Annotated in this window: 100 protein-coding genes, 2 pseudogenes and 1 riboswitch (1 of these 103 only partly in view); of the genes and pseudogenes, 34 read left to right on the top strand and 68 right to left on the bottom strand. The window is 70.8% G+C overall.

Translation table 11 applies throughout. The annotated features are described in order from the left end of the window. Positions 1-151: 151 nt before the first annotated feature. The 4 genes from ACIQ7Q_RS05045 to ACIQ7Q_RS05030 all read right to left on the bottom strand — a co-directional run bounded on the left by ACIQ7Q_RS05045 (position 152) and on the right by ACIQ7Q_RS05030 (position 2,770). Positions 152-1,195, bottom strand: coding sequence for a 3-isopropylmalate dehydrogenase (locus tag ACIQ7Q_RS05045; RefSeq protein WP_403856330.1), 1,044 nt, complete (start codon positions 1,193-1,195; stop codon positions 152-154). Between the two features lie 73 nt (positions 1,196-1,268). After that, positions 1,269-1,397: a hypothetical protein gene (locus tag ACIQ7Q_RS05040; RefSeq protein ID WP_268247338.1), complete on the bottom strand. Its 129-nt coding sequence runs from the start codon at positions 1,395-1,397 to the stop codon at positions 1,269-1,271. A gap of 356 nt (positions 1,398-1,753) precedes the next feature. Then, positions 1,754-2,311: a GNAT family N-acetyltransferase gene (locus ACIQ7Q_RS05035; protein ID WP_403856328.1), complete on the bottom strand. Its 558-nt coding sequence runs from the start codon at positions 2,309-2,311 to the stop codon at positions 1,754-1,756. A 105-nt stretch (positions 2,312-2,416) separates the two neighbouring features. Then, entirely contained in the window at positions 2,417-2,770 is a 354-nt protein-coding gene (locus ACIQ7Q_RS05030; RefSeq protein ID WP_403856326.1) for a hypothetical protein, read from the bottom strand. A 128-nt stretch (positions 2,771-2,898) separates the two neighbouring features. Between ACIQ7Q_RS05030 and ACIQ7Q_RS05025 the strand changes: the two genes are divergently transcribed. After that, a complete protein-coding gene (locus tag ACIQ7Q_RS05025; RefSeq protein ID WP_403856324.1) occupies positions 2,899-3,738 on the top strand; it encodes a DUF1206 domain-containing protein in 840 nt (279 codons plus the stop codon). 184 nt (positions 3,739-3,922) lie between these two features. Here the strand turns inward: ACIQ7Q_RS05025 and pruA are convergent, their stop codons facing one another. Together pruA and ACIQ7Q_RS05015 are read right to left on the bottom strand one after the other, a co-directional pair. Continuing rightward, complete coding sequence (gene pruA / locus ACIQ7Q_RS05020) at positions 3,923-5,554, bottom strand: L-glutamate gamma-semialdehyde dehydrogenase (protein ID WP_403856322.1); 1,632 nt, start codon at positions 5,552-5,554, stop codon at positions 3,923-3,925. A 49-nt stretch (positions 5,555-5,603) separates the two neighbouring features. Continuing rightward, positions 5,604-6,530: a proline dehydrogenase family protein gene (locus tag ACIQ7Q_RS05015; RefSeq protein WP_403856320.1), complete on the bottom strand. Its 927-nt coding sequence runs from the start codon at positions 6,528-6,530 to the stop codon at positions 5,604-5,606. Positions 6,531-6,702: 172 nt separating this feature from the next. On the opposite strand from ACIQ7Q_RS05015, the gene ACIQ7Q_RS05010 reads away from it, so the two are divergent. Further along, a complete protein-coding gene (locus tag ACIQ7Q_RS05010; RefSeq protein ID WP_403856318.1) occupies positions 6,703-7,983 on the top strand; it encodes a PucR family transcriptional regulator in 1,281 nt (426 codons plus the stop codon). Between the two features lie 86 nt (positions 7,984-8,069). Here ACIQ7Q_RS05010 and ACIQ7Q_RS05005 read toward each other — a convergent pair whose 3' ends face one another. Together ACIQ7Q_RS05005 and ACIQ7Q_RS05000 are read right to left on the bottom strand one after the other, a co-directional pair. Beyond that, positions 8,070-9,191 (bottom strand): PP2C family protein-serine/threonine phosphatase, encoded by a 1,122-nt coding sequence (locus ACIQ7Q_RS05005; RefSeq protein WP_403856316.1) that lies wholly within the window; start codon positions 9,189-9,191, stop codon positions 8,070-8,072. A 289-nt stretch (positions 9,192-9,480) separates the two neighbouring features. After that, the gene (locus ACIQ7Q_RS05000) at positions 9,481-10,239 is read right to left on the bottom strand and encodes an IclR family transcriptional regulator (protein WP_403856314.1); all 759 of its coding nucleotides are present in this window, start codon (positions 10,237-10,239) and stop codon (positions 9,481-9,483) included. A 516-nt stretch (positions 10,240-10,755) separates the two neighbouring features. Here ACIQ7Q_RS05000 and ACIQ7Q_RS04995 point away from each other — a divergent pair. Beyond that, the gene (locus ACIQ7Q_RS04995; protein ID WP_403856312.1) at positions 10,756-11,538 is read left to right on the top strand and encodes a CAP domain-containing protein; all 783 of its coding nucleotides are present in this window, start codon (positions 10,756-10,758) and stop codon (positions 11,536-11,538) included. Between the two features lie 195 nt (positions 11,539-11,733). Here ACIQ7Q_RS04995 and serA read toward each other — a convergent pair whose 3' ends face one another. From serA to ACIQ7Q_RS04965, 6 genes are all read right to left on the bottom strand, one after another. Beyond that, the gene (gene serA / locus ACIQ7Q_RS04990; protein WP_403856310.1) at positions 11,734-13,326 is read right to left on the bottom strand and encodes a phosphoglycerate dehydrogenase; all 1,593 of its coding nucleotides are present in this window, start codon (positions 13,324-13,326) and stop codon (positions 11,734-11,736) included. A gap of 246 nt (positions 13,327-13,572) precedes the next feature. Then, the gene (gene ilvC, locus ACIQ7Q_RS04985; RefSeq protein ID WP_403856308.1) at positions 13,573-14,574 is read right to left on the bottom strand and encodes a ketol-acid reductoisomerase; all 1,002 of its coding nucleotides are present in this window, start codon (positions 14,572-14,574) and stop codon (positions 13,573-13,575) included. A 107-nt stretch (positions 14,575-14,681) separates the two neighbouring features. After that, positions 14,682-15,206 carry an acetolactate synthase small subunit gene (ilvN, locus tag ACIQ7Q_RS04980; protein ID WP_356633937.1) on the bottom strand — a complete coding sequence of 175 codons (525 nt, stop codon included), beginning with the start codon at positions 15,204-15,206 and terminating at the stop codon, positions 14,682-14,684. 35 nt (positions 15,207-15,241) lie between these two features. Continuing rightward, a complete protein-coding gene (locus tag ACIQ7Q_RS04975; protein ID WP_403856306.1) occupies positions 15,242-17,095 on the bottom strand; it encodes an acetolactate synthase large subunit in 1,854 nt (617 codons plus the stop codon). 220 nt (positions 17,096-17,315) lie between these two features. Then, positions 17,316-20,126, bottom strand: a complete 2,811-nt coding sequence (locus tag ACIQ7Q_RS04970; protein ID WP_403856304.1) for a putative bifunctional diguanylate cyclase/phosphodiesterase — start codon at positions 20,124-20,126, stop codon at positions 17,316-17,318. Positions 20,127-20,453: 327 nt separating this feature from the next. Next, on the bottom strand, positions 20,454-21,404 hold the full coding sequence (locus tag ACIQ7Q_RS04965) for a 2-hydroxyacid dehydrogenase (protein WP_403856302.1): 951 nt from the start codon (positions 21,402-21,404) through the stop codon (positions 20,454-20,456). A 75-nt stretch (positions 21,405-21,479) separates the two neighbouring features. On the opposite strand from ACIQ7Q_RS04965, the gene ACIQ7Q_RS04960 reads away from it, so the two are divergent. The 3 genes and pseudogenes from ACIQ7Q_RS04960 to ACIQ7Q_RS04950 form a co-directional block, all read left to right on the top strand. Beyond that, the gene (locus ACIQ7Q_RS04960) at positions 21,480-22,478 is read left to right on the top strand and encodes an aldo/keto reductase (protein WP_403856300.1); all 999 of its coding nucleotides are present in this window, start codon (positions 21,480-21,482) and stop codon (positions 22,476-22,478) included. 110 nt (positions 22,479-22,588) lie between these two features. Then, complete coding sequence (locus ACIQ7Q_RS04955; protein WP_403856298.1) at positions 22,589-23,803, top strand: PQQ-dependent sugar dehydrogenase; 1,215 nt, start codon at positions 22,589-22,591, stop codon at positions 23,801-23,803. 49 nt (positions 23,804-23,852) lie between these two features. Continuing rightward, positions 23,853-24,002, top strand: a pseudogene (locus tag ACIQ7Q_RS04950) (DUF6191 domain-containing protein); the annotation flags it as partial. Between the two features lie 18 nt (positions 24,003-24,020). Here ACIQ7Q_RS04950 and ACIQ7Q_RS04945 read toward each other — a convergent pair. From ACIQ7Q_RS04945 to ACIQ7Q_RS04935, 3 genes are all read right to left on the bottom strand, one after another. Next, positions 24,021-27,152 carry an AAA family ATPase gene (locus ACIQ7Q_RS04945; protein ID WP_403856448.1) on the bottom strand — a complete coding sequence of 1,044 codons (3,132 nt, stop codon included), beginning with the start codon at positions 27,150-27,152 and terminating at the stop codon, positions 24,021-24,023. 60 nt (positions 27,153-27,212) lie between these two features. Next, positions 27,213-27,389 carry a hypothetical protein gene (locus ACIQ7Q_RS04940; RefSeq protein WP_403856296.1) on the bottom strand — a complete coding sequence of 59 codons (177 nt, stop codon included), beginning with the start codon at positions 27,387-27,389 and terminating at the stop codon, positions 27,213-27,215. 135 nt (positions 27,390-27,524) lie between these two features. After that, on the bottom strand, positions 27,525-28,802 hold the full coding sequence (locus tag ACIQ7Q_RS04935) for an MFS transporter (RefSeq protein WP_403856294.1): 1,278 nt from the start codon (positions 28,800-28,802) through the stop codon (positions 27,525-27,527). Between the two features lie 59 nt (positions 28,803-28,861). On the opposite strand from ACIQ7Q_RS04935, the gene ACIQ7Q_RS04930 reads away from it, so the two are divergent. Beyond that, on the top strand, positions 28,862-29,863 hold the full coding sequence (locus ACIQ7Q_RS04930; protein ID WP_403856292.1) for an ArsR/SmtB family transcription factor: 1,002 nt from the start codon (positions 28,862-28,864) through the stop codon (positions 29,861-29,863). A 68-nt stretch (positions 29,864-29,931) separates the two neighbouring features. Here the strand turns inward: ACIQ7Q_RS04930 and ACIQ7Q_RS04925 are convergent, their stop codons facing one another. The 3 genes from ACIQ7Q_RS04925 to ACIQ7Q_RS04915 form a co-directional block, all read right to left on the bottom strand. Beyond that, positions 29,932-30,699 carry a GNAT family N-acetyltransferase gene (locus ACIQ7Q_RS04925; protein WP_403856290.1) on the bottom strand — a complete coding sequence of 256 codons (768 nt, stop codon included), beginning with the start codon at positions 30,697-30,699 and terminating at the stop codon, positions 29,932-29,934. 92 nt (positions 30,700-30,791) lie between these two features. Further along, positions 30,792-31,358, bottom strand: coding sequence for a GNAT family N-acetyltransferase (locus ACIQ7Q_RS04920; RefSeq protein ID WP_403856288.1), 567 nt, complete (start codon positions 31,356-31,358; stop codon positions 30,792-30,794). Between the two features lie 69 nt (positions 31,359-31,427). Next, complete coding sequence (locus ACIQ7Q_RS04915; RefSeq protein ID WP_403856286.1) at positions 31,428-31,553, bottom strand: hypothetical protein; 126 nt, start codon at positions 31,551-31,553, stop codon at positions 31,428-31,430. A gap of 247 nt (positions 31,554-31,800) precedes the next feature. Here ACIQ7Q_RS04915 and ACIQ7Q_RS04910 point away from each other — a divergent pair, with 247 nt between their 5' ends. Continuing rightward, positions 31,801-32,709, top strand: a complete 909-nt coding sequence (locus ACIQ7Q_RS04910; RefSeq protein WP_403856284.1) for a hypothetical protein — start codon at positions 31,801-31,803, stop codon at positions 32,707-32,709. A 155-nt stretch (positions 32,710-32,864) separates the two neighbouring features. On the opposite strand, the gene ACIQ7Q_RS04905 is transcribed toward ACIQ7Q_RS04910, so the two are convergent. The 10 genes from ACIQ7Q_RS04905 to ACIQ7Q_RS04860 form a co-directional block, all read right to left on the bottom strand. Continuing rightward, the gene (locus ACIQ7Q_RS04905) at positions 32,865-33,158 is read right to left on the bottom strand and encodes a hypothetical protein (RefSeq protein ID WP_403856282.1); all 294 of its coding nucleotides are present in this window, start codon (positions 33,156-33,158) and stop codon (positions 32,865-32,867) included. A 113-nt stretch (positions 33,159-33,271) separates the two neighbouring features. After that, positions 33,272-34,783 (bottom strand): Asp-tRNA(Asn)/Glu-tRNA(Gln) amidotransferase subunit GatB, encoded by a 1,512-nt coding sequence (gene gatB / locus ACIQ7Q_RS04900; protein WP_403856280.1) that lies wholly within the window; start codon positions 34,781-34,783, stop codon positions 33,272-33,274. A gap of 16 nt (positions 34,784-34,799) precedes the next feature. Further along, positions 34,800-35,042 (bottom strand): hypothetical protein, encoded by a 243-nt coding sequence (locus tag ACIQ7Q_RS04895; protein ID WP_403856278.1) that lies wholly within the window; start codon positions 35,040-35,042, stop codon positions 34,800-34,802. Further along, positions 35,039-36,535, bottom strand: coding sequence for an Asp-tRNA(Asn)/Glu-tRNA(Gln) amidotransferase subunit GatA (gene gatA, locus ACIQ7Q_RS04890; protein ID WP_403856276.1), 1,497 nt, complete (start codon positions 36,533-36,535; stop codon positions 35,039-35,041). Before gatA ends, ACIQ7Q_RS04895 begins: the two co-directional genes overlap by 4 nt. A 4-nt stretch (positions 36,536-36,539) precedes the next feature. After that, complete coding sequence (gatC, locus tag ACIQ7Q_RS04885) at positions 36,540-36,836, bottom strand: Asp-tRNA(Asn)/Glu-tRNA(Gln) amidotransferase subunit GatC (protein ID WP_356633907.1); 297 nt, start codon at positions 36,834-36,836, stop codon at positions 36,540-36,542. Positions 36,837-37,007: 171 nt separating this feature from the next. Continuing rightward, complete coding sequence (locus ACIQ7Q_RS04880) at positions 37,008-39,125, bottom strand: putative bifunctional diguanylate cyclase/phosphodiesterase (RefSeq protein WP_403856274.1); 2,118 nt, start codon at positions 39,123-39,125, stop codon at positions 37,008-37,010. A 320-nt stretch (positions 39,126-39,445) separates the two neighbouring features. Continuing rightward, the gene (ligA, locus tag ACIQ7Q_RS04875; RefSeq protein WP_403856272.1) at positions 39,446-41,629 is read right to left on the bottom strand and encodes an NAD-dependent DNA ligase LigA; all 2,184 of its coding nucleotides are present in this window, start codon (positions 41,627-41,629) and stop codon (positions 39,446-39,448) included. A gap of 30 nt (positions 41,630-41,659) precedes the next feature. Continuing rightward, positions 41,660-42,673, bottom strand: a complete 1,014-nt coding sequence (locus ACIQ7Q_RS04870; protein ID WP_403856270.1) for a methionine synthase — start codon at positions 42,671-42,673, stop codon at positions 41,660-41,662. A gap of 25 nt (positions 42,674-42,698) precedes the next feature. Beyond that, positions 42,699-43,397 (bottom strand): SDR family oxidoreductase, encoded by a 699-nt coding sequence (locus tag ACIQ7Q_RS04865; protein WP_403856268.1) that lies wholly within the window; start codon positions 43,395-43,397, stop codon positions 42,699-42,701. 7 nt (positions 43,398-43,404) lie between these two features. Next, a complete protein-coding gene (locus tag ACIQ7Q_RS04860; RefSeq protein WP_403856266.1) occupies positions 43,405-43,944 on the bottom strand; it encodes a TIGR00730 family Rossman fold protein in 540 nt (179 codons plus the stop codon). 114 nt (positions 43,945-44,058) lie between these two features. Between ACIQ7Q_RS04860 and ACIQ7Q_RS04855 the strand changes: the two genes are divergently transcribed. The 3 genes from ACIQ7Q_RS04855 (at position 44,059) to ACIQ7Q_RS04845 (ending at position 46,113) form a co-directional block, all read left to right on the top strand. Continuing rightward, positions 44,059-44,856, top strand: a complete 798-nt coding sequence (locus ACIQ7Q_RS04855) for an alpha/beta fold hydrolase (protein ID WP_403856264.1) — start codon at positions 44,059-44,061, stop codon at positions 44,854-44,856. 114 nt (positions 44,857-44,970) lie between these two features. After that, the gene (locus ACIQ7Q_RS04850) at positions 44,971-45,792 is read left to right on the top strand and encodes an alpha/beta fold hydrolase (RefSeq protein WP_403856262.1); all 822 of its coding nucleotides are present in this window, start codon (positions 44,971-44,973) and stop codon (positions 45,790-45,792) included. A 135-nt stretch (positions 45,793-45,927) separates the two neighbouring features. Beyond that, positions 45,928-46,113, top strand: coding sequence for a hypothetical protein (locus tag ACIQ7Q_RS04845; protein WP_403856446.1), 186 nt, complete (start codon positions 45,928-45,930; stop codon positions 46,111-46,113). A 7-nt stretch (positions 46,114-46,120) separates the two neighbouring features. Here the strand turns inward: ACIQ7Q_RS04845 and ACIQ7Q_RS04840 are convergent, their stop codons facing one another. Beyond that, positions 46,121-47,248, bottom strand: coding sequence for a DNA alkylation repair protein (locus ACIQ7Q_RS04840; protein WP_403856260.1), 1,128 nt, complete (start codon positions 47,246-47,248; stop codon positions 46,121-46,123). Between the two features lie 165 nt (positions 47,249-47,413). Between ACIQ7Q_RS04840 and nadE the strand changes: the two genes are divergently transcribed. Together nadE and ACIQ7Q_RS04830 are read left to right on the top strand one after the other, a co-directional pair. Beyond that, on the top strand, positions 47,414-48,244 hold the full coding sequence (gene nadE / locus ACIQ7Q_RS04835; protein WP_403856258.1) for an ammonia-dependent NAD(+) synthetase: 831 nt from the start codon (positions 47,414-47,416) through the stop codon (positions 48,242-48,244). 122 nt (positions 48,245-48,366) lie between these two features. Continuing rightward, a complete protein-coding gene (locus tag ACIQ7Q_RS04830) occupies positions 48,367-48,558 on the top strand; it encodes a hypothetical protein (RefSeq protein ID WP_403856256.1) in 192 nt (63 codons plus the stop codon). A 4-nt stretch (positions 48,559-48,562) separates the two neighbouring features. Here ACIQ7Q_RS04830 and ACIQ7Q_RS04825 read toward each other — a convergent pair whose 3' ends face one another. From ACIQ7Q_RS04825 to mnmA, 4 genes are all read right to left on the bottom strand, one after another. Beyond that, positions 48,563-49,003: a pyridoxamine 5'-phosphate oxidase family protein gene (locus tag ACIQ7Q_RS04825; protein ID WP_403856254.1), complete on the bottom strand. Its 441-nt coding sequence runs from the start codon at positions 49,001-49,003 to the stop codon at positions 48,563-48,565. Between the two features lie 47 nt (positions 49,004-49,050). Further along, positions 49,051-50,535: an MFS transporter gene (locus tag ACIQ7Q_RS04820; protein WP_403856252.1), complete on the bottom strand. Its 1,485-nt coding sequence runs from the start codon at positions 50,533-50,535 to the stop codon at positions 49,051-49,053. 98 nt (positions 50,536-50,633) lie between these two features. Next, positions 50,634-51,119 carry a MarR family winged helix-turn-helix transcriptional regulator gene (locus ACIQ7Q_RS04815; protein ID WP_403856250.1) on the bottom strand — a complete coding sequence of 162 codons (486 nt, stop codon included), beginning with the start codon at positions 51,117-51,119 and terminating at the stop codon, positions 50,634-50,636. A 290-nt stretch (positions 51,120-51,409) separates the two neighbouring features. Next, positions 51,410-52,537 (bottom strand): tRNA 2-thiouridine(34) synthase MnmA, encoded by a 1,128-nt coding sequence (gene mnmA / locus ACIQ7Q_RS04810; protein WP_403856248.1) that lies wholly within the window; start codon positions 52,535-52,537, stop codon positions 51,410-51,412. Between the two features lie 61 nt (positions 52,538-52,598). On the opposite strand from mnmA, the gene ACIQ7Q_RS04805 reads away from it, so the two are divergent. After that, positions 52,599-53,312 (top strand): N-acetylmuramoyl-L-alanine amidase, encoded by a 714-nt coding sequence (locus tag ACIQ7Q_RS04805; RefSeq protein ID WP_403856246.1) that lies wholly within the window; start codon positions 52,599-52,601, stop codon positions 53,310-53,312. A 75-nt stretch (positions 53,313-53,387) separates the two neighbouring features. Further along, positions 53,388-53,531, top strand: coding sequence for a hypothetical protein (locus ACIQ7Q_RS04800; protein WP_403856244.1), 144 nt, complete (start codon positions 53,388-53,390; stop codon positions 53,529-53,531). A 90-nt stretch (positions 53,532-53,621) separates the two neighbouring features. Here the strand turns inward: ACIQ7Q_RS04800 and ACIQ7Q_RS04795 are convergent, their stop codons facing one another. The 3 genes from ACIQ7Q_RS04795 to ACIQ7Q_RS04785 all read right to left on the bottom strand — a co-directional run bounded on the left by ACIQ7Q_RS04795 (position 53,622) and on the right by ACIQ7Q_RS04785 (position 55,463). Then, positions 53,622-54,785 (bottom strand): cysteine desulfurase family protein, encoded by a 1,164-nt coding sequence (locus ACIQ7Q_RS04795; RefSeq protein ID WP_403856242.1) that lies wholly within the window; start codon positions 54,783-54,785, stop codon positions 53,622-53,624. Positions 54,786-54,895: 110 nt separating this feature from the next. Further along, a complete protein-coding gene (locus ACIQ7Q_RS04790) occupies positions 54,896-55,261 on the bottom strand; it encodes a hypothetical protein (protein ID WP_403856240.1) in 366 nt (121 codons plus the stop codon). 46 nt (positions 55,262-55,307) lie between these two features. Next, the gene (locus ACIQ7Q_RS04785; protein ID WP_403856238.1) at positions 55,308-55,463 is read right to left on the bottom strand and encodes a hypothetical protein; all 156 of its coding nucleotides are present in this window, start codon (positions 55,461-55,463) and stop codon (positions 55,308-55,310) included. 106 nt (positions 55,464-55,569) lie between these two features. Here ACIQ7Q_RS04785 and ACIQ7Q_RS04780 point away from each other — a divergent pair, with 106 nt between their 5' ends. Next, a complete protein-coding gene (locus ACIQ7Q_RS04780; RefSeq protein ID WP_403856236.1) occupies positions 55,570-56,184 on the top strand; it encodes a TetR family transcriptional regulator in 615 nt (204 codons plus the stop codon). Here the strand turns inward: ACIQ7Q_RS04780 and ACIQ7Q_RS04775 are convergent. Further along, positions 56,153-57,184: a helix-turn-helix transcriptional regulator gene (locus ACIQ7Q_RS04775; RefSeq protein ID WP_403856234.1), complete on the bottom strand. Its 1,032-nt coding sequence runs from the start codon at positions 57,182-57,184 to the stop codon at positions 56,153-56,155. The genes ACIQ7Q_RS04780 and ACIQ7Q_RS04775 overlap by 32 nt on opposite strands. A gap of 88 nt (positions 57,185-57,272) precedes the next feature. Here ACIQ7Q_RS04775 and ACIQ7Q_RS04770 point away from each other — a divergent pair, with 88 nt between their 5' ends. Further along, on the top strand, positions 57,273-57,845 hold the full coding sequence (locus ACIQ7Q_RS04770; RefSeq protein WP_403856232.1) for a TIGR03086 family metal-binding protein: 573 nt from the start codon (positions 57,273-57,275) through the stop codon (positions 57,843-57,845). Between the two features lie 29 nt (positions 57,846-57,874). On the opposite strand, the gene ACIQ7Q_RS04765 is transcribed toward ACIQ7Q_RS04770, so the two are convergent. From ACIQ7Q_RS04765 to ACIQ7Q_RS04720, 10 genes are all read right to left on the bottom strand, one after another. After that, entirely contained in the window at positions 57,875-58,723 is an 849-nt protein-coding gene (locus tag ACIQ7Q_RS04765) for a thioesterase family protein (protein ID WP_403856230.1), read from the bottom strand. Between the two features lie 68 nt (positions 58,724-58,791). Continuing rightward, complete coding sequence (locus ACIQ7Q_RS04760; protein WP_403856228.1) at positions 58,792-59,451, bottom strand: trimeric intracellular cation channel family protein; 660 nt, start codon at positions 59,449-59,451, stop codon at positions 58,792-58,794. A gap of 46 nt (positions 59,452-59,497) precedes the next feature. Next, entirely contained in the window at positions 59,498-60,820 is a 1,323-nt protein-coding gene (locus ACIQ7Q_RS04755) for an oligopeptide/dipeptide ABC transporter ATP-binding protein (protein ID WP_403856226.1), read from the bottom strand. Beyond that, the gene (locus ACIQ7Q_RS04750) at positions 60,817-61,815 is read right to left on the bottom strand and encodes an ABC transporter ATP-binding protein (protein ID WP_403856224.1); all 999 of its coding nucleotides are present in this window, start codon (positions 61,813-61,815) and stop codon (positions 60,817-60,819) included. The genes ACIQ7Q_RS04755 and ACIQ7Q_RS04750 overlap by 4 nt, the downstream gene beginning before the upstream one ends. 6 nt (positions 61,816-61,821) lie before the next feature. Continuing rightward, complete coding sequence (locus ACIQ7Q_RS04745) at positions 61,822-62,784, bottom strand: ABC transporter permease (RefSeq protein WP_403856222.1); 963 nt, start codon at positions 62,782-62,784, stop codon at positions 61,822-61,824. Position 62,785: 1 nt separating this feature from the next. Further along, the gene (locus ACIQ7Q_RS04740) at positions 62,786-63,790 is read right to left on the bottom strand and encodes an ABC transporter permease (RefSeq protein ID WP_403856220.1); all 1,005 of its coding nucleotides are present in this window, start codon (positions 63,788-63,790) and stop codon (positions 62,786-62,788) included. Positions 63,791-63,875: 85 nt separating this feature from the next. Then, positions 63,876-65,546 (bottom strand): ABC transporter substrate-binding protein, encoded by a 1,671-nt coding sequence (locus ACIQ7Q_RS04735; protein ID WP_403856218.1) that lies wholly within the window; start codon positions 65,544-65,546, stop codon positions 63,876-63,878. Positions 65,547-65,749: 203 nt separating this feature from the next. Next, positions 65,750-66,541, bottom strand: a complete 792-nt coding sequence (locus ACIQ7Q_RS04730; RefSeq protein ID WP_403856216.1) for an enhanced serine sensitivity protein SseB C-terminal domain-containing protein — start codon at positions 66,539-66,541, stop codon at positions 65,750-65,752. Positions 66,542-66,649: 108 nt separating this feature from the next. Continuing rightward, positions 66,650-67,399 (bottom strand): enhanced serine sensitivity protein SseB, encoded by a 750-nt coding sequence (locus tag ACIQ7Q_RS04725; protein ID WP_403856214.1) that lies wholly within the window; start codon positions 67,397-67,399, stop codon positions 66,650-66,652. Positions 67,400-67,564: 165 nt separating this feature from the next. After that, positions 67,565-68,248 (bottom strand): AAA family ATPase, encoded by a 684-nt coding sequence (locus ACIQ7Q_RS04720; protein ID WP_403856212.1) that lies wholly within the window; start codon positions 68,246-68,248, stop codon positions 67,565-67,567. 145 nt (positions 68,249-68,393) lie between these two features. Continuing rightward, positions 68,394-68,490, top strand: a riboswitch (glycine riboswitch). Between the two features lie 148 nt (positions 68,491-68,638). Between ACIQ7Q_RS04720 and gcvT the strand changes: the two genes are divergently transcribed. From gcvT to ACIQ7Q_RS04700, 4 genes are all read left to right on the top strand, one after another. Then, positions 68,639-69,754, top strand: a complete 1,116-nt coding sequence (gcvT, locus tag ACIQ7Q_RS04715; RefSeq protein ID WP_403856210.1) for a glycine cleavage system aminomethyltransferase GcvT — start codon at positions 68,639-68,641, stop codon at positions 69,752-69,754. A 78-nt stretch (positions 69,755-69,832) separates the two neighbouring features. Further along, positions 69,833-70,207, top strand: a complete 375-nt coding sequence (gene gcvH, locus ACIQ7Q_RS04710) for a glycine cleavage system protein GcvH (RefSeq protein ID WP_403856208.1) — start codon at positions 69,833-69,835, stop codon at positions 70,205-70,207. Positions 70,208-70,230: 23 nt separating this feature from the next. Next, the gene (glyA, locus tag ACIQ7Q_RS04705; RefSeq protein ID WP_403856206.1) at positions 70,231-71,490 is read left to right on the top strand and encodes a serine hydroxymethyltransferase; all 1,260 of its coding nucleotides are present in this window, start codon (positions 70,231-70,233) and stop codon (positions 71,488-71,490) included. Between the two features lie 147 nt (positions 71,491-71,637). Then, entirely contained in the window at positions 71,638-73,005 is a 1,368-nt protein-coding gene (locus ACIQ7Q_RS04700; protein ID WP_403856204.1) for an L-serine ammonia-lyase, read from the top strand. 65 nt (positions 73,006-73,070) lie between these two features. Here ACIQ7Q_RS04700 and ACIQ7Q_RS04695 read toward each other — a convergent pair whose 3' ends face one another. Continuing rightward, positions 73,071-73,286 (bottom strand): EF-hand domain-containing protein, encoded by a 216-nt coding sequence (locus ACIQ7Q_RS04695; RefSeq protein ID WP_403856202.1) that lies wholly within the window; start codon positions 73,284-73,286, stop codon positions 73,071-73,073. 102 nt (positions 73,287-73,388) lie between these two features. On the opposite strand from ACIQ7Q_RS04695, the gene ACIQ7Q_RS04690 reads away from it, so the two are divergent. Then, positions 73,389-74,027, top strand: coding sequence for a GNAT family N-acetyltransferase (locus ACIQ7Q_RS04690; RefSeq protein ID WP_403856200.1), 639 nt, complete (start codon positions 73,389-73,391; stop codon positions 74,025-74,027). Positions 74,028-74,287: 260 nt separating this feature from the next. Here the strand turns inward: ACIQ7Q_RS04690 and ACIQ7Q_RS04685 are convergent, their stop codons facing one another. Further along, positions 74,288-75,472 carry a YncE family protein gene (locus tag ACIQ7Q_RS04685; RefSeq protein ID WP_403856198.1) on the bottom strand — a complete coding sequence of 395 codons (1,185 nt, stop codon included), beginning with the start codon at positions 75,470-75,472 and terminating at the stop codon, positions 74,288-74,290. A gap of 383 nt (positions 75,473-75,855) precedes the next feature. Further along, positions 75,856-76,359 carry an ATP-binding protein gene (locus tag ACIQ7Q_RS04680; protein WP_403856196.1) on the bottom strand — a complete coding sequence of 168 codons (504 nt, stop codon included), beginning with the start codon at positions 76,357-76,359 and terminating at the stop codon, positions 75,856-75,858. Positions 76,360-76,804: 445 nt separating this feature from the next. Here ACIQ7Q_RS04680 and ACIQ7Q_RS04675 point away from each other — a divergent pair, with 445 nt between their 5' ends. After that, positions 76,805-77,392 carry a DNA-binding response regulator gene (locus ACIQ7Q_RS04675; protein WP_403856194.1) on the top strand — a complete coding sequence of 196 codons (588 nt, stop codon included), beginning with the start codon at positions 76,805-76,807 and terminating at the stop codon, positions 77,390-77,392. 69 nt (positions 77,393-77,461) lie between these two features. Here the strand turns inward: ACIQ7Q_RS04675 and ACIQ7Q_RS04670 are convergent, their stop codons facing one another. The 7 genes from ACIQ7Q_RS04670 to ACIQ7Q_RS04640 form a co-directional block, all read right to left on the bottom strand. Then, positions 77,462-79,237: an ATP-binding cassette domain-containing protein gene (locus ACIQ7Q_RS04670; RefSeq protein WP_403856192.1), complete on the bottom strand. Its 1,776-nt coding sequence runs from the start codon at positions 79,235-79,237 to the stop codon at positions 77,462-77,464. After that, complete coding sequence (locus ACIQ7Q_RS04665; protein WP_403856190.1) at positions 79,234-81,240, bottom strand: ABC transporter transmembrane domain-containing protein; 2,007 nt, start codon at positions 81,238-81,240, stop codon at positions 79,234-79,236. Before ACIQ7Q_RS04665 ends, ACIQ7Q_RS04670 begins: the two co-directional genes overlap by 4 nt. Before the next feature lie 215 nt (positions 81,241-81,455). Then, complete coding sequence (locus tag ACIQ7Q_RS04660) at positions 81,456-81,584, bottom strand: SapB/AmfS family lanthipeptide (RefSeq protein WP_053556909.1); 129 nt, start codon at positions 81,582-81,584, stop codon at positions 81,456-81,458. A gap of 28 nt (positions 81,585-81,612) precedes the next feature. Next, positions 81,613-84,234, bottom strand: coding sequence for a class III lanthionine synthetase LanKC (gene lanKC / locus ACIQ7Q_RS04655; protein WP_403856187.1), 2,622 nt, complete (start codon positions 84,232-84,234; stop codon positions 81,613-81,615). 169 nt (positions 84,235-84,403) lie between these two features. Continuing rightward, positions 84,404-85,171, bottom strand: coding sequence for an enoyl-CoA hydratase/isomerase family protein (locus ACIQ7Q_RS04650; protein WP_403856185.1), 768 nt, complete (start codon positions 85,169-85,171; stop codon positions 84,404-84,406). 74 nt (positions 85,172-85,245) lie between these two features. Further along, positions 85,246-86,493, bottom strand: a complete 1,248-nt coding sequence (locus ACIQ7Q_RS04645; RefSeq protein ID WP_403856183.1) for an Ig-like domain-containing protein — start codon at positions 86,491-86,493, stop codon at positions 85,246-85,248. 216 nt (positions 86,494-86,709) lie between these two features. After that, complete coding sequence (locus ACIQ7Q_RS04640; RefSeq protein ID WP_403856181.1) at positions 86,710-87,942, bottom strand: Ig-like domain-containing protein; 1,233 nt, start codon at positions 87,940-87,942, stop codon at positions 86,710-86,712. Between the two features lie 214 nt (positions 87,943-88,156). Between ACIQ7Q_RS04640 and glgX the strand changes: the two genes are divergently transcribed. Further along, positions 88,157-90,427 carry a glycogen debranching protein GlgX gene (gene glgX / locus ACIQ7Q_RS04635; RefSeq protein WP_403856179.1) on the top strand — a complete coding sequence of 757 codons (2,271 nt, stop codon included), beginning with the start codon at positions 88,157-88,159 and terminating at the stop codon, positions 90,425-90,427. Positions 90,428-90,433: 6 nt separating this feature from the next. On the opposite strand, the gene ACIQ7Q_RS04630 is transcribed toward glgX, so the two are convergent. Genes ACIQ7Q_RS04630 through ACIQ7Q_RS04615 form a run of 4 tightly spaced genes read right to left on the bottom strand, consistent with a single transcriptional unit; the run spans position 90,434 to position 94,046 of the window. Next, positions 90,434-91,075, bottom strand: coding sequence for a response regulator (locus ACIQ7Q_RS04630; RefSeq protein ID WP_403856177.1), 642 nt, complete (start codon positions 91,073-91,075; stop codon positions 90,434-90,436). After that, positions 91,068-92,342, bottom strand: coding sequence for a sensor histidine kinase (locus ACIQ7Q_RS04625; protein ID WP_403856175.1), 1,275 nt, complete (start codon positions 92,340-92,342; stop codon positions 91,068-91,070). Before ACIQ7Q_RS04625 ends, ACIQ7Q_RS04630 begins: the two co-directional genes overlap by 8 nt. Before the next feature lie 34 nt (positions 92,343-92,376). Beyond that, positions 92,377-93,144 (bottom strand): ABC transporter permease, encoded by a 768-nt coding sequence (locus ACIQ7Q_RS04620; protein ID WP_403856173.1) that lies wholly within the window; start codon positions 93,142-93,144, stop codon positions 92,377-92,379. Then, a complete protein-coding gene (locus ACIQ7Q_RS04615) occupies positions 93,141-94,046 on the bottom strand; it encodes an ABC transporter ATP-binding protein (RefSeq protein ID WP_403856171.1) in 906 nt (301 codons plus the stop codon). The genes ACIQ7Q_RS04620 and ACIQ7Q_RS04615 overlap by 4 nt, the downstream gene beginning before the upstream one ends. Positions 94,047-94,240: 194 nt before the next feature. Between ACIQ7Q_RS04615 and ACIQ7Q_RS04610 the strand changes: the two genes are divergently transcribed. Together ACIQ7Q_RS04610 and ACIQ7Q_RS04605 are read left to right on the top strand one after the other, a co-directional pair. After that, positions 94,241-96,154, top strand: a complete 1,914-nt coding sequence (locus ACIQ7Q_RS04610; RefSeq protein ID WP_403856169.1) for an ABC transporter ATP-binding protein — start codon at positions 94,241-94,243, stop codon at positions 96,152-96,154. A gap of 185 nt (positions 96,155-96,339) precedes the next feature. Further along, a complete protein-coding gene (locus tag ACIQ7Q_RS04605; RefSeq protein WP_403856444.1) occupies positions 96,340-98,235 on the top strand; it encodes an ABC transporter ATP-binding protein in 1,896 nt (631 codons plus the stop codon). A 201-nt stretch (positions 98,236-98,436) separates the two neighbouring features. On the opposite strand, the gene ACIQ7Q_RS04600 is transcribed toward ACIQ7Q_RS04605, so the two are convergent. After that, positions 98,437-98,997, bottom strand: coding sequence for a TetR family transcriptional regulator (locus tag ACIQ7Q_RS04600; protein WP_403856442.1), 561 nt, complete (start codon positions 98,995-98,997; stop codon positions 98,437-98,439). Positions 98,998-99,132: 135 nt separating this feature from the next. Here ACIQ7Q_RS04600 and ACIQ7Q_RS04595 point away from each other — a divergent pair, with 135 nt between their 5' ends. The 7 genes and pseudogenes from ACIQ7Q_RS04595 (at position 99,133) to ACIQ7Q_RS04565 (ending at position 107,645) form a co-directional block, all read left to right on the top strand. Continuing rightward, the gene (locus ACIQ7Q_RS04595; RefSeq protein ID WP_403856167.1) at positions 99,133-100,542 is read left to right on the top strand and encodes an FAD-dependent monooxygenase; all 1,410 of its coding nucleotides are present in this window, start codon (positions 99,133-99,135) and stop codon (positions 100,540-100,542) included. 457 nt (positions 100,543-100,999) lie between these two features. Beyond that, a complete protein-coding gene (locus tag ACIQ7Q_RS04590) occupies positions 101,000-101,857 on the top strand; it encodes an alpha/beta fold hydrolase (protein ID WP_403856165.1) in 858 nt (285 codons plus the stop codon). A 473-nt stretch (positions 101,858-102,330) separates the two neighbouring features. Continuing rightward, entirely contained in the window at positions 102,331-104,352 is a 2,022-nt protein-coding gene (locus ACIQ7Q_RS04585) for a M4 family metallopeptidase (RefSeq protein WP_403856163.1), read from the top strand. A gap of 201 nt (positions 104,353-104,553) precedes the next feature. After that, positions 104,554-105,239 (top strand): annotated as a pseudogene (locus ACIQ7Q_RS04580) (response regulator). Between the two features lie 52 nt (positions 105,240-105,291). Then, positions 105,292-106,038 carry a Clp protease N-terminal domain-containing protein gene (locus tag ACIQ7Q_RS04575; RefSeq protein WP_403856161.1) on the top strand — a complete coding sequence of 249 codons (747 nt, stop codon included), beginning with the start codon at positions 105,292-105,294 and terminating at the stop codon, positions 106,036-106,038. 60 nt (positions 106,039-106,098) lie between these two features. Then, entirely contained in the window at positions 106,099-107,193 is a 1,095-nt protein-coding gene (locus ACIQ7Q_RS04570; protein WP_403856159.1) for a sensor histidine kinase, read from the top strand. A 29-nt stretch (positions 107,194-107,222) separates the two neighbouring features. Continuing rightward, positions 107,223-107,645 carry a hypothetical protein gene (locus ACIQ7Q_RS04565; RefSeq protein ID WP_403856158.1) on the top strand — a complete coding sequence of 141 codons (423 nt, stop codon included), beginning with the start codon at positions 107,223-107,225 and terminating at the stop codon, positions 107,643-107,645. Positions 107,646-107,670: 25 nt separating this feature from the next. Here ACIQ7Q_RS04565 and ACIQ7Q_RS04560 read toward each other — a convergent pair whose 3' ends face one another. Then, positions 107,671-109,116: an NCS2 family permease gene (locus ACIQ7Q_RS04560; protein ID WP_403856156.1), complete on the bottom strand. Its 1,446-nt coding sequence runs from the start codon at positions 109,114-109,116 to the stop codon at positions 107,671-107,673. Between the two features lie 275 nt (positions 109,117-109,391). Here ACIQ7Q_RS04560 and ACIQ7Q_RS04555 point away from each other — a divergent pair, with 275 nt between their 5' ends. Further along, on the top strand, positions 109,392-110,069 hold the full coding sequence (locus tag ACIQ7Q_RS04555) for a helix-turn-helix domain-containing protein (RefSeq protein WP_403856154.1): 678 nt from the start codon (positions 109,392-109,394) through the stop codon (positions 110,067-110,069). Positions 110,070-110,136: 67 nt separating this feature from the next. Here ACIQ7Q_RS04555 and ACIQ7Q_RS04550 read toward each other — a convergent pair whose 3' ends face one another. The 3 genes from ACIQ7Q_RS04550 to glgP form a co-directional block, all read right to left on the bottom strand. Continuing rightward, positions 110,137-110,643 (bottom strand): DinB family protein, encoded by a 507-nt coding sequence (locus tag ACIQ7Q_RS04550; protein ID WP_403856152.1) that lies wholly within the window; start codon positions 110,641-110,643, stop codon positions 110,137-110,139. A gap of 350 nt (positions 110,644-110,993) precedes the next feature. Further along, entirely contained in the window at positions 110,994-112,247 is a 1,254-nt protein-coding gene (locus tag ACIQ7Q_RS04545; protein WP_403856150.1) for an alginate lyase family protein, read from the bottom strand. Positions 112,248-112,463: 216 nt separating this feature from the next. Further along, positions 112,464-113,688: the 3' portion of an alpha-glucan family phosphorylase gene (gene glgP / locus ACIQ7Q_RS04540; protein WP_403856148.1), read on the bottom strand. 1,448 nt of this gene lie beyond the right edge of the window; 1,225 of the gene's 2,673 nt are visible here — the last part of the coding sequence; the start codon falls outside the window, past its right edge; the stop codon is at positions 112,464-112,466.

Raw genomic sequence — 113,688 nt, 5'->3', positions numbered from 1 at the left:
GGAGGATCGTGCGGGGAACGGCGTGGGTGCGGCCCAGGATGATGGTCGCACCCGGGGGCCGCACAGGAAAAGCCGCCGGGCGCGGTGGAGATGCGACCCGGCGGCTTCTGGGAGTGTCCGGGGGACGCCCCCGGAAGTGGTGTCCGGCGGGTCAGCTCGCTACTCGTACCGCGAGCGCGTCGCCGATCTCGTCCGTGGTGCGCGTCGTGCCCGGCTCGCGTTCCGCGAGGTCGGCGGCGACCGCCTCCTCGATGCGGACGGCCTCGGCCTCGTGGCCGAGGTGGCGCAGCAGGAGGGCGACCGACAGGATCGTGGCGGTCGGGTCGGCCTTGCCCTGGCCGGCGATGTCGGGAGCCGAGCCGTGGACGGGCTCGAACATCGACGGGAAATCACCCGTCGGGTTGATGTTGCCGGAGGCGGCCAGGCCGATGCCGCCGGTCACGGCGGCGGCGAGGTCGGTGAGGATGTCGCCGAAGAGGTTGTCGGTGACGATGACGTCGAAGCGCTCCGGCTGGGTGACGAAGAAGATCGTCGCGGCGTCGACGTGCAGATAGTCGGTGGTGACCTCGGGGTACTCCTTGCCGACCCTGTCGAAGATGTTCTTCCACATGTGGCCGGCGTAGACGAGGACGTTGTTCTTGTGGACGAGCGTCAGCTTCTTGCGGGGGCGGGAGTTGGCCCGCTCGTAGGCGTCGCGCACGACGCGCTCCACGCCGTAGGCGGTGTTCAGGCTGACCTCGGTGGCCACTTCGGCGGGCGTGCCGGTGCGCAGGGAGCCGCCGTTTCCGGTGTACGGGCCTTCGGTGCCCTCACGGACGACGACGAAGTCGATGTCCGGTCGGCCGACCAGCGGAGTGGCCGTATTGGGGAACAGCTTCGACGGACGCAGGTTGACGTAGTGGTCGAAGGCGAACCGCAGCTTCAGCAGCAGACCGCGCTCCAGCACGCCGGACGGCACCGACGGGTCGCCGATGGCGCCGAGGAGGATCGCGTCGTGGTTCTTGAGGGAGTCGAGCTCCGCGTCGGGGAGAGTCTCTCCGGTGCGGTGCCAGCGCTGGGCGCCGAGGTCGTACTCCTTGGTCTCCAGCTTCACATCCTGGGGCAGGACCGCGGCAAGGACCTTCAGGCCCTGCGCCACGACCTCCTGGCCGATGCCGTCACCGGGGACTACTGCGAGATTGATGCTGCGAGACATGTCGGCACCCTACTCCCCGTCCCATTCAATGACACACAAGGTCCACCATATGGACGGGGGGAAGCAATGCGGATCAGTGACCGGTGGAGCCGCCGTTGTCCCGGCGGTCGAGGGCGCGCTGGAGGGCGGCGGCGGCGTTCTTGCGGTCGGACTCGCTGGTGCGGGAGGCGTGACGGACTCGGCGGGCGGTCGCAGCGGACATGATGATCGACTCCTTGAGATCGGAAGAGATTTCGAGGCGCCGGAAGGGGCGGGGAGCGATGCCGCAGGGGTTGCCTGCACGGGGCACGGGCTCACGACCGCCATTCGCTGGATCGAGCGAGACGTTCGGCTCCTACAAAGCTAGGTCAGCTCGGCCGCTCTGTCTCCACAATTACTCGGACTTCCTACTATCTGAGACGCGATCTTCGCGTGAAGGATCGCCAGACCATCTGGATTGCTTTCCCACCTAGGTGGTAGTGACATGGCGAGCGCGGGGCCGGCCGCCGCCCTCGACGCGCCGCCCGCGTACGGTCACCAAGTCCTGCGGGGACACCGCTCAGGGCCGCCGGGAGGGGTTCAGAGAACGTCCCCGTCGCGCCAGTCGAAGGCCAGCGGGCCGGCGGCGGGTTCGGGGAGCGGCGCGCCGGCGGCGGGGCGGAGCCAGGTGGAGTCCTCCTCCTCCGGAAGGCGGACGGTGCCCTGCGGGGCCATGGCCTCGATACGGCCCCGCCACAACTGCCACCCTCTGACGCGGTACAGCCCGGCGCCGTCGTCCGACGCGGACAGCGCGCCGAGGTCGTACGCCCCGTCGATCACCGTCTCCAGCGCCTGCATCACCCGCCCGCCCAGACCCTGGCGGCGGCGGTCGGCCCGGACCGCAACCGCCTCGACGTATCCGACGCGGTATGACCGGCCCGTGTGCAGCACCCGCCGCATGATGACGCTGCCGTGGGCTGCCACACCCCGGCCGTCGCGGACGAAGGCATGCACGCCGCCGAGGGCGTGGGCCCAGTCCTCGTCGCCGAAATCGCCGCAGAACGCCTCGTGCAGCATGGTCCGGATCCCTGCGAGACCGGACTCGGAGAGCTGGTGGGTGTGGGCCGTGCGCAGCGCGTCGGTCACCTGATCGGTCATGCGGTCACTGTGTCAGGCCGCGCCGGCACCGGGTACCGGGTTGCTCCTAGGGCCGGTACCCGGTGACGGAAAACCGTTCCGGCGCAGGTGGTTCGGCGAGCGTGGTCAGATCCTGCCGCCCGTGAGACGGGACAGCGGGCCGCGCTGCCGCAGGCCGGAGCGGCGGCCGAGCGCGTACGAGCCGGCCACCGCGGTGACGACACCCGTCCCCGCTCCGGCGACAACGGCCTTACGGGCCTTGACGATGCTCCAGACGACGCCCGCCGCTCCTGCCGTGGCGCCTGCGGCGGCGACGGCCGTGCGCTGGACCGTCCGTGCCGCGGACGCTGCCTTCTCGGTGGCCGCGCCGCCGAAACCCTGTGCCGCTTCGGCGGTTTCGCTCGCCGTTTCCTTGGCGGAGCGCTGCGCTCGCGCCGTGCTTGTACGTGCCTGCGTCGTCTTCTTCTTGGTCTCGGTCATGGTCTTCGGGTATCCGCCCCGGGAGCGCGCAAACTGACCGGCTGTCACGATGCCTTGGGCGGCGGCCGCTGTTTCAACGAACTGTTTCGCCCAACTGCCCACGGGCACCTGCGTACCGGAGGTGGCCCATGAACGCACGCACGGTGACGGTACGCGGCCGGGCGAACGCCCGGCGGGCGGCGAACGGTTCGGTCGTGGACACGGCCGCACGCTGGGGATTCGTCGCACGCGGGGTGATCTATCTGCTCGTCGGCGTCCTCGCACTGCACATCGCGTTCGGCGGCGGAGGCCGCCAGGCGGACCGGGGCGGAGCGCTCGCCGAGCTGGCCGGGCAGCCCTTCGGCGCGGTGCTGTTGTGGGCGCTGGGTGCCGGCCTGGTCGGCATGGCACTGTGGCGGCTGTCGGAGGCGCTGTTCGGTGCCTCAGGCCCCGACGGACACAAGACGGGCAAGCGGCTGCTGTCCGGGGGGCGTTGCCTCTTCTACGGCTTCGTCGCCTACTCCGTTCTCGCGTTCGCCGCCGGTGACCGCGGCAGCGGCGGCGGATCCAGCGACCAGCAGTCCCGGGACGTCACGGCGAGGGCACTGGAGGCGCCGGGCGGCCAGTGGATCGTGGGCCTGGCGGGCGTCGGCATAGCCGTCGCCGGTACATGGGTGGCCGTGCGGGCCGCACTGCGCAAGTACCGCAAGCATCTGAAGCGGAGCGGCATGTCGCACCGGGCCCGGCGGTTCGTCGACGTGACCGGCGTCGGTGGCGGTGTGGCGCGCGGCGCGCTGTTCGCGGCGATCGGCGTGTTCGTGGTGCGCGCGGCGATCGAGTACGAACCGGATCAGGCGAAGGGCTTTGACGACACGCTGCGCTCGTTCGCCGACACGCCGGCGGGGCCGTGGCTGCTGGTGCTCGTGGCCGCGGGACTGGTGCTGTTCGGGGTCTTCTCGTTCGCGATGGCGCGCTGGCGCCGGGTCTGAACAGCGGGCTCCGGCCGGAGCCGGGTCTGAACAGTGGGCTCCGGCCGGAGCCGGGTCCGAGCGGCGTGCTGCCCGGCCGGCGCCGGGTCGGTCCCGAGCGGCGGGGGCATGGAAACCGCCCCCGTTCCGGCGTGGGGGCCGGGACGGGGGCGGAGACGTGGGGGCTGCCCGAGGGGCCGGGGGGTCAGCCCATGTGCGGGTACGTGTAGTCCGTCGGCGGGACCAGCGTCTCCTTGATCGCACGGGTCAGCGTCCAGCGCATCAGGTTCTGCGGGGCGCCGGCCTTGTCGTTGGTGCCGGAGGCACGGCCGCCGCCGAAGGGCTGCTGGCCGACGACGGCGCCGGTCGACTTGTCGTTGATGTAGAAGTTGCCCGCGGCGTAGCGGAGCTTCTCCATCGCGTGGGCCGCGGCGGCCCGGTCACCGGCGATGATCGAACCGGTCAGCGCGTACGCCGACACCGACTCCATCTGCTCCAGCATCTCCTCGTACTTGTCGTCCTCGTAGACGTGAACGGCGAGGATGGGGCCGAAGTACTCGGTCGTGAAGACCTCGTTCTCGGCGTCGGAGCACTCGATGACCGTCGGGCGGACGAAGTAGCCGACGGAGTCGTCGTAGGTGCCGCCCGCGATGACCGTGCAGGTCGGGTCCTGCTCGGCCCGGTCGATCGCGGCCTTGTTCTTGGCGAAGGAACGCTCGTCGATCACGGCGCCGATGAAGTTCGTCAGGTCGGTGACGTCACCCATCTTGATGCCGTCGACCTCGGCCGCGAACTCCTCCTTGAAACCGGAGTTCCAGATGGAGGCGGGGACGTACGCGCGCGAGGACGCGGAGCACTTCTGGCCCTGGAACTCGAACGAGCCGCGGGTCAGCGCGGTCTTGAGCACGGCGCGGTCGGCGCTGGGGTGCGCGACGACGAAGTCCTTGCCGCCGGTCTCACCGACGATGCGGGGGTAGGAGCGGTACTTCTCGATGTTGTTGCCGACCGTCTTCCACAGGTGCTGGAAGGTCTTGGTCGAGCCGGTGAAGTGGATGCCGGCGAGCATCGGGTGCTCGAGGGCCACCTCGGAGACGGCGATGCCGTCGCCCGTCACCAGGTTGATGACGCCCTTGGGCAGACCGGCCTCCTCCAGGAGCTGCATCAGCAGCACGGCGGCGTGGGTCTGCGTCGGGGACGGCTTCCAGACCACGACGTTGCCCATCAGCGCGGGCGCGGTCGGCAGGTTGCCGGCGATGGCGGTGAAGTTGAACGGGGTGATCGCGTAGACGAAGCCCTCGAGCGGGCGGTGGTCGAGGCGGTTCCACACGCCCGGCGAGTTGGCCGGGGGCTGCTCGGCGAGCAGGTCACGGGCGTACTTGACGTTGAAGCGCCAGAAGTCGACGAGCTCGCACGGGGTGTCGATCTCGGCCTGCTGGGCGGTCTTCGACTGGCCGAGCATGGTCGAGGCGGCCAGCGTCTCGCGCCAGGGGCCGGCCAGCAGCTCGGCGGCACGCAGGATGATCGCCGCGCGGTCGTCGAAGGACATCGCGCGCCAGGCAGGGGCGGCCTCGAGCGCGGCGTCGATGGCGTCCTGCGCGTCCTGCTGGGTGGCAGCCGCGAAGGTGCCGATGACGGCCTTGTGGTTGTGCGGCTGCACGACGTCGACGCGCTCGCCGCCGCCCATGCGCCGTACCCCGCCGATGGTCATCGGAAGGTCGATCGGGTTCTCGGACAGTTCCTTGAGCTTGGCCTCGAGACGGGCGCGCTCGGGTGAACCGGCGGCGTAGCCGTGCACCGGCTCGTTGACCGGGGCGGGGACCTGGGTGACAGCGTCCATGAGTTCCGTGACTCCTTTGCGAGGGGTTGGGGAGGGCTCTGCCCTGGTGTCAGTTCTTGGTGATCATCGAGCGCACGAAGAAGAGCAGGTTGGCCGGCTTCTCCGCGAGGCGGCGCATGAAGTAGCCGTACCAGTCGGTGCCGAACGCGGTGTAGACCCGCATCCGGTGGCCTTCGGCGGCGAGCCGGACCTGCTCGTCGCTGCGGATGCCGTACAGCATCTGGAACTCGTAGTCGTCGAGCTTGCGGCCCGCGCGGTGGGCCAGGTCCTGCGCGATGGCGATCAGGCGCGGGTCGTGGGACCCGATCATCGGGTAGCCGTCGCCCTCCATCAGGATCTTCAGGATGCGGACGTACGCCTTGTCGATCTCGGCCTTGTCCTGGTACGCCACGGAGGCGGGCTCCTTGTACGCGCCCTTGACGATACGGACGCGGCTGCCTGCGTCGGAGAGGCGGCGGGCGTCGTCCTCGGTGCGGAACAGGTAGGCCTGGATGACACAGCCGGTCTGCGGGAAACCCTTGCGGAGCTCCTCGTGGATGGCAAACATCGAGTCGAGGGTGGTGTGGTCCTCGGCATCCAGCGTAACCGTCGTGCCGATGGCCGCGGCGGCCTCGACGACCGGGCGGACGTTGGCGAGTGCCAGCTCGTGCCCGCCTTCCAGCGCCTGGCCGAACATCGACAGCTTGACCGACATCTCGGCCTTGGCGCCGAGACCGAGGTCCGCCAGATGCGCGATCAGCTCGAGGTAGGCGTCGCGGGCGGCGGTGGCCTGCTCGGGCGTGGTGATGTCCTCGCCGACGACGTCGAGGGTGACCTCGAGACCCTTGGCGGTGGCGTCCTTGACGATCGGGACGACCTGCTCGACCGTCTCGCCGGCGATGAACCGGGAGACGACCTGCTTGGTCCCCGGGGCGGCCGACACGAAGCGGCGCATTTTGTCGCTGCGCGAAGCGGCGAGGATCACGGGACCCAGCACGGGTACCTCCACGGAACAGGCGTTGAAAGTGGCCGAAACCGAAAGACCCGGAAACGGCACGAAGAACCACCCTGAACCTAAGGATCGCTCTGACCGCCTGCCATCGACAGCTGTCACGCATCCGTGTCCCGGATCTCAGACATATGTCTGAAGGGGATGCGAGAATGGCGAGGTGAAGGGCGACTACCAGGATCTCGTGGACGAGCTCTCCGCGTTGCTGGCCATGCCCGCGACGCTGGAGAACCGCGACTTCGGCCTGATCGCCTTCGGTGCGCACGACAGCGACGACGACACGGCGATGGACCCCGTCCGCACCCGCTCGATCCTGACCCGCCGCTCGACGCCGGCGGTGCGCGCCTGGTTCGAGGGCTTCGGCATCACCCGGGCGACAGGCCCGGTGCGGATCCCGGCCGCTCCGGACGCGGGGGTCTTCCGCGACCGCATCTGCCTGCCCGTACGGCATCGGGGCATCGCGCTCGGCTATGTCTGGCTGCTCGACGCCGACCCCGGGCCCACGGACGCACAGTTGTCCGCGGCGATGGAGGTGGCGGGGCGGATCGGCGCCCTGCTCGCGGACGAGGAACGCGCCGGGGCGGATCTGTCGCGCGAACTGCGGGCGGTGCTGACGGCGGAGCGCGGCTGGCAGTACGACATGGCCGTGGACGCGCTCCGCACGGAGCTGGGCAGCCAAGCGGAAGGGCTGCACACGCTGGTGTGCGTGACGCCGTGGCCGACCGGTGACGCGCCGTCGGCACGGTCGCTGCCGGGGGCAGCGGCGCTGTGCACGGTGCCGTTGGCGTCACTGGCCACGGGCCCGGCGGCCCACGCCGTGGGCGCGCTGGTCCGGCTTCGTTCGGCGGACAACCTGGCGCCCGCGCTGGCGGTGGCCTCACGGCTCGCCGAGGCGGCGGGCAGCGGGGCGGGTGGGCCCGGGACGCGGCACGGGACGGCAGGCAGCTCCGGGACGGGGCGCGCGGCGGCCCCTGCGGGCGAGCGTACGCCGGGCGCCGCCGACGGGCCGGAGGCCGCCGCTCGTGGCGGTCGCAGCGCCGCGGGCATCGCGGACCCGCTGCCCGGGCTGGGCGGCCTGGGCCGCGCCTGGCGCGAAGCACGTGCGGCCGCCCGGGCGGCCCTGGCCGAGCCCCGCCTCGCGCCCGTCGCCCGATGGGCCGACCTCGGCCCGTACCGTCTGCTGACCGGGCTCACTCCCGGAGCGGCCGACGACCCCGCCGTGCGCGCGCTGCTGGCGCCCGCGCACCACGAACTGGCCCGCACGGCGGAGGTGTTCCTCGACTGCGCGGGGCAGGCCGGCCGCACGGCGGCCTCGCTCGGCATCCACCGGCAGACGCTCTACTACCGGCTGTCGCGCGTCGAACAGCTCACCGGCCTCGACCTCGACGACGGGGAGCACCGGCTGCTCCTGCACATGGCGCTCAAGAGCGCACGGCTGTAGCGCGTGCGGGAGGCAGCGCCCTGTCGGCAGCGGGGCGCGGGGCCGCCTTTCCGCGACCCTGGCCTCGAACTCCGGCATCCCCGGCCTCAGGCTGGGGCGTCGGCGCGCACGGACGTCAATGCCTCAGCGGTGCGCTGCGGCCCGGTGGGGACGGGGCTCGTGACCGGAGCGTGCGGCTCGGCCGCGGGCCGCGAGTCGGCCGTGACCGGCTTACGCAGCAGCAGCAGGGCCGCGTCGTCGTGCAGCCGACCGCCCACATGCGCCTGCAGCTCGTCGTGCAGAGCGGCGACGGTGCGGGACGGCTCGTCCGACACATGCCGCGCCATCCCCTCGGTGAGCGGGTAGAACTCACGGCTGTGGTTGCGCGCCTCTGTGACGCCGTCGGTGTAGAGAAGCAGCTGGTCACCGTCTTCGAAGGGCAGCACCTGGAGGCCCGGGGTCTCACCGGTGAGGCCACTCAGGCCCAGAGGCGGCACAGGGTCGACCGGTTCGACCGGCGCGACCATGCCGTCGTGGACCAGCAGCGGCGGCGCGTGCCCGCAGTTGACGACCTCCATGTGCCCGTCCCGGGGGTATCCGACGACCACGGCGGTGACGAAGTCGTCGGAACCGAGGTTGCGAGACAGGCTCCGCTCGATCCTGCCGACGACCTCCAGGAGGTCCGGTTCGTCATAGGCGGCCTCACGGAAGACACCGAGGACCAGGGCCGCGGTCCCCACCGCGGGCAGCCCCTTGCCGCGGACGTCTCCGACGATCGCCCTGACCCCGTGCGGGGTGGACAGAAGAGCGTAGAGATCCCCGCCTATCCGGGCCTCGGCCTCGGCGGCGCTGTAGCGGACGGCCGCCTGGAACTCGCCGACGACGGCGGGCACGGGCTTGAGGAGGGCGTGCTGTGCGGCCTCCGCCACCGAGCGGACGGCCGCCAGCACCTGCTCGCGCCGCACGCGCAGCGCACTGGCCAGGCTGCTCGCCAGGGTGACGGCCACCAGCGCGGACAGCACGATCGCCTCCTCGCCGCCCGAGGCCCGACCGCGGGCGGCGAGCACGGCCGCCAGTACCACGGCGAGCAGGCCGATGCGCAGGACGGTGCGCGGCCTGCTGGTGACGGCGGCCAGCGCGGGCCCGACGGCCAGCAGCGGCAGCCAGGTCATGCCCGATCCGCCAAGAAGGTCGAGGACCGCCACGGCGACGACGATCAGGGCCGGCACTCCGACGACGGCATGGGCCGCGATGCCCGGCAGGTCCGGCGCGCCAACGGCAGGGGACGGGGCCGCCGCTGTGCCGTTCGCCTGGGTCCGCCCTCCAGAGCCGGCCGCTCGCTCGGCGAGGCTTCGGAGTCCCGAGAGGCACCGGGACCAGGACGTCCGGAGGGCACGCTGATGCTCTGGCGTCGGGCCCATGCTTTTCAACCGCAACTTTCTATCCCGTTCCCTTACAGCCGTGTGTCTGCTTTATAAGGAGATAGGTAGATATGCGGGTGCCACAAGGGCACGTTTTTCAAATAGTGAGCGACAGGCCCCTCGTCACACGGTTCGCTGCCGGCATCAGCCGTGCTCGGACCTGGTCGACACGGGAGAGCTGGTCCGCCGGCAGGGAGACACCGAGCGAGCCGAGCCTGTGCCCGCTGTAGACGGGCACTGCGACACAGACCGTTCCGAGGGTGTACTCCTCCAGGTCCAGGACGGCCGGCTCGGAGGGTGCCGCCTCGAGCCGCCGGAGCAGTTCGGAACGGCGAGTGATGGTGCGGGGCGTGAGATCGGCGAGGGCGTGCCTGGAGAGATAGTCGTTGCGCGCCTCGTCGTCCAGCTCACGGAGAACGCATTTGCCCAGCGCCGTGGCGTGTCCGGCGTCCTCGAACCCCACCCAGAGGTCGACCCGGGGAGCACGGGGGCCGTCGACGATCTCGGCGACCCGGATCTCCCCGTCCTCGTAGAAGGTCAGATAGGCGGCGGCCGCCAGTTCGTCCCGCAGCGCGCCGAGCGCGGGACGGATACGGCTGAGCAGCGCCTGCCCCCGACTTCCGGCGTGCAGCACTTGGAGCTTGTCCCCGAGGACAAAACCGCCGTCCTCCAGCTTCCGCACATATCCGTCATGGACCATCGTCCGCAGCAGGTGGTAGGCGGTGGCCAGGGGCAGCCCCGCCTCCCGCGCCAGCTGCTTCGCCGTCGCGCCACCCTCATGAGCCCCCACGGCTTCCAGCAGTCGGAAGGCTCGCTGCACGGAAGCGATGAGGGTGGGGCCGCTCTCAGCACCCATGCCTCCAGCTTGCGCCGGGCGGATCCGGCGGGCAAGGCAACGGGGCGTCGCGGGCCGTCGCGACAGGCAGACGGGCGCCGATATTTACGACCGGAAACGGAACGGAGCGAATGGTTCCGTGACAACCGCCACAGCCCTTTCCGGGCGCCAGGAAGGCCGATAGTAGATACCGCTCCGGCGACATAAGGAGATTTGTCCATCTCGATACGGACATGCCTCCCACGGCGTTCGACGACTTCGCCGCTTTCGATGCCTACGCCCGTCTGTAGGCCGTGGAGCGCCTTTTGATGGGGCATCACGGACGTCGGCACCTCCCGCCCACGGGGCAGCACGACCGTACGCCCATGGCAAGGAGAGGTGGGCACTACGAAGCGAGGTAGTAGTGGACCCTCGTTGCCCTCCGCTCGCAGCCGTCCTAACAATGGCTGCCCGCAAAGGCGTCCCCGCAGGTCACACACAGAACGTGCCAGGCCAACCCCTCTCGGTGGCGCTCCGCGATGACGAATGAGGTCACACATGAGCAAGCACCGCCGACCGACGCACTACCGGAAAATAACCATCGCTGCCGTCGCCATGGCCGCCGTGGGTGTGCCCTCTGTAGCCATGGCTTGTATGGGCCCGGAGGGGGATCAGGACAGCCGGGCCCGCGGCGAGTGGCAGAGCGTGCGCTCCGACCAGCGGTGGCACGACGACGAGTCCGGCCGGCAGTGGGGAGGCGACAGGTGGGACCGGAAGCCGACCCGGCCCGAATCACAGACCCCCACCACGCCGCCGGCCACCCCGAAGCCCACCGCGCCGAAGGCAACCGCGCCGAAGCCGGCGGCCCCCAAGCCGGCCGCTCCGAAGCCGACGGCCCCCAAGACCCAGGCGCCCAAGCCGGCCGCTCCGAAGCCCACCGCACCGTCCACCGCCGCACCGGCGTCCGGCGATGTCGCCCGCGTCGTGGAACTCGTCAACAGCGAGCGCAGCAAGGCCGGATGCTCGCCGGTGACCGTGAACGCGAAGCTGACCAAGGCCGCGCAGGCACACAGCGAGGACATGGCCTCCCACCGGAACATGTCCCACACGGGCTCCGACGGGTCGGACGCGGGTGACCGCATCACGCGTGCCGGTTACCACTGGAGCACCTACGGCGAGAACGTCGCCTACGGTTACTCGACTCCCGAAGAGGTCATGGCGGGCTGGATGTCCAGCCCCGGCCACAAGGAGAACATCCTCAACTGCGAGTTCAAGGAGATCGGCGTCGGTCTCGCACAGCCCGACGACTACTGGACGCAGAACTTCGGCACAGCCGGGTAGGCGTCCCTGCGGAAACGCGACCGGTCGGCGCGACGCAGTTGGTCGAATCCGCCCCGCTGGATCTTCCGGCGGGGCGGAGTGCTGCCCCGCCCCGGCGAGGGGCCCGGTAGGCCGCCCAGGCGCGCCCGCGCAGCGGAAAGGGCCCGGTGTGGCACCGGGCCCCTTCTCGTACGCGTGGACGCGTGGCGCGGAGGGTCAGTCCGCGAGGTTCACCGAACGGGCCGAGGTCGCGCCGATCTCCTCCGCGATCTCCGTGAGAACCGCCGGCGGCACCGTGTCGTCGACGGTCAGGACGACAAGCGCCTCGCCGCCCTCCTCCGCACGGGAGACCTGCATGCCGGCGATGTTGAGACCGGCCTCGCCGAGGATGCGGCCGACGGTGCCGACGACACCCGGGCGGTCCTCGTAGCGCAGCACCGCCATGTGGTCGGCGAGTGCGAGGTCCACGTCGTGCTCACCGATCGCGACGATCTTCTGGAGGTGCTTGGGCCCGGCCAGCGTGCCGGAGACCGCGACCTCCTCGCCACCCGCGAGCGTGCCGCGCACGGTGACGACGTTGCGGTGGTCCGGGGACTCGGAGCTCGTGGTCAGGCGGACCTCGACGCCGCGCTCCTGCGCGAACAGCGGGGCATTGACGTACGAAACAGTCTCGTCGACGACGTCTTCGAAGACACCCTTGAGCGCGGAGAGTTCGAGCACCTTGACGTCGTGCTGGGTGATCTCGCCGTACACCTCGACGTCGAGGCGGACCGCGACCTCGCTCGCGAGCGCGGTGAAGATACGGCCGAGCTTCTCGGCGAGCGGCAGACCCGGGCGCACGTCCTCGGCGATGACACCGCCCTGGACGTTGACGGCGTCCGGGACCAGCTCGCCGGCGAGCGCGAGACGCACCGAGCGGGCGACGGCGATACCGGCCTTCTCCTGGGCCTCGTCCGTGGACGCCCCGAGGTGCGGGGTGCAGACGACCTGGTCGAGCTCGAAGAGCGGCGAGTCGGTGCAGGGCTCCTTCGCGTACACGTCGAGGCCCGCGCCGGCGACCCGGCCCTCCTTCAGCGCCGTGTACAACGCCGCCTCGTCGACGATGCCACCGCGCGCCGCGTTGACGATGCGAACGGCCGGCTTGACCTTGTGCAGCGCCTCGTCGCCGATCAGGCCGAGCGTCTCGGGAGTCTTGGGGAGGTGGACGGTGATGAAGTCGGAGACCTCGAGCAGCTCGTCGAGCGAGAGCAGCTTCACGCCCATCTGGGCGGCGCGCGCCGGCTGGACGTAGGGGTCGTACGCGACGATCTTCATGCCGAAGGCGGACATGCGCTGGGCGACCAGCACGCCGATGCGGCCGAGGCCGACGACGCCGAGGGTCTTCTCGCTCAGCTCCACGCCGGTGTACTTCGAGCGCTTCCACTCGCCGTTCTTGAGCGCGGCGTTGGCCTGGGGGATGTTGCGCGCGGTGGCGACGATCAGACCGCAGGCGAGCTCGGCGGCGGTGACGATGTTGGACGTCGGGGCGTTGACGACCATCACGCCGGCCTTGGTGGCGGCGGAGACGTCCACGTTGTCCAGGCCGACACCGGCACGGGCGACGACGCGCAGCTTCTTCGCGGCGGCGATCGCCTCTGCGTCGACCTTGGTGGCCGAGCGGACGAGGATCGCGTCGACGTCGGCGATGGCGGGGATGAGCTCCGCGCGGTCGGCGCCGTTGCAGTGCCGGATCTCGAAGTCCGGGCCCAGCGCGTCGACGGTGGCGGGCGAAAGCTCTTCAGCAATGAGTACGACAGGTTTCGAGCTCACGTGGGTCCTCACAAGTCCAGTGCGGACGGCCGTCCCGACGGCCGCAGGCGGTGGAGGGGCAAGCCGCGTGGAAGACGCACGACACTGTGGGCCTGACGCGTAGGTGTTGTTGAGCAGTGTAGTGGTGCCGCACGGTGCGTTTTGCGCCTCGTTGGCAGGATCACTCGTCCGTGGCTGGACGAAGTGGAGAAGCGGTCGGGCACTTCGGGCGAGGGGGCCGGAGAACCGGCCCCCTCGCCCCCAGGATCACGCCTCGTCGTTGTCGACCCAGCTCATGAGCTTGCGCAGCTCCTTGCCGGTGGTCTCCAGCAGGTGCTCGGAGTCCTGGGTCTTGTACTCGTTGTACTTCTTCAGACCGCCGTGGTACTCGTCCATCCAGTTCTTGGCGAACGTGCCGTCCTGGATCTCGGCGAGGACCTTCTTCATCTCGGCCTTGGTCTGGTCCGTGATGATGCGCGGTCCGGTGACGTAGTCGCCCCACTCGGCGGTCTCGGAGACCGACCAGCGCATCTTCTCCAGGCCGCCCTCGTACATGAGATCCACGATCAGCTTCAGCTCGTGGAGGCACTCGAAGTAGGCGATCTCCGGCTGGTAGCCGGCCTCGGTCAGGGTCTCGAAGCCCGCCTTGACCAGCGCCGCGGTGCCACCGCAGAGGACGGCCTGCTCACCGAACAGGTCGGTCTCGGTCTCCTCCTTGAACGTCGTCTTGATGACGCCCGCACGCGTGCCGCCGATGCCCTTGGCGTACGACAGCGCCAGGTCGAAGGCCTTGCCGGTGGCGTCCTGCTCGACGGCGGCGATGCAGGGAACGCCGCGGCCCTCCTCGTACTGGCGGCGGACCAGGTGGCCCGGGCCCTTGGGGGCGACCATGGCGACGTCGACACCGGCCGGCGGCTTGATGAAGCCGAAGCGGATGTTGAGGCCGTGGCCGAAGAACAGGGCGTCGCCGTCCTTCAGGTTGTCCTTGATGGACTCCTCGTAGACCTGCGCCTGGATCGGGTCCGGGACCAGGATCATGATGACGTCGGCCTCGGCGGCGGCCTCGGCCGGGGTCACCACGCGCAGGCCCTGCTCCTCGGCCTTGGCCTTGGACTTGGAGCCCTCGTGCAGACCGACGCGGACGTCGACACCCGAGTCACGCAGCGACAGCGCGTGGGCGTGACCCTGGCTGCCGTAGCCGATGACCGCGACCTTGCGGTTCTGGATGATGGACAGGTCGGCATCGTCGTCGTAGAACAGCTCGGCCACTGGGATATCTCCTTGAGGTGCACGTCGTTGGAATGACGCTGTTTGCGTCCCACCGTACGGCGGGATGGGATCGGAAGGTCTCGGGGTCTCGCCAGGCGAGAAGGGTGTTACGCGCTGCGGTCCAGGGCGCGCAGCGACCGGTCCGTGATGGAGCGGGCGCCACGCCCTATGGCGATCGTGCCGGACTGGACGAGTTCCTTGATGCCGAACTGCTCCAGCATCTTCAGCATCGCCTCGAGCTTGTCACTCGAACCGGTGGCCTCGATGGTGACGGCCTCGGGCGACACGTCGACGGTCTTGGCACGGAACAGCTGGACGATCTCGACGATCTGGGAGCGGGTCTCGTTGTCCGCGCGGACCTTCACCAGCACGAGTTCGCGCTGGATCGCGCCGCCGGGCTCCAGTTCGACGATCTTCAGAACGTTGATGAGCTTGTTGAGCTGCTTGGTCACCTGCTCGAGCGGCAGGTCTTCGACATTGACCACGATGGTGATGCGGGAGATGTCGGGGTGCTCGGTGACACCGACGGCGAGCGAGTCGATGTTGAAGCCGCGGCGGGAGAACAGGGCGGCGATCCTGGCCAGGATGCCGGGGGTGTTCTCCACCAGGACGGAGAGCGTGTGCTTGGACATGTTCGTCGTTCCTCTTCCTACAGCTCTTCCGGCTCTCAGTCGTCTTCGTTGTCGCCGAAGTCGGGGCGGACACCGCGCGCCGCCATGACCTCGTCGTTGGAGGTGCCGGCGGCGACCATCGGCCACACCTGGGCGTCCTCGTGGACGATGAAGTCGATGACGACCGGGCGGTCGTTGATGGCGTTGGCCTCGGCGATGACCTTGTCGAGGTCGTCAGGGGACTCGCAGCGGATCGCGTGGCAGCCCATGGCCTCGGACAGCTTGACGAAGTCGGGGACGCGGGTGCCGGCGCTCTTCTCCAGGCCGGTGGCCTCCGGGCCGGAGTGCAGCACGGTGTTGGAGTAGCGCTGGTTGTAGAAGAGGGTCTGCCACTGGCGGACCATCCCGAGCGCGCCGTTGTTGATGATCGCGACCTTGATCGGGATGTTGTTGAGGGCGCAGGTGACCAGTTCCTGATTGGTCATCTGGAAGCAGCCGTCGCCGTCGATCGCCCAGACCGCACGGTCCGGGGCTCCGGCCTTGGCACCCATCGCGGCCGGGACCGCGTAGCCCATCGTCCCGGCGCCGCCCGAGTTCAGCCAGGTGGCGGGCTGCTCGTAGTCGATGAAGTGGGCGGCCCACATCTGGTGCTGGCCGACGCCGGCCGCGAAGATCGTGCCCTCCGGGGCCAGTTCGCCGATGCGCTGGATGACCTGCTGCGGGGCGAGGCTGCCGTCGCCCGGCTGCTCGTAGCCGAGCGGGTAGGTCTCGCGCCAGCGGTTGAGGTCCTTCCACCAGGCGCTGTAGTCCCCGGTGTGGCCGTCGTTGTGCTCTGCCTGGACGGCCTGGACCAGGTCGGCGATGACCTCGCGGGCGTCACCGACGATCGGCACGTCGGCCGTGCGGTTCTTCCCGATCTCCGCCGGGTCGATGTCGGCGTGGACGACCTTGGCGTACGGGGCGAAGCTGTCCAGCTTGCCGGTGACGCGGTCGTCGAAACGGGCTCCGAGGGCGACGATCAGGTCGGCCTTCTGCAGCGCGGTGACGGCGGTGACCGCACCGTGCATGCCCGGCATTCCCACGTGCAGGGGGTGGCTGTCGGGGAACGCGCCCAGCGCCATCAGGGTGGTGGTGACGGGGGCTCCGGTGAGCTCGGCGAGAACCTTCAGCTCGGCGGTGGCGCCGGCCTTGAGGACTCCGCCTCCGACGTAGAGGACCGGGCGCTTGGCGCCGGTGATCAGCTTGGCGGCCTCGCGGATCTGCTTGGCGTGCGGCTTCGTCACCGGGCGGTAGCCGGGCAGGTCGGTCTGCGGCGGCCAGCTGAAGGTGGTCCTCGCCTGGAGGGCGTCCTTGGCGATGTCGACGAGGACGGGGCCCGGGCGGCCGGTGGAGGCGATGTGGAAGGCCTCCGCGATGGTGCGCGGGATGTCCTCGGCCTTGGTGACGAGGAAGTTGTGCTTGGTGATCGGCATCGTGATGCCGCAGATGTCCGCCTCCTGGAAGGCGTCCGTACCGATCGCCTTGGAGGAGACCTGACCGGTGATCGCGACCATGGGCACCGAGTCCATGTGCGCGTCGGCGATCGGCGTGACCAGGTTGGTGGCTCCGGGACCGGAGGTGGCCATGCACACCCCGACCTTGCCGGTGGCCTGGGCGTACCCGGTGGCCGCGTGACCCGCGCCCTGCTCGTGACGGACGAGAACGTGGCGGACCTTCGAGGAGTCCATCATCGGGTCGTACGCCGGGAGGATCGCGCCGCCCGGAATGCCGAACACCGTGTCGGCCCCTACTTCCTCGAGAGAGCGAATGAGGGACTGCGCACCCGTGACGTGTTCGACGGTGGCGGACGGCTGTCCGCCGGTACGGGCCCGCGGCTGCGGATGGTGGGCCCCGGAGGCCTGCTCGGTCATCGCGTTCTCTTCTCGAAGCTGAGGGTTTTGAGAGGGTTTGGTACGGGTTCGATTCGTGCCGGTGCAACAAAAAACCCCTCGTGCCGCGAGGCAAGCGAGGGGAGCGCGTCGGGAGGTGTCTGCAGAGCCGTCGGTGCGGCTCTGCTCAGCCGACGCGCTTTCCAAGTACGAGAATTCGGGTGCGCATGGCACTGACCCTCCCCCCGGCGCGCCATCACTGTCAAGTGGGTGGGACGCGCGTCTCACTATTTGAGCCATTCCGGGCAGGGGGAACGCCACCCGTCAGAACCGGCATGGCCATGCTGTCGGGCATCGGGAACTCGCCCCTGACCAGGGCGCGCCGCAGCCGGTACTCGTCCAGCGGTCCGGAGAAGGCCATGCCCTGGCCGTGTGTGCAGCCCATGGCACGCAGCGCCTGCACCTGCTCCGGGACGTCCACGCCGTCGGCCACCGACTGCATGCCGAGATCGCCCGCGATCCGCAGCAACCCGCTGGTGATCTTGTGGAGTCTCGCCGACTCGACGACGCCCTCCACCAGTCCTCTGTCCAGTTTCAGTACGTCCACAGGGAGCCGGCGCAACGCGTTGATCGCCGCGTATCCGCTGCCGAAGCCGTCCAGGGCGATCCGTACGCCCATCCTGCGCAGGGCGGTCAGTCGCTGCTCCAGCTCGTCGAAGGAGATCCGGGGGTCGCTGTCCGCGAGCTCGATGACCAGCGCGCCCGAGGGCAGACCATGCCGCGTGAGCAGGGCCTCGATGGAGCCGAGCGGCAGCGATCTGTCCAGCAGGAGGCGGGCCGACAAACGCACGGAGACCGGCGTTCTGTGCCCGATCCCGCCCCGCTCCGCCGCCTGCCCGACGGCTTCCTCGAGCAGCCGGCGGCCGAGCTCGGCGGTCCGGTCGCCCTCGTCGGAGACCCGCAGGAACTCGGCGGGCGTGAACAGGATGCCCTGGGTGGAGCGCCAGCGGGCCTGCGCGGAGACCGCCGCGATCCGGCCGCTGGTGAGGCTCACCACCGGCTGGTGCAGCAGCGCGAACTCGCCCTCGTGAAGCGCGCTGCGCAGCCGTGCGGCCAGTTCCGTGCGGCGGACCACCTCGGCCTGCATCTGGGGCGCGTACAGCTCGACGCGGTCCTTGCCGCCGGCCTTGGCCCGGTACATGGCGAGGTCGGCGTTGCGCATGAGGTCGGTGGGGCTTATCCCGGGCTCGGCGAAGGCGACACCGATGGAGGCGGCGACCCGCACCTCGGTGCCGTCGATGCGGTACGGCTGGGAGAGCATCAGCCGCAACCGGTCGGCGATCTCGTGGACCTGGGACTGGCGGGCCGCCCGGTCGCGGGAGCCGTCGCCGACGATGAGCGCCGCGAACTCGTCGCCGCCGAGCCGGGCCGCCGTGTCCCCCGCCCGTACGGATTCGGCCAGTCGCCGCGCCGCCTGGATCAGCAGCTCGTCACCCGCCTGGTGGCCCAGCCGGTCGTTGACGCCCTTGAAGCCGTCCAGGTCGATGAAGAGCACAGCGGTGCCCTCGTCGCCCGATCTGCGGCCGGTGAGGGCGCCTCTGACCCGCTTCGTGAACAGGGCCCTGTTCGGCAGGTCGGTGAGCGGGTCGTGCTCCGCGTTGTGCTGGAGTTGGGCCTGGAGCCGTACCCGCTCGGTGACGTCCCGGCTGTTGAAGATCAGGCCGCCCTGGTGGCGGCTGACCGTGGACTCCACATTGAGCCATTCTCCCGAGCCCGACCGGAACCGGCATTCCATGCGGGTCGTGGGCTCCTCCGAGGGGGCGGCCGCGAGAAAGCGGCGCAGCTCGTGCACGACGCGGCCGAGATCCTCGGGGTGGATGAGCGAGGCCAGCTCGGAGCCGACCAGTTCCTCCGCGTCGCGACCGTAGACCCCGGCGGCGGCGGGTGAGACGTAACGCAGCACCCCGGAAGGCGCGGCGATCATGATGACGTCGCTCGATCCCTGGACCAGCGAACGGAAGTGGTTCTCCTTCTGCGCCAGTTCATGGGTGAGGGCGATGTTGTCCAGGAGCATGATGCCCTGACGTACGACCAGGGCGAGGACGACGGTGCACCCGGTGAGGACGACGACCCGGTCGACGCGGCGGCCCTCGATGACGTTGTAGAGGATGCCCAGCGTGCAGACGGCCGCGGCGAGGTACGGGGTGAGCGCGGAGAGCGAGCTCGTGATGGGGCGGCCCGGGTGCCTCGGGCCCCCGGGCGGCCGGGTGGATTCTGACATCCTGCGCGCTCCCCAGGGGGCGTATGCGAGCAGCAGCGAGCCCGCGAACCAGCCGGCGTCGAGCAGCTGACCGGAGCGGTAGCTCTCGCGCAGCAGCGGTGAGGTGAACAGGGCGTCGCACAGCACGGTCAGCGCGAGGCCCGCGATCGCCGTGTTGACCGCGGACCGGTTGGCGGACGAGCGCCGGAAGTGCAGCGCGAGGACCATGCTCACGAGCACGATGTCCAGCAGCGGGTACGCGAGGGCGAGCGCGGCCGGTGCGACGCTCTCGCCCTGGGCCCGGGCGGTGTGGGCGAGTGCCAGGCTCCAGGAGAGCGTGAGCAGCGAGCCGCCGATCAGCCAGGCGTCGAGCCCGAGGCAGACCCAGCCTGCCTTGGACACCGGTCGCTTGGCGAGGACCAGGAGTCCGACGATGGCGGGCGGGGCGAAGCAGAGGAAGAACACGTCGGCCACGGAGGGGCTCGGCACCTCGCGGCCGAGCACCGCCTCGTACCAGCCCCAGACCGCGTTCCCCGCCGCCGCCATGCCGGAGGAGAGCGCGAACAGCAGCCAGGCGGGCCGGAAACGGCACTTCGCCGTGCGGGCGTAGAGGAGGCACGAGACGGCGGCGATCACGGCGGCGACACTGAGGCCGAAATCGCCCATGATCACGGCCAGTTCGGGTGAGCCCCAGCCGAAGGCGGCCCCCACCCCGTATCCGGCGCACACGCCCGCCAGGACGAGCTGGCGGACGAGCGCCGAGCCGCCGCGCGGCAGGGCGTCCCGGAGCACCAGCGCTTTCGGCGATCTCATCGCGCGGTCCAGGGATGCGCCGCCCGCCCCGGAGGCGGAAGCTGCCTGTGAAGTGGAGCGCACACACGTCGCGGACGGCTGCTCCGTCGCGTCGGATCGTGAGTCCATCGGCCTTGCATCGCCCGTCGCCCCCCTCACGTCTGATCGGCAATCAGTTCGCGCCACAGCACCACCCCTCGCAGGTGCAGCCCCCAGGTCGGGACGATACACCAATATCGTCACTCAGGGACATAGTCCCTCTACTCTGCGTGACGGTCTGCCACGATCAAGGCACGCCATGCATTCGAGTGACTCCGGAGCGTGTTCGCCATCGGGGCCGGAAGAGCGTTATCCGGTCGTCATGACGACGTTGCGCACAGCCTCTCCGGCCGCGAGCCGGCTGACCTGAGCGGCCAGCAGCCGCTTCGCACGCGGCATGAACGCCGAGGTGGAGCCGCCGACATGGGGACTGATCAGGACTCCGGGTGCGTGCCAGAGCGGATGACCGGCGGGCAGCGGCTCGGGGTCCGTGACGTCGAGCGCGGCGGTGATCCGTCCGCTCTCCACCTCCGCGAGCAGGGCCTTTGTGTCGACGACCGGTCCGCGGGCGACGTTGACCAGAAGCGCGCCGTCCTTCATCCGACCCAGGAAGCCCGCTCCCACCAGGCCTTTCGACTGCTCGGTGAGCGGCGTCGACACGATCACGACGTCAGCGTCGGGGAGCAGGGCCGGGAGGTCGGTGAGTGCGCGCACTTCGCCGCGCTCCGTTGCCCGGGCGGAGCGCGCGACGCGCGCCACCCGCGCGCACTCGAAGGGTGCGAGCCGGTCCTCGATGGCGGCGCCGATGGAGCCGTAGCCGACGATGAGCACCGACTTGTCGGCGAGGGCCGGATAGAACCCGGCACGCCATTCCTCGGCGTCCTGGCCGCGTACGAAACCGGGGATGCCGCGCAGGGAGGCCAGGATCAGGGCCAGCGTGAGTTCGGCGGTGGAGGCCTCGTGGACACCCTTGGCATTGCACAGTTTCACGCCGGCGGGCAAGGACGAGAGCCCTGGTTCCACATGGTCGATGCCCGCGGAGAGGGTCTGAACGACCCGTACGGACTTCATCGCGGCGAGCGGCCGTACGGCCACCTCCATGCCCTTCATGTAGGGGACCGCGTAGAAGACGCAGTCGGCGGGGTCGGCCGGGAACTCGGGTCCACCGTCCCAGAAGCGGTAGTTCAGGCCCGCCGCGGACGGCGCGGGAAGCCCTTCGATCTCGTCGGCGGGAACGGGAAGCCACACGTCAGCAGTCATGGTCAGGAGGCTATGCGACGGCCTGCGCCGCGCATTGGTTAGTTTTGGGGGCGGCCGAGGGAGAGGTACGGGGAGTTGGAGCGCAGGTCAATCGGTGCGGCGGGCCTCGAAGTGGGCGCGGTGGGCCTCGGCTGCATGCCGATGAGCTGGGCGTACACCGGCTCCCAGCAGCGCGGGGAGCGGTCGCTGCGTACCGTCCACAGCGCCCTCGACTCCGGCGTCAGCCTGCTGGACACGGCCGACATGTACGGGCCCTTCACCAATGAGCTGCTGCTGGGGCGGGTGCTCAAGGAGCGACGGGCCGACGCCTTCGTGTCGACGAAGGTGGGTCTGCTGGTCGGCGACCAGCACATCGTCGCCAATGGCCGCCCGGGATACGTGAAGCGGGCCTGCGACGCCTCGCTGCGCCGGCTGCAGACCGACGTGATCGACCTGTACCAGCTGCACCGCGCCGACCCCGAGGTCCCTGTCGAGGAGACCTGGGGCGCGATGGCGGAACTGGTGGGCGCCGGCAAGGTGAGGGCGCTCGGGATGTGCGCGGTCGGTGCGCGGGCGCCGCGCCGCTCGGCGGGCCACCTGCACGAAGGAACGATCCGCCAACTGGAGCGGATACAGCAGGTGTTCCCGGTGAGCGCCGTACAGGCGGAGTTGTCGGTGTGGTCGCCGGAGGCGCTGGAGCGGCTGCTCCCGTGGTGCGAGGCGCGCGGGGTGGGGTTCCTGGCCGCCATGCCGTTGGGGAACGGGTTCCTGAGCGGGACCCTCACTCCGGGGCAGGGGTTCGAGCCGGACGACGTGCGGGCGCGACACCCGCGGTTCACGGCGGAGATGATGGCGGCCAACCAGCCGGTGGTGGCGGGGCTGCGCAGGATCGCACGGCGGCACGGCCCCGGGACGACTCCGGCCAGGGTGGCCCTTGCCTGGGTGCTGGGCTCGGGCCGGCACGTGGTGCCCGTGCCGGGGACGAAGCGCCCCGAGTGGGCGGTGGAGAACGCGGGCGCCACGGGACTGCGGCTGACGCCGCACGACCTGGCGGAGATCGCGGCGCTGCCGGCTGCGCGGGGGTCGTGGGACTAGGGGGTCGTGGGAATCAGTGTGCTGTCCGGACAGCACACCTGGTGCCATGGGCCGCAGACTCGGCTGGGACTTCTCGGCAAGATCGGGAACCTCGACAGCCGCTGCGGTGTATGAAGAGCAGGAAGGCAGCTCCAGTCGCCGTCGAAGGGATCAGAACCGTGCACCGTCCTGCAGCGGCCGTCGCGGCCGCCGTCGCGCTCCTGTTCGCGGCCGGGTGCTCGTCGGGCGACGAGACGCATCCGGCCAGTGAGACCTCGGACTCCTCCAAGGGTTCGGCCACACCTTCGGCCCCGGCGTCGAGTGCCGTGCCGAGCGCCTCGGCTCCGCCCGCGACGGGGTCCGTGAAGGTCGTCTCCACCCTGACCGAAGACCTGAAGTCGCCCTGGGGCGCGGCGGCGCTGCCGGGCGGTGACCTGCTCGTCGCCTCGCGGGACGAGGGGACGATCACCCGGGTCGACGCGGAGAGCGGCAAGAAGACCGAGATCGGTTTTGTTCCGGGGGTCGAGCCGGGCGGCGAAGGGGGCCTGATGGGCCTGGCCGTCTCCCCCACGTTCGCCTCCGACCACATGGTCTACGCCTACTTCACCACTGCCTCCGACAACCGCATCGCCCGTCTGCTGTACGACGAGCAGAAGCCGGCCGGGCAGCAGCTGGGCGCTCCGGACACCGTGCTCCGGGGCATCCCCAAGGGAGTCATCCACAACGGCGGGCGGATCGCGTTCGGCCCCGACAAGATGCTGTACGCGGGCACGGGCGAGACCGGTGAGACGGGCCTCGCCCAGGACAAGGAGTCCCTGGGCGGCAAGATCCTCCGTATGACGCCGGACGGCCGACCCGTCCACGGCAATCCGGACGCCGACTCCGTCGTCTACTCCTACGGCCACCGCAATGTGCAGGGGCTCGCCTGGGACTCCGAGAAGCGCCTGTGGGCCGCCGAGTTCGGGCAGGACACCTGGGACGAGCTCAATCTCGTCGAGCCCGGGAAGAACTACGGCTGGCCGGAGGTCGAGGGCAAGGCCGGCAGGTCGGGGTTTGTCGACCCGGTCGCCCAGTGGAAGACGGCGGACGCCTCACCGAGCGGCATCGCCTACGCGCAGGGGTCGATCTGGATGGCGGGGCTGCGTGGCGAGCGCCTGTGGCGCATCCCGCTGGCCGGAGCGGAACCTTCCGCGGATCCCCGGCCGTTCCTCGAGGAGAAGCACGGCCGCCTGCGTACGGTCGTTTCGGCGGGCGGGGACCAGCTCTGGCTCGTCACCAGCGAGACGGACACCCGGGGCACCCCCGAGCCGGGCGACGACAAGATCCTCCGGCTGGAGGTGCGATAGGGCCTCTCAGCCGGCCTGATCCGACGAGACCCTGAGGGGTGGTCGATTCGTGTTCAACGCCTTCGAGGAAGTCTTCGCGCCCGGCCGCAAGCACACCGACGACGAACGCAACCGCCTCGCGCTCACCCGGGTCGACGTCGCCGACGGCGACCCGGGCCGCGGCCCCATAGACCTCGCCTCGGGCAAGGTGACGGTCAGAGCGCCGGCCGCGGAGCCGTCAGACGACTCCGTCGTCGGCCAGGTCGGCGAAGAGACGGAGCCGGTGGGCGACGGCGGCGGCTTCGCCACGGCCGGAGACCCCGAGCTTGGCGAGGATGTTGGAGACGTGGACGCTCGCCGTCTTGGGTGAGATGTACAGCTCCTCCGCTATCCGGCGGTTGGTGTGGCCGGCCGCGACCAGGCGCAGCACATCCTGTTCACGGCGAGTGAGGCCGAGCGCCGGAGCGCCGCTCGCCGCCCTGGTCCCGGCGCCGGCTGCATCGGCCGGGCCGCCGGTTGCCTCGTCGGCGTCCGTGCCTGCGTCCTCGGTGAGGGAGACGCGTGCGCGCCGGGCCAGCAGCGCGACGTCCTCGCCCAAGGGGCGCGCACCGAGTTGTTCGGCGACGGTGCGGACCTGGCGCAGCAGCCTGCCCGCGTGGGCGCGGTCCGGGTCGCCCGCGCCGGACCCGGCCAGGCGCAGCAGCGACTCCGCCCACCGCAGCCGCACTCTCGCCAGGTCATAGGGGCGATCCAGCGTGTCGAAGGCCGCTCCCGCTTCCGCCCAGTCGGTGACCGCGTCCGCGCCGTCCGCGCGTCGCAGCTCCGCACGCACCCACAGTTCATGAGCACGCCACAGGGGCACTGAGGTCACCAGGTATTTCGCCGCCCTGCGGATGCGTTCGACCGCCTCCGCGCGGCCCGGCTCCGCCGCGGGCAGCCCCCGGGTGTCGGCCTCGAGGCGAGCGGCGGCGAGCAGCAGCGGCCAGGCGAGGTGGTGGGTGCCGGGCGGGAATCCGGAGCGCATGGCACGCTCCGCCTCCGCCCGCGCGTCGAAGAGCCGCCCTTGGGCGGCGGCGATCCGCAGCGCGACCGTCGCCGCGGGCAGCGCGGTCTGGGGTACGGGGGTGAGAGGGCCGAAGTGCTCCTTCGCGGCCTCCAGCAGGGTGGCTGCCGTCGACGTGTCTCCGCGGTGCAGGGCGAGTGCCGCAAGCCAGATACCCGCGTATCCCCGGGGTTTGGGGCCGAGCGCGATGTTCAGGGCGCGCGTGGCGGACTCCCGCACCTCCTCCCATCGGCCGAGGGACAGATACGACTCGGCGAGGTTCACCCTGACCCACGCCTCGCTGTCGAGCAGGCCGTACTTCTGCGAGATCTCGATCCCTTGGACGAGGACGGGCACCGCCTCCTTCGAGCGGCCGAGACTCTCCAGTACGCACGACAGATTCGCATGCGCGCTGCTGATGTGCGCGGGCAGGCCGAGTGCGACGACACGGTCCCTGACGGCGTGCATCTCCGCGAGCCCCCCGTCGACGTCGCCGGCGTCGACCATGAGGCCGCCGAGGGTGAGGCGGGCACGCAGCTCGATGTCCTCCTCCCCGACCATCCGCGCGTACTGCACGGCCTGTTCCGCCGTGGCGAGGCTGCCGGGACCCGGGTCATAGAGCATTCCCCACACGGCCGCCTCCACGAGCACCTCGGCGTGGACCGCCGACGGCGGCAGACCGCGCACGAATTCCTGGGCGGCGCTGAGCTCCGCCCAGCCGTCGCCGCGGCCGAGGGCCGAGATCAGCCGGGAGCGCTGGACCGAGAACCAGGCGGCACGCAGCAGATCGTTCTCCGCCTCGGCCATCCGCTGACCGCGCTTGGCCGTCTTCAGGGCGCGCTCCCTGTCGCCGCAGAACCGGCCGGCGACGACGGCCTCCGCCATCAGGTCGAGGAAACGCAGCGGTGTGGTGGCCGGGTCGCAGCCGCACGCGGGGTAGACCTCGGCGTAGTCGAGGGGTCGCAGCTCGGCGCGCACCTCGGCGGGAGCGCTGTCCCAGAGCTCCATCGCCCTTTCCAGCAATCGCAGTTGCTCGGCATAGGCATGACGCCGCCGTGCTCCCACCGAGGCCCTCAGCACCGCGGGGAGCGCCTTGGCTGCGTCGCTGGCGCGGTACCAGTAAGTGGCGAGGCGGGTCGCCCGCTCCTCCTCCCGTACCAGGTCGGGTTCGGCCTCCAGAGCCTCGGCGTAACGTCGGTTGAGCCGCGAGCGTTCGCCGGGCAGCAGGTCGTCGCTCACGGCCTCGCGGGCCAGCGAGTGACGAAACCGGTAGCCGTCACCGTCCGGTGCGGCCAGCAGGATGTTCGCGCCGACAGCGGTGCGCAGCGCCGAGATGAGGTCGTCCTCCGACAACCCGGCGACGGCGTGCAGCAGCCCGTGCTCCACGGTCGAGCCGCCCTCGGCGACGACCCGTGCCACGCGCTGCGCGTCCTCGGACAGAGCCTCGATGCGTACGAGCAGGATGTCGCGCAGGGAGTCGGGCAGGCCCGGGCAGTTGCCGTCGCTGAGGCCGGCGGCCAGCTCCTCGACGAAGAAGGCGTTGCCGTCGGACCGTTCGAAGACCTCGTTCACCAGCGCCGGGCTGGGCTCCGCGGCCAGGATCCCGGCCATCTGGCGTTGCACCTCGGCGCGGTTGAAGCGCGGCAGCTCGATCCGCTGGACGGTGCGCAGCCGGTCGAGTTCGGCGAGGAAGGGGCGCAGCGGGTGGCGCCGGTGGACGTCGTCGGAGCGGTAGGTGGCGATCAGGACGAGCCGGCCGCGGCGCAGCGTGCGGAACAGGTAGGCGAGCAGATGCCGGGTGGAGGCTCCGGCCCAGTGCAGGTCCTCCAGCACGAGGACGACGGTACGGTCGGCGGTGACACGTTCCAGCAGCCGCGCGGTGAGTTCGAAGAGGCGGGCCATGCCGTCCTCGTCGTGCCTGCCGTGCTCGCCGCCCGCCGCACCCAGCTCGGGCAGCAGCCGCGCCAGTTCCTGCTCCTGGCCTTCGGCGGCTGCGGCGAGCTCCCCGGGGAGCCGGCGGTGCAGCGTGCGCAGAGCGGTCGAGAAGGCGGCGAACGGCAGCTCGTCCGCGCCGATCTCGACACACCCGCCGACCGCGACGACCGCGCCGCGGCGGCACGCCTCGCCCAGCAGCTCCTCGACGAGCCGGGTCTTGCCGACACCCGCCTCGCCGGAGACGAGCATGGCCTGCGGCTCGCCCGGGCCTCCTTCGGCGCCGGGCGAGGCGCCACCGGCGGCGCGGGTGAGCGCGTCGGTGAGACGGGTCAGCTCACCGGCGCGGCCGACGAACACCGGGCTGACGGACCTGGTTTCCACACCGGCGAGCATCGCACAGCCGTCCGGGACCGCGGGAGCTGTGATCATCATTCGCTCAGGCATGGTGCGAGGTCACGCGGCCCTGGCGAACCGGCTGCTTTCCGGCGAACTCACCCGGCCGTCCCCTTCGTTCCTACCGGACGAACGCGCGGTGCGACGAGCACGCGGCGTCCACGGCACACGGCGCTCCGCCTCTGCCTCGCGGAGCAGGTCGGCGCGGCGCAGCTGCTGGATCTCGTAGTCGAACATCTCGTTCCTCCTTGTTGTCGGGGCTCTGCGGCCCCGTTGATGTCTCCACACTCGCGCCTCAGGACGGGCGGGCACATCGGGCGACTGCCGGATCTTCGGGGGCCTGGGGGCCTTAGACCGCTGGGCCGGGGGTGCTTAGTCCTTGGCGGGGCCCGGCTGCTCAGTCCTTGGCCGGGCCAGCGGGCCTCGTACTACGGGGCTCTGGGCGACCGGTCCTTGGCCCGTTCGCGCCGGTTCGTCTGCGGGCTTCGGTGTCGGGCGCCTGAGGCCGGGCGTCAGCACGAGGGTGACCGCGGCCGAGGCGGCGGCCATCACGGTCATGGCGGTGGCGGGCGAGGTGAGCTGCGCGACACCACCGGCGACCGCCGCCGCGACGCCCTGCATCGTGAGCATTCCCGAGGAGTGCAGCCCGAAGGCATGCCCGCTCAGTTCGACGGGCGTCAGGGACATCAGGCGTTCCTGCAGCAGCAGGCTCGCGGAAAAGCCGATCGATCCCACGGCCACGGCCGTGAGCGCCACCGGCAGCGCGGGGTGCAGTACGAAGATCAGGTACGGGGTGGCGAGCAACAGCAGCAGCGGTGGCGCACCGAACCGCTCGCGCCAACGCCTCGGCATGAACCGGCCGGTCAGGGTGTCCCCCGCCAGCATGCCCACCGCCGCGAAGGCGAACAGCAGACCCGCGTGGCGTGGGGCATAGGAGACGAAGAGGGACTCGCAGCCGACGACGAGCCCGTTGGGCACCCACAGGGCGAGGTAGACGCGGCGGCGCGGTTTCACCGCCCAGAGGCGGGCGTTGGTCCGCCAGGTCTCGCCCACCGACGGCCGGCCCTTGGCACGCGGCGGCCGTCTCGCGAGGCCGGCGCGGGCGACGGCCGCGGCGACGACGTGCAGGGCGCCGCCGGTGAGCAGGGCGCCGCGCGGGGTCAGTACGTCGACCAGTACGCCGCCGATCGCGTAGCCGCAGATCTGCAGGCTGCCCGCGCACATGTTGAGCACCGACCGGCCGAGCAGGTAGCCGTCCGGGGGGAGGATCTCGGTGAGGAGGCCGTAGCGCACTCCGCCACCGACCGAGCCGATCATTCCCTGTACCGCCAGGACCACGAAGATCGCCCACACCGGCAGCCCGGGCAGAGCCGGCACGGCGGTGCCGACGGAGAAGGAGAGCGCCAGCCCGACGGTCGCGGCACGCGGCGGCAGCCGGTCGGCCGCCGACAGCAGGACACTCGCGCCGATCATCTGCGCCAGCATCGGGCCGAACATGCTGAGGGCGGCCAGGAGCGGCGACCCGGTGGCACCGTAGACCAGTGTGCCGAGAGCCAGTCCGCTCACGGTCAGCGCCGCCACGTGCGCGGCGGAGGCCGCGAGCAGCGGAACGAACTCCGGTGTTCGGAAGAGCGGTTGGTAGGTGTGCATGGACGGAGTGTCCGCAGCCGACCGGACGCGGAGTTAATGTTTCGCGCGGAGGCGAAACGATGGGCTGGTGGGAAGTCAACGCGGACACGCTCGCGAGCAGCCGGTTCGTCGTGTCCCCGCTGTTCGAGACGATCGCAACCCTGATGGTTCTGGAGAAGGGCTCGGCGACGCACCCGGCCGAGCGCCGCCGACTGGACAGGCACCGGCAGGCCTACCGGCAGCGGCTGGCCTCCGATCCGGTCACCGCACTTCTGGTGTCCGTAGCGCTGGGCAGACACCAGTGGACAGCCGACTTCCTGACGCCGGTACCGTCCCACGAGGCAGAGGCACCAGGGGGCGCGGAGTTCGCCGGCGCGCTGGCACGTATCCGCGAGACGCCGGCCGACACCGCCCGTGCCGACCTGGAGATCGCTCATCGTGGACCTCTGCCCCGCTCCCTGCTCCGCCCCGATCTGCCGCAGCGCATCGCGGACCTGCTGGAGTGGGTGTGGCAGGAGGCGGTGGCGCCGGACTGGTCGCGGCGGCGCCGTGTCGTCGAAGCCGACATGGTCGCGCGCACAGGTCAGTTGAGCCGGGCGGGCTGGGCGTCGGCACTGGACGACATGCATCCCGAGATGCGGTGGCTGGGCGGCAACCGGCTGCAGATCAACGCCCGTTCCTATCCGCCCCGACAACTGCTGGGCTCACAGCTGCTGTTCGTACCTGTCACACCGCGCATGGGCTGGATCTCCACGGAGAGGCCGGACGCCGACGGCGCGGTGCATCGCTACGCCGTGGTGTACCCGTGCTCGGGCGCCTTGGCGGAACCCGAGCGGGCCACGACTCCCAAGGCGCTGGCCAGGCTGCTCGGCCCCGGCCGGGCCCGGGCCCTGGTGCTGCTCGACAGCCCGATGAGCACCACGCACCTGGTGGCACTGACGGGCCAGGGGCTGGGTTCCGTGGGCCGTCACCTCAAGGTGCTCCTGGACGCCGGCCTGGTCGGCCGCCGCCGCGCGGGACGATCCGTGCTCTACTACCGCACCTCCGCCGGGGAGGCGGTGATCCGGGCGCAGGGGGCGTGACGTACGGCGTGGAGGCCGCCCCGCTGCGGCTCAGGGCTCGTGCACGGCGGGGGCCCGCCCGCTGCGGCTCAGGGCTCGTACACGTACGGCGTCGTGGTGCACAGCGGGACGAAGCCGAGTCGTTCGAGGATGGGCCTGCTGTCGTCGGAGGCGTCGACCTGCAGATAGCGGACGCCCTTGTCCGCGGCGATACGGGCCCGATGCGCCACCAGAGCCCGGTAGATGCCCCGGCCGCGCCAGGCGGCGAGGGTGCCGCCGCCCCAGAGACCGGCGAACTCCGTGCCGGGGTACAGCTCCATGCGCGCCGAGGAGACGGGCAGATCGCCCGCCATGGCCAGAGTGATGTCGAGTGTGTCGGGCGCGCCCGCCAGTTGGGCCGTCAACTGCTCGCGCAGCCGGGCGCTGCTCGTGCCGAACGCCTGCTCGTGGACCTGTGCGACCAGGTCGACGCCCGCCGCGTCGGTCACCCTCTCCAGCCGCACGCCGTCGGGCAGTTCGACGCCGGTGGAGAGAGCGGTCACCTCGCCGACCATCACCGTTTCGTCCGGCTCGGGCGTGAACCCGGCGGCGAGCAGCCGCCGGCCGAGGTCGTGCGGGGTGTCGTAGCTGTACAGCTTCCATTCGAAGGGGCGGCCGAGGTCGGAGAAGTACCGCACCTGCTCGGCGATCACCGTGTCGGCGGTGTCCGGGCCGAGTGCCGACCAGACGACGCCGCTCCAGTCTCCGTCGGCGCCGGTCTGCCGCACCACGTCACCCGCCCGTTCTCCGGGTGAGGCGTCGCGGCGGAGCCGTCGGTCGAAGAGCGCGAGGGCGGCGTCCTGATCACTGTGGTCCATCCGGGCATTTCAGCAGCGACGAGGCCGGACGGCCATCGGTTTTCCACCGGACCGGCCCGCACCTGCGCCCTGCGGCCTGCGGGCCCACGGGGCTATGAGCCGGACGACGCCCGGTGCTTGTGCCACTCCGAGGCCAGCACCGACCAGACCTCGGTGCTCTGCCACACCCCCTGGTGCAAGAAGTCCTCGCGGTGGGTGCCCTCATGGGTCATGCCCAGTCGCCTGGCGACGTTGATGCTCGGCTCGTTCGCGGAGGAGACCCGCCACTCAACGCGGTGCAGTCCGCGCGCCCCCAGCGCCCAGTCGATGATCACGGTCACCGCGCGGGTCACCAGGCCCCTGCCGACGGCCGAGGGCTCGAGCCAGCAGCCGGCTTCGCAGGTGCCGCCGGCCGGGTCCATGGTGCGGAACAGGACGCCGCCCACGAGGGTGCCGTCCATCCAGATGCCGTAGATGCGGCCGGCGTCGGCGGCCGCCTTGTCCGCGTACGACTGGAGGAACTCCCTGGCCGAGGCGGCGTCCTTGGCGCGGTCCGGCAGCCCGACGTGCCGGCCGATGAAGTCGCGGCCACGCTCGATGTGGGCGAAGAACTCGTCGGCCTGCCAGGGTTCCAGCGGACGCAGTTCCGCTCCGTCGTCGCCGAGACTTGTCGCGAACACAGGGCTCCTCCTCAGTCGTCGCGCGAGCGCGGATCACGGCACGCGCACGGTCGGGGCGCCGCCGCAGGGTCACGGCACGAGTTCGCCGTCCCCCACGGGGCGCTGCTCCGGGATCTTCGCATGCACGGCGTCGCGGCTTTCCGGCTTCTCGATGCTGATCCGCGGCAGTACCCGGTCCAGCCACCCGGGAAGCACCGGGCGATTGCTGCCAACGGACCGGCTCCCCTGCGGTTCGTTGATCTTTGTTCGGGAACGGCCCGAAAAGAACTCATGACCTGTACAAAGGGATACTCTGAGAGTCATTTCGATCTTTTGCGCCATCCGTGTCGTGCGTCACACGGGCGGAACACATGACGGCGCCGTGGCTGCGGCGCCCGGCCACGGCGACGGGAATCGGCCTTGGTCCACAAGTCCCGAAGATTATTCGGTGCCGGCTGGCACCATGGCCGACATGGAAAACAGGGGGATCCACCAGACGGCCCTGACGCCCGCGGACGCCGCGGAGTTCGCCCGCATGCTCCATGACGCCCCCGGTCCGCACCTCGGCCGCTCCCCCGTCCCGGTGCTCGTCCACGACCCCGGAGCGTCGTCCGCCGAGCGGCGCGCCGCCCTCCAGGTGGTGTACGACGCGATCGTCGCCCGGATCGGTGAACCGACGCTCTACGGCGGATCCTCCGAGGGGCCCAGCGTCCGCTGGCGCGACGGCCGCCGGGTCGTACTGCTCGCCGGGGACCGACAGCACGTGGGGCTGTCGGTCCATGACACCGCGACATTGGAGAGCGAGGAGCACCGCGCCTTCGAGTGGGGCGGCGCCTGGTCCGGCGGCGAACCTCATGACATCGCCGCCCTGCCGTACATATGGCAGTTGGACCGCAGCGGACCCGGTGAGCGTCCGATCTCACGTCCCAGCGAGCGGCTCGCCGCCGGTCTCGCGCAGTTTCAGTACGGGCTGGAGCTGCTGCTCGCGGCGTGGGCGGAGCAGCTGCCGGTGCAGGTCGGCTTCGACTGGGCGAGCTTCTGCCTGACCAGTGCCGCCGACCGCGGCCGCCAACTGCTCGTCTCCTACAGCCTCGAGGACGGTCTGCACGCCTCGATCGACGACCGCGACGGCGAGGACAGCGAGACCCGGGCCCAGGTGATGCTCGCCCGCGGCTGGCAGAGCAGGGACCGCGGCTGGTGGCAGACGGATTTCACCCACCCCGAGCGCGCTTGCGCCACGGCCCTGGCCGCCCTGGTCGTCACCGAGCTGCACGCCCGCGGCACCCGGGCGCCGGAGGAGCTGCGCGCACGGGACGTGAGCTGCAAGGACCGCGGCGAGTTGTGGCTGCCGGGCCTGGGCATCCGGCACTGACCCGTAACCGGTCTGCGCTGCGGAACGCGCCGGCACTGACCCGTAACCGGGCCTGCGCTGAGCCGGCCCGGTGGCGGCACTGACCCGTAACCGGGTCCGCGCTGAGTCGGCCCGGTGGCGGCACCGTCCGGTACGGCGGCTCGGCGCGTTGCGCGTTACTCGAAGGCGCCGACGAGGCCCATCACCGGCTGCGCCTGGCTGGTCAGCGGGTCCAGCTCACCCGGCACCTCCGCCAGCCGGTTGAGACCGGCGAGTTGCTGGGACGCGGTCGGCACCTCGCCACGGTGCTCCGGCGCGACGGAGCCGGACGTGAGGGAGTCCACCGTGTCCGTGACGGACAGCGTCCCGACCGGGAGCGGAGAAGGGGCCGCGGTCGCGGCGGGGGCGGCGAGAGCGGAGGCACCGGTGGCGAGTGCGAGGGCGGCAAGTACACGTTGTGCTTTGGTCATGCCGTGACAACGGCCCGGCCCGCGATCGGTCACGGTGAAGCAGGCGCACGAAGAGGCGGCGCACACCGAGTGGTGTGCGCCGCCCCTCACGAACGAAGCCCTCGTCGCGGCCGTCAGCCCTCGGCGACGCCCAGCTTCTCCAGGATCAGCTCCTTGACGCGCGCCGCGTCAGCCTGGCCTCGCGTGGTCTTCATGACCGCGCCGACCAGCGCGCCGACCGCCGCGATCTTGCCGCCGCGGATCTTGTCCGCGATCGCCGCGTTGCCCGCGATGGCCTCGTCGACGGCCGCGCCGAGCGCACCCTCGTCCGAGACGACCTTCAGACCGCGCTTCTCGACCACGGTGTCCGGGTCGCCCTCGCCGGCGAGCACGCCCTCGATGACCTGGCGGGCCAGCTTGTCGTTGAGCGAGCCCTCCTTGACCAGCGCGGTCACCCGCGCGACCTGCGCCGGGGTGATCGGCAGCGCGTCCAGCGCACGGCCGGACTCGTTGGCGCTGCGTGCCAGTTCGCCCATCCACCACTTACGTGCCTGGTCGGCCGGTGCGCCCGCCTCGATCGTGGCGACGATCAGATCGACCGCGCCCGCGTTGAGGATCGACTGCATGTCGTGCTCGGAGACGCCCCACTCCTCGCGGAGCCGGTTGCGCCGCACCCGGGGCAGCTCCGGCAGTGTGGCGCGCAGCTTCTCGACCCACTCGCGGGTCGGCGCGACCGGGACCAGGTCGGGCTCGGGGAAGTAACGGTAGTCCTCCGCCTCCTCCTTGATCCGGCCGGACGTCGTGGAGCCGTCCTCCTCGTGGAAGTGACGGGTCTCCTGGACGATCGTGCCGCCGCCGCCGAGGACCGCGGCGTGCCGCTGGATCTCGTACCGGGCCGCACGCTCCACGCTGCGCAGCGAGTTGACGTTCTTCGTCTCGCTGCGGGTGCCGAACTTCTCGGTGCCGTTGGGGCGCAGCGACAGGTTCACGTCGCAGCGCATCTGGCCCATCTCCATGCGGGCATCGGAGACGCCGAGCGCCTTGATCAGCTCGCGCAGCTCGGCGACGTACGCCTTGGCGACCTCGGGGGCGCGCGCGCCGGCGCCGACGATCGGCTTGGTGACGATCTCGATCAGCGGGATGCCGGCGCGGTTGTAGTCGAGCAGGGAGTGCGACGCGCCGTGGATACGGCCGGTGGCGCCGCCGACGTGCGTCGACTTGCCGGTGTCCTCCTCCATGTGGGCGCGCTCGATCTCCACACGGAAGACCTCGCCGTCCTCGAGCTGGACGTCCAGATAGCCGTTGAAGGCGATCGGCTCGTCGTACTGCGAGGTCTGGAAGTTCTTCGGCATGTCCGGATAGAAGTAGTTCTTCCGGGCGAAGCGGCACCACTCGGCGATCTCGCAGTGCAGCGCCAGACCGATCTTGACGGCCGACTCGACGGCGACCGCGTTGACGACCGGGAGCGAGCCGGGCATGCCGAGGCAGGTGGGGCAGGTCTGCGCGTTGGGCTCCGCGCCCAGCTCGGTCGAGCACCCGCAGAACATCTTGGTCTTGGTGCCGAGCTCGACATGGACCTCGAGGCCCATGACGGGGTCGTAGGACGCGAGAGCGTCCTCGTACGACACCAGTTCAGTGACGGTCACGATGAAACTTTCCCTCTCAGCCCAGCAGAACGTCGTCGTCGCCGAGCCGCTTCAGCTCGCGGTAGAGGATGGCCAGGCCGGTGACGATCGCGGCGGCGGACACGACGGCGTCCGCCAGCCGGAGCATGTCACCGTCCGAGCGGGCGAGCTTGGCCTGCTTGGCAACGCTGATCGCGCCGAACGCGGTGCTGCCGAGCGACACGTACAGCCCGGTCTTGGACTTCTTGAAGTTCTTGGCCTTCTTTGCCATGGCACTCATAGCGACGGAGCCTCCTCGAGAAGCGGGTGCCCCCACTTTTCCACGAAGGCCGCCTCGACGGCGGCTCCGACCTTGTACAGACGGTCGTCCTTCATGGCGGGGGCGATGATCTGCAGACCGACGGGCAGGCCGTCCTCGGGCGCGAGACCACAGGGCAGCGACATGGCGGCGTTGCCTGCCAGGTTGGTCGGGATGGTGCACAGGTCGGCGAGGTACATCGCCATGGGGTCGTCGGCGCGCTCGCCGATCGGGAAGGCGGTGGTCGGCGTCGTCGGGGAGACGATCACGTCGACCTTCTCGAAGGCCTTCTCGAAGTCCCGCGTGATGAGCGTGCGGACCTTCTGGGCGGAGCCGTAGTACGCGTCGTAGTAACCGGAGCTGAGCGCATACGTGCCGAGCATGATGCGGCGCTTGACCTCGTCACCGAAGCCGGCCTCACGGGTGAGGGCGGTGACCTCCTCCGCGGACTTCGTGCCGTCGTCGCCGACCCGCAGGCCGTACCGCATCGCGTCGAAGCGGGCCAGGTTCGAGGAGCACTCGGACGGCGCGATCAGGTAGTAGGCGGAGAGCGCCAGGTCGAAGGACGGGCAGTCCAGCTCGACGATCTCGGCGCCGAGCTCCTTCAGCAGTTCGACCGACTCGTCGAAGCGCTGGACGACACCGGCCTGGTAGCCCTCGCCGCGGAACTGCTTGACGACGCCGACGCGCATGCCCTCGACGCTGCCGCCCAGGGCGGCCTCGACGACCGGCGGGACCGGGGCGTCGATGGACGTCGAGTCGAGCGGGTCGTGTCCGGCGATGACCTCGTGCAGGAGCGCCGCGTCCAGGACCGTGCGGGCGCAGGGGCCGCCCTGGTCGAGGGAGGACGAGAAGGCCACCATGCCGTAGCGGGAGACCGCGCCGTAGGTGGGCTTGACGCCGACCGTGGCGGTGACGGCGGCGGGCTGGCGGATCGAGCCGCCGGTGTCCGTGCCGATGGCGAGCGGCGCCTGGTAGGAGGCGAGCGCCGCGCTGGAGCCGCCGCCGGAGCCGCCCGGGATGCGGGTCAGGTCCCACGGGTTGCCCGTCGGGCCGTAGGCGCTGTTCTCGGTCGAGGACCCCATGGCGAACTCGTCCATGTTGGTCTTGCCGAGGATCACGACGTCGGCGTCCTTGAGGCGCTTGGTGAGCGTCGCGTCGTACGGCGGGATCCAGCCCTCGAGAATCTTCGATCCGACGGTGGTCGGGATGCCCTCGGTGGTGAAGATGTCCTTGAGCGCGAGCGGAACACCGGCGAGGGGGCCGAGCTTCTCGCCGTTCGCACGCTTCTCGTCGACGGCGCGGGCCTGCGCGAGGGCGCCTTCGCGGTCGACGTACAGGAAGGCGTGGACCTTCTCGTCGACGGCCTCGATACGGGCCAGGTGGGCCTCGGCGACCTCGACGGCCGTGAGCTCGCCGGAGGCGATCTTCGCGGCGGTCTCCGCGGCGGTGAGCTTGATGATGCTGTCCGTCATGTGATTAGTCCTCCCCCAGGATCTGCGGCACCTTGAAACGCTGCTGCTCCTGGGCCGGGGCGCCGGAGAGCGCCTGCTCGGGGGTGAGCGACGGACGGACCTCGTCCGCACGCATGACATTGGTCAGCGGCAGCGGGTGGGAGGTCGGGGGTACGTCTTGGTCGGCGACCTCGGAGACGCGGGCGACCGCGCCGATGATGTCGTCGAGCTGTCCGGCGAAGTGCTCGAGCTCTTCGTCCTTCAGCTCCAGACGCGCCAGCCGGGCGAGGTGGGCGACCTCCTCGCGCGTGATGCCAGGCATGCAGCGATCCTCAGGGGTGAGTGCGATGGTTTTGGCCCAATCCTATGGGGCCGGGGCCGCGGACCGTGAAACGGTTACGGCTCGCCCCCGTGAAACAGGGCCCACGAGGGCCTCTCGTTCGGATCTTGCCTGGCTCGCGTGCCCCGGGGTGGCGCCCTGTGCGGCGTCACGTCACGTCACGGCGCGGTCCGCGCCGGACTGGGCCTGGGGCAGTTCGCCCGCGGGGAGCGCGGGCCGGTGCCAGCCCCGTTCGCCGCGCGCCAGCAGCCACGCCGTCGTCTCCTGCGGCGGCATCGCCGCGGCGACCAGCCAGCCCTGCACCGCGTCGCAGCGCAGATCGCGCAGCCGCTCCCACGTCTCGTCGTCCTCGACGCCCTCCGCGACCACCAGCAGTCCGAGCGAGTGGGCCAGGTCCACGGTGCACCGGACGATCTCCGCGTCCTCGGCATCGACCGCGAGCCGGGCCACGAAGGAGCGGTCGATCTTCAGTTCGCTGACCGGCAGCCGGCGCAGATGCACCAGGGAGGAGTAGCCGGTGCCGAAGTCGTCCAGCGACATCTTCACGCCGTGGTCGGCGAGCCCGGCCAGCGTGTCCGCGGCCCGCTGCGGATCCTCCAGCAGCACATGCTCCGTTATCTCCAGCTGGAGCGCTCCCGCCGGGACGCCGTGCCGGGCGAGCCGCGCCGCGACGGCGCCGGCGAAGCCGGGGGTGTGCACGTCGCGGGGCGAGACGTTGACGGCGACCGGGACGTAGAGCCCCTGCGCGCGCCACTTCGCGACCTGGGCGAGTGCCGTCTCCAGGACGTACTCGGTCAGGTGCGGCATCAGTCCGGAGGACTCGGCGATCGCGATGAACTCGTCCGGGGGGACGCGCCCACGCTCCGGGTGCACCCAGCGGACGAGGGCCTCGAGGCCGGCGACGTGTCCGTCGAAGCGGACCTTGGGCTGGTAGTGGAGCTCGACCTCGCCGGCGTCCAGCGCCCGGCGCAGGTCGCCCAGCAGACCGAGCCGGTCGGGGGTGTTGCTGTCGCGCTTGGACTCGTACACCTCGACGCCCGTACGGTCGCGCTTGGCCTGGTACATCGCGACGTCCGCGCGGCGCAACAGCCCTTCGGCGTCCAGGGCGTGGTCGGGGAAGACGGCGAGTCCGGCGCTGGCCTCCAGCACGAGGGTGAGCCCGTCCAGGTCGAGAGGCGAGGACAGTTCGGCGACGAGGTGCCTGGCCACGCGCTGCGCCGAGGTCGTCGAGTCGGCCGTGGGCAGCAGCACGGCGAACTCGTCGCCGCCGAGCCGTGCTGCCTCCGCTCCGCGCGGCAGGGCGAGACGCAGCCGGTCGGCTATCTGGAGCAGCAGCCGGTCGCCCGCGAGATGGCCGAGGGTGTCGTTGACGGAACGGAAACGGTCGAGGTCGATCAGTACGAGCGCCGCCCGAGCGCCGCCGGCCTCCGCATCCTCGAGCGCGGACCAGGTGCGTTCCAGCAGCCATTGGCGGTTGGGCAGGCCGGTCAGCGGATCCCGCAGCTGCTCCTCGGCTCTGGCCCTGGCTATCCACAGGGTCGAGTCGAGGGCGATCAGCGGTACGGCGAACAAGGGCAGCAGCAACGGCATGGCGACGGCGACAACACAGATCAGCGGTGCGATGCCGACGAGGGCGACGGCGACGACGCCCTGCCGGAGCAGGGCGGTTCGGGCCACGGTGGGCAGCCCGCCACCCTGCGGGGCGAGCACGTACCAGAGCAGCAGGCGGTTGACGGCGAGGTAGGCGGTGGCGGCGAGGATCACCTCGGGTGCGGCCTCGAGCTCCCAGTCGAGCGGATCCCAGGGCCGTTCGACGGTGGGGACGACGTCGAACAGCGCGAGCGTGAGCCCGGCCGCGCCGATGCCGAGGACGTCCACGGCCCCGTGCAGTACGCCCTGCCGCCTGCGATGGCGGCAGGCGGCGCCGACCACCGCGACGACGGCGAGGCTGACGAGCGCCGCCGGGACCCATCCGAACAGCAGCAGAGTGGCGAGGGTGAGCGCGGCGCCGGAGCCGGTACCGCCCCACCAGCGGTCACGACCGAGGGCGACGAGATGGCCGACGATGATCCCGGTGAGCAGTGCGAGCGACCATCCGACGGTGGCGGAGGGGAAGAGCCCGTGGCCGTCGCGGACGGTGCGGACGATGCCGATGACGAGCACGAGCGCGGCGCACGCCACGACGACGGTCGGCAGGCCCGGTGCCCTGCCCGCCAGGGCCGCGAGTGCACGCGGCCGTGAAACCGGGGCGGCGCTCTCGGTCGGTTTCATTCCCGTCCCTCTCACAGCCGGCAGTGCCGATGCCTCGCGATGGCTTGGCTCCCGTTGTCGTGCCACCACGACCGAAACCCACCCCGCAGCCGTGCACGACAGGCGCACGTCTCAACAGTAGGCCGCAGGAGGCTCGCACGGGCATCGCTCTACAGCTCTTGCCCGAATGCGACCCGGCCACCCTTATACATCTGGTATGCGCTGAACGGGTGACCTGTACTGGGCGTTCCACCGGCGTTCGGCACGTCCGGATCCTGACCCCCGTGCTGCCGCGGTGCGCCTTGTGCGCCCCTCTCGAGCGCCCGTCCACACCCCTTTTGTCATGCCTCCTGAGTCACAGCAGCCTCACGTGCCGCCTCTGGTCCCTGCTCGAGCAGCACGGCGAAGCCTGCCTCGTCCAGAACCGGCACCTTCAACTGCACGGCCTTGTCGTACTTGGAACCGGGGTTGTCGCCGACGACAACAAAGCTCGTCTTCTTCGATACGGAACCAGCCACTTTCGCTCCGAGGCTCTGGAGCGCTTCTTTTGCGCCATCCCTGGTGTGGTTCTCGAGCGTTCCGGTGACGACGACCGTCAGCCCCTCGAGCGGTCGGGGCCCCTCGTCCTCCCCCGAACCCTGCTCCTCCATCCGGACGCCCGCCTCACGCCACTTCCGCAGGATCTCGCGGTGCCAGTCCTCCTCGAACCACTGCTTGAGCGCGGCGGCGATGGTCGGTCCGACTCCGTCGACGGCCGCCAGCTCCTCCTGTGACGCCTGCTCGATCCGCTCGATGGACCGGAACTCGCGGGCGAGCGCCTCCGCGGCCACCGGGCCCACATGACGGATCGACAGCCCGGTGATGATCCGCGCCAGCGGCCGCTCCTTGGCGGCCGCGATGTTCTCCAGCATCGCCACCGCGTTCCGCCGCGGGCCGCCCTCCTTGTTGGCGAAGACCGTGACAACCTTGTCCTCGCCGGTCTTGGGGTCGCGCTTGGGCAGACCGCTGTCCTGGTCGAGGACGTACGCCTTGATGGGCAGCAGCTGCTCCATCGTGAGACTGAAGAGGTCTCCCTCGTCGGCGAGCGGCGGATCGGCCGGCTCCAGGGGGCGGGTCAGCGCGGCGGCGGCCACGTAGCCGAAGTTCTCGATGTCCAGGGACTTGCGACCCGCGAGATAGAACAGCCGCTCCCGCAACTGCGCCGGGCAGGAGCGTGCGTTGGGGCAGCGCAGGTCGACGTCGCCCTCCTTCATGGGCCGCAGTGCCGTCCCGCACTCCGGGCACTCGGCGGGCATGACGAACTCGCGCTCGCTGCCGTCCCGCAGGTCCACCACCGGCCCCAGGATCTCAGGGATCACGTCACCGGCCTTGCGCAGCACCACCGTGTCACCGATCAGGACGCCCTTGGCCTTGACGACGTCCTGGTTGTGCAGGGTCGCGAACTCGACCTCGGAGCCCGCCACCGTCACCGGCTCGACCTGCGCGTACGGCGTGACGCGGCCGGTGCGGCCCACGCCGACCCGGATGTTGACCAGCTTGGTGTTGACCTCCTCCGGCGCGTACTTCCAGGCGATCGCCCAGCGCGGCGCGCGGGCGGTGGAGCCGAGACGGCCCTGGAGCGGGATCTCGTCGAGCTTGACGACCACGCCGTCGATCTCGTGCTCCACGGAGTGACGGTGCTCGCCGAAGTAGGCGATGAACTCACGCACTTCGTCGAGCGAACCGACGACCTTGGTGTGCTGCGCGGTGGGCAGCCCCCACTCGCGCAACAGGTCGTACGCCTCGGAGAGGCGGTCGATGGCCAGGCCCTCACGGGCGCCGATGCCGTGCACCACCATGTGCAGCGGGAGCTTGGCGGTGACCTTGGGGTCCTTCTGACGCAGCGAACCCGAGGCGGAGTTCCGCGGGTTGGCGTACGGCTGCTCGCCTGCCTCGACCCGGCGGGCGTTCAGCTCCTGGAACTGCTCCATGGGGAAGTAGACCTCGCCCCGGATCTCCACGAGGTCGGGGATGTGGTCGCCCTTGAGCCGTTCGGGGATATCGGCGATCGTGCGGACATTGGGAGTGATGTCCTCGCCGACCCGGCCGTCACCGCGGGTCGCCGCGCGGGTCAGCCTGCCCTTCTCGTAGGTGAGGTTGACCGCGAGGCCGTCGACCTTCAGCTCGCACAGGAAGTGGTAGCCGGGGGCGCCGACGTCGCGGGCGACGCGCTCGGCCCAGGCGGCGAGCTCCGCGTCGTCGAAGGCGTTGTCCAGGGAGAGCATCCGCTCGCGGTGCTCGACCTTGGTCAGCTCCGTCTCGTAGTCGCCGGCGACCTTCTGGGTGGGCGAGTCGGGGGTGCGCAGCTCCGGATACTGCTCCTCGAGCCCTTCGAGCTTGCGCAGGAGCTTGTCGAAGTCCGCGTCACTGATGACGGGGCTGTCCTTCACGTAGTACCGGAAGCGGTGCTCCTCGATCTGCTCGGCGAGGAGTGCGTGCTGCTCCCGTACGTCCGCGGGCAGGGTCGTCTGCTGTTCGCCGGCCACCGTTTTGTCCTCCCGTTATCCGTACACCCGTCACTCAGGGTTGTCCGCGAGTGACTTCGCGGCACGGACGCAGTGGGCGAGCGCGGCGCGCGCATACGCGGGCGAGGCGCCCGCGAGCCCGCACGTCGGGGTGATCACCAGGGACTCCGCGAGAGTCCCCGGATTCAGCCCCAGCCTGCGCCACAGTGTCCGTACGCCCTTGACGATATCGGCGCCCACTGACAATCCGTCCGACGCGTCGTCGGTCGAGGGGACGACGCCCGCGAAGAGCTTGGTGCCGGCCTCCACGGCCTCACCGATCGATTCCTCGTCACGCTCGGTGAGCAGACCGAAATCGAACGAGATCCCCTGGGCGCCGGCCCGGCGCAGGAGTGCGAACGGCACCTCGGGTGCGCAGGAGTGCACGACGACCGGCCCGTCTGCCGCCGCCATGACGTCCCGCAGCGCGCTCTCGACCACCTGGCGGTCCACCGCCCGGTAGGTGCGGTAGCCACTGGCCGTCCTGATCTGCCCCCGGAGCACAGCGGTGAGGGACGGCTCGTCGAGCTGGAGCACCACGCGGCCGCCGGGCACCCGGCGGCGCACCTCGGCGAGGTGGTCGCGCAGCCCCTCCGCGAGTGAGGCGGCAACGTCCCGGCAGGCCCCCGGGTCGCCGAGGAGCGCCTCGCCGCCACGCCGCTCCAGCGCGGCGGCGAGCGTCCACGGGCCGACCGCCTGCACCTTCAGCGGCCCGTCGTAGCCCTGCGTGAACTCCTCCAGCGCGTCGAGGTCCTCGCCGAGCCAGGAGCGGGCCCGGCGGGTGTCGCGTCCCGGCCGGTCGCTGATGCGCCAGCCGCTCGGCTCGACATGGGCGTACATCTCGACAAGGAGGCCGATGGTGCGGCCGATCATGTCGGCACCGGGCCCGCGTGCGGGCAGCTCGGCCAGATGCACGAACTCCTCGAACGTTCCGGTGACAGTTTTCGCGGCCTCGCGGGCGTCGCCGCCCGGCATGGACCCCACGCCGGTGGCAGGCCCCCAGCGGAACTCGTTCTTCTCGCTCACCCGGGAAGCGTACGTGCCGCGGTGGTCAGCGACCCGGCCGCACCGTCAGGTCGTTGATCTCGGCGTCCCGCGGCAGGTCCAGCGCGGTGAGGATCGCGGTGGCGACCGACTCGGGGTCGATCCAGTGGGAGGCGTCGTACTCCTTCCCCTCCTGGGAGTGCACCTTCGCCTGCATCGGGCTCGCGGTGCGCCCCGGGTAGACGGACGTCACCCGCACCCCGGCCGCATGCTCCTCGTGCCGCAGCGAGTCGGCGAGTGCCTTGAGGCCGTGCTTGGAGGCCGCGTACGCGCCCCACTCGGCGTGCGCGTTGAGGCCGGCGCCGGAGTTGACGAACACCACATGGCCCTGGGCGGCGCGCAGTTGGGGCAGGAAGAGCCGCGTCAGTTCGGCCGGGGCGATCAGGTTGACGTTGAGCTGCTGGTGCCAGGTCTTCGGGCGCAGCTCGGCGATCGGGCCGAGGTCGACGATGCCGGCGATGTGCAGCAGCGAGTCGACGGTCTCCGGCATGGACTGGTGTCCGAGGGCCCAGGAGATGCGGTCGGGGTCCGCCAGGTCGGCGACGAGCGTGCCCGCTCCCGGGTACCGCGCCTCGAGTTCCTTGGCGCGGCCCGCGTCGCGCGCCACGAGGAGGATGTCGTCGCCCCGCTCGTGGAGGCGTCGCGCGACGGCCGCGCCGATGCCGGATCCTGCGCCGGTGATCAGGTGGGTGGTCATGACCGCCATGGTCGCACTACTGGATGCCCACGGACTCCTCCAGGTAGGCCATCGCGCCGGCCCCGTCCTCGGCGAAGAACACCAGCTCGGTGAGCGGCACGGGCAGGAAGCCCTCCTCGTCCATCCGCTGGAACTGCTGCTTCAGCCCGTCGTAGAACCCTGCGGCGTTGAGCAGGACCACCGGTTTGGTGTGGTGGCCGTGCTTCTTCAGCTCCAGGATCTCGGTCGCCTCGTCGAGGGTGCCCGTGCCGCCGACCATGATCACGACGGCGTCGGACTTGGCGAGCAGCACGGCCTTGCGTTCGGCGAGGTCCTTCGCGACGACCATCTCGTCGGCGCGCGCCCGCGCCTTGTCCTGCAGGAACTCCACGGACACCCCGACAAGCCGTCCGCCCGCCTCCTCGACCCCGTCGGCGACGACCTTCATCAGGCCGCAGTCCGAGCCGCCCCACACGAGGGTGTGGCCGCCCTTGCCGATGAGCTCGGCGAACTCGCGGGCGGGACGGGTGTAGCGGTCGTCGAGGTCGGCGGCGGAGAGGAAGACGCAGATGTTCATGCGTCCACGGTAAGAGGCGCCGGCATCACGGCCGGTGGGCCGCCGTCCAGAATTTTTTCGCCCTCGTCCCCGCCGGGGCGATGAGTTCTCGCGGCCGGTCCGGTCACCCCTCCTATGGACAAGACGAGCAGGATGCTCAACAGGGCACTGTCCGTGGACGGTACCCGCATCGCCTACGAACAGCGCGGCGAGGGACCACCGTTGGTGATGGTGAGCGGCGCGCTGTGCGCGGCCGCGTCGGACGCGCCGCTGGCCGAGCTGCTCGCTTCCCGCTTCAGCGTGTTCACCTACGACCGGCGGGGCCGGGGCGGCAGTGGCGACACCGCGCCGTACGCGGTGGAGCGCGAGGTGGAGGACCTCGCGGCCGTCATCGCGGAGGCGGGCCCCGGCGCAGCCGTCCACGGCATGTCCTCGGGGGCGGCGCTGGCGCTGCGCGCCGCCGCGGCAGGTCTGCCGATCGCGCAACTCTCCCTCTACGAGCCGCCGTTCCAGACCGAACCGGCAAGGAGAGGCAACGGGGAATACGTCGGCCGGATGAAGTCTTTGCTGGCCCAGGGCCGGCGGGGCGACGCACTCGCCGCGTTCCTCGGGGCCGTCGGTATGCCGGAGGAGGCGGTGTCCGGACTCCGGCTGCTCCCGCTGTGGACGGACATGGAGGCGTTGGCGCACACCCTGGAGTACGACCACGAGGTGATGGGCGACGGCACGGTCCCGACGGACCTCCTCGCCTCGGTCGCCGCCCCTGTGATGGTCGTCGACGGGGGTTCGAGTCCCGCCGGGATGCGGGAGGCCGCGCGTGCGGTGGCCGAGGCACTGCCCCGCGGCCGGCACCGCACGCTGACGGGCCAGACGCATGAGGTGGCCCCGCACGTCCTGGCGCCGACGCTGATGCGGTTCTTCACGTCGTCCTGAACACGTGCACCGTCACAGTCGCCGCCTCCACCCCCGTACGTCGGCGAAATCCCGTTGCCCGCAACGGGATTCGGCATGCCATGATCGGCGCATGACCTACGGAGGAGTCACGGCATGGGCCGAGTGACCGTCAACGGTTCCGCGATCCACTACGCAGACCAGGGCCCGGCCGACGGCCCACCCGTCGTCCTCGTCCACGGGCACCCCTTCAACCGCACGCTCTGGGCACCCCAGGCCGAGGCGCTGAGCGCCGCCGGATACCGGGTCGTCTCCCCGGACCTACGGGGCTACGGCGAGAGCGAGGTGGTCCCCGGCAGGACCCTGCTCTCCGACTTCGCCGACGACATCGCGGCCCTCCTCGACCATCTCGGTCTGCAGCGCGTGATCGTCGGTGGCGTGTCCATGGGCGGGCAGATCGCGATGGCGTTCCAGAAGGCGTACGCGCCGCGGGTGCGGGCGCTCGTGCTCTGCGACACTTCTCCGGTCGCGGAGACCGAGGAGGGCAAGGCCTTCCGCAACGCCCTTGCCGACCGCCTGCCGGCCGAGGGGATGGACGGATACGCGCACGAGGTGATCGACAAGATGCTCGCGGCGTACAACGTCGCCGAGATGCCCGATGTCGCGGGGCGTGTGCTGACGATGATGCGCACCACCGACCCCGAGGGCGCGGCGGCGGCCCTCCGCGGCCGGGCCGAGCGCCCGGACTACCGCGAGACGCTGGCCTCGGTGAAGTCACCCGCACTGATCGTGGTCGGCGCGGACGACTTCTACATCCCGGTCGCCGACGCGGAGGCGATGCGAGACCTGATCCCCCACGCCGAGCTCACGGTGATCGACGGCGCCGGGCACCTCCCGGGCGTGGAACAGCCCGAGCGGTTCAACGCGGAGCTGCTGAAGTTCCTCGGCACGCCGACGGCTTGGGACGGCGACGCGTAGCATCCGTCCGGGCGTTCATATGCCGTCCTCCGCCGCAACGGTCGCACCCTCGTCCCCAACGCCCCTCCCTGGCAGGTCAGTTCGTACACCTCGGTGATGAACGCCATGCACTGCACGCACTGCGGGGCCGCGTAACTGGAACCGGGATTCGTCGAGGACTCGGGGGAAGGCTCACGCGGTTACGCACGGTGGATTCAGGGCGCGCTGGAACGCGGTGTGTTCGGGGGTGCGAGGCGACTCGGCCGGCCGCGACGGCAGATCGACGCGTACCGCTGTGTGAGCTGCGGGCATCTCGAGCTTTTCGCACACCACCCGGTGTGAGCGCCGCTCACCTTGCGGCCGGGGATTCCTCGTCCCGGAGGACGAAATCGGCACGGCCGAAGCGCACACCGTTGACCTGGAGCTCGATGGCATGAACGCCCGGGTGGTAGCGCCTTGTGGTGATCCTTCGGAACGAATGGCCGCGTGAGAACTCCACGGATTCGCCGGGGGCGATGGTCCGCGTCGCCAGTTTGAAGGTCTTGCCGGTCTGCTTGCCGTTGGCCTTGAGGTGGTGCACCACATAGTCGACGGCCACGTCGGCCGACTCCTTGCCGGTGTTGGTCACCCGGGCTGTGAACTGCACGGACTCCCCAATCGCGGCGCTGGTCGTGCTCAGGACGGGCCCTTCGACGCCGAGTTGGGCGGGCACCGCGAAGCCGAGGAGCAGCAGCGCCTCCGGGTGCCCGCTCTTGATCAGTGTGCGCAGGCCGTGCCGTACGACGCGGGGTGTGTTGTCGTCGGCGGCGCTCAGCCAGTGGGCGGCGGTCTCCACGACAAGGTCCGGCCGAATTCTGCTGAGGTCGTTCAGGTGGTTGGCGACGGACCGGCGCACGTACTCGCTGTCGTCGCGGTACAGGGCGTTGAGGATCGGCAGCGTGCGACCGGGGTCAGCGACGATCCCGCCGACCCGCTTGGCCCACGGCAGGTACGGCCGTGTCCCCTCCGACGCCAGCCTGCGCACATGCGGGTCGGGGGAAGTGGTCCAGGTCGAGATCGTCCGCAGCGCGTGCTCGAGGTCGTGTTCCAGCAGGGTCCGAATGGCGAACTCACTGGTCAACCGCGGTGTGAGCTCCGCCAGGAGATCGAGGGCGTCGACGAACGCCACTTCCGTGCTCTCGTCGACGGCCTTGACGGCGACGGCACTGGTGACCGGCCAGATCAGCCAGCCGCCGAAGCCTTCGGGGTCCGCCGCGGCAGCGCGGCGCACCGTCGCGGCGAGCGTGGCGTAGCTCCCGGGGACGTCGTCGAGCAGGGCGTCGCGCAGCAGGTCGCTGCGTCCGCGCAGCGGGAGCGGCGCGAGTGCCGCCGCCGCGGCGTCCAGCGCGGTTGCGCGGGCATCCGGCGCGGCTCGTGCCACGGCTTTCGCCAGCGCTTCGGCGGTGGACGCACCGATGAGTTCATCGGCGAACGGCATGGGCCCTCCCGGGCGGTGTGGCTCGCGGTGACACTGTGAGCGCAACCATAGGACGGGCCACTGACAATCCCCCTCGGCTCCCTTCGCACCGTCCGTCCGGCCTCCCGCGACGTCCTGGGTAGGGTGGGCGCGGCAGAACATCGTGAACCGCGACAGGGAGCAGACGTGAGCGAGCCGACGGCCATCGCCCTGCAGCAGGAGATCGCCCGGGAGCTCCAGGTCGCCGAGACCTTCGAGGCCGAGCGGGAGATCGAACGCCGGGTGGCCTTCCTCACCGAGCAGCTGATCTCCACCGGCCTGCGCTGCCTGGTGCTCGGCATCAGCGGCGGCGTCGACTCGACCACCACCGGCCGGCTGTGCCAGCTCGCTGTCGAGCGGGCCCGTGCCGCCGGGCACGAGGCGCGGTTCTACGCCATGCGGCTGCCCTACGGGACCCAGGCCGACGAGCACGACGCCCAGCTCGCGCTCTCCTTCATCCAGGCCGATCACGTGCTGACCGTGGACATCAAGCCGGCGAGCGACGCCGCGCTCGAGGCCTCACTGGCCGCCGATGTGACCTTCCGCGACGCCGGGCACCAGGACTTCGTGCACGGCAACATCAAGGCCCGGCAGCGCATGATCGCCCAGTACGCGGTGGCCGGCGCGCACGACGGCCTGGTCGTCGGCACCGACCACGCCGCCGAGGCGGTCTCCGGATTCTTCACCAAGTTCGGCGACGGCGCCGCCGACCTGGTCCCGCTGGCGGGCCTGACCAAGCGCCGGGTGCGCGCCGTCGCGGACGCGCTGGGGGCGCCCGCCGCACTGGTGTGGAAGATCCCGACGGCCGACCTGGAGTCGCTCGCCCCGGGCAAGGCGGACGAGGACGCGCTCGGCGTCACCTACGACGACATCGACGACTTCCTGGAAGGCAAGCCGGTGGACAGCCGGGCGTTCGAAACGATCGTCAGCCGCTACCGCCTCACCGACCACAAGCGCCGGCTGCCCGTCGCCCCCTAGTGCCGGCTGCCCGTCTCTCCCCCCCCGATGCTGTGACCGCATTGGTTCGCCGGGTTGGTGGTCGTGGCGGTTGGATGTGTGGTGACGTCCGATCCGACCGCTGCAGGTGCGGTGGCCTGTCCGTGTGCGCAGCTGACCGGCCAGGGGGGCAGAAGCTGCAGCAGATCGTGCGCCGGCGCAGCACCGGCACGGTGCGCTACCGGCGGGCAAACGTCCTCGCCCACAACGTGACCATGGTGGCGGACTGCCACGTGGTCCACCCCCGCTCCGCCCTGGGCTGCATCGATTCTTCGGCGATCCGGCGTACGCACTGATTTCTCAGTCCTGGGAGGGGATGTCCAGGGCGGTCCCGTACAGGCGGGACACCCGGATCAGGATCACCACGCGCCGGTCGGGCAGCGGCTGCTCGCCGGGGGCCGCCCCATCGACCGGGTCCACTATCTCCGCCTCGCCCTCCGCCACGGCGAACGACCAGACGTCCGGACCGCTGACGTGCAGTGAGGTGTGCGGGTCGCGGCGCAGTTGCCGGACCTTGAGGCGGTCGGCGGTGGAGGAGACGCGCAGTACGCGCTCCTCGGCGTTCCAGTCGTAGAGGACGGTCGACAGGTGGGGGTGGCCGGTGCTCCTGACGCTCGCGAGTACGCCGAACTGCTGCTGCCGCAGCAGCTGGGAGAGCTCCTGGTCGGTGAGCACCCGGGGGGCCGGGCCGTCGTTCTTGGTGGTGCCGGTGGTGGTTTCGGTGGCGGTGTTCCCGCTCATGGGATCAGCCTTTCAGTGGTGGGGTGGGGGCGGGGTTGGAGGGCGGGTCAGACGGCTGCGGCGTGGGCGGGAGCCTGCGTGTCGGCGGCCGGCTCCTTGGCGGCCTGGTGCTCGGGGCGGCGCAGCATCGTGAAGGCGACGGTGAAGGCGATGACGAGGAGCCCCGCGCCCACCGCGAAGGCGAGCCGGTAGCCGCCGGTCAGCGCCTCGGCCGCCGTCCGGCCGCCCGCCGTGAGGCTCTCGGTGCGGGAGGCGGCGAGGGTGGACAGAACCGCGACGCCCAGGGCCATGCCGATCTGCTGGGTGGTGTTGAACAGGCCGGACGCGAGACCGGCGTCCTCCTCGTTCGCGCCGGACATACCGAGTGTGGTCAGCGCCGGCAGCGCGAGGCCGAAGCCCGCGGCGAGCAGCATGACCGGGAGGAGGTCGACGGCGTAACTGGCCTGCACGGGGAGGCGGGTGAGGAGGGCGAGGACGCCGATGAGGAGCACGATGCCCGCCAGCAGGACGTTGCGCTCACCGAAGCGGGCGTTGAGACGGGCGGAGACTCCCAGGGAGACGGCACCGATGACGGTGGCTGCCGGGAGCATCGCGAGGCCGGTCTCGGCGGCGCCGTATCCGAGCACCTTCTGGAGGTACAGGGCGACGAGGATCTGGAAGGAGAAGAGCGCGGCGACCATCAGGATCTGGACCAGGTTGGCGGCAAAGACGCTGCGCGAGCGGAAGATCCGCAGCGGCATCAGGGGATTCTTCGCGGTGGCCTGACGGACGAGGAACGCGGCGAGCAGTACGGCGGCGAGGGCGCCGAAGCCGAGGGTGCGGCCCGAGGTCCAGCCGTACTCCTCGACCTTGACGACGGTGTAGATGCCGAGCATCAGACCGGCGGTGACCAGAACCGCGCCGAATACGTCCGCGCCCGCTTTGAGGCCCAAACCGACGTCACCGGGCAGGACCTGTACGGCGATCGCGAGGACGGCGATGCCGATCGGCAGGTTGATGAAGAAGATCCAGTGCCAGTTGAGCGCGTCGGTGAGTACGCCGCCGAGGACCTGGCCGATGGACGCGCCCGCCGCGCCGGTGAAGCTGAAGACGGCGATGGCCCTGGCGCGCTCCCTGGGCTCGGTGAACAGCGTCACGAGGATGCCCAGGCCGACGGCGGAGGCCATCGCGCTGCCGACGCCCTGGAGGAAGCGGGCGGCGATCAGTACGGCGGGCGAGGTGGCCACGCCGGCAAGCAGCGAGGCGGCCGTGAAGACGGCGGTGCCGGCCAGGAACATGCGCCTGCGGCCGATCAGGTCGCCGAGCCGGCCGGCCAGCAGGAGCAGACTGCCGAATGCGATGAGGTAGGCATTGACGACCCAGCTGAGGCCGGCCGGAGTGAACCCCAAGTCGTTCTGGATGGCCGGCATCGCCACGGTGACGATGGAGCCGTCGAGGATGATCATCAGCATCCCGGTGGCGACGACTCCGAGGGCGAGCCGGCGTGAGCGGGGGGCGGCGGGTGATGGCGCGGAGGCGGATGCGGCAAACATGCGGTCTCTCCTGTCGGTTGGGCAACAGGAGAGACCGTAGCAGATGGTTTTGTTGCAGACTATTTTTTTCGGTCTTACTTTTGGCCTCGCTTCCCCGCCTACCTGGACTGGCGCGCCCGGCGGGCGGTGCGCGGGGCCTCGACAGGGTTCGCCAGACCGTCGACGACCAGACGCTTCAGAGCCCGCAGGAGGGCCGCCCTGTCCCCGCCGGGAAGCGTGGCCAGGGCGTCGCGATGCACGCGGTCGACGATCTCCTGACTCTGCCCGGCGACGCGGGCACCCTCGTCGGTGACGGCGATGATCCGGGCCCGCCGGTCCGTACTGGAAGGGCGGCGCTCGGCCAGACCCGCCTCCTCCAGGGCATCAACCGTCACCACCATCGTGGTCTTGTCCATGTCGCCGATCTCGGCGAGCTGGATCTGAGTGCGCTCCTCCTCCAGGGCGTGGACGAGCACGCAGTGCATCCGAGCGGTCAGGCCGATCTCGGCGAGGGCGGCGGACATCTTTGTCCGCAGGACGTGACTGGTGTGGTCGAGGAGGAACGACAGGTCCGGTTCGGTGGGCGCGGGCGTCATGGCGGTCATGCCTGCCAGCGTAGAGCAATTCGATCCGATACGGATTATCCAGAAGAGACCTTATTGGAGCCTGGGTAGACCACATCGCCCAGGCCGGCGCTACCGATGTCGAGGGCGCCCATACCGTGCGCGGCGTACGTCCGGTCCGCATTGACGACCGGACGGCCTTCATGCCCCACCGGGTCCGCCCCCGCCCGCTTATGGCTTTGACGCAGGCAGCACCAGCGCGGAAGTCGAGCACGACAGGACACAGCCCCAGCGGCCATCCGGCCTGGCACACGACCCGCCGAGGGCGGAACCTAGGCGACCACGGCCGCCCGACGGGTCGTCGTCGCGATCGTCGCCGAGCCGACCACGCGGGTGTCGTCGTACAGCACGATCGCCTGGCCCGGGGCCACACCCCGCACCGGCTCGGTGAAGGTCACCCGCAGCTCCGTGCCGTCGACGAGCTCCGCGGTGACCTCCGTCTCGCCGCCGTGGGCGCGGAGCTGCGCGGTGTACGTGCCGGGGCCGGACGGGGCCGTGCCGCACCAGCGGGGCTTGATCGCGGTCAGGGCGGTGACGTCCAGCGCCTCGGCCGGGCCGACGGTCACGGTGTTGTTCACCGGGGAGATGTCAAGGACGTAGCGCGGCTTGCCGTCGGGGGCAGGATGACCGATGCGCAGACCCTTGCGCTGCCCGATGGTGAAACCGTACGCGCCCTCGTGACTGCCGAGCTTGGCGCCCCTCTCGTCGACGATGTCGCCCTCGGCCTTGCCCAGCCGGTCCGCCAGGAAGCCCTGGGTGTCGCCGTCGGCGATGAAGCAGATGTCGTGGCTGTCGGGCTTCTTCGCGACCGCGAGGCCCCTGCGCTCGGCCTCGGCCCGGATCTCGCCCTTGGTGGTGAGGGTGTCGCCGAGCGGGAACATCGCATGGGCGAGCTGCTTCTCGTCGAGCACGCCCAGCACGTACGACTGGTCCTTGGCCATGTCGCTGGCGCGGTGCAGCTCTCGGGTGCCGTCCTCACGGAGGACCACGGTGGCGTAGTGGCCGGTGCACACGGCGTCGAAGCCGAGCGCGAGCGCCTTGTCGAGCAGCGCCGCGAACTTGATCTTCTCGTTGCAGCGCAGGCACGGGTTGGGCGTGCGGCCCGCCTCGTACTCGGCGACGAAGTCCTCGACCACGTCCTCCCGGAAGCGTTCGGCCAGGTCCCACACGTAGAAGGGGATGCCGATGACATCCGCGGCGCGGCGTGCGTCGCGCGAGTCCTCGATCGTGCAACAGCCACGCGCGCCGGTCCGGAACGACTGCGGATTGGCGGAGAGCGCCAGGTGCACGCCGGTGACGTCGTGACCCGCCTCCGCGGCGCGGGCGGCGGCGACGGCGGAGTCGACTCCGCCCGACATGGCGGCGAGGACACGGAGGGGGCGCGGGGAGATCTCAGTCATAGCGCTACCAGGGTACGGGTCCGGGGGAACCGAAAGCTCGCGAGTATGCGTTGTGACCGGCATGGGCAGTGACAACAAGCACGGCGGCGGCAAGAAGACCGGCGGCGGGAAGAGCGGTTTGAGCCGGCGGGCCGTGCTGATCGGCGGTGGTGCGGTGATCGTGGGCGGCGGCGTACTGGCCGAGGAGGAGATCCGCCGCCTCTGGCGCGGCATGCCATGGGTACGCACGCCGCGCAAGGAGGGCGAGATCGATCACGCCGGGGCCCAGTGGATCGCGGCGAACGCCTCCAACTGGCGGCTGGCCGACCGGCCGGACGACTACGACATCGACCGGGTGGTCATCCATGTCGTCCAGGGCAGCTACCCGACGGCCCTGAAGGTCTTCAAGGATCCGCTCCACGGTGCGGCGACTCATTACGTCGTGCGCAAGGACGGCCATGTGGCGCAGATGATCCGCGAGCTGGACGTCGCGTACCACGCCGGCAACCGCTCGTTCAACGAGCGCAGCATCGGCATCGAGCACGAGGGCTTCGTCGACCGGCCGCAGGACTTCACGGACGCGATGTACCGGTCGTCGGCGAAGCTGACGGCGGGCATCTGCGCCCGCTACGAGATACCGGTGGACCGCGAGCACATCGTCGGCCACGTGGAGGTCCCGGGCACGGACCACACCGACCCGGGCCCGCACTGGGACTGGTCGACGTACATGAAGCTGGTCGGCGAGGCGACACCGGAGGCGCGCAGGGTGGCGAAGGCTGCCGAGTCGAAGGCGTAGGTCACCGGATGAGCGAGGAGGAAACGGACGGCGGACGCTGGGAGCCATGGACGGCTGAGCCGCGGGACGAGGTGCATGCCGCGCTCGGCCTTCCCGTGGAACCGGGACCCCGATCTCGACGTCCACGTCGAGATCGCCTCCGCGCTCCGGCGGTGGGGACTGGGCACTGCGGCCCTGGCACATCTGTGGGAGATGCCGCCGGCGCGGGTAACGGCGTGATGGTCCCGCTGGTCGAGTCCCTCACCTGCCGGGTGGACTCCGACCTGGTCACCGCGGCCGCGCACCGCCCGGCCACCCGGACGAAAGACCCTAGCTGAGTCCCGCCGTGCGGGCCCGTTCGACCGCCGGGCCGATGGCCTCCGCCACCGCGTTCACGTCGGCCTTCGTCGAGGTGTGGCCGAGACTGAAGCGCAGGGTGCCGCGGGCCAGGTCGGGGGGTGTGCCGGTGGCGAGGAGGACGTGGCTGGGCTGGGCCACGCCGGCCGTGCAGGCGGAGCCGGTGGAGCACTCGATGCCCTGAGCGTCGAGCAGCAGGAGCAGCGAGTCGCCCTCGCAACCGGGGAAGCTGAAGTGCGCGTTGGCGGGCAGCCGGTCTATGGGATCGCCGCCGAGGATCGCGTCGGGGACGGCGGTGCGTACGGCGCGTACGAGTTCGTCGCGCAGGCCGCCGATGTCGCGGGCGAAGTCCTCGCGGCGCTCGGCGGCCAGCCGGCCCGCCACGGCGAAGGCCGCGACGGCCGGGGCGTCAAGGGTGCCGGAGCGGACGTGGCGTTCCTGGCCGCCGCCGTGCAGCACGGGCACCGGGCTGTACTCGCGGCCGAGCAGCAGGGCGCCGATGCCGTACGGGCCGCCGATTTTGTGGCCGGACACGGTCATCGCGGCGAGTCCGGACGCGGCGAAGTCGACGTCGAGCTGGCCGAAGGCCTGTACGGCGTCGGCGTGCAGGGGGACGTCGAACTCGGCTGCTACGTCGGCGAGTTCCCGGACCGGCATGACGGTGCCGATCTCGTTGTTGGCCCACATGACGGTGGCGAACGCCACGTCGTCCGGGTTGCGTCCGATGGCCTCGCGCAGCGACTCGGGGTGGACCCGGCCGTAGGAGTCGACGGGCAGGTACTCGACCGTCGCGCCCTCGTGTTCGCCGAGCCAGTCCACCGCGTCGAGGACGGCGTGGTGCTCGACGGGTGCGGCCAGCACGCGGGTCCGGGCCGGGTCGGCGTCGCGGCGGGACCAGTACAGGCCCTTGACAGCAAGGTTGTCGGCCTCCGTGCCGCCCGAGGTGAAGACGACCTCGCTGGGCCTGGCGCCAAGGGCTTCTGCGAGGGTTTCGCGGGCCTCCTCGACGGTACGGCGGGCCCGACGCCCGGCGGCGTGGAGCGCGGAGGCGTTGCCGGTGACGGCGAGCTGGGCGGTCATCGCCTCGATCGCCTCCGGCAGCATCGGAGTGGTCGCGGCGTGGTCGAGGTAAGCCATGATGGCCCCGATTCTACGAGGCCCTGTGGGGGCACGGACGCGGCGCAGGGGTGCACGCTCGCCCCGCGTGCGCGCCGGGAGCGGCTCGGTCCCGACGGGCGCGGGCGATGTCAGCCGCCGAAGCTCCAGACGACCGACCCGTTGACGGTCACGAGAACGGCGAGCAGTACGAGGTCGGCCACGCCGAGCGCGAGGCCGAGCAGCGCGCGGCCGCGGCGCACCGTGCCGCGCCGCAGGGCGAGGGCCGCGAGCACGACGGCGGTCGGGCCGAGCACGATGTTCATCACGAGCAGTCCGACGAGGCCGAGCACGAACGCGGCGACGGCCATGCCGTCGGCGTCCTTGCGGCGTTCCTCGGCGGGTCCGTTCGCGGCTGTCGGCTCGGCGGGGCTTTCCGCGCCGGACGCGCTGTCGGGGGTGCTGTCGGGTCGGGCGCCGCTGCGGTGCTGCGGACGTATGAGTTCGGCGAGTTGCATGACGTCTCTCCTTCCGGTGCCGGCACGAGGGGTCGTGCTGGGCGCTTCAGTTGCGGCGAGCGCGGCCGCGCTCGCGCATGGCGAAGACGAGCAGCCAGCAGCCGATGGCGGAGGCGGCCACCAGCGAGACGGCGGCAGGGAGTTGGACCACCGCGCCCAGCATGATTCCCAACAGGAGGAGTGCCGCTACGAGGGCGATCATCGTCATCCTTTCGGCGACTTCTTGGTGAACACTTGTAGGTACGACTGTTCACTGACTGCTGAGTCTACTCTTCCTTTCTTGGGAGAACGGTTGTTTACTGAATGTCATGAGTCACACCGTGGGCATCCGCCAGGCCCAGAAGCAGAAGACCCGCCAGGCCCTCCTCGACGCGGCACTCGGCCTGCTGGAGGAGCAGAGCCTGAGCAGCCTCGGGCTGCGCGAGGTGACCCGGGCCGTGGGCGTCGCGCCGACCGCGTTCTACCGGCACTTCCGCGACATGGCCGATCTCGGTGTGGCACTGGTGGAGGAGACGCTCGGCAGTCTCCATGTCCCGATCGGCCAGGCGCTCCACACGGACGGTGACGAGCAGCGCATCGAGCAGGCGGTCGCCCTCATCGCCGAGTTGGTCCGCACGTCTCCGCTCCATGTGCGCTTCGTCGCGCGTGAGCGGCACGGCGGTGTCGCTCCGGTCCGCGCGGCGATAGCCGAACAGCTGCGGCGGTTCACCGACGAGGTCGTGCGGGCCTTCGCCGACGAGCCGGAGTCGGCCGGCTGGAACGAGGGGGACCTGCGGATGCTCGCCGGCGTGTACGTCGACCACATGATGGCAACCGGCTACGCCTTCCTGGAGGCGGGCCCGCAGGGTGAGGAACGGGTCGCCGACACGGCGCGGCGCCAGCTGCGGCTGATCAGTCTGGGGCGCCGCCACTGGCTGGACTGACCGCCGCCCTCCCACGTGCGCGCGGCGGGGCGGCAGCTGCGCCGCCACCCCGGTACAGGTCGACGACCGCGGCGGCCGCCGCCGCGAGGGTCTCGCGCGCCTCCGCCGGCTCCAGCACCTCGACGCTCTCGCCGAACGCGAGCAGCGTGCGCACCGCCCCCGGCGCGGGCAGTACGAGCGGCACCCGCGACCAGCCGTCGCCGCGCGGCTCGGATGCGCCCGCCACCTGGGCGGCCTGGATGCGCAGGAACAGGTCCAGCCGGTCGTCCTTCACCAGGACGGTGACCCGCGTCCCGGCCGGACGCTCCTCCACCTGGCGGCGCAGCACCTCCCACACGTGGGCCAGTTCCTGGCCCGGCCTGCGCCGTACCGGATCTTCGGTCGACTGCGCGGACTGCACACGGTCCACGCGGTACAGCCGCGGCACCGACCGGTGATCGGCCACCAGATACCAGACGCCCGCCTTCACCACGAGGCCGTACGGGTCGACGGTGTACCTGCGGGGCCGGGTCGTGCCGCTGTGCCGGTAGCGCAGCCGCAGCCGTCGGTCCGCGAAGACGGCGGAGCTGAGCGTGTCCAGTTCGACCGCCGCCTTGGGGGCAACCATCCAGCGGTCGGGGTCGACGAGGATGCGGCGGCTGGTCAACTCCGCTGCGGGCCGGTGCGGCTCGGGCAGTGCCGCCATCACCTTGCGCAGTGCCGACCCCAGCGCCTCGTCGAGCCCCAGAGCCCGGTGGGCGCCCTGCGCGGCAAGGACGAACAGCGCCCGCGATTCGTCCGCCGTCAGGCCGGTGACATCGGTGCGGTACCCGGGCAGCAGCGCGATGCCGCCGTGCCGGCCGCGCTCGGCGTACACCGGCACCCCGGCGGCCGACAGCGCCTCGACGTCCCGGTAGACGGTGCGTACGGAGACCTCGAGCCGCTCGGCGAGTTCGGAGGCCGGAACGAGGCCGCGGGTCTGCAGGAGCAGCAGGATCGACAGCAGCCGGTCGGACTTCACGGGCCCTCCGGAAAACATGACGGGGGATGTCAGGTTATCCGGGGATCGTATGGCCCGTCACCGTCGAAACGAAGCCGAGGAGTCGGACATGACGAACGACCCGCGCACCCTCTACGCCCGCACCGCCGCCCAGTTCGCCGGGTTGCTGAAGACCGTCACGCCGGACGAGCTCGAACGCTCCACCCCCTGTACGGAGTACGACGCACGGCAGCTGATCTCGCACGTCGTCGGCGCCACCCGAAGGTTCGCGGTCATCGGCGAAGGCGGCGACGGCATGGCGGTCCCGACACACACGGACGGCGTGGCGGACGAGGGATGGAGCGACGCCTTCGAGGAGGTGCTGCGGCGGGCGACCGCGGCCTGGGCGGACGACGCGAAACTCGCGGGCGAGTACACGGTGCCGTGGGGCCGGGTGCCGGGCGCGGCGGCGGTCGGCGGCTACGTCATGGAGACCCTGACCCACACCTGGGACCTGTCACGGGCGCTCGGGCATCCGGTACCGCTGGACGAGGAACTTGCCCTCGCCGTACTGCCGTTGGCCCAACAGGCACTGCCCGCGGACCGCCGCGGCGAGGAGGTGCCGTTCGCCGCGGTGCGCGAGGTCCCCGCGGACGCGGACGCCTACGACCGGCTGGCGGCGTGGCTGGGGCGCGAGGTGTGATCCACCCCGCGCCCCGGGGCCCGGGCGGGTCAGTCGCGGGGCGCCTTGGCGAGCTGGCGGGACTGGGCGACGAGGCGGTCCGCGGAGTCCCAGACGTCCGCGTCCTCCTCGAGGAAGCCGCCCGCCAGGTTCCGCGTCGTGATCGAGACCCGCAGCGGGCCGGGGGCCGGGCGGCAGCGGATGTGGGTGGTCAGTTCCACCGTCGGGGTCCAGCCCGCGAGTCCCAGCTCGAACGAGGTCGGCGGCAGCGCGTCCACCGTCAGCAGCAGCGACAGCGGGTCCGCGTCGCGCCCGTCCGCAAGGCCGAACCAGCCCCGCATCTCGCCCTTGCCGGAAGGGGCGCCGATCGCCCAGCCGACCGTCGCCGGGTCCAGCTTGATGTCCAGACGCTCGGTGATCGCGGAGCTGCCCGGGATCGGGGCCGGGCCGTCGGACGGTCCGAAGCAGTGCTCCTGCGGCGGGATCGCCGGCGGCTTGGCGGTGGTGCGCACATCGTCCGGGAGAGTGTCCAGATCGCCGTACGTGGCGAGCACCCGGATGCGCTCGACCTCCGTCCCGTCCTCCTCGTACTGGAAGAGGGACGCCTGGCCCGTGGAGAGCGTGCGGCCGGTGCGTACGGTCTCGGTGCGGATCACCGCGGGTCCGGGCTGGGAGGCCGTGAGGTAGTGGGCCGACACCGAGAACGGGTCGGGGTGGGGCAGCGCGTCGCCGAGCGCCCGGCCCAGGAGGGCCAAGAGATACCCGCCGTTGACGGCATGGATGATTGTCCAGCCCGACGAGAGCTCCGCGTCGTAGACGCCTGTCTCGCGCAGGATGATCGCGGTGTCGCGGTCGAACTCGCTGTCACCGATCGTCGCCTGAGCCACTGCTTCTGCCATGACCGCACGGTACAACAAGTAACTACTAAGCGGTAGCTTTTCTATGCCACCCGGCCATGCGGCCTCTCTCACTCGCTTTCGGTGGCCTCGGAGCGCCGGTTCCAGGCCCTCGGAGCTCGCCAGTGGTAGCGCATCGCCAGCAGTCGCAGAACAAAGGCCGTCATCACCGCCAGCCCGCTGGTGAACGGGCTCAGGGCTTCGAACCGGATGCAGAGCACGACCATCGTCGCGCCGACGATCGCGGGCACCGCGTACAGGTCGCGGTCCCAGCGCAGCAGGGACGGCACCTCGTTGGCGAGCACGTCGCGCAGCACACCACCGCCGACGGCCGTGGCAAGGCCGAGCGTCGCGGAGGCGGTGAGACCAAGGCCGTACTCGTACGCCTTGGTCGTGCCGGTGACGCAGAACAGGCCGAGGCCGGCCGCGTCGAAGACGTTGACGGCGACCTGGATGCGCTCGACGTGCGGATGCAGGAAGAAGACCAGCGCCGTCGCCACCAGAGGTGTGACGAAGTACCCGAGGTCGGTGAAGGCCGCCGGCGGTACGGCCCCGATGATCAGGTCGCGCAGCAGCCCTCCGCCCAGCGCCGTGACCTCGGCGAGGACCGCCATGCCGAACACGTCGAAGTTCTTGCGTACGGCGAGCAGCGCCCCGGAGATCGCGAAGACGAAGATGCCGACGAGCTCGAGGGCGTGCTGGACGGAGGGCGTGAAAAGTTCTTGGAGCACCGGACAGTTCTACAACGCCCGGTGCTCCAAGATGCGCGCGAGTCCGTCAGGCGGTCTTGCTGGACTCCTTCTCGGAGGCGTCCGCCTCCGGAGCGTCAGAGGGGGCGTCAGCCGCGGGTGCCGTCGTCTCGGCCGCGTCGGCCTTCGCGGGCTCCGGCCCCGACTCCGGTGCGTCCACCTCCGCCTTCGCGGGCTCCGGCTCCGGAGCATCAACCTCGGCCGCAGCCACGTCGGCCTTCGCGGATGCCTCGGCCTTGGCGGGTGCCTCGTCCCCGGACGCCTGCGCCGGCACCGCGGACGTCGGCTCGTCAGGGCCTTCCGCCGCGACGGCCTCGGTCTCCGTGACGGCCTCGATCCCGGTCGGGCGCGTCAGCTCGAGCGTTCCCGCCTCGATCTCGGCGGCGAAGTGGCAGGCCACCTTGTGCCCGTCACCGACGTCCGTCAGCACCGGCCGCTCGACCGCGCATTTGTCCTGCGCCCAGGGGCAGCGGGTGTGGAAGCGGCAGCCGGCAGGCGGGTTCGCCGGCGAGGGCAGGTCGCCCTGGAGCAGGATCCGCTCACGACGGTCCTCGACCTCCGGGTCGGGAACGGGCACCGCCGACATGAGCGCCTTGGTGTACGGGTGCTTGGGCCCCGCGTACAGCGCGTCGCTGGGCGCCTCCTCGACCAGGGATCCCAGGTACATGACCCCGATGACGTCCGAGATGTGCCGGACCACGGCGAGGTCGTGGGCGATGACGAGGTAGGTCAGCCCCAGCGACTCCTGGAGCTCCTCCAGCAGGTTGATCACCTGCGCCTGCACGGACACGTCGAGCGCGGAGACCGGCTCGTCGCAGATGATCACGTCGGGCTCGAGGACCAGCGCCCGGGCGATGCCGATGCGCTGACGCTGCCCGCCGGAGAACTCGTGCGGGTAGCGCGACAGCGCGTTGGTCGGTAGCCCGACCTTGGCGAGGATCTCCTTGATCTTCTCCCGGCGCTCGTTCTGGTCCTTGCCGATCCCGTGCGCGGCCATGCCCTCGCTGAGGATCGACTCGATGTTCTGCCGCGGGTTGAGGCTGCCGAGCGGGTCCTGGAAGACCATCTGCAGCCGCCGCCGGTAGCGGCGCATCTCCTCGTCGGGAAGCTTCGCCAGGTCGGTCCCGTCGAAGACGACCTCGCCGTCGGTGATGTCCACCAGCCGCAGTACGGCTCGCCCGAGGGTCGTCTTGCCGCAGCCCGACTCGCCCACGAGCCCGTACGTCTGACCGGCCTCGACCTTGAGCGACACTCCGTCGACCGCGTAGACGTGACCGACCGTGCGGTTGAAGAGGACGCCCTTCTTGACGGGGAAGTGGACCTTCACATCGTCGAGTTCGAGCAGGCTCATGCCGAGACCTCCGCCTTGGGCTTGGGAAGGACCGGGTTGACGCAGCGCACCTGGTGTCCGGCCGCGCGTGGTTCGGTCAGTTCGGGTGTGCCGGTCAGGCACTCCATCGTGTAGTAGTCGCAACGCGGCGCGAAGGCGCAGCCGTCGGCCCAGGCGATCCTGTCGTTGATGGATCCGCGGATGGGGCTGAGCGCCTCGCCACGCGGGGCGTCGAGGCGCGGGATGGACCCGAGGAGACCGTGCGCGTACGGGTGGGTGGGGTGCGCGAACAGCTCGCGGCGGCCCGCGGACTCCACGGCCCGGCCGGCGTACAGCACGTTGACCTGGTCGCAGAGGCCGGCCACCACGCCCAGGTCATGGGTGATCATCAGCAGGGCGGTGCCCTCCTGGTCGACCAGTTCCTTGAGCAGTTCCAGGATCTGCGCCTGGATGGTCACGTCGAGCGCCGTGGTCGGCTCGTCGGCGATCAGCATCCGGGGAGCACAGGCGACGGCCATGGCGATCAGCGCACGCTGACGCATACCGCCGGAGAGCTGGTGCGGGTACTCCTTGAGCCGCCGGGTCGGGTCGGGAATGCCGACCCGGTCCAGCAGGTGGGCGGCCTCCTTGCGGGCTGCCTCCCCCTTCAGCCCACGGTGGCGCTGGAGGATCTCGGTGACCTGGATGCCGATGGGGACGACCGGGTTGAGCGAGGACAGCGGGTCCTGGAAGATCATCGCGAGCTGGCTGCCTCGCATGTCCCGCAGCTTGCGCGGGTTCATGGTGAGCAGGTCCTGGCCGTCGAAGACGGCGCGACCGCCGACCTTCACGCCCTTGCCCGGCAGCAGACCCATCAGGGCGAGCGAGGTCACGGACTTGCCGCAGCCCGACTCGCCCACGAGGCCGACGACCTGACCCTGGTCGACGTCGAAGGAGACGCCGTCGACAGCCGTGGAGTCCTTGCGGCCCTTGGCGGTGAAAGTGACGCTGAGTTCGTCAACAGAGAGCAGTGCCATGGGACTTCAGCCTCGCAGCTTCGGGTCGAGGGCTTCGCGCATGGCCTCGCCGAGCAGGGTGAAGCCAAGAGCGGTGATGATGATCCCGATGGCGGGGTAGGCCGCCATCATGGGCTCGTTGTCGAAGAACCGTTCGGCCTGGGCGAGCATGACGCCCCACTCGGGGATCGCCGGGTCCGGGTTGCCGAGCCCCAGGTAGGACAGGGCCGCGGCCTCGATGATCGCGGTGGCGAGGCTGAGCGTCGCCTGGACGATCACGGGGCTGAGCGAGTTCGGCAGGATCTGGGTGAGGACGATCCGCTTCTTCCGGATGCCGAGCGCCTTGGCCGCGAGGACGTAGTCCGAGTTGCCCTGCACCAGCATCGAACCGCGCAGCATTCGCGCGAAGATCGGAATCTGCACGACACCGACGGCGATCATCACCGTAGTCAGCGACTGGCCCATCACCGCGGCGATCGAGACCGCCAGCAGCAGCGACGGCAGCGACAGCATGATGTCGGTGAAGCGCATGACCACCGTGTCGATGCGCTGCCCCGCCTTGCCGCCGAGGGTCGCGGCCGCGCCGGAGAGCACTCCGACGAGCGCGCCGACGATCAGGCCGATGAGCATCGACACCACGCCGACCATCAGGGTCTGCCGGGCACCGACCAGGATCCGGGAGAACATGTCCCGGCCCAGATGGTCGAGGCCGAACCAGTTTCCGTCGCGCGCGCCGACGAACTCGCCCCTGTTGGCGAAGACCTCGCCGCGCCACGTCTGGGCGGACGGGCTGAACGGCGCGATCCACGGTCCGACGATCGCGAGGATCACGAACAGTCCGATGATGACAGCGCCGATGATCGCCATCTTGCTGGCACGGAGCCGGCGCATGGCCTCGCGCCACAGGCTCGCCCCGCTGGTGGCCTCGGACGTCTGCATCAGCTCGGCGAGCCGATCGATCTTGTCGGCCTTCTTCGTCAAGGTCGTCACGTCAGTGCACCCGCACTCTCGGGTCGATGATGCTGTACGCGAGGTCGACCAGCAGGTTGATGAGGACGTACACCATCGCGATGAAGAGGATGAACCCGACGAGCACCGGGTAGTCGCGGGCGTCGATCGAGGTGCGGATGAAGTTGCCGATGCCGTTGAAGGAGAAGACCGACTCGGTCAGCACCGCGCCCGACAGCAGGCTTCCGGTCAGCAGACCGACAGCGGTGACCACCGGCAGCAGCGCGTTGCGCAGCACGTGACGGCCGCGAACTGTCCGCTTGTCCAAGCCCTTGGACTCCGCGGTACGGACGTAGTCCTCTCCGAGCACCTCGAGCACGCTGGCCCGGGTCATGCGCACGATGACGGCGAGCGGGATGGACGAGAGCGCGATGGCAGGCAGGATCAGGTGGTGGACCGCGTCCAGACTGGCGTCGAACTCGCCGGTCAGCAAGCCGTCGAGAACGGCGAATCCGGTGACGTCAGTGGCGTCGATGCCGGTGGTGAACCGCCCGTAACTCGGGAACCAGTGCAGTTGCACGGCGAAGATGCCCTTGAGGATCAGGGCGAGGAAGAACACCGGGATGCAGATACCGATCAGCGACCCCGAGACGGAGGCGACGTCGAGCCAGCCACCGCGGCGCTTGGCCGCCAGGTAGCCGAGCGGGATCCCGACAACGATGGCAATGAGGATCGCGACGATGCTGAGTTCCACCGTGGCGGGGAAGCGCGTCGCGAACTCGTCCCACACCGGCTGGCCGGTCTGGGTGGAGGTACCGAGGTCCAGTTCGAAGATGCGCTTGATGAAGCGCCAGTACTGGGCGTAGACGGGCTGGTCGAGCCCGAGGACCCGGTTGATGCGCGCCACTTCGGCTTCGGTCGCCCGCTCGCCCAGGATCGCTGAGGCGGGTCCGCCGGGCAGTCGGTTCAGCCAGAGGAAGAGCAGAACCGACAGGCCGAGCAGGGTGGGTATGAGCTGTAGCAGTCTTCGTACGACGAGTCGCAGCACCCCGCATGCCCCTTTCTTACGTGCGTCGATGCGGCTCCGCCCGGCCACCGAGATTCCGTGGCCGGGCGGACCCGCTGGTGTGCGATTACTTGAAGGAGACCTCGGCGAAGTTCTCCTGCGTCAGCGGGGAGACCTTCGGCGGGTTGACGTTCTTGGCGAAGGCGATCGCCGGCGGGGACGCCGAGATCGGGACGCCCGGGACGTACTCCATGATCGTCTCGTTGGCCTTCTTGTAGGCCTCGACGCGAGCCGCGGGGTCGGTGACCTTCGAGGCGGCGTTCACCGCGTCGAAGACCTTCTTGTCGTTGAAGCCCCACTGCTTGTCCGGCCCGGCGAACCAGGTGCCGATGAAGTTGTAGCCGTCGTTGAAGTCACCGGTCCAGCCGAGCATGTGCAGGGCGCAGGAGCCGGCCTCGGTGGCGTCCAGGTAGTCCGGGGCCCACTTCATGGCCTTCGGGGTGACCGTGATGCCGGCCTTCTCCAGGTCGGCCTTCATGCGCTCGAACATGTCCTGCGGGGCGGGCATGTACGGGCGGGTGACCTCGGTCGGGTAGCAGAACTCGATCTTGAGCTTCTCCTCACCGGCCTTCTTGAGGAGTTCCTTGGCCTTGGCGGTGTCGAACGGGTAGGTCTTCACCTTGTCCGAGAAGCCGGCGACCGTGTCGGGCATGAACTGGCTCGCGGCCTTGCCGCCTTCGGGCAGCTGCGTCTTGACGATGCCCTCGCGGTCGATGGCGTGCGAGATGGCCTGCCGGACCTCGGGCTTCTTCAGCGCCGGGTTCTTCGACTGCGTCATGCCGACGTAGAAGATGTTGAAGACGTCACGGGTCGGGACCTCGTAACCCTCCTTCTCCAGCGTCTTCACATCGGCGGGCGCGACCAGGTCGTAGCCGTCGATGTCACCGGCCTGCAGCGCCTGACGGCGGCCGGCCTCGGTGTCGATCGTGCGGAAGACCAGGTTCTTCACCTTGGCCTTCTCACCCCAGTAGTCGTCGAAGCGCTCAAGGGAGACTTCCTTGTTGCCCTTGTTCCACTTCACGATCTTGTATGGGCCGGTGCCGGCGACCGTGCCGGCCTCCTGGCTGTACTTCGGGTACGTGATCGCGTCGCCCTTGGCGGTCGCGTCCTGCTTCTCGTACTCCTTGAGGGCCTTCGGCGAGTGGATCGCCAGCGCCTGGAGGGAGAAGCCGCCGGGCAGGTTCGCCGAGGGCTCGTTGACCTCGATGACCGCCGTGTTCTCGTCCTTGGCCGTGCAGGACTTGTAGTTCGCCTTGGGGGCTTCCTTGTCCTCGTTCTTCGCGAAGCCGCCCATGATGGTCTGCCAGTAGTAGGAGACCGCGCTCGACTGGTACGTGCCCTTCCAGTTGAACCAGTGGTCGTAGTTCGCGCAGACCGCGGCGGCGTTGAACGCCTCTCCGTCGTGGAACTTCACACCCTTGCGCAGGTTGAACGTCCAGACCTTGCCGGCCGGGTCGCTCGACCACTTCTCGGCGAGGCCGCCGACGAGCTTGCTGCCGCCCGACTCGTGCTCGAGCAGGGCCTCGAAGGCCTGACGGGTGACCCGGAAGGTCTCACCGTCGCTCGCGAGCGCGGGGTCCAGAGAACCGGGGTCACCGGCTCCGGCGAAGACGAAGGTGTCCTTGGCGCCCCCCTCGGCACCATCCTTGCCCCGCTCGCTGGAACAGCCGGTCGCGATCAGGCCGACAGCGACTGCCGCCGTGATCGCCCGGACTGCGCCGGACTTGAATATTCGCATTGGGTCCACCCCATGGTTCCGCCGTGTGGAGAGGTATTGACGGCCGAACACTACAGACGGGAGACACCTGGGAGAACAGTCCGGATAGCGGTGATACCCACTCGAGACCCGGACACTCAACAAACCGGGCAGATCCGGGACATCCTCACCGGAGGGGTTAACGCCCTTGTCATCTGCCGGAGTTCATCTGCGCCATTCCCAGCTCAGCGGGTGTGTGGCGGAGGGTAGCCGTATCCGCCGCCGGCGGCCGGGGCTCCGGCATGGGCGTCGCGATCGTAGAACGGACGGGCATTGACCCGCATCCACATGGTGATCGGATCGAACTCGTCGGACATGGCGACGGTGGAGACCGGAAGCCCGTCCGGGACGGCGGCGACCGACTGCTGCATCATCGCGCGCACGGCGTCGACCGACTGCCTGCCGGTGTCGTAGAGATCCAGGCCGATGGCCAGATACGCGGGCCCGATGGCGGGCTGCACCCAGGCGCGCCGCAGGGAGCGGATGGCGGAGGTGCGGTGGGCGTTCTGGGTGAGCAGGGCGTAGAACTGCGGGATCTCGATCGCCGGGTCGGACAGCCGCAGCGGGCCCGCGGGCATCCGGTCCAGGCCCGTGGCGATACGGCGCAGATCGAGCCAGGGAATGCCTACGCCGCCGCCGGGCGCATGCGGGTTGAGCCAGATTCCCCAGCGGTCCGGGTAGAGCGCGCGGGCGATGTCGCGGCCGGTGACGATCTCGTGCGCACGGTTCCAGCCGGAGACGGCGAGCTCCTGCGCGGAGGTGACGCACGGCGCGTAACAGACGCCGTCGACCTCCATGTTCCCGTACTGGGCATCGGGCGAACCGGGCTGCCCGTGCCACAGCAGCATCCAGATCCGGCCGCCCGCGGGGTCGGCAAGGGCGTGCAGCAGCGCCTCGTACGCGTCGTAGCGGCCGGGAGTCACCTGGCGCAGCATGTGCTCGACCTGCCCGGCCGCCGCGGTGCCTGACGCACTCACCCTGGTTCCGCCCCTCGTTTTGGAGTCCCGCCGTCTGTCACGGCCCCTGGTCGAGCCGTTCAGGCCATCAAACCAGGTTAATCGGGAGACCCGGCAATGACTTGACCACTACGCGTGCTGCCGTTGATAGAAGGGCCGCACCCGCTCGAGCATCCAGTCGCCGACGGGGTCCTGGGCGACGTCGAGGAGCACGAGGTTGACCGGCCACGGCAGATGGACCCGGCCGAGAGCCCGGCCCAAGGCGTCCATGGGGGCGTTGCGGTCGGCGCCCTCCCAGGAGGAGACCTGGACACCGATGAACAGCGTCGGCTCGTCGCCCTCGATGGAGGCGAGCGCGCGGCGGGCGGTCAGTACGACACCGGCTGCCTCGAACTCACCGGCGGCAGCGGCGAGGAAGTCGACCGGCTCCTCCTTCCAGTCCGGCTCGAACAACCGCACACGGCCGCCGGAGGCGGGCCCGTCGAGCGGTGTCCGCCCGGCTCGGCACAGCTCCGCGACGGCCAAGGGAGGCAGGGGCACACCGACGGCGCCGCCCGGGTTCACGGCGATGCCGAGCTGTGGAGGCAGACCGCGGGCGAACTCGCGGGCGGGCGCGACGGTGAACGACATGTGGGCGCCGACGCACTGGAGGAACTGCTGCTCGGAGCTGAAGACGGGCACGTATGCGGCGCCGTCGACGTCCATGGTGGGCAGATCGAGGTTCGGGCTGTCCGGGGTACCGCCGTTGGGCAGCGGAACCCATATCGGGCTGCGGCCGAGCACCTCAATGAGGCGGCCTCCGGCGGCGGGGTTGCCGAGGGAGGCGGCCAGCACCTCTTCGAGCTCGTTGCCGGGCCAGCCGGTGTGGGGTGTCTCCATGGGGGTCGTCCTTCGTGCGGGGCGGTGCGCCGGCCCCGACCTTAGCGCCGGGGACGGATCGACTGCGGCCGCGGGGGCGCCGGGCCTCGGGCGCCGGGGCGAGCCCCGTTCCCCCACCCCCGCGCCCGAGGTCTCCCCCTGTGCGGACTATGCGAACTGTGCGGACTATGCGAAGCCCAGCCGCCTCAGCGACCCCGCCGATTCCCGGTCCAGCAGAACCGCCGACGCGCAGCCTCCCGGCAGTCGGCCGGACTCCGCCTCCGTGACCAGGTGGCTCACCGCCCGGCGGTGGCGGGCGAAGGCGTAGCCCGAGACGCCGCGGCCGCGCTCGCGCTGGCCCGCCCTGGCGACCTGGGGCGTGACGTCCAGGAGCACCAGGTGCAGGGACGCCCCCCGCCGTCGCGTCTCGCGGGCGAGCCAGCGGCGGACCCACGCCTGCGTGCCGCAGTCGTGGACGACAACACTTTCACCCGAACGCAGGGCACGCCGGAGCCCGGCGTAGTGGGCCAGACGGACGAGGGGGCGATAGACGGCGTACGGCAGCAGGCGGGGCATCCGGGCGTCCCACCGGTCGCGGGTGTCCTGCGAGTCGATGCCCCGTTCGCGCACGGCGCGGCGCATCAGCGTGGACTTGCCGCTGCCGGGGAGGCCGGAGACGACCACCACGTCGCCCGCGGCGAAGACAAGGCTGTGCGGGCTGCTGCCCGAGCGCTGCCTGAGGTCGCGCAGGACGGGCTGGGCGGGCCGGACGCGCGCGGGCGCCCCGGTCCGGGCTGGAACTGCGGGCAGCCCCGGCTGGGCGGACACCCCCGCGGTCGTGGCGTATGCACCGGTCGGCTGCAACGTCATGCCATCCCCCTTCGGGTCATCCCACACCCTTGCCCATGAAGTGTAAAGAACTGGTAATACGGCTCAAGTGATTTCAGGGCGGCCTCACGCTCCACTCTTCCCCGATGCGTGCAATGATGTGCGCGCCAACTGCATACCGGCCGCTTGAATCCGCGCGGGAGAGTCCCTGCCACATCCGTGGCGGGCGCCGAAGGAGCAAGTTCCTCCCTTGAATCTCTCAGGCCCCGTACCGCGTGTGATGAGGCAGATCTGAAAAGCGAGCCGCATTCGAGCGGCTCCACCCAAGGTGCAAGTCACGACTACCCGTACGCGGAGTCGGGGCGAACCTCTCAGGTTCCGATGACAGATGGGGAGGATTGTCCTCGCAGCCATGCCCTGGGAGCCACACCTATGAGCAACGCCCCCCGTCTGACCGCACTCGACGCCCTGCACAGGTCGCTGGGCGCGACCATGACCGATTTTGCCGGCTGGGACATGCCGCTGCGGTACGGCAGCGAGCGGGACGAGCACATCGCCGTCCGCACCAAGGCCGGCCTCTTCGACCTCTCCCACATGGGTGAGATCACCGTGACCGGCCCGCAGGCCGCGGACCTGCTGAACTACGCGCTGGTCGGCAACATCGGCACCGTCGGCGTCGGCCGCGCCCGCTACACGATGATCTGCCAGGAAGACGGCGGCATCGTCGACGACCTGATCGTGTACCGGCTCCAGGAGCAGGAGTACATGGTCGTCGCCAACGCCGGCAACGCCCAGATCGTGCTGGACGCGCTGACCGGGCGCGCGGCAGGCTTCGACGCGACCGTCCGTGACGACCGTGACGCGTACGCGCTGATCGCCGTCCAGGGCCCGGAGTCCCCCGGCATCCTGAAGTCGCTCACCGACGCCGACCTGGACGGCCTGAAGTACTACGCGGGCCTGCCCGGCACGGTGGCGGGCGTCCCGGCGCTGATCGCCCGTACCGGCTACACAGGCGAGGACGGCTTCGAGCTGTTCGTCGAGCCGCAGCACGCGGAGAAGCTCTGGCAGGCGCTGACCGACGCGGGCGCACCGGCCGGTCTGATCCCGTGCGGCCTGTCCTGCCGTGACACGCTGCGCCTGGAGGCGGGGATGCCGCTGTACGGGCACGAGCTGACCACCGCGCTCACCCCGTTCGACGCGGGACTCGGGCGGGTCGTGAAGTTCGAGAAGGACGGCGACTTCGTGGGCCGCGAGGCGCTCACCGCCGCCGCGGAGCGGGCCGAGACCGCCCCGCCGCGCAAGCTCGTCGGCCTGATCGCCGAGGGCCGCCGCATCCCCCGCGCGGGGATGGCCGTGGTCGCGGGCGGGGAAGTGATCGGCGAGGTCACCTCCGGTGCCCCGAGCCCGACCCTGGGCAAGCCGATCGCCATGGCGTACGTGGACGCCGCTCAGGCCGCCCCGGGCACGCCGGGTGTCGGTGTCGACATCCGCGGTACCCACGAGCCGTACGAGGTCGTGGCTCTGCCGTTCTACAAGCGCCAGAAGTGATCTTCCGGTGTCGGACGTGATCGTCCGCACCCCCTCCCCGTTCACCAGCACTCCCCCGCGTACAGGAGAATTCAGGTCATGAGCAACCCCCAGCAGCTGCGCTACAGCAAGGAGCACGAGTGGCTGTCGGCCGCCGAGGACGGCGTGTCGACGGTCGGCATCACGGAGCACGCGGCCAACGCGCTCGGCGACGTGGTGTACGTCCAGCTCCCCGAGGTCGGTGACACGGTGACCGCGGGCGAGACCTGCGGCGAGCTGGAGTCCACCAAGTCGGTCAGCGACCTCTACTCCCCCGTCAGCGGTGAGGTCATCGAGGCCAACGAAGACGTCGTCAACGACCCGTCGCTGGTGAACTCCGCCCCGTTCGAGGGCGGTTGGCTGTTCAAGGTGCGTGTCAGCGAGGAGCCGAAGGACCTGCTCTCCGCGGACGAGTACACCGAATTCGCCGGCTGACCCACGACCTTAGGGACCGAGTGATGTCGCTTCTCAACACCCCTCTTCACGAGCTGGACCCGGACGTCGCCGCCGCTGTCGACGCCGAGCTCCACCGGCAGCAGTCCACCCTCGAGATGATCGCCTCGGAGAACTTCGCTCCGGTCGCGGTCATGGAGGCCCAGGGCTCCGTCCTGACCAACAAGTACGCCGAGGGCTACCCGGGCCGCCGCTACTACGGCGGCTGCGAGCACGTCGACGTGGTCGAGCAGATCGCGATCGACCGGATCAAGGCGCTGTTCGGCGCCGAGCACGCCAACGTGCAGCCCCACTCGGGTGCGCAGGCGAACGCGGCCGCGATGTTCGCGCTGCTCAAGCCGGGCGACACGATCATGGGCCTGAACCTGGCCCACGGCGGTCACCTGACCCACGGCATGAAGATCAACTTCTCCGGCAAGCTCTACAACGTGGTCGCCTACCACGTCGACGACGCCACCGGTCAGGTCGACATGGCCGAGGTCGAGCGGCTGGCCAAGGAGTCCAAGCCGAAGCTGATCGTCGCCGGCTGGTCCGCCTACCCGCGTCAGCTGGACTTCGCCGCCTTCCGCCGGATCGCGGACGAGGTCGGCGCCTACCTGATGGTCGACATGGCGCACTTCGCGGGCCTGGTCGCCGCGGGCCTGCACCCCAACCCGGTGCCGCACGCCCACGTCGTGACGACCACCACGCACAAGACCCTCGGCGGACCGCGTGGCGGTGTGATCCTCTCGACGCAGGAGCTCGCCAAGAAGATCAACTCCGCGGTCTTCCCCGGCCAGCAGGGCGGCCCGCTCGAGCACGTGATCGCCGCCAAGGCGGTCTCCTTCAAGGTCGCGGCCTCCGAGGAGTTCAAGGAGCGTCAGCAGCGCACCCTGAACGGCGCCCGCATCCTCGCCGAGCGCCTGGTCCAGGCGGACGTCACCGAGCACGGCGTGTCGGTCCTGTCCGGTGGCACCGACGTGCACCTGGTCCTGGTCGACCTGCGCAACAGCGAGCTCGACGGCCAGCAGGCGGAGGACCGCCTCCACGAGGTCGGGATCACCGTCAACCGCAACGCGATCCCGAACGACCCCCGGCCCCCGATGGTCACCTCCGGCCTGCGGATCGGCACGCCGGCCCTGGCCACCCGCGGCTTCCAGGACGACGACTTCCGCGAGGTCGCCGACATCATCGCCGAGGCGCTCAAGCCGTCCTACGACGTCACCGCGCTGCGCGCCCGGGTCACCGCCCTGGCCGAGAAGCACCCGCTCTACCCCGGTCTGTGACGGATCTCCCGTAACAGACCGGACCAAAACAAAAGGGGCACCGCGCACACTGGACAGTGCGTGCGGTGCCCCGCACCACGTACCGCCCTGTGTTCTCTGCACCACCCCGGCAGACAACGGCGTCTACCAACCCTGAGGAGTACCCCCGTGGCCATTTCGGTCTTCGACCTGTTCTCGATCGGCATCGGCCCCTCCAGCTCCCACACGGTGGGCCCGATGCGCGCCGCCCGCATGTTCGCCCGGCGGCTCAAGAACGAAGGCCTGCTCGCCCACACCACGGCGATACGGGCGGAGCTCTTCGGCTCCCTGGGTGCCACCGGCCACGGCCACGGCACCCCCAAGGCCGTCCTGCTCGGCCTGGAGGGCAACTCTCCGCGCACGGTCGACGTCGAGACGGCGGACGAGCAGGTCGAACGGATCAGGACCGGCCGCCGCATCAACCTGCTCGGCATGCACGAGATCGACTTCTCCTTCGACGACGACCTGGTCCTGCACCGCCGCAAGGCCCTGCCGTACCACGCCAACGGCATGACGGTGCTCGCCCGCGACGCCGAGGGCACGACCCTGCTGGAGAAGACGTACTACTCGGTCGGCGGCGGCTTCGTCGTCGACGAGGACGCGGTCGGCGAGGACCGGATCGTGCTCGACGACACCGTGCTGAAGTACCCCTTCCGCACCGGTGACGAGCTGCTGCGCCTCACCAAGGAGACCGGCCTGTCGATCTCGGCGCTGATGCTGGAGAACGAGAAGGCCTGGCGCGCCGAGGACGAGATCCGCGAGGGCCTGCTGGAGATCTGGCAGGTCATGCAGGCGTGCGTCTCGCGCGGCATGTCCCGGGAGGGCATCCTGCCCGGCGGACTGAAGGTCCGCCGCCGGGCGGCGACCACGGCCCGCAAGCTGCGCTCCGAGGGCGACCCGAACGCCCTCGCGATGGAGTGGATCACGCTCTACGCGATGGCCGTCAACGAGGAGAACGCAGCGGGCGGCCGCGTCGTCACCGCGCCCACCAACGGCGCCGCCGGCATCATCCCCGCCGTGCTGCACTACTACATGAACTTCGTGCCCGGCGCGGACGAGGAGGGCGTGGTCCGCTTCCTGCTCGCCGCAGGCGCGATCGGGATGCTCTTCAAGGAGAACGCCTCCATCTCGGGCGCCGAGGTCGGCTGCCAGGGCGAGGTCGGATCCGCCTGCTCGATGGCGGCGGGCGCGCTCGCCGAGGTCCTCGGCTGCTCCCCGGAACAGGTCGAGAACGCGGCCGAGATCGGCATGGAGCACAACCTCGGCCTGACCTGCGACCCGGTCGGCGGCCTCGTCCAGATCCCGTGCATCGAGCGCAACGGCATGGCGGCGGTCAAGGCCGTCACCGCGGCCCGGATGGCGATGCGCGGCGACGGCAACCACAAGGTGTCCCTCGACAAGGTCATCAAGACGATGAAGGACACCGGAGCGGACATGTCGGTGAAGTACAAGGAGACCGCGCGGGGCGGCCTTGCGGTGAACATCATCGAGTGCTGAGGCGGTAGGCCCGGACAGCGCGCGGCCCCCGGCGGATACGCCGGGGGCCGCGGTGTCGCGCTGCGTCAGGCCTTGTTCAGGTGGGCCCAGAACTCGTCGAACGACAGGAGCTTGTCCTTGTCGGTGTCCTGCGCGGCGATCACGGCCTCGGCGACGGACTCGGTGACGTTCCAGTCACCCATCTGAGCCATCGCCCTCTTGTATTCGGCCGCAGTGATGAAGCCGTCGCCGTCCGCGTCGTAACGGTCGAACGCCTTGCGTGCTTCGTCGATGTCCGCCACCGGTCCACCCCTTCTTGGTGCATTACTGACGGGGGTCAGATTATCGGCACCGTTGCGCGATCATGGAGGCAAGGCCGAGACATGCGAACGGGGAGGCATGCGGTGAGCGACGAACTGGCGGGGATCCTGGCTGCGGCGGCACGCGGACGGTTTCCTGCGTCGGACGGCGGGGTGACGGTGGTCGGCCGGCCCGGCGTCCGTGACGAGGGCGTGGTGGCCTTCACCGCACACTCGGTCGTCTTCACGGACGAGGATCCGGACTGGGTGCGGGCAGAGCTGGCGGCAACCGCCTCCGACCGACTGGCCGCCACGATGAACCCGAACTTCCTGTGTGCGCTCATGGCGCGCACAGGCCGGTCGATGGACACCGTCGACCTCGTGACGGTCGCCGAAGCTCTGCCCGGCGAACCGGGCCTCGAGCTTCACGAGATCCAGGACCGTGAACACCCGCGGGTGGCGCTTGCGTTGAAGCGCCGTGACGACGTGCGGGTGTGGAGGGCCGACGGCGGGATGCTGGTGCTGGGCCGGGGGCTGGCCGGCCGGTGGGAGGTCTCCATCGAGGTCGCGGAGGAGGCACGCGGCCACGGCCTCGGGCTCGCACTCGCCCTGGCGGCCCGCCATCTGGTGCCCGCACCGGTGCTCTGGTCGCAGCAGTCCCCGGGCAACGCGCGCAGCGTGCGGACGTTCCAGAAGGCGGGGTACCGGCCGGTGGCGTCGGAGGCGATCCTCGCGGCGCGCTGAAGAAAGGCGCGAGGCGGGCCACAGGGCCGCCCTGTGTCCGGCCGTACGACCGGTGATCGGCGGCGGCAGCCGGGGCGATGCGAGTGGCGGTGGCATCGGCGGCGGTGGACGCGGCCGCCGGGACGAGCGAGGCGGTCAGCGCCGGCGCAAGCACGGCGGTCCGACGCCGCAGGCGAGTGATGATCACGGAGATCACCAGCCCGGCTCGGCGGCGCCGGGCCGTGCATCATCACCCACCCGTGGGCGAGTTGGGCGGTCGGCTAGCGGAACACGCCGGTGTGGCCCAGCGAGTAGCGGCCGGGCTGAGGGTAGACCGCGAGCCCGTGCGGCCCGTCGCCCACGGGGATGCGCGCCAGCTGCTTCCCGGTCCTGGTGTCGAGTGCGTACACCTCGGAGTCGTAACGCCCGGACAGCCACAGCACTTTGCCGTCCGCGGAGATGCCGCCCATGTCGGGGCTGCCGCCGTCCGGCAGCCACCACTTCTTCGTCAGGTCGTTCTTCGTGAAGTCGAAGACGGAGACGGAGCCCTCGCCGCGATTGGTGATGAACATCTCCTTGGAGTCGCGGCTGACGTAGAGCCCGTGGGCGCCCCTGCCGGTGGGCAGCAGCTTCGGCCGGGTGAACTTCTCCCCGTCGAGCACCCACACTCCGTGCGCCATCATGTCGGCGATGTAGAAGGTCTTGCCGTCCGGGGAGAGCTTCACGTCCTGCGGCATCGCGCCCTCCAACGGCAGCCTCTGCTGTGCGACGACCTTCATCTTCTCCGTGTCGACCTTGAGCAGCTCGGCGGAGAACTCGCACGACACGATGAAGTACCTGCCGTCGGCGGAGAAGTCGGCGTGGTTGACGCCGTAACAGGACACCGGCTCCACGTGCTTGCGCTCCATGGTGTGCGGGTCGCGGAAGACGAGCTCGCGGTCCAGGGAGGCCATGACGACGGCGTACTTGCCGTTGGGCGTGAAGTAGAGGTTGTACGGGTCGTGCACCTCGACCGGCTTGCCCGCCGCACCGGTCCGCGGGTCGATCGGGGTGAGCGTGTGGCCCCGATTGTTGTTGACCCACAGCGTCTTGAGGTCCCAGGACGGCACGACGTGCTGCGGCTGCGCACCGACCGGGACGGTCCGGACGACCTTGTACGTCTTGGGGTCGATGACCGAGACGGTGTTGGACTTGGTGTTGGGCACGTACACCTGGGAGGGGAATCCCCTGACGACCGGGGAGAGCAGGCCCGGCCGGTCGGCGGCGTAGACGTCGTCGGGATCCAGGACGGGCGGCATGCCGGGCAGTCCCGAGGCACCGGAGACCTCTCCGGGCGCGGCAGACGGAGCGGCCGACTCGGTGCCGCGCGCCTTTGTCTTCCCGCCGCCCTGGCCGCAGCCCGCGAGCAGTGCGAGCAGGGTGGCGGCGAGCAGCGCCGTGGTCCGCTTCGTGAGGGGTGTCTTCACGGACAAGCACAGTAGGCCGCCAGGGGGCGAAAAGTAACGATTTACGCAATTCACAAGATCTCGGGTCGCGCCGGCCCCGCTCCCCAGAGCTGGGCCACGGCGCCGGACGCAATGAATCACACCCTCCTGCCGATATTTATGCATGGATTGCGAGGCAAGTGGGCCACTTCACCTACGATCGTCCCGGAGGAAGAACTAAAGTATTCCGATTGTCCGTATATGGGATTTTGGCGATGAGCGGGTCGTCTGCCATAGTCGATGACACGACCTCCATTGACCCGGGCCAGGTCGACATCAGCGGCCGTGGATACACCCCCCAATCCACGGCGCTCACACAGAAGCCCCCGTGACGCCGCATCCCGGCGTGTGGGGGCTTCTGGGCGTCAGCGGTCGATGACCCGCATCTCGAACCAGGTGGTCTTGCCGCGCGGCAGCAGGTCCACGCCCCACCGGTCGGCGAGTTTGTCGACGAGGAAGAGTCCCCGGCCGCTGGTGTCCATCTCCGTCACGGGCATCAGGCAGGGCAGCCCCCGGGAGGGGTCGCGCACCTCGATGCGGATCCAGCCGCGGCGGCGCAGCATCCGTAATCCGAACACACGGGCACCGGTGTGGCGCACCGCGTTGCCGACCAGTTCGGAGACGAGCAGGACCGCGTACTCCCCGGTCTGCGCGGGCAGCGACCACTGGCGCAGCACCACGCACTGGGTGAGCCGGCGGGCCGTGGCGGCGGATTCGGGGCGGGAGGGGAGGCTCACCTCGCCCTCCGTCGGGTTGCCGTACAACTCCAGTGCCTTGAGCGCCTGTTCGTCGTCGGCGGCTGATGCCCACCGTCCGGCGGTGGCGCCGACGCGCTGCCGCGGTTGTCCCACATCCTCGAGGCCCGCCATGTCTCCATCATGGCCCCTGCCGCCCGTCGGTGTGGGCGTTCCCGCGGAACGGAGCCCCTCGGAGCAGGACGGCCCGACCGCCTCGCACGGCACACGGTCCCGACGCCGCAAGGCGCCGCTCACCCGTCCGCACCTGGGTGAAGTCACCCGCACGAGTGACGCCGGTACCCACGGCCGCCGACCGACGCCGGAGTGCCCGTCTGCCGCCCCCAGCTCACCGGGGCGCGCTATCAGGCCATTTGTCGTGCGGCACCCCGCTGCGGAGCCCTCGATGGCCTGCACCGGTTCACCGGTCCGGGTACTCATCCGGCCAATCCGCCGTCGCGTGACCCCCTGTGCTTCCGAAAGCCCACGTTCCCCGGACGATCGCGGGGGCACTCAGAGGAGGGGCGGATCACGAGCGTCACGCCGAACAGGCGTGCCGGGCATACCCAAAGGGTGGGAAATGATACGGGTGACCGTGGTGTACGAGGCCGGGCTGCTGCGGGCGGCGCTCGAGGAACTGCTGCGCTCCGGAGGTGAGTTCGATGTCTCCTCCGTCGCGCGCTGGCCGCAGAGACCGGCCCCCGGCGCTCCGGCGCCCGACGTGTACGTCATCGACGCCGAGTGCCTCGAGCCGGCCAGGGCCGCCGACCGGACGGTGACCGGAAGGGGCGCCCTCGTGGCACTCGTCCCGGCACAGCGACCAGGGGTGCTGCGAAGGGCCCATGAGGCCGGTGCCCTCGGGTTCGTCGACAAGGGCGGCTCCAAGCGCCGATTGATCACAGCGGTGCGCCGCGCCGCGAAGGGTGACCGGTTCGTGGACGAGGCACTCGCCGCCGGTTTCCTGACCGCGGCGGAAATGCCGCTGACGCAGCGGGAGTTGAGCGTACTCGCGCTGGCCGCCAAGGGAGAGCCGATCGCGGAGGTCGCCGCGTCGTTGCACCTGTCCCAGGGGACGGTCCGCAACTACATGGCAAGCGCCATACGCAAGGTGGGGGCCCGCAATCGGGTGGACGCGATCCGCATCGCGCAGGGGGCCGGCTGGACCTGATCCGGCTCGGCGGACCGCCCGATCCGGCACGCACACGGACCGCCGCCGCTGGACGGCGGGCCGGCCGGATCAGCGCCCCGTGCCGTGCCAGTGCCCCACCAGGTCCCGGTACAGAGCGGAACGTACGAGCAGTTCCTCGTGCGTTCCGCACAGGGCGCGTGTGCCGTCCAGGACGAGGACGCGGTCCGCCCGGAGCGCCGACGACAGCCGGTGAGCCACCACCACCAGGGCCCCCGGCCGGGCGGCGAGAGCCCGCTCCGCCACCGCCTCCCTCGAAGGATCGAGATGAGACGTCGCCTCGTCGAGCAGCAGCACGGGCGCCGGGGAGAGGTGGGCACGGCCGAGTGCGATCAGCTGCCGCTCGCCCTGGGAGAGGGTCCGCGGCGTCAGCGTCGCGTCCAGACCGCCGACCCTGGCCACGAGCGGCTCCAGCTCCAGCGCCCTTACGGTCTCCTCCACGGCAGCCCCCAGGGCCTGCGGGCGCAGGTAGCACAGGTTGTCCCGGAGCGTGCCGGTGAACACGTACGCGTCCTGCGGGAGAAGGCTGCGCAGGCCCGTCAGGTCCGTGGATGACGCCGGCACCAGTGAACGGCCGGCCAGCCGCACCGCCCCCTCGGACGGTACCAGCGTGCCGGCCACCACCTGGAGAAGTGTCGACTTGCCGATGCCGCTCGGCCCGACCACCGCGAGGTGCTCCCCCTCGGCGACGGACAGGTCCAGGCCGTCCAGGACAGGACGCGCCCGCGATCCGAAGGAGACCCGGACACCCCGCAGTTCCACCGCGGCCCGGCCGGTCCGGGGGCCGGGCCCGGCGCCTGCGGCGGCAGGGGCGACGGCCGTGTCCGGGTACGGCTCGGTGAGCCGGCCCAGGACCACGAGCAGCCGGGCGCCCGCGGCGCCCAACACCGTCATCAGCGAATGCAGGGCGGGCAGCAGGGCCTGAAGCAGATAGGTGAGAGCACCCACCAGCGCTCCCGCCGTGACACCCTGCCCCAACAGCCACGGCGTGCAGACAAGGAGGAGGAAGACCGGCAGCTGACCGGCCACGGCCACGGCCAACGTCCGCACGGTCGCCCAGCGGGCCATCGACCGGGCCGCGGCGGCGGCCTCGTCGACGTCGAGCCGCCCCCGTGCCATAGCCTCGTCCTGCGTGCCGCAGGCGACGATGTCGCGCAGGGCAGTCCGTACGCCCTGCGCGTGCCGGCCGATCGCCTCGTCGGCGTCGAGGTAACGGTGCTGGGCGCGGGCCATCGGCAGCAGTGACGCCATGAACAGCGTGACTCCCAGCAGCAGCGGCGGCAGAACGATCAGCAGGAACTGCGGTGCCAGCGACAGCAGACCGACCGCGGCCCCGGCGGCGACGAAGACGAAGGAGCGTGCGGTGAGCACAAGCCCCGCGAAGCTGTCCCGGGCGATCTCCGTCTGGCTGGTCAGCCGGGAGACGGCCGTGCCGTCGACCGAGCCGCCGGGGGCCGTGGCCTTGCACAGCGCGTGCATCACCGCGCGGCGGACCAGAGCGTCGCGCAGCGGCTCCGTCAGGTCGGCGAGCAGGGCGAAGACCCCGCGGGTGACGGGGGCGCTGAGCAGAATCACCCCGGCCGCCAGCGCCAGCCAGAGCAGACCCGTCACGGTGTCCGCCCGCAGGAACCCGTCGTCGAGTGCTCTGGCGACTCCGTAACCACCGAGGAACGTCTGCACGGACTCGGCGGCAGACAGGGTCACGAGCCCGAACAGGGTCCGCTTCCTGCGCAGGAGGAAACGCCGGGCCGGTGCCGCCAGGCGGCGGGCGGCCACCCGGTCCGTGACGGCGGGGCCGTGACCGGGCCGGGCGGTGGTCCCGCTCATCGCCCGGCCCCCCGGCCGCGGCGTGCGACCAAGGCGGCGGGCGGCCACCCGGCCCGTCGCGGCGGGGCCGCGCCCGGAGTGCGTGACGGCTCCTGCACAGGCACGCGGTCAGGCGCGGCCCGCGAATCCGGCGCAGACACGGGGTCCCACGCGGTCGGCGGGTACGGGGTGGCCGGCTGTTCCGGCACGGGCCCGGGGGCGAACACCGCACGGTAGTCCGGGTCCCGCCACAGCTCGCCGTGCGGCGCGACGCGTCGGACGCGGCCCGCCTCCAGCCAGATCACCAGGTCGGCCCGGGCGGCGGAGGACACCCGGTGCGCGACGACCAGCCGCGTGCCGGTGAGCGAGGAACGCGACAGCGCCAGTTCCACCTGCCGTTCCGTGGCCGTGTCGAGGCTCGAGGTCGCGTCGTCCAGGATCGTCAGACGCCCTCGTCGTACGAAGGCCCTCGCCAGCCCGAGGCGTTGCCGCTCGCCCCCGGACAACGGCGCCCGGTCCAGCGGGGTCCCGTACTCCTGGGGCAGCAGGCGTACGAAGTCGTCGGCGTGCGCGAGGGCCGCAGCGTGCCGGACCTGCTCCCCGCTCGTGCGGACGGCTCCGGCCGCCACTGCTTCGGCCACCGTGCCGCTGGGGAACTCCGGTCGTGCGAAGGCGTAGGCGACGCAGGCGCGCAGGTCGCTCCGCGCCACCTGGGACAGTGGTGTGCCGTCGAGCAGCACCTGCCCCACGTCCGCGTCCTCGAGCCGGCCGGCGACCGCGGCGAGGCTGGACTTGCCGGAGCCGGACCGGCCCACCACGGCGGCCGTCGCGCCTCCCGGCACCTTCAGCGACACGTCCGTGAGCAGCGGCACACCGCCGCGCACGACGCCGACCCCCCTGAGTTCCAGGGCTCCGGTTCCGTCGGCCGGCAGGACCGCGCAGCCGTGGCGCATCGGGTCCAGGTCCACGAGTTCGGCCGCGCGACGGGCCGCGCTGCGGGCCCGCACGAGCGCGCCGAGCGGGGACGCGACCCCGCCGACGCCCGCTGCGAGCGCCGCGTAACGCGAGGCTGCCAGCAGGTCCCCCACGCTCAGGGCGCCTTGGGAGACGCGGACCCCGCCCACGACGAGGACGGCTGTGACGAGCAGCGGCAGCAGCACGCCGCTGTGCGCCACGGCACGGCCGTGGACGGTCCACATACGCCGTCCGTGCAGGGCCAGTTCGTCGAGCGGTGCGAGGACGCGCCGCGCCTCGCGTTCGACGGTGCCTGCCGCGGCGACCGTACGGGCGCCCTCCAGCGCCTCCGCCAGCCGGGCGGCGATGTCGGCCTGCACCCGCTGGTAGCGGCCGACGCTGTCGGACGAGTGACGGGCGAAGGCGCGCAGCAGCAGAAGCAGCAGCGGAACACCGGCCAGGAACACGGCGGCGGTCCACGGATCGATGAGCGCGAGGGCTACGAGGGCGCCCACGGGTGCGAGCAGTGAGGAGACGATGGTGGCGAGCGCCGCAGGCGCGGCTCCGCTGTCCGCCGCGTTCACGCACAGCCGAGCGGCGACGTCACCGGGAGAATACGAGGCCGCCCTCTCGAGCGGACTGCCGAGCAGCCCCGTCAACGCCCGGATGCGTACCCAGGCGGTGGCGCGGGCGTTCGCCAGTTGGCTCAGCAGGACGCGTGCGGCCTCCAGGAGGACCTCACCCGCCAGCAGCACGGCGCTCAGCGCGAGCCATGGCCCCGCCCCTGCGCGTCGGTCCAGCATCAGGTCCAGTGCGTGCCCGATGACGGCGGGAACCGCGAGCGCGCACCCTGCGGCGGCCGTCGAGCAGAAGCCGAGAACGGTCGCGATGAACCAGGTCCGCCGCACCGTGCCGCGTAGGAGTGCGTCTCCTCCGCTCCCCGGCGCCGTACGGCGCTTCTCGCGCCGGCCCTCGCCCCGGGGCTTCGCGGCCGACTGCCCCTGGTCACGCCCTTCCTCGTCACGCTGTCGCCTGCCCCGCGGTCGCTCTGCCCGTTCCAGCCTCGTCACCCCTCTCCGTCACCTCTCTCCGGCGCTCGTCCCGGCACTCCTCTGCGGAAGACGCCTCCGGGGACCGCCCCCGGAAGCCGCTCCGGGGGCTCGGCCAGGCAGAACCGTCCACCGCTGTGGGCACGGCGTTCCGGACGCCGCGGCGCCCCCGGAGACGCGCTCCGGGGGCGCCGGGACTCCGCCGCGACTGCCGCCGCTCGCGGAGCCGCGCCGGATCAGTTGCAGGTGGTCACGCTGAGGCTGCTGTCACCGCAGAGCAGCAGGCTGGCGCGGCTGCCGGTCTCGACGTCGCCGATGGCCTCTTCCTTCGGGGTCTCCATCGACTGCAGGTCGAGCAGGGTCATGATCTTTTCCTCTCTGTTGGGGACGGTGCTACTGACGACCCCGTGACGGGGCCGGTTCTTGGGGGCGGTGCAGCGGCGGCAGGAACGGCAGCTGCGCCGGGCGGTCGCCGAGCGCCGCCGCCAGCGCCAGCAGGCAGCCGGCCGTGCCGGTGGACAGGTCCATCGACAGCCGCATCATCTGCTCACCGGGAAAGGCCAGTCGGCCTTCGTAGGACATGGCGTGCCAGGCCAGCGAGCGGGCCTGACGGCGTACGTCCTCCGCTGTGGTGCCCGGGCCGCCTGTGGTGGTACGCGCGAGATGCAGGACCATGCCGGCGGCGCCGCGGAAGAGGCCGGGCTGTGCGTAGAACGTGGCCTGCGCGGCCCGCACGATCTCGCGGCGCGCCCGGTCGAAGGTGTCGTCGTGGCGGTGGGCCGCGTAGTCGTCGAGCACCATGCCGATACCGGCGCTGCCCGCTCCCAGGTAGGGCATCGTGCGCCAGCCCTCGTCCACCTGAAGGGTGCCCGCCGCACCGTGTACGCACCGGGACAGATCGTCGCTCAGCGCCTCGGCCGCGAGGTCGAGCAGCGCGGTGTCCCCGGTGCGTTCGTGCAGCCGTACGAAGAGCAGCGCCCGGCCCGCGGAACCGTGCAGCAGCCCGGTGCGCCGTGTGCTCCGCCCGGTCCCGGCGCCGGCAGGGACGGGGCGGACAGTCAGCTCCGCGCAGTGGAGGGCGGCGTCGTGCAGGGCCGTCTCCCCGGTGGCGGCGGCAAGCGCGTCGAAGGCGAGGCCGATTCCGGCCGTACCGCTGTGCAGGTCGGGTGAGAGCGCCGACCACTCCTGTTCGAGAATCCGGTGGGCGAGTTCCATGGCAGGACCTGTGTGGCCCAGCCGGTGAAGGGTCCAGGCGATGCCGGCGAGGCCGTCGTAGAACCCGAGCGGAGTACCCGAGTCGGGTGCCTTGGCGTGGCGCAGCAGCCACTCCTCGGCGGCGGGGCAGGCCGGGGAGCCGCTCTCGCGGAGGGCGTGGAGCACTCCGGCGGTGCCGTGGCCGAAGCTCGCTCCGCCACCCGCGGTCGCGAACTGTGCGATGTCGCCGGGGAAGTACCGGTCCTCGCGCTCCGGGGTCGCCGACGCGAGGATCGCCTCGGCCATCGAGTCGCGGCTGCGCGGCCAGTCGTCCGGTTCGACGGGAAGGAACCGGCCGGGTCCTCTCGCCGGCGCGTGGAGCGGGCCGCCGGCCGGGTCGCGTCCGATCTCCCGTACGGCCTCGTCGAGGAAGCCGCGGGGCACCGGGAAGTACCGTGCCGCGAGGTCGGCCAGGTGTGCCGCCTTGTCCCGGTCGATGGCGAGCAGGCTGGTGAGCGGCAGGAACAGGGCGATCCGCAGGCAGGCCAGCGCGTAGCGGTCGATGTCGACGCCGCGCCGGTCGGCGGGTGCGACGAACGCCGGGTGGGCGACGATCTGCCGGCCGCGCTCCTCCGCGGGGCGTGCCGCTTCGAAGTCGAGCAGCACGACGGACTCCTCGTCGTCGGCGACCATGATGTTGAACAGATGCAGATCGTTGAAGACCACCCCGCGTGCGTGGAGGTCGGCCACCGCCTGTTCGACCAGGCCGTGCATCCGCATCGCCCATCGTGTGTATTCGTCCAGTCGTTCGGGCGACGGATCCGCGTCGATCAGCGGGTGTCTGCGGGCGAAGAAGGAGTTGAGCGGCCGGCCCGCCACATGCTCCAGCGCGAGGAAGTGGTGCTCGCCCAGCACGAAGCTGTCCACGACCTCCGGCGTGCAGGCGAGCCCCGACAGCTGCCGCAGCGCCTGGTGTTCCCGGTCCAGGCGGGTCACCGCGTCGGCGCCGTCGGCGGCGAGGCCGGCGTACGGGCGGGCCTCCTTGAGCACGACCCGCGTGCCGGTGGCCTTGTGGTGTGCCTCGTAGACACCGCCGCCGTTGGAGAAGTGCAGCGCCTTGTCGATGGCGTACGGCAGGTCCGTGACGGCCACCGCGCCGCGGGCCTCGAGATGGGGCCGCAGATAGTCGGGCGGGGTGATCCACTCGGGTATTCGGAACACCGGCTCGCGCGGGTCGGGCACCAGCGCGCCGGCACCGTTCTCGATCGCGGGGCGCAGCTCACCCTGCTCGTCGTAGCAGTGGCGGCGGGTGAAGCTCCCGTAGCGCAGGTGCACCGGCCCCGCGCCCCAGCGCAGATCGCTGAGGATGTACGGACCGGGCTCGCCGTCGAGCAGCGCGGCGAGGTCGCCCGCGATACGTCCGCACCGGGCCTCGTCCGCCGGGTAGACCGTGATGAACTTGCCGCTCGCCGCCCGGTCGGCGTACTTGGCGTTGCGCTGGTGCAGCAGGTAGCGGCTCGGGACGAACTTGAACGCCGCCTCGTGCGCCAGGCAGTACGTCCGGACCTTGGTGAGCACCGACTCCGCGTTGCCGAGGGAGGCGGAGATATGGATCTTCCAGCCCTGGGACGGCAGCGCCTGGTCCACGGGCCGTAGGGCGAGCCAGTCGCCCGTGCGGTGGCTGAGCCATCCCTCGGGGACCGGCAGCCGCGCCGCCTCGTACAGGGCGCCGTCAGCGGTCTCCTCTGCGAACGCCAGGCGGTGCGGCGCCTCGTAGAAGTGCCGGTCGGCGTCGCAGAAGACCGCGTACCCCTTGTTCACGCACACTCCCTCGGTCGGTGACAGGAGTGACGTTGTCACGCGCGGCCAGGCGCCCGACAGTCACCGCTGTCACCTTCCGAACGTGCGGTACGCACAGGTAACCAGGGCCGGACGCGGCGGCCGAGCAGGCCCGCGGCCCTCGACGGAGTCGGGGCCGCCGGCCGAGGGGTCAGAGGAACTTGGCCTTGCCGGGACCTTCCTCGACGAAGCTGCGCATGCCGCGCTCCCGGTCCTCCGTGGCGAACAGCCCCGCGAACCAGGTGCGTTCCACCGCGAGACCGGTCTCGATGTCCGTCTCCAGGCCGGTGTCCACCGACTCCTTCGCGGCGCGCAGCGCCAGCGCGGGGCCCTTGGCGAGCGCCGAGGCCCATGCGTGCGCCTGCTCGTACACCTCGGCAGCCGGGACGACGCGGTCCACCAGGCCGAGGGACAGCGCCTCGTCGGCCTTCACCATGCGACCGGTGAAGATCAGGTCCTTGGCGCGGGACGGGCCGATCAGCCGGGACAGCCGCTGGGTGCCGCCGGCGCCCGGGATCAGGCCCAGCAGGATTTCCGGCTGGCCGAGCTTGGCGTTGTCGGCGGCGATCCGGTAGTCGGCGCAGAGCGCGAGCTCGCAGCCGCCGCCGAGCGCGTACCCGGTGACGGCCGCGACGACGGGCTTGGGGATACGGGCGACGGCGGTGAAGGACTCCTGCAGCCCACGGGACCGCACGACCATCGCCGTGTGGTCCATGGCCTGCATCTCCTTGATGTCCGCGCCTGCCGCGAACACCTTCTCGCCGCCGTACAGGATCACGGCCCGTACGTCCTCGCGGCGGCCGGCCTCCTCCGCGAGCTCGCGCAACCGGTCCTGGATCGCGATGTCGAGGGCGTTCATCGGGGGGCGGTCGAGCCTGATGGTGCCGACGCCTTCGGAGACTTCGAGTGAAACGGTCATGGACGAAGGTTAGTACCCGTTAACACGCGGGGGCCCGGTGCTGTTGCTCACAGCACCGGGCCCCCGCGGGCAAACTACTTCGTCCACTCCTCCCAGGACAGGTTCCAGCCGTTCAGGCCGTTGTCCGGGGCGATCTGCTTGTCCTTCGAGTTCTTCACGATCACCACGTCGCCGGTGATCGAGTTGTTGTAGAACCAGGCGGACGGGGTGTTCTTGTCGTACGCGCCGCGCACGTCACGCAGGCCGACGCAGCCGTGGCTGACGTTGGCCGAGCCGAAAGTCCCCGGCGAAGCCCAGTAGTTGCCGTGGATGAAGGTGCCCGAGGTGGACAGCCGCATCGCGTGCGGCACGTCCTTGATGTCGTACTCGCCGCCGAAGCCGACGGTCGCACCGTTCATCCGGGTCACCTTGTACTTCTCGCTGATGACCATCTGCCCGTTGTACGTGGTGGTCGACGGCGCGCCCGCGGTGATCGGGATGTTCTTGATCTCCTTGCCGTCGCGTACGACCTTCATCGTCTTGGCGCTCGCGTCGACGGTGGAGACCTGGCTGCGGCCGATGGTGAACGACACGGTCTTGGCCTGCTTGCCGTACACACCCGGGCGGCCCTCGACGCCGTCCAGGTTGAGCTTCACGGTCACCTTGGTGCCGGCGGCCCAGTACTTCTCGGGACGGAAGTCGAGACGGTCGTTGCCGAACCAGTGGCCCTCGATCGGGACGGACGGCTCCGCCGTCACCTCGATCGCCTTCTCGACGGCCGCCGGGTCCGTGATGCCGCGGGTGAAGTTGATGGAGACCGGCATGCCGACGCCGACGGTCGAACCGTCCTCCGGCGTGTAGTGGCCGATGAAGGTGTTCTTGGGCACCAGCGTGGTGAAGGTGGTGTCCTTGGCCGACTCACGGCCCTCGGCGTCCTTGGCGACGGCGTGCACCTTGTACTTGGTGGAGCCTGCCAGATGCTGCAGCGGCTGCCAGCCGGCGCCGTCCGCCGCGATCCTGCCCTTGATCTCGGTGCCCTTGTCGTCCTGCACGCTGACCGTCGTCAGCTTGCCCTTGGCCGCCGTGACCTTGAGCGCGCCACTGGTGGCGACCGCGTCGGCACCGTCCTTGGGCGTGATGGTCACCACCGCCTGGGAGGCCGCGTTCTCGACCTTCCCACTGCCGTTCTTACCGCTGGACCCGGTGTCGCCGCCCTTGTCGGAGCCCCCGCCCCCGCAGGCCGTCAGCACCAGCATCGCCCCCATCACCAGAGCGGACAGCGCGGCGCCCCCGCGCCCGCGTCCGGTTCCGGCCGATGCCCCCGATATCGGCTGCCCGTTCACAGTCGTGTTCTCCCCTCGCACGGCCTGGCATCGCCACGGCCCGCACCCCCGCGCACCTCACGCACGCACGGCGATAGATAATCACACCGCACGTCGTCAAATGTGCCCCCCAATGTCACCGTTCAGTCCCAACTCGTCCATCGGACTCTGCCAGGGCCGCTTTGCGGTGACATCGGCCCGCGGTGCAGGTCGTGCCGGGTCGGCGAGGGTGCCGCGTCAGCCCAGAGCGGAACCCGCCTTCCACTTCTGCCAGTCGAGGTTCCAGCCGCTGAGGCCGTTGTCCGGGTCCACCGTCCGGTCCTTGGAGTTGACGACCTCCACCACGTCGCCGATCAGGGTCCGGTCGAAGAACCAGCCGGCCGGGGACTCACTGCTGCCGCCCTTGTCGTCCCGCAGCCCCACACAGCCGTGCGACACGTTCTTGGTGCCGAAGACTTTGGGGTTCGTCCAGTAGTTGCCGTGCAGGAAGGTGCCGGACGTCGTCAGCCGGATCGCGTGCGGTACGTCCTTGATGTCGTACTCGCTCTTGCCGTTCTTCTTGGTGAAGCCGACGGTCGCCCCGTTCATCCGGGTCACGTCGTGCATCTCCATCACGACCATCTTGCCGTTGTACGTCGGATGCTTGCGTGCCCCGGCGGTGATGGGCACGGTCGCGAGGGGCTTGCCGTCGCGCACGACCTTCATGGTGCGCGCCTTCGCGTCCACATGGGAGATCTGGGAGCGGCCGACCCTGAAGGAGATGGTCTTGCTCTGGAGGCCGTACACACCGGGCTCCGCCTCGACTTCGCGCAGCCGCATGTCGACGGTGACCTCGGTGCCGGGCTTCCAGTAGCCGCGGGGCCGGAAGTCGACCCGCTCATCGCCGAACCAGTGGCCCACGACCTCCACCGGCGGATCGGAGGTGATACGGATCGCGCGTTCGACGGCTGCGCGGTTCTCGATCGCCTGGTTGAAACCGACGGAGATGATCATCCCGGTGCCGACGGTCGAGCGGTTCTCCGGCTGGACGTAGCCGATGAACCGGTGGTCGGGAACGAGGGTCGTGAAGGTGGTGTGGCGCGCCGCCCTGCGGCCGTGCCCGTCGCGTGCCACCACATCCACACTGTACTTGGCGGCGAGCTGCAGCCGGGTGCCCTCTTTGGGCTTCCAGAGCTGCCCGTCATCGGAGATCCGCCCCTCGACGGCGGCCTTCTTTGCGTTCCCGGTCCGCGTGACCTCGACCCGCTCGAGTCGGCCGCCGGGCAGACGGACCTCGAGGATGTCGTCCGGGCGCACCTTCTTCGCCCCGTCCTTTGGCACCACTCGGATGGTGCCCGCGGGCGCCACCGCCCCCGGTTTGTCGCCGTTGTCGAGGATTTCGCCGGTACAGCCGGCGAGTCCCGCGATCAGTCCTGCTCCTGCCAGGGCGACGGCCGCGCCGCGCCCCGCCCGCTTCAGTACATGTCTCACATACCGACCAACGACAGCGGCCCGCCCGGGGCAACGACCCGCCTGGGGCAACGTGAACGGCGGGCGATGTTGGGACGGGTGCGGCGCGGGCAGAAATGGTGGGAGGACCAGGCGTGGGGTGACGCGGCCGGGACGCCGCGAGCAGTGCTCCACCGAAGGCCCCGGGCCTGGGAGCACCTCAAGCAGGGCCCGACGAGCCGCGGGAGGCCGGCAGGTGTCGAGCGCAGCCGAGCAGGAGACGGTGCGGGAGGAGGTGCCGGGTGAGCCGCCCGGCACCCGTTCGGCGGTGGCCGGCGCGGCCGGCCACCGACCGGAGGCGGAGGTCCGCAGACCACCGGTGTGGCCGGGAGCGCCCACCCCCCTGGGCGCACGGTTCCGGGTGGGCCCGGACGGCGTCGCGGGGACCAACTTCGCACTGTGGGCGGGTGGGGCGGAAGGAGTGGAGCTGTGCCTGTTCGACGATTCCGGCGCGGAGACCCGGCTGCCGCTCACCGAGCTGACGCACGAGATCTGGCACGGCTTCGTGCCCGGCGTCGGACCCGGCCGGCGGTACGGCTACCGGGTGCACGGCCGGTGGGACCCGTGGACGGGGGCGCGCTGGAATCCGGCGAAGCTGCTGCTCGACCCCTACGCCCGCGCGGTCGACGGGGGCTTCTCGCTGCCCGCGCAGGTGTACGGGCATGTGCGGGACTGGCCCGACCAGCATGTCGCCGACACCGTGCGCGACGACCGGGACTCCGCCCCGTACGTGCCCAAGGGGGTGGTCGTCCACGACGACGCCGACGGCGACGAGTGGATGGACGACCGCCGGCCCAAGATTCCCTGGGCCGACTCGGTCATCTACGAGCTGCACGTCAAGGGGTTCACCAAGCTGCATCCGGGCATCCCCGAGGAGCTGCGGGGCACGTACGCGGGTCTCGCCCACCCCGCGGCGATCGAGCATCTGGTGCGGCTCGGAGTGACGGCCGTCGAACTGCTGCCGGTGCACCAGTTCGCGCACGAGGACCATCTGCTGCGACGAGGGCTCGCCAACTACTGGGGCTACAACTCCATCGGCTACTTCGCCCCACACGCGGCCTACGCGGCGTCCGGCACGGCCGGACAGCAGGTCGGCGAGTTCAAGCGGATGGTCCGGGCGCTGCACACCGCGGGCATAGAGGTCATTCTCGACGTGGTGTACAACCACACCGCTGAAGCGAGCGAGTTGGGGCCGATGTTGTCCCTGCGCGGGATCGACAACCGCGGCTACTACCGCTTGCAGGCGGATGCCCGCAGGTACGCGGACTACACAGGGTGCGGCAACACACTGCATGTGGTGCAGCCCCATGTGCTGCGGCTGATCACCGATTCGCTGCGCTACTGGGTGACCGAGATGGGCGTCGACGGCTTCCGGTTCGACCTGGCCGCGGCGCTCGCCCGCTCGATGCACGACGTCGACATGCTGTCCCCCTTTCTGGCCGTCATCGCCCAGGACCCGGTGCTGCGACGGGTGAAACTGATCGCCGAGCCCTGGGACGTGGGCAACGGCGGATACCAGGTGGGCGCCTTTCCGCCGCTGTGGACGGAGTGGAACGACCGGTACCGCGACGCCGTGCGGGACTTCTGGCGCGGTGCCCTGCCCGACGTACGCGATCTCGGCTACCGGCTGTCGGGCTCCAGCGACCTGTACGCCTGGGGCGGCCGGCGCCCGTACGCATCCATCAACTTCATCACCGCGCACGACGGCTTCACCCTCCGCGACCTGGTCAGCTACCAGCAGAAGCACAACGAGGCCAACGGGGAGGGCAACCGCGACGGCACCAACGACAACCGGTCCTGGAACTGCGGGACGGAGGGCGAGACGGACGACCCCGGCGTCAACGCCCTGCGCCGCAGACAGGTGCGCAACCTGCTGACCACCCTGCTGCTCTCGACGGGCGTGCCGATGATCGTCGCCGGCGACGAGATGGGCCGGACACAGGGCGGCAGCAACAACGCCTACTGCCAGGACAACAAGACCAGCTGGTTGGACTGGTCGCTGCTCGACGAGCCGGGGCCCAGCGGCCTGCTGGAGCTTACCCGGCGGCTGCTGGAACTGCGCCATCGTCATCCGGTGCTGCGCAGACGAGCCTTCTTCTCGGGCCGCCCGCAGGCGCCGGACGGACTGCGCGACCTCGCGTGGTTCACCCCGCAGGGCAGGGAGATGACCGAAGGCGACTGGTACGCCCCGTCGGCGACACTCGCGCTGTACCTGTCCGGGCGGGACATCCCCGGCCGGGACGCCCGCGGCGAGCAGGTCACCGACGACAGCTTCCTGACGATCCTGCACGCGGCCGGTGAGCCGGTGGACTTCCGGCTGCCGGGCGCGCCGTGGGCGCAGGACTACGAGCTGGTGGTGGACACCTCACGGGAGGACCAGGCCACGCCGCCGGGCACGGTGTACGAGGGAGGGTCGGTGGTTCGGGTGCCCGGCCGTTCGGTGCTGCTGCTGCGGGTGGCGCACTGAGCCCGGTCAGCCGAGGATGCCCCGGTCATAGGCGACGGCTACGGCCGCCGCCCGGTCCTTGGCGCCGAGCTTGCCGAAGATGTGCGTGAGGTGGGTCTTGACCGTGGCCTCGCTGATGAACAGCTCCGCCGCGATCTCCCGGTTGGACGTGCCTTTGGCGACCAGCGCCAGCACCTCGCGCTCGCGGGCGGAGAGCGGCTCCCTGCCCGGTGCGGCGGGCGTGCGGACATGCGAGACGAGACGGGAGGCGACCGCCGGGGAAAGCACGGTGCGGCCGTCGGCGGCGGCCCGCACCGCCGTGAACAGTTCGTCGCGGGGGGCGTCCTTGAGGAGGTAGCCCGTGGCACCGGCCTCGATGGCGGGCAGGGTGTCGGAGTCCGTGTCGTAGGTGGTGAGGACCAGGACCTTGGCGCGGGCGCCGCGGCGGGTCAGCTCGGCGATGGCCGCCACTCCCCCGCCGCCGGGCATGCGCAGGTCCATGAGGACGACGTCGGGGTCGAGCCGGACGGCGAGCTCGACGCCTTCGACGCCGTTCGCGGCCTCGCCGAGGACCCGGAAACCGGGCGCGGAGTCGAACATGCCGCGCAGACCGTCGCGTACGACGGGATGGTCGTCGACGACGATCAGGGTGATGGTGTGATCAGCCATGGCGGACCAACGGTACGCGAGCGGACACGGCCGTTCCCCGGCCCGGTTCCGATTCCACGGCGACCGTGCCCGCGATCCGTTCGGCGCGGGCCCGCATGCCGTCCAGCCCGAAGCCGCCGGTGCCGGAACGAGGCGGCAGCGCAAGCGGATCGAAGCCCCGGCCGTCGTCGCGTATGTCGAGGGTGACCTCGTCGCCCATGTAGGACAGGGTGACGCCGGCCCGGGTGGCGTGCGCGTGCTTCGCCGCGTTCGCGAGTGACTCGCCGGCAATACGGAGCAAGGTTGCCGCTACCTCCTCGTGCAGCGGCTCCTGCGTACCGGTGACGGTGAACCGGGCCAGCACACCGGTCTGTTCCGACCATTCGGCGACGGCCGCCTCCAGTGCCTGGGGGAGTGACGCGTGCTCCAGGGCTGCCGGGGCGAGGTTCTGCACGGAGCGGCGGGCCTCGCCGAGGCTGTGGCGGGCGAGCGCGGAGGCGCGGGCGAGGTGTTTCCCGGCGAGCGCCGGGTCGTCGGTGGAGGTGACGGCCTGCAGCTGGGTGATGATGCCGGCCAGGCCCTGGGCGATGGTGTCGTGGATCTCGGCGGCCAGCCGGCGGCGCTCGTCCGCGACACCGGCCTCCCGCGCCTGGACGAGGAGTTGGGCGTGCAGCCCGGCGTTCTCCTCGAGGGCCTGTTCCAGCCGGGCGTTGGCGTCCTCCAGCGCCTGGATGGTGGCCAGGCGCTCCTTCGCCCGCTCCGCCTCCCGCACACCGAGGCCGGCGAAGAGCAGGCAGAGCGAGGCGTTGAGGACATAGAGGCCACCGAAGAGGAACCACTGTGTCGTCGATTTGGGCGGCAGGCCGCCGGACTGGGAGCCCGCCATGGTCACGGCGGTGAACAGCAGCCCCGCGTACGCCCGCCGGCCGGGCAGCAGTTGGCCGGAGTCGAAGTAGCCGAGGACGGCATAGATGGCGAACAGCGGGTTCAGCCAGGTGAGGGCGAAGGCGAGGACGGTCCGCAGCGCGATGTACACATGGCCGGCCGGGCCGCCGTCGGCCGTGCCCGGAGCTGTCACGGCCCACCACCGCTGGAGCACCAGCGCGGCGACGACCAGTACTCCGGCGGCGTACATCTCGGCGCGGCTCATGAATTCGTCCGCGACGACGCCGGCGGTCAGGGTGGCGAGACCCAGGAGGGCGTAGGGGCCGTGGCGGTAGAACTGCGCCCAGCGCTCCTCGATCGGTACGTCCGCTCCGGGCCCCTGCACCGCGTCGGACAGTTTCATGCGCCAAGTGTGACCCAGCCGCTCCCCATCGGGATCACTCCCAGCGGAACCAGCGGACCGCGGCCGCCGTGAGAAGTGCGGTCCACACTCCCGTGACCCCCAGGTCCGACCATGCGGGCCAGCCGCCGGCCGCGGCGCGGTCGAGTGCCTGGGAAGCGGCCCCCAGCGGCGTGAACTCCACGATGCGCTGCAGGGTGTCGGGCATGGCCTGCACGGGGAGCCACACGCCCGAGGTGAACATCGACGGGAAGAAGATCACCGAGCCGACGGCGGTCGTGATCTTCTGGGTGGGGGAGACGGCGCAGACGGTCGCGCCGAGCGCGAGTGCGCTCGCGGTGGTCAGGACCAGGGCGAGCGCGTAGCCGAACGGCTGGGCGGGCAGCGCCACGTCGAACGCGACTCGGCCCACCGCCATGGCCAGGACGGCGGACACGACGGCCGCCGCGCCGTGGAGGGCGAGCTGGGCGCTGAGCAGCGCGGAGGGGCGGACCGGGGTGGTCGACATGCGCCGCAGGATGCCGCGTTCGCGGTATCCGGCGAGGACGGGCGGCATGGCCTGCAGGCCGGCCATGATCATGGCGAGCAGCACGGCGGTCGGGACGTAGAGGTCGATGACACGTCGGCCGCCGATGTCGTCCGACGCCTCCCGGAACGAAGGGATCAGGCCGAGGATCGTCATCAGCAGCGTCGGGAAGAGCAGGATCCAGAACAGCGACCCGGGCTCCCGCGCGAAGAGACGGGCTTCGGTACGCAGCACCGCGACGGGCGCGGAAGTGCGGGCAGAGGCGGTCGTGGTGGTCATCGTGCGCTCTCTTCTGTGAGGTCGAGGAAGGCGTCGTCCAGGGTCGTCTCGGACACGCGGAGCCGACCGGCCGTGATGCCGTGCCTGGCCAGCAGGGACATCACCGCCGTGACGGTCTCGTCCGTGCCGTGGAGCACCACCTGGCCGTCCCCGGTCCGGACGGAGGCCGCCTGCGGCAGCGCCGCGAGCTCCCGCTCGTCCAGCGGGGCGGAGGGCGTGAAGGAGATGACCGTCGACGCGGTGGACCGGCCGATCAGCCCGGCCGGGGTGTCCAGGGCGGCGACCCGGCCCTTGTCGATCACGGCGATCCGGTCGCAGAGGCGCTGTGCCTCCTCCATGAAGTGGGTGACGAGCAGCACGGTGACGCCCGAGTCCCGGACCTCCTCGATCAGTTGCCAGGTGTCCCTGCGGGCGCGTGGGTCGAGCCCGGTGGTGAGTTCGTCCAGGACGACGACCCGTGGGTTGCCGATGAGCGCGAGGGCGATGAACAGACGCTGCTTCTGTCCGCCGGAGAGCTTCGCGAACCGGGCGCCGAGCTTGGCCTCCAGACCGAGCCGCTCGGCCAGCGGCCGCCAGTCGGCCGGCTCCTCGTAGAAGGAGGCGTACAGCTCCAGCGCCTCGCGCACGGTCAGTTTGGGCTGCAGCTCGCTCTCCTGGAGCTGGGCGCCGAGCAGCCGGGTGAGCTGCCGGTGGTCGGCCACCGGGTCGAGCCCGGCCACTTGGACCGTGCCCGAGTCGGGGACTCTGAGGCCCTCGACGCATTCGACGGTGGTGGTCTTGCCCGCGCCGTTCGGGCCGAGAATCCCGAAGATCTCCCCCTCCTCGACCGTGAAACTCACCCCGTCGACCGCCGGGCGGCCGGCATAGGCCTTGTGCAGTCCGTTCACTTCGATGATCGCCATGTCCCTACAGTCGCTTCCGGCGCGGGCTGGGGGCATCGCCCATCACGCTCGATCCGCCATCGGCCGATCGGTTGACACGGGAGTACGACTCCGGTCGCGTACGTCACCCGGTTCCAGGGCCTCCCGCCGAAGCTGCGCCGCCTGGCGGAAAACCACATGAGCGCTGTCAGTGGCGAACCGTAGGCTCGCACCTGATGCCCACACCACATTCCGATACCAGGGACCGCTCCGCCGTGCGTTCGCTCCTGCGGCTGTGGCCGTATGTCCGCCCGGTCCGTACACGCCTGTTCGGCGCGGCTGCTGTCGCCGTCGTGGCCTCCTGTCTCAGCCTCCTCATCCCGCTGGTGCTGAAGTGGATCGTCGACGGTCCGGTCGCCGGCGGGGACCCGGGCGGTGTCTGGTTCGGCGCGTTGATCCTGCTGTTGCTGGGCGTCGCGGAGGCCGTCCTGTTCGGCTTCCGGCGATGGCTCGTGGCCCGGCCGCTCGCGGGTGTCGAGGCGGCCATGCGGGCGGATCTCTTCCGGCATCTGCAGCGTCTGCCGGTGGCCTTCCACGACCGTTGGGCGTCGGGCCAGTTGCTCTCGCGGGGCACCACCGACCTGATGCTGCTGCGGATGTTCCTGGCCTTCCCGCTGACGTTCCTGCTCGTCAACGGCACGACGATCCTCGTCGGGTTCGTGATCCTGCTCGGCCAGGAGTGGACGCTGGGGCTGGTACTGCTGGCTCCCGTGGTGCCGTTGGTCGTGATCTGCTCGCTCTTCGAGGCGCGGTACGCCCTGGTCGCCCGGAAGGCCCAGGACCAGGTCGGCGATCTGACGACGGTCGTCGAAGAGAGTGTGCTCGGCATCCGCATCATCAAGGGCTTCGGCCGCCACCGCAGCCAGGCCGAGGCGTTCCGCGGCCTGTCGGAGCGGCTGCGCGGCACGGAGCTCGGCAAGGCCCGGCTGCTGGGCAGCGTCTGGGCACTGATCACGATCATCCCCGAACTGGCCATCGGTGCCGCACTGGTGCTGGGCACGGTCCAGGTCGCGGACGGCGAGCTGTCGGCGGGCACCCTCGTGGCGTTCCTGTCGACGGCGCTGGCGCTGCGCTGGCCGGTGGACTCGATCGGCTTCCTGCTGGCCATGAGCCAGGAGGCGGCGACCGCCGCGGACCGGTACTTCGAGGTTCTGGACGCGGAAGAGGAGCGGGAGACGTACGACGCCGGGGCCCTGACAGGCGTGGCGCCGGCACAGGCCGGCGGGCTGCGCTTCGACGGTGTCGAGTTCCGCTACCCGGACGCACCCGCCGACACCGCTCCGGTCCTCGCCCGGATCGACCTGCATGTGCGTCCGGGCGAGACGATGGCCCTCGTGGGCGGGACGGGCAGCGGCAAGACCACGCTCACCGCGCTCGTACCGCGGCTGCACGAGCCGACCGGCGGGCGGATCACCCTCGACGGGCGGGACATCACCGCCATGCCGCGCGAGCGGCTGCGCGAGCTGGTGTCGGTGGCCTTCGAGGAGCCGACGCTGTTCTCCGCGAGCGTCGGGGAGAACGTGCTGATGGGTGCTCATGGCAACGCCGACGAGGCCGAGCTGCGCCGCTCCCTCGACATCGCGCAGGCCGGCTTCGTGGACGCGCTGCCGAACGGCGCGGCCACGCAGGTGGGCGAGCAGGGCCTGAGCCTGTCCGGCGGCCAGCGTCAGCGTCTCGCGCTCGCCCGCGCCGTCGTCGGCCGGCCCCGCTTCCTGGTGCTGGACGACCCGCTCTCGGCGCTCGACGTGCACACGGAGGCACTCGTGGAGGCCGCGCTGCGCCGGGTTCTAAAGGGGACCACGGCGCTGGTGGTGGCGCACCGGCCGTCGACGGTGATGCTGGCCGACCGGGTCGCGCTGCTGTCCGAGGGCCGCATCGCCGCGGTGGGCACGCACCACGAACTGCTGCGTACGAACGCGGAGTACGCATGGCTGATGTCCGGCGCGGAAGGGCCCGGCGGCCCCGAGGCGCACCCTGTGTCGAGCGGCGCGCAGGTGGAGGCGGCCGCCGAGGGCCCGGGCGGCAGGAGCGATCCGGGCGGCCGGGCGGCCCCCGGGAAGACCGCGGGAGTGGAAGGGGCAGCACAGTGACGACTGGTTCGACGGCCGACTCGACGGCCGAGCCGGCGGCCGAGCCGGCGGCCGAGCCGGCGGCCGAGCCGGCGGCCGAGCCGGCGGCCGGATCCGGCTCCTCGGACGGCATCGCCACAACCGGGCCTGCCGCCCCCGACTCACGTGTGCCGGGCGCCGGCGCGGCGGCCGCTCCCGACCACCTTGTGCCCGGCGTCGCGGACGACCCGACCACGCTCCCCGGCCCGGACGCGCCCTCGGCCGGCTCCGGCCCGGACACGCCCACGGAAGGCCCCGGCGCAGGGGCCGACGATCCGTTCGACCGGGACGCCCTGCCCGCCCCCGACGGCGCGACCGGCGCTCTGCTGCGTTCCCTCCTCGCACCCCGCCGTGCCCGTGTCGCGCTCGCCGCCGTGCTGCTCCTCCTCCAGCAGGCGGCCGTGCAGGCCGGCCCGTTGCTCGTCGCGTACGCCATCGACCATGGCGTGCCGGCGTTCCGCAGCCACACCTTTGGGCCGCTGGTCGCCGTCGGCATCGGGTACGCGTTCTGCGCGGTGGCCGCGGGAGCGCTCCTGTACGCGTTCATCCGTGCCTCCGCGCGCGTCAACCAGGACGTGCTGCTGGATCTGCGCGGCCGTATCTTCCGCCACGCACAGGCGTTGAGTGTCGACTTCCACGAGCGGTACACCTCCGGCCGGCTGATCTCCCGCTCGACCACCGATGTCGAGTCGCTGCGCGAGCTGCTGAGCGAGGGCCTGCAGGAGCTGATCGGCGTCGTGCTCGCCTTCGTGTACATCTCGGCGATGCTGCTCTGGCTCGACGTCGGGATCGGCGGGATGGCCGTCCTGTCGTTCGTCCCGCTCTATCTGCTGGTCAGGCTCTACCAGCGGCGCGCCAAGGCCGTGTTCATGAACCGCTCGACGGCGATCGCGGCGGTCATCGTGAAGTTCGCGGAGACGATGAACGGCATCCGGCCGGTGCGCGCCTTCCGGCGCGAGCGCGCCAACGAAGCGGAGTTCGAAGTGCTGAACCACCGCCACGAGCGCAGCAACGGTGATGCGCTGCTGGAGATGGCCCGCTATGTGGTGGGCTCCCGACTCGTCGCCAACACGGCGGTCGCGGCGATGGTCCTGTGGGGCGCGTACCGGGTGGCACAGGGGACCCTGGCGCTGGGCGTGCTGGCGGCGGCCGTGCTGTATCTGCGGCGGTTGTACGACCCGATCGACCGCCTCGGCATGTTCCTCAACTCCTACCAGTCGGCGGCCGCGTCGCTGGAGAAGATCGCGGGTCTGCTGGCCCAGCGGCCGACGGTGCCCGAGGCCCGCGAGCCGCGCGAGCTGCCGGTACGGACCCACGGCAGCCCGGGCCGTGAGGTCGTGTTCGAGCAGGTCTCCTTCGCCTACCGCACGGGCGGGGAGGTGCTGCCCCGCTTCGACCTGGCGATCCCGGCCGGTCAGACCGTCGCCGTCGTCGGGTCGACGGGCGCCGGCAAGTCCACGCTGGCCAAGCTGCTGGCGCGCTTCTACGACCCCACCGAGGGCCGGGTGCTGCTCGACGGCACCGATCTGCGTGATCTGGCGGTGCCCGAGCTTCGCCGGGGGGTGGTGATGGTGACCCAGGAGGCGTTCCTGTTCTCGGGGACGGTCGCGGAGAACATCGCGATCGGACGGCCGGAGGCGTCCCGTACGGACGTCGAGCAGGCCGCCAAGGCGATCGGGGCACACGATTTCATCGCCGCGCTGCCCGAGGGTTACGACACGGATGTCCGCAAGCGCGGCGGGCGGATCTCTGCGGGTCAGCGGCAGTTGGTGGCGTTCGCCCGTGCCCTGCTCGCCGACCCGGCGGTGCTGATCCTGGACGAGGCGACGAGTTCGCTGGACATTCCGGGCGAGCGGGCGGTGCAGCGGGCGATGGACACCGTGCTCCGGGGCCGTACGGCAGTGGTGATCGCGCACCGCTTGTCGACGGTCGAGATCGCGGACCGGGTACTGGTGATGGAGCACGGGCGGATCGTCGAGGACGGCGCGCCGGGCGAACTGATCGGCGGGCAGGGGCGTTTCGCGGGGCTGCACCGCGCGTGGCGGGACAGCATGGTGGGCTGAGTCCTCGATCCGGTACGAGGATGCGACGGTACGTGACGTGCCGGTACGACACTTGATGTCGGCGGACTTCGCGGAGTCGACGCCACTCTCGCGGGTCCGAGTCGGATCAAGCCGCGTAGTCGAGGAAGTCGGCCACGGCGAGGATGTGCCGGTGGCCGCCGAGCTGTCCCGCGGCACGGGAGCCGCTCCGGCACAGGAGCCCTACGGCGCCTCCGCCGTCAGATACCGCTGCACCGTCGGCCCCAGCCAGGCGACGATCTCCTCGCGGGACATCGCCGCGGCGGGCGGCAGCCGCAGGACGTAGCGGGCGAGCGCCATGCCCAGGATCTGGGAGGCGGCGAGCGCGGCGCGGGCCGGGGCCTCGGCCGGGTCGGGGCAGACACCGGCCGCGATCGGGCCCAGCTGCTCCCTGAAGATCGCCTGCATGCGCTCCGCGCCCGCCGCGTTGGTGACGCCGACGCGCAGCAGTGCGGTGAGCACCTCGTCCTGCTCCCAGCGGTCGAGGAAGTGGGTCACGAGGACGGCTCCGATGTGCCGCGCGGGCAGCGTGCCCACCTCGGGCAGCCGCAGGTCGAAGGCGGAGGCGGCCGCGAACAGCCCCTCCTTGTTGCCGAAGTAGCGCATGACCATCGACGGATCGATCCCCGCGTCGCGGGCGATGGCCCGGATGGTGGCGCGCTCGTAGCCGTCGGCGGCGAAACGCTCGCGTGCGGCCTCCAGGATCGCGGCACGGGTGGCGTCGGAACGGCGTGGGGCGGTCATCATGTCAACGATTGTAGGCCAACGCATGTTGACATATCAATCCGGCCGGGCCTACGGTTGCCAACAAGCGTTGACCAACACTCGTTGGCACACCACAGCGGACCGACAGCAGTCGGCCACCCCGGGGAGGCAGTCGTGCAGCACACGAAGACCGACACGGACGTTCTGGTCGTGGGTTCCGGCCCCACCGGCCTCCTGCTCGCCGGCGACCTCGCCGCCGCCGGCGTGCGGGTCACCCTCGTCGAGCGCCGCCCGCACGGCATCAGCAACATGACCCGGGCCTTCGGCGTCCACGCCCGCACCCTCGAAGTCCTCGACGCCCGCGGCCTCGCCGACGAACTGGTCGACAAGGGCACCCCGCGCACGCGGCTGCGGCTGTTCAACCGACTCTCCCTCGACCTGGGCCGGCTGCCCTCCCGCTACCCGTACCTGCTCATCACTCCGCAGTATGAGGTGGAGCGCCTCCTGGAGCGCCGGGCGGTGGCCGCCGGGGTCGACTTCCGCTACGGCACGGAACTCGGCGGGCTGCGTCAGGACACCGACATGGTCACCGCCGAGATCACCGATCCCGACGGCGGGCCCGCCACCCTCACCGCCCGGTATCTCGTCGGTGCCGACGGCATCCGCAGCGCCGTCCGCACCGCCCTCGGACTGCCCTTCCCCGGCGTCTCGGTCATCCGCTCCATGGTCCTCGCCGACGTCAAGCTGGCCGAGGAGCCCGAGGAACTGCTCACCGTCAACGGCGTCGGGGACGCCTTCGCCTTCATCGCCCCCTTCGGCGACGGCTGGTACCGCGTCATGGGCTGGAACCGCTCCCGCCAGGTCCCCGACAGCGAGCCCGTCGACCTCGACGAGGTCCGCGAGATCGCCCGTCTCGCCCTCGGCACCGACTACGGCATGCACGACGCCCGCTGGATCTCCCGCTTCCACAGCGACGAGCGCCAGGCTCCCGCCTACCGCTCCGGCCGCGTGTTCCTCGCCGGGGACGCCGCCCACGTCCACTCCCCCGCCGGCGGCCAAGGCATGAACACCGGCCTGCAGGACGCGGCCAACCTCTCCTGGAAACTCACCGCCGTCCTGCGCGGCGACGCCTCCGACCTCGACGCGCTGCTCGACAGCTACCAGTCCGAGCGTCACCCCGTCGGCGCGACAGTGCTGCGCAGCAGCGGTGCCGCCGTCCGGCTCGCGATGGCCCGCACCCCGCTGCAGCGCGCGTTCCGCGCCGTCGTGACGAGCCTGATCGGCGCGATACGCCCGGTTTCGGACAAGGCGGCGGGCATGCTCAGCGGCATCGGCATCGCGTACGGAACCGGCCCCGCCGCGCACCGCACCGGAGGCCACCGCGCGCCCGACGCGGCGCTGGACCGCGGCCGGCTCTACGAACTGCTCCGCGACGGATCGTTCGTCCTCGTCACCCCCCAAGGCGCCGACGCGCCCGCCGCGCCGAAGGCCCCCGGCGCGGTCACCACCGCCACTTGGGCCGACCCGGCCCGCCGCACCGCGATGCTGGTCCGCCCCGACGGCTACGTCTACTGGGAGGGCTAGGGCCAATGCAGCTGGCTTGACAAGGCCCACGAGGCTTTGACCTGCGACAATGCTGCGTTCAGGAGGTCCCGGAAGACAGCAACGTCACTGGTGTGGGGACTGGGAGAGCGGAGCACCAACGCCGAGGAGCGCCACCGCAATGTCGGTGGCGCTCCTGGCTCGTGCGGGGTGGTCAGCCGCGGTCGGCGTTCTTCGGAACCCCGCCCCGGAAGTCTTCCGTTCCAGTGGTTGTCGCAACACCCCAGCTCAAGGTGTGCGATGGACTTCGAGATCCGGAAGAACCAGGGGGTAGTCGCCTGTTGTGTGAGCAGCGTCGCTCATGCGGGGGTACCACTCCCAAGAGCAACTGCCGGGGACTGGACGCAGCCGTGACGCTCTCGAGAGCCGAGACCCTGGCAACGAGCACATCGTGAAAACCCAGTTGCCCGATCCGAACGCCGCTGACAATGTCCCGGCCATGCCTAGCTTCTCCGCGCACGACGGGACCAAGCTCGCCTACCACGTGTTCGGAGACGGCCCTCCGGTGCTCTGCCTGCCCGGAGGCCCGACGGATTCCGCATACCTCGGCGACCTCGGCGGCCTCTCCGCCCACCGGCAGTTGATCAGGCTGGACCTCCGGGGCACCGGCCAGTCCGCGACGCCACCAGACACCGCCTCCTACCGCTGCGACCGACTCGTCGACGACGTCGAGGCCCTGCGCAAGCACCTCGGCCTCGCCCAGATGGACCTGCTCGCGCACTGCGCCGGCGCCAATCTCGCCGCGCTCTATGTGAGCCGCCATCCGGAAAACGTCAGCAAGCTCGCGCTGATCACGCCAAGCGTCAGGGCCGTGGGCCTCACGATCGCAGGAGAGCTCCGGCTGGAGACCGCACAGCTCCGCCGGAACGAACCCTGGTTCCCGGAGGCGTTTGCGGCCCTGGAGGCGATCGTGGCGGGCAAGGCCACCGTCGACAGCTGGAAGACCATCGCACCGTTCTCCTACGGCCGCTGGGACGAGGCGGCCCAGGCGCATCAGGCCGCCGGGGACGAGCGGATGAACCCACAGATCGTCGCCGCCTTCGGCGCCGAAGGCGCCTTCGCCCCGGATACCACCCGCACCGCACTCGCCCAGTTCACCCCACCGGTCCTCCTCCTGGCCGGGGAAGCCGACCTGGGAGCCCTTCCCCACACCATCGCCGAGTTCGCGGAGCTCTTCCCGAACGCCGAACTCATCGTCCAGCCCGCCGCCGGACACTACCCATGGCTCGATCACGCCGACCGGTTCATGGCGACCATCACAGCGTTCCTGGGACGCACCACCAACCCGTCGTCATAACCCAGCGGTTGAAGTTCCGGACGTAACCAGGTGGCACAACGGAATGTAACCGCCCACGGCGTTTCCGCAGGATCCGGTGCTACCGATCGAGGGGAAGCCACACCGACCGGTGCGGAATGAGCCACAGCCCGGACGGCCGATGGAACCGGAAGGCCGCCCTCGGGGTGGCTCGGGTTCACAGATGCAGGGTTTCCGGCGAACTGCCGCTCGCTTTCCGGGCGGCTCCTGACGAATTGCGGACCCCGAGCGGGCAACGATCCACGAAACGTCCGCTTAACGAACATGACCTGTCGGGCAACGGACGAATTCCGGCCAACTTCTTGTCGCGCTCCTGACAGAACGCGTTCACTGCTGCCAGTCTTCCCCCGATCCACGCACTACTGCTCCGCATGCATCCACGCACCACTGCTCCGCATGCTCTGCCCGGCCGACCCACCCAGCCGACCGGTACCCCCCTCGCAGAAGGAGTCCGCGTGAGACCCACGCATCGCCGGCGCGCCACCGCGACCGGAGCCCTCATCGCAACCGCCGCCCTCCTCGCGGTCGGCTTCCAGACCGGAACCTCCGTCGCGGCCCAGCCCGAGGCCCCCGTCGCGGCGAAGGCGGGCAAGGCCGATCCCGGCGCCCTGCCGAAGAGCCTGACGCCCGCTCAGCGGGCCGAGCTGATACGGGAGGCGTCCGCGACGACGGCCGCCACCGCGAAGGAACTCGGACTGACGGCCAAGGAGAAGCTCGTCGTCCGGGACGTCGCGCAGGACCGCGACGGCACGACGCACACGCGCTACGAGCGGACCTACGACGGGCTGCCGGTCCTCGGCGGAGATTTCGTGGTCGCCGAGTCCGCGTCGGGCGCGACCGAGGCGGTCACCAAGGCCTCCCGTGCCGCGCTGAAGAACATCGACACCAGCGCCGACGTCGCGCCGGCCACAGCCGAGAAGCAGGCCCTCGGCGCCGCCAGGGCCGAGGGCTCGAAGTCGGCCAAGGCGGAGCGGGCGCCCCGCAAGGTCGTCTGGATGGGCACGGGCAGCCCCACACTCGCGTACGAGACCGTGGTCGGCGGGCTCCAGCACGACGGGACCCCGAACGAGCTGCATGTGGTCACCGACGCCGCCACCGGCGAGAAGCTCTTCGAGTGGCAGGCCGTCCACAACGGCACCGGCAACACCCAGTACGGCGGCCAGGTCACCCTCGGCACCGCCCCGTCGTACACACTGACCGACACCACCCGCGGCAACCACAAGACGAACAACCTCAACCGCGGCACGTCGGGCACCGGCACGCTGTTCTCCGGCGCGGACGACATCTGGGGCGACGGCACCCCGCAGAACGCCGAGACCGCAGGCGCGGACGCCCACTACGGCGCGGCCCTCACCTGGGACTACTTCAAGAACGTGCACGGTCGCAGCGGCATCCGCGGCGACGGCGTCGGCGCGTACTCCCGCGTCCACTACGGCAACAACTACGTCAACGCGTTCTGGCAGGACAGCTGCTTCTGCATGACGTACGGCGACGGCTCGGGCAACAGCAAGCCGCTGACGTCCATTGACGTTGCCGCGCACGAGATGACGCACGGCATCACCTCCAACACCGCGGGCCTCATCTACAGCGGAGAGTCCGGCGGCCTCAACGAGGCGACCAGCGACATCTTCGCCGCGGCGGTGGAGTTCTCCGCCAACAACGCACAGGACGTGGGCGACTACCTCGTCGGCGAGAAGATCGACATCCGGGGCAACGGCACGCCGCTGCGCTACATGGACAAGCCCAGCAAGGACGGCTCGTCCAAGGACTACTGGTACGCCGGCATCGGCAACGTGGACGTCCACTACTCCTCCGGCCCGGCGAACCACTGGTTCTACCTGCTCTCCGAGGGCAGCGGAGCCAAGACCGTCAACGGCGTGAACTACGACTCGCCGACGTCGGACGGGCTGCCGGTGACCGGCATCGGCCGCGAGAAGGCCGCGCTGATCTGGTACAAGGCGCTCACCACCAAGTTCAACTCCCGCACCGACTACGCGGGCGCCCGCACCGGCACCCTCGCGGTCGCGACGGAGCTGTACGGAGCCTCCAGCGCCGAGGTCAAGTCCGTCACCGACGCCTGGGCCGGCATCAACGTCGGCTCCCGCCCCGGCGGACCGGACCCCGGCCCGGGCACGGTCTTCGAGAACACGGCCGACGTGTCCATCCCGGACAACGGCGCCGCCGTGACCTCCTCGGTCAACGTCACCGGCCGCACGGGCAACGCCCCGTCCGCCCTGAAGGTCGACGTGGACATCGTGCACACCTGGCGCGGTGATCTGGTCATCGACCTGCTCGCCCCGGACGGCACCGCGTACCGCCTGAAGAACTCCAGCGGCTCGGACTCGGCGGACAACGTCAAGGAGACCTACACGGTCAACGCCTCGACCGAGACCGCCAACGGCACCTGGAAGCTGCGGGTCCAGGACGTGGCCCGCTACGACACGGGCTACATCAACAGCGTGAAGCTCACCTTCTGACCCACTGAGCCGCACGAGCTGACGCACCACTCATGAAACTGGGGCGCTGCCCAGGGACGCCGCAAAGGCTCCCGGGCAGCGCCCTTCCATGGTCCGGTGGTCGACAGGGGTACACCGCGGACGGCGACGTGCAGTGGGCCGAGCCGATCGGAACTGGGCCGCCGGGACGGACGGGACGAAGGGCATGTCTAGGCTGGCCGCATGACCGATCCCGACACCGAGCACCGCACTCCCGCTCGCGTCCTGCTGGCCGACGACGAGGCCATGATGCGGGCCGGCATCCGGGCGATCCTGGCCGCCGACCCGGGCATCGAGGTGGTCGCGGAGGCCGGTGACGGGCGGGAGGCCGTCGATCTCGCCCTGGGGCACAGGCCGGAGTCGCGCTGCTGGACATCCGGATGCCGCGGCTCGACGGACTCGGCGCGGCCGAGGAGTTGCGGCGGGCGCTGCCCGGCACCGCCGTCGTCGTGCTCACCACGTTCTCGGAGGACGAGTACGTCGAACGGGCGCTGTCCGCCGGGGTCGACGGGTTCCTGCTGAAGTCCGGCGACCCGCGCGAGCTCCTCGCCGGGGTGGCGGCGGCCGCCCGGGGCGCCGCCTGCCTCTCCCCCGACATCGCTCGGCGGGTGATCGACCGGCTCGACACCGGCCGGATGTCACGGACCACGGAGGCGAAGGCCGCGCTGGAGCCGCTGACCGGCCGGGAACGGGAGGTGGTGGCGCTCGTCGGGGCCGGCCTTTCCAACGCGGAGATCGCGGCGCGTCTGTTTGTCGTCGAGGGCACCGTGAAGGCCCATGTCAGCGCCGTGCTCGGGCGGCTGGGGCTCAGGAACCGGGTTCAGCTGGCGATCCTGGCGTACGAGGCAGGGCTCACCGGTCGACACTGAACACGACAACCAAGGGTTGACGATGCAGCTACCGTCAACCTAAGGTTGTCGCATGACAGATCCAGTCCGCATGACTCATCCCGTCCGGCTCGACGATCTGATCGACGCCATCAAGAAGGCGCACAGCGACGCGCTCGACCAGCTCTCCGACGCGGTCATCGCCGCCGATCACCTCGGCGACATCGCCGACCATCTCATCGGCCACTTCGTGGACCAGGCGCGGCGTTCGGGCGCCTCGTGGACCGACATCGGCCGTTCCATGGGCGTTTCCAAGCAGGCCGTCCAGAAGCGTTTTGTCACCAAGGAGTCCGACCAGCCCCTCGACCTCGACCCGGCCCAGGGCTTCGGCCGCTTCACCCCCCGGGCGCGGAACGTGGTCATGGCCGCCCAGAACGAGGCGCGCTCCGCCGGAAACGCCCAAGTGGGCCCGGAGCACCTCGCGCTCGGCCTGCTGGCCGAGCCGGAGGGCCTCGCCGCCGACGCGGTCACCGCCCAGGGCGTGACCCTCGACATGGTCCGTGGCTCCGCCACCACGGCGCTGCCCGCCCCGTCCGAGGAACTGCCAGAGGTCATCCCGTACGACGCGAGGGCCCGCAAGGCGCTCGAGCTCACCTTCCGCGAGGCACTGCGGCTCGGCCACAACTACATCGGCACGGAGCACATCCTGCTGGCGCTGCTGGAGGCGGAGAACGGCGCGGGCCCCCTCTCCGGTCTCGGTCTGACCAAAGCCGCCATCGAGCAGCACATCACGGAGAAGCTCGCGCCCTTCCTCAACGCACAGAACGCACAGAAGGAGTGAGGAACATGCCCCCACTTTTGTCAGGGGTCCGAGCCGCGGGCCGTTTGGCAAGGTGGGGGCATGCGAAGACAGCGGGCCCGGGAGCATCTCACCGACCTGACCCTGTGGGCCGTCCTGGCCGGTTCCGTGGCGCTCAAGTCCGATCCGAACGACGGTGGCTCGTGGTGGCAGGTGGGGCTCGGCGTCCTGCTGACCGGCGTCGCCCTACTGCTGTGCCGCACACGGCCGTTGGCATCGCTGTGCATCGTGATCGCCCTCAGCGCCTGGCAGAGCCTGGAACTGCTCACACTCTCGTACGCGGTGGCGATGGCCGCCTTCGGCCTTCTCGCCGGACGCCGTACGGCAACGGCCCGGCCGGCCCTGTTCACCTTGACCGGCATCGCCGTCGCCGACCTGGCCCTCTCCCTCCTGCTCGCCGACCTCTGGACCTGGTTCGCCCAGCTCGCCACGTTGCTGTTCGCCGTCGTGGTGCCGTGGCTGCTGGGCCGCTATGTGCGTCAGTACGCCCAGTTGGTCGCCGCCGGCCGGCAGTTGGCCGACCGAATGGAGCGGGAGCAGCAGGCGGTGGCCGACCGGGAGCGGCTGCGTGAGCGGTCCCGGATCGCCGAGGACATGTACGACTCCCTCGGCCACGAGCTCTCACTGATCGCGGTCCGGGCCGCCGCCCTCGAGGTCGACCCGGGCCTGGACGAGCGCCGGCAGGCAGCGGCGGGAGAACTGCGCCGGGCCGCCGCGGACGCCACCGCCCGGCTGCGGGACATCATCGGAGTACTGCGCGCGGAAGAGGCCGCCCCGACCGCGCCCGCCGGGGAGACGGTCACCGCTCTGGTGGACCGGGCCCGGGACTCCGGCATGACGGTCGACTTCACAGACGAGGGCGCACCGACCGCCCTGCCGCCGATGACGGACCGGGCGGTGCACCGCGTTGTCCAGGAGTCCCTCACGAACGCCGCCAAACACGCGCCGGCGCCGCGGTCCGCGTACGGGTCACGCACGACGCCGCGGCGGTCCGTGTCGGCGTGTCCAACCCGCCGGGCCGGCCGGACCCGTTCCTCCCCTCCGGCGGCACGGGGCTCGTGGGCCTGGACGAGCGGGTCCGGCTGGCGGGCGGAACCCTCACGCACCGGCGGACCGACGACGGCGGGTTCGCCGTAAGCGCCCGCCTGCCCCTGACCCCCGGGGCCGTGACGCCGCCGGCCCCGGCATCGTCCACCTCCGCACGGGAACTGGACCTGGCCCGCCGGCGGGTGCGGCGGGGGCTGGTGCAGGCGATCGCCGTGCCGGTGACGGTCGCCGCCGTCCTCGTCGTTCTGATCCTCGCGTTCCGGATGTACAGCGACACCCGCACGGTCATGGACCGCGACCAGTACGACCGCATCCGGATCGGCGACACCCGCGCGGACGTCCTGACCCGCCTGCCCCGCCTCTCCCTCGACGGCGCGCCCGCCGGGGTCGACCCCGAGCCGCCGGACGCGGGCGACTGCGAGTACTACCGCGCCGTCAAGTACGAGTCGGCGCCCGCGTATCGGCTGTGCTTCAAGGACGACCGCCTCGCCTCCAAGGCGGTCGTGACCGACGTCGACAACGAGGAGGGCCTGCCGCGTTGAGCCCGCGGCAGGCCTCGCCGTGCGGCTACTTGATGCCGAGGAGCTGCTCCAGCGGGTCGATGGCGAAGTAGACGAGGAAGAGCGCCGCGGTGCCCCAGAGCAGCCAGTGCACCTCACGGGCCTTGCCCAGGCACGCCTTGATGAACACGTAGGCGATGAAGCCGGCGCCGATGCCGTTGGTGATGGAGTAGGTGAACGGCATGACGACGATGGTCAGGAAGGCAGGGACGGCGACCTCGTAGCGGTCCCAGTCGATGTGCTTGACCTGGGTCATCATCAGGAACCCGACCGCGACGAGGGCCGGAGCCGCGGCCTGGAGGGGCACCATCGTCAGGACGGGGGCGATGAACAGGGCCAGAGCGAACAGGCCGCCGGTGACGAGGTTGGCGAAACCGGTCCGTGCGCCTTCACCGACACCGGCGGCGGACTCGATGTAGGTGGTGGCGGACGAGGAGGAAGAGGCGCCACCGGCGACGGCGGCCGCACCGTCGATGAGCAGAACACGGCCCAGGTCGGGGACCTGACCCCGCTCGTCGAGGAGTCCGGCTTCGGCGGTGACGCCGACGACGGTGCCCATGGTGTCGAAGAAGTCGGACAGGATCAGGGTGAAGACGAGCAGGACGACCGTCAGCACGCTGACCTGACCGAACGAGCCGAACAGGTCGAAGTTGCCCAGCAGCCCGAAGTCGGGGGCGGCGAAGGGCTTGTCGGGCAGGGCGGGCGACGTCAGGCCCCAGGACTTGACGTCGGCGACCGCGTTGACGACAAGGGCGACGAGGGTCATCACGACGATGCTGATGAGGATGGCGCCCCTGACCTTGCGGGCGAGGAGAACGATGGTCAGCAGCACACCGAGGCAGAAGACGAACATGGGCCAGCCGGTGAGGGCGCCGGTGCCGAGCTGCACGGGCACGGTGGTGTTCGCGGAGTCCGGGATGCGGGTGACAAAACCGGCGTCGACGAAGCCGATGAACGCGATGAACAGGCCGATGCCGACGCTGATGGCTTGTTTGAGGGGCTGCGGAATGGCGTGCATGACGGCCTCGCGCAGACCGGTCACCACCAGTACGCAGATCAGCAGGCCTTCGAGCACGATGAGGCCCATCGCGTCGTCCCAGCTCATCAGGGGGGCGACCTGGAAGGCGACAACGGCGTTGATGCCGAGGCCCGCGGCGAGGGCGAGCGGCAGGTTGCCGCCCACGCCCATGATCACGGTCATGACCGCGGCCACCAGCGCCGTGGCCGTGACCAGTTGGCCGGCATCCAGCTGATCGCCGAACTTGTCCTTCGCGCTGCTCAGGATGATCGGGTTGAGCACGAGAATGTACGCCATGGTGAAGAACGTGGCGAACCCGCCGCGTATCTCTCTGGCGTATGTCGAGCCTCGTTCGGTGATGCGGAAGAACCGGTCGAGCGGGCTGCCTGTTCCGGTGGGCGGCCCGTCGGCCGACCTGGTCGCGCTGTTCTGCATGACGGCGTCTCCTGAGCCTGCAACGTGAAGGGGGAAGCTTGACGGCGCCTTGGACAAGCGCGTTCACATCCGTTGTGCGAACACACATGCGGCACCTCGCCGAGCGGATAATACGTGGCATGACGCGATCTACAACCGCCCAGGAAAGGACGGGGATTGCCGGTTTCATAGCTCCCTGTCGGTTCCTACGAAATCGCCGACGACCTATCCCGCATACCGGGATGCAGCCGACAGTGGCCATGGAGTAGCGGCGAGTAACCGCCTACTCTCACCCCGTGCCTGAACCCCTGCCCTTCAACGCGCGCGCCGCCCGCACCCTGCGCGAGAAACTCGGGATGGCGCCCGGCCACGTCGCCTACGGCATGCGCGCCTCCTTCGGCATGGCCCACATCACCCCCGAGCACGTCACCGCGTGGGAACAGGGCCTCGCCCTGCCGACCGCCGAGGAGCTCACCGCGCTGGCCGGCGCCCTGTGGTGCGCGCCCGGCGAACTCATGGGCCGCCCGCGCACCTTGCGCGAACACCGCCTCGCCCGCGGCATTCCCGCCGAGGACGTGGCACGCGGCACCGGCCTCACGCTCGAGGCCTACCACCGCATGGAAGAAACCGGCCAATGGACCGGCGACAAGCGGCAGTCCGCCGCGCTCGGCAGCGTCCTCGGACTTCCCGCACGGGACTTCATCGCCATCACCGGCCTCGAGGACGAACTCGCCCGCCTCCTCACCGAAGCCGTCTCCACCCGCTGGCAGGCCCACGTCCGCGCCATCGCCAAGCTCGTCGCCATGGACCGCCGCGTCCTCCAGGACCCCTTGCGCTCCATGCAGCAGGAATACCAGCTCCTCATGGCCGCAACCCTCAGCCGAGGCGGCGGCACCACGGCCTCCGGCGAGGCCGGGCGACGCTACGTCGACGAGATCGTCGACCACTTCTGGGCGCGGCTCCCGGACCACTGAGCGGGACCGCGGCCGCGCGACACAGACCAGGCGGCGCCCCCTACGCCGTGACGGGCCGCACCCTGCTTCAGCCGCCTGTCGCGCCGCCGAGGACTTGCTCGCGAAGGATGTCCGCGTGGCCGCAGTGCTGGGCCAGTTCGCGCAGCGTGTGGAGATAGACCCAACGCAACGGCAGCGGGCCTCGGCGGTTGCCCTGAACGAGGTCGTCCAGCGCAAGCTCCGCCGTGGCCCGGCGGGACGCCGCACAAGCCTGCTGGTAGGCGCGCTGGACCGAGGCGATCGTGTCGTCGTCGTGGAGATCGAACGACTCGTCGGGCGTATCCGGAATGCCGATCTCGGTACGGGACCGGCAGGTGATCGCCTCGTCGAACCAGACCTTCTCGACGACTGTGGCGTGCTTGACCAGGCCGAGCAGCGTGGTCTTGGACGTGACCAGCGACCGGCGTGCTTGCTCTTCGGTCAGCCCGTTCAGGCAGTCGTGCAGCGCGGATCGATGCTCATCGAGGAACACCTCGAACTGATCGCGGAGCGCTGCGTGGAAGACCGCTGGTTCCGTCGAGGGCTGGAATGTCATGACCGCAACGATAGGTTGCGCGGCACCTCCCCGTGGGGCGATCGTTCAGGCCGTCGGCGGAGGCTGCCCTGCACGACCGCTCAGGTGAAGGGAGTTCAGGACGGCCATGTCGTCCCCGGAACGCAGGTTCTCCTCGACCTGGCCGCGCGGCAGCCCCGGGGGTGGCATGGGGCAGCCATGGACCAGACGGGTCCCGCACGGTCCCACACGGGTCCGACTCCGGGCGGTGATCAGGGCTGGGGCCGCGCCGGTCTCCGCCCGGGCTCTCCGGGTGCTCGCGCATTCCTGCGCACAGCACCCGGATCACCGCGAGGAACGGCTCCCCTGAACTGCGGCCAAAGAGACGCGACCTAGTTCGGGTTGCCCGCGTGCGTCAGCGTCTCCCACGCGACGAACAGGTTGTTCGTGCCGGCCGGGCGCTGCTGTTCGGTCAGGCGCTGGGTGTTGGTCATGGTGTGACCCATACGGCCCGCCAGGGCGTTGTAGCCGACCTCGGTGATCGGGCCGAGCTTGTCCTTGAGGCTGCCGCCGCACAGGTTGCCGGGTACCGGCTCCGCTCCGAGCTGGTACTTGGCGTGCAGTCCGAGCGTGTGGCGCAGCCTGTCGGCGATCTCCGGGTAGAGGTCCTGGCCCTGGATGCGGCTGGTCTCCGCGATGTGAGAGATCGCGGAGAAGCCGTAGCCCGCGTGAGTCAGGTCGCGGCAGGTCTCCTGGCTGAGCCCGTTCCAGGCGAACGTCGACTGGCCCTGCCAGTAGCTGACTATCTCGTCGCGGGTGTCGAGCCCCGAGCCGGGCGCCGCCTTGGGCAGGGAGCCGTCGCTGGTCAGGTAGATGTACGCCTGGACACGTCCGCGGAACTTGGCGACGGCCTTGTCGTAGGCGGCGCGGTCCTCGAGGAAGACCGCGATGCCGAGGGCGGCCTCCGTCATGCTCAGCTCCCAGTTGCCGTTGGAGTGCGAGCCGTTCGTGACCTCGGGCAGATAGACGTTGCGCAGCATGGTCGCGAAGCGTCCGGAGTTCGGCCAGCCGCCCGTGTACGTGTACTTGATGATCTCCGCGGCGCGGGGCCACGAGGATCCGGCCCAGCCGGTCTGCAGGGGTGCGTTGCTGTTGGTGTGGTCCCTGATGACGGCCGACCAGGCGTCCATCAGCTCGATCGACTTCTTGGCGTACCGGCTGTCGCCGGTGATGTACCAGGCCAGCGCGGTGGTGTAGGCGGCGATGGCGTCCTCGCGCTCGTCGGTGCAGCCAGAGTTGGGGTTGGAGTACGAGCCGCACTCGACGACCGCGCGGGGCATGGGGGTACGGGAAAGCGAGGCGTACTTGCTCGCCATCATCTGGTCGTACGCGGCCTTCCAGGGCTGGGTGCCGGCCTGCACCTTGCCCTTGGTGAAGTCGAGTTGGGGGCGGCTGACGAGGACGCCGGGGTGAGTGAAGGCGGCGGGTGCGGCCACGGCGGCCGCCCGGGCGGCCTCGGGCGGCTGTCCCGCGGAGGCGGAGGACATGAGGGCCGCGGCGAGGGCGCCGGCGACGACGGTGGAGAGGGTGAGTACGAGGGCTCTCGGCCGGCGCAGGGCGTGCCTGGGGGTGGATCCGGTGCGCATGGGGGTGCCTTCCGGTCGTGGGGAGTGAGCACGGCAGGTCCGCCGCTTCACCGACTCGGTTCATCCACATGAACATTGAGTGCGAGCGTGAACACCGAGATGCGTGCAGAAACTAGGGGCATCCCATGAGCACGTCAAGACGCGGAGTTCACGCCATGAAAGAAGACGCCCCCTGCCCGGACGGCCGGGCAGGGGGCGTGCGACGTGCGGAACGGGTCAGCGCATCAGTACACCCGCGGCCTCTCGGGTGGTCTCCGTCGGCACCGCGACAAGACCCAGGTCCGCGCCCGCCGGGATCAGCCGGTGCGCGGGCAGGATGCGGACCGTGTAGCCGAAGGGGCCGGTTCGGTCCAGCGCCAGCGGCCCCTCGTAGACCCAGCGGCCCTCCATGTCCGGGCCGCTCGCCGGCTTCAGCGGGAAGCTCTGGGCGTCGCGGATGGCGTCGTCGGAGTCGACACGGCCCGCGACCACCTGCACCTCCACGTCCTCCGGCTGCAGTTCGCCGAGCGCCGCCTGCACGCGCAGCGTGAGCGTGGAGCCGAGGCCCGCCGTCGAAGAGCCGGCGGCGGCGTCCTGGTCGACGGCCTCCACGTGGTCGACGGCGACCTGCCGCCATGCGGCGCGCACGCGGGCCTTCCAGGCCGCCAGCTCCTGCGCACTGGTGGCGTCCAAGGCGCGGTGCGCCTGCGCGGCGGGGGCGTACAGCCGCTCCACGTACTCGCGCACCATGCGGCCGGCGAGCACCTTGGGACCGAGTGTGGTCAGCGTCCGGCGGACCATCTCGATCCAGCGGTCGGGCAGTCCTCCTGTGCCCCGGTCGTAGAACCGCGGGGCGACCCGGTCCTCGATCAGCGAGTACAGCGCCGCCGCCTCCAGCTCGTCGCGGCGGTCCTCGTCGGTGGACGCGCCGTCGGCGGTGGGGATGGCCCAGCCGAAGTCGGGCTCGTACCACTCGTCCCACCAGCCGTCGAGGACGGAGAGGTTGAGGGCTCCGTTCAGTGCGGCCTTCATGCCGCTGGTCCCGCACGCCTCGAGAGGACGCAGCGGGTTGTTCAGCCAGACGTCGCAGCCCGGGTAGAGCTTCTTCGCCATCGCCATGCCGTAGTCCGGCAGGAAGACGATGCGGTGGCGCACCCGCGGGTCGTCAGCGAACCGCACCAGCTCCCGCACCAGTCGCTTGCCGCCGTCGTCCGCGGGATGCGCCTTGCCCGCGACGACGATCTGGATCGGCTGGGTGGGGTGCAGCAGCAGCTCCGTCAGCCGTTCCCGGTCACGCAGCATCAGGGTGAGACGTTTGTACGACGGCACCCGGCGGGCGAACCCGATGGTGAGCACCTCCGGGTCCAGCACCCCGTCGATCCAGCCCAGCTCTGCCGCGCCCGCGCCGCGCTGACGCCAGGAGGCGCGCAGCCGGTCGCGCACCTCGTGGACCAACTGCTCG

The organism is Streptomyces sp. NPDC096176 (assembly GCF_044763255.1).
In the GTDB taxonomy this organism is placed as follows: domain Bacteria; phylum Actinomycetota; class Actinomycetes; order Streptomycetales; family Streptomycetaceae; genus Streptomyces.
The sequence above is the reverse complement of the archived record's forward strand: the minus strand, read 5'-3'. Positions and strand labels throughout refer to the sequence as shown.

Bases quoted from the DNA above. Each gene is read 5' to 3' on its own strand.
- ACIQ7Q_RS05045 (WP_403856330.1), bottom strand. From the start codon at position 1,195: ATGTCTCGCAGCATCAATCTCGCAGTAGTCCCCGGTGACGGCATCGGC.
- ACIQ7Q_RS05040 (WP_268247338.1), bottom strand. From the start codon at position 1,397: ATGTCCGCTGCGACCGCCCGCCGAGTCCGTCACGCCTCCCGCACCAGC.
- ACIQ7Q_RS05035 (WP_403856328.1), bottom strand. From the start codon at position 2,311: ATGACCGATCAGGTGACCGACGCGCTGCGCACGGCCCACACCCACCAG.
- ACIQ7Q_RS05030 (WP_403856326.1), bottom strand. From the start codon at position 2,770: ATGACCGAGACCAAGAAGAAGACGACGCAGGCACGTACAAGCACGGCG.
- ACIQ7Q_RS05025 (WP_403856324.1), top strand. From the start codon at position 2,899: ATGAACGCACGCACGGTGACGGTACGCGGCCGGGCGAACGCCCGGCGG.
- pruA (WP_403856322.1), bottom strand. From the start codon at position 5,554: ATGGACGCTGTCACCCAGGTCCCCGCCCCGGTCAACGAGCCGGTGCAC.
- ACIQ7Q_RS05000 (WP_403856314.1), bottom strand. From the start codon at position 10,239: ATGGGTGCTGAGAGCGGCCCCACCCTCATCGCTTCCGTGCAGCGAGCC.
- ACIQ7Q_RS04995 (WP_403856312.1), top strand. From the start codon at position 10,756: ATGAGCAAGCACCGCCGACCGACGCACTACCGGAAAATAACCATCGCT.
- ilvN (WP_356633937.1), bottom strand. From the start codon at position 15,206: ATGTCCAAGCACACGCTCTCCGTCCTGGTGGAGAACACCCCCGGCATC.
- ACIQ7Q_RS04975 (WP_403856306.1), bottom strand. From the start codon at position 17,095: ATGACCGAGCAGGCCTCCGGGGCCCACCATCCGCAGCCGCGGGCCCGT.
- ACIQ7Q_RS04970 (WP_403856304.1), bottom strand. From the start codon at position 20,126: ATGAGATCGCCGAAAGCGCTGGTGCTCCGGGACGCCCTGCCGCGCGGC.
- ACIQ7Q_RS04965 (WP_403856302.1), bottom strand. From the start codon at position 21,404: ATGACTGCTGACGTGTGGCTTCCCGTTCCCGCCGACGAGATCGAAGGG.
- ACIQ7Q_RS04955 (WP_403856298.1), top strand. From the start codon at position 22,589: ATGAAGAGCAGGAAGGCAGCTCCAGTCGCCGTCGAAGGGATCAGAACC.
- ACIQ7Q_RS04945 (WP_403856448.1), bottom strand. From the start codon at position 27,152: ATGCTCGCCGGTGTGGAAACCAGGTCCGTCAGCCCGGTGTTCGTCGGC.
- ACIQ7Q_RS04940 (WP_403856296.1), bottom strand. From the start codon at position 27,389: ATGTTCGACTACGAGATCCAGCAGCTGCGCCGCGCCGACCTGCTCCGC.
- ACIQ7Q_RS04935 (WP_403856294.1), bottom strand. From the start codon at position 28,802: ATGCACACCTACCAACCGCTCTTCCGAACACCGGAGTTCGTTCCGCTG.
- ACIQ7Q_RS04930 (WP_403856292.1), top strand. From the start codon at position 28,862: ATGGGCTGGTGGGAAGTCAACGCGGACACGCTCGCGAGCAGCCGGTTC.
- ACIQ7Q_RS04925 (WP_403856290.1), bottom strand. From the start codon at position 30,699: ATGGACCACAGTGATCAGGACGCCGCCCTCGCGCTCTTCGACCGACGG.
- ACIQ7Q_RS04910 (WP_403856284.1), top strand. From the start codon at position 31,801: ATGGCCGACATGGAAAACAGGGGGATCCACCAGACGGCCCTGACGCCC.
- ACIQ7Q_RS04905 (WP_403856282.1), bottom strand. From the start codon at position 33,158: ATGACCAAAGCACAACGTGTACTTGCCGCCCTCGCACTCGCCACCGGT.
- ACIQ7Q_RS04895 (WP_403856278.1), bottom strand. From the start codon at position 35,042: ATGAGTGCCATGGCAAAGAAGGCCAAGAACTTCAAGAAGTCCAAGACC.
- gatA (WP_403856276.1), bottom strand. From the start codon at position 36,535: ATGACGGACAGCATCATCAAGCTCACCGCCGCGGAGACCGCCGCGAAG.
- gatC (WP_356633907.1), bottom strand. From the start codon at position 36,836: ATGCCTGGCATCACGCGCGAGGAGGTCGCCCACCTCGCCCGGCTGGCG.
- ACIQ7Q_RS04880 (WP_403856274.1), bottom strand. From the start codon at position 39,125: ATGAAACCGACCGAGAGCGCCGCCCCGGTTTCACGGCCGCGTGCACTC.
- ACIQ7Q_RS04865 (WP_403856268.1), bottom strand. From the start codon at position 43,397: ATGGCGGTCATGACCACCCACCTGATCACCGGCGCAGGATCCGGCATC.
- ACIQ7Q_RS04860 (WP_403856266.1), bottom strand. From the start codon at position 43,944: ATGAACATCTGCGTCTTCCTCTCCGCCGCCGACCTCGACGACCGCTAC.
- ACIQ7Q_RS04855 (WP_403856264.1), top strand. From the start codon at position 44,059: ATGGACAAGACGAGCAGGATGCTCAACAGGGCACTGTCCGTGGACGGT.
- ACIQ7Q_RS04850 (WP_403856262.1), top strand. From the start codon at position 44,971: ATGGGCCGAGTGACCGTCAACGGTTCCGCGATCCACTACGCAGACCAG.
- ACIQ7Q_RS04840 (WP_403856260.1), bottom strand. From the start codon at position 47,248: ATGCCGTTCGCCGATGAACTCATCGGTGCGTCCACCGCCGAAGCGCTG.
- ACIQ7Q_RS04825 (WP_403856254.1), bottom strand. From the start codon at position 49,003: ATGAGCGGGAACACCGCCACCGAAACCACCACCGGCACCACCAAGAAC.
- ACIQ7Q_RS04820 (WP_403856252.1), bottom strand. From the start codon at position 50,535: ATGTTTGCCGCATCCGCCTCCGCGCCATCACCCGCCGCCCCCCGCTCA.
- ACIQ7Q_RS04815 (WP_403856250.1), bottom strand. From the start codon at position 51,119: ATGACCGCCATGACGCCCGCGCCCACCGAACCGGACCTGTCGTTCCTC.
- mnmA (WP_403856248.1), bottom strand. From the start codon at position 52,537: ATGACTGAGATCTCCCCGCGCCCCCTCCGTGTCCTCGCCGCCATGTCG.
- ACIQ7Q_RS04805 (WP_403856246.1), top strand. From the start codon at position 52,599: ATGGGCAGTGACAACAAGCACGGCGGCGGCAAGAAGACCGGCGGCGGG.
- ACIQ7Q_RS04800 (WP_403856244.1), top strand. From the start codon at position 53,388: ATGCCGCGCTCGGCCTTCCCGTGGAACCGGGACCCCGATCTCGACGTC.
- ACIQ7Q_RS04795 (WP_403856242.1), bottom strand. From the start codon at position 54,785: ATGGCTTACCTCGACCACGCCGCGACCACTCCGATGCTGCCGGAGGCG.
- ACIQ7Q_RS04790 (WP_403856240.1), bottom strand. From the start codon at position 55,261: ATGCAACTCGCCGAACTCATACGTCCGCAGCACCGCAGCGGCGCCCGA.
- ACIQ7Q_RS04785 (WP_403856238.1), bottom strand. From the start codon at position 55,463: ATGATCGCCCTCGTAGCGGCACTCCTCCTGTTGGGAATCATGCTGGGC.
- ACIQ7Q_RS04780 (WP_403856236.1), top strand. From the start codon at position 55,570: ATGAGTCACACCGTGGGCATCCGCCAGGCCCAGAAGCAGAAGACCCGC.
- ACIQ7Q_RS04770 (WP_403856232.1), top strand. From the start codon at position 57,273: ATGACGAACGACCCGCGCACCCTCTACGCCCGCACCGCCGCCCAGTTC.
- ACIQ7Q_RS04765 (WP_403856230.1), bottom strand. From the start codon at position 58,723: ATGGCAGAAGCAGTGGCTCAGGCGACGATCGGTGACAGCGAGTTCGAC.
- ACIQ7Q_RS04755 (WP_403856226.1), bottom strand. From the start codon at position 60,820: ATGAGCCTGCTCGAACTCGACGATGTGAAGGTCCACTTCCCCGTCAAG.
- ACIQ7Q_RS04750 (WP_403856224.1), bottom strand. From the start codon at position 61,815: ATGGCACTGCTCTCTGTTGACGAACTCAGCGTCACTTTCACCGCCAAG.
- ACIQ7Q_RS04735 (WP_403856218.1), bottom strand. From the start codon at position 65,546: ATGCGAATATTCAAGTCCGGCGCAGTCCGGGCGATCACGGCGGCAGTC.
- ACIQ7Q_RS04725 (WP_403856214.1), bottom strand. From the start codon at position 67,399: ATGGAGACACCCCACACCGGCTGGCCCGGCAACGAGCTCGAAGAGGTG.
- ACIQ7Q_RS04720 (WP_403856212.1), bottom strand. From the start codon at position 68,248: ATGACGTTGCAGCCGACCGGTGCATACGCCACGACCGCGGGGGTGTCC.
- gcvT (WP_403856210.1), top strand. From the start codon at position 68,639: ATGAGCAACGCCCCCCGTCTGACCGCACTCGACGCCCTGCACAGGTCG.
- gcvH (WP_403856208.1), top strand. From the start codon at position 69,833: ATGAGCAACCCCCAGCAGCTGCGCTACAGCAAGGAGCACGAGTGGCTG.
- glyA (WP_403856206.1), top strand. From the start codon at position 70,231: ATGTCGCTTCTCAACACCCCTCTTCACGAGCTGGACCCGGACGTCGCC.
- ACIQ7Q_RS04680 (WP_403856196.1), bottom strand. From the start codon at position 76,359: ATGGCGGGCCTCGAGGATGTGGGACAACCGCGGCAGCGCGTCGGCGCC.
- ACIQ7Q_RS04675 (WP_403856194.1), top strand. From the start codon at position 76,805: ATGATACGGGTGACCGTGGTGTACGAGGCCGGGCTGCTGCGGGCGGCG.
- ACIQ7Q_RS04670 (WP_403856192.1), bottom strand. From the start codon at position 79,237: ATGAGCGGGACCACCGCCCGGCCCGGTCACGGCCCCGCCGTCACGGAC.
- ACIQ7Q_RS04660 (WP_053556909.1), bottom strand. From the start codon at position 81,584: ATGACCCTGCTCGACCTGCAGTCGATGGAGACCCCGAAGGAAGAGGCC.
- ACIQ7Q_RS04650 (WP_403856185.1), bottom strand. From the start codon at position 85,171: ATGACCGTTTCACTCGAAGTCTCCGAAGGCGTCGGCACCATCAGGCTC.
- ACIQ7Q_RS04630 (WP_403856177.1), bottom strand. From the start codon at position 91,075: ATGGCTGATCACACCATCACCCTGATCGTCGTCGACGACCATCCCGTC.
- ACIQ7Q_RS04625 (WP_403856175.1), bottom strand. From the start codon at position 92,342: ATGAAACTGTCCGACGCGGTGCAGGGGCCCGGAGCGGACGTACCGATC.
- ACIQ7Q_RS04620 (WP_403856173.1), bottom strand. From the start codon at position 93,144: ATGACCACCACGACCGCCTCTGCCCGCACTTCCGCGCCCGTCGCGGTG.
- ACIQ7Q_RS04615 (WP_403856171.1), bottom strand. From the start codon at position 94,046: ATGGCGATCATCGAAGTGAACGGACTGCACAAGGCCTATGCCGGCCGC.
- ACIQ7Q_RS04610 (WP_403856169.1), top strand. From the start codon at position 94,241: ATGCCCACACCACATTCCGATACCAGGGACCGCTCCGCCGTGCGTTCG.
- ACIQ7Q_RS04600 (WP_403856442.1), bottom strand. From the start codon at position 98,997: ATGACCGCCCCACGCCGTTCCGACGCCACCCGTGCCGCGATCCTGGAG.
- ACIQ7Q_RS04590 (WP_403856165.1), top strand. From the start codon at position 101,000: ATGCCTAGCTTCTCCGCGCACGACGGGACCAAGCTCGCCTACCACGTG.
- ACIQ7Q_RS04575 (WP_403856161.1), top strand. From the start codon at position 105,292: ATGACAGATCCAGTCCGCATGACTCATCCCGTCCGGCTCGACGATCTG.
- ACIQ7Q_RS04570 (WP_403856159.1), top strand. From the start codon at position 106,099: ATGCGAAGACAGCGGGCCCGGGAGCATCTCACCGACCTGACCCTGTGG.
- ACIQ7Q_RS04560 (WP_403856156.1), bottom strand. From the start codon at position 109,116: ATGCAGAACAGCGCGACCAGGTCGGCCGACGGGCCGCCCACCGGAACA.
- ACIQ7Q_RS04550 (WP_403856152.1), bottom strand. From the start codon at position 110,643: ATGACATTCCAGCCCTCGACGGAACCAGCGGTCTTCCACGCAGCGCTC.
- ACIQ7Q_RS04545 (WP_403856150.1), bottom strand. From the start codon at position 112,247: ATGCGCACCGGATCCACCCCCAGGCACGCCCTGCGCCGGCCGAGAGCC.